This is a genomic window from Ruegeria sp. BC5 (assembly GCF_056539205.1).
Map to the genome: position 1 here is coordinate 1,237,600 of NZ_JBQFUN010000001.1, position 115,343 is coordinate 1,352,942.

Consider the following 115,343-nt stretch of genomic DNA (forward strand, 5'->3'; position numbering starts at 1 on the left):
ACCAATGGGCACGTCGCATGCACGGGTTCGAAAAAGCGCAATGACCTCGCTCATCGGCTCGCACAGAACATGACAGTCGACAAATCAGCGATACGGGACGCGGCAACGGTCATCGTTCTGCGAGATCGTATGATCGAGCCGTCCATCCTGATGGGGCAACGCGGTGCAAAGGCCGTATTCATGCCCAATAAGTTCGTGTTTCCCGGCGGTGCCGTCGATGCCGAGGACAGCTCGGTACCTTTGGCCACGCCCCTGCCCGCGTTGTGCAGCGACAGGCTGGACGAAAAGTCCGAACCGGGATTGCAAAACGCACTGGCCGCAGCCGCAATTCGTGAATTGTGGGAAGAAACCGGGCTGATCCTGGGGGATCCCGGCGGGTGGAGCGGCACAGTTCCGGAGGATTGGCAGGGCTTTGCCGACTTGGGTTACCGCCCATCGGCCAGCGCGCTGCAATTTGTGTTCCGTGCTGTGACCCCTCCGGGGCGCCCACGCCGTTTCGACGCACGGTTCTTTCTGGTCGATGCCAACGCCGTTCAGGGGGATCTGGATGATTTCAGCCGTGCGTCGGATGAGCTGTCCCATTTGCAATGGGTCCCGCTGGACCGCGCGCGCGAACTGGACCTGCCCTTCATTACCGAGGTCGTTCTTGCGGAAATAGCGGCCCGGGCTACAAATCCCGAACCACCCGCCACCGTGCCGCTATATCTGCATACCGAAGAACAAAGCCTGTTCTTGCAGCTCAAGGGTTATCCCATGCCCGACGCGGACTAGGCGTCACCTCATCCGGCTGATAACCGTCGTCACCTCGGGCTTTTTACCGATTTCTGACTTGGCGGTCTGGCGCACGATGCGGCGCAAAGCTTCCTCCAGCTTGTCATCGTCGCGCAACGTCTTGGCATCGGCCCGCATCAGGAATTGGTTCAGGTCCTCTTCCAACACTTCAATCAGCGCCGCCCGCGACGTCCCGATTTCAGGCAAGCCCATCGTGTCGCACCACGGCTCACCCAGCGGCTCGTCCTCTTCGTCCAAAATGACCGTCACGGTCACGTGCCCGTTCAAAGCCATGCGAATACGGTCACGCACGATCCCGTCCAGAGCCCCGACCTTGACGGTGCCGTCCAGATAGGTGCGGCCGGTTTCAATATAATCCACCACCTGCGGCGCATTGCCTGTCAGGTCAACCATCGTTCCGTTGACGGCCAGAATGCCCGTACGCCCACCGGCCTCGGCCAGTTTAGTGTGTTCACGCAAATGCCGATGCTCGCCGTGCATCGGGATCACCATCTGCGGGTCGATCAGGGCGTGAACTCTTTCAAGATCCGGTCGGTTGGCATGGCCGGACACGTGGTACAGACCTGAACTGTCATCCACCACATCCACACCCTTTTCGCTGAGCTGGTTCATGATGAAAATCACGCCGCGCTCATTTCCGGGGATGGTTTTGGATGAGAACAGGAACAGATCACCCTCTTTCAGCTCCAGCCCGCGGTATTTGCCCCGCGCCAGTTGGGCACTGGCGGCGCGGCGTTCGCCCTGGCTGCCGGTCACGATCAGCATCAGGTTCTGGCGCGGCATGTCCACGGCCTCTTCGGCACTGACAACCTTGGGAAAATCCGTGAGGATTCCAGTTTCAGTCGCGGCTTCGATCATCCGTCGCATGGCACGACCCAGCAACACAACCGAACGCCCGGCGCGCTGGCCCGCTTCGGCCAGTGTTTTCACCCGTGCAACGTTCGATGCAAAGGTGGTCGCAACCACCATACCTTCGGCGCTTTCAACCAGTTTGGTGATCTCGGGGCCGACCTCGGATTCCGAACGACCTGCATGTCCAGAAAAAACATTGGTGCTGTCACAGACCAGCGCCTTAACACCGGATTTCGCGACCTCGGCCCACAGATCGGGATCAAAGGGCTCACCCACCACGGGGTTTTCATCCAGCTTGAAGTCACCAGTATGCACAATCCGCCCCTTGGGCGTGTCGATCACCAGCGCAGCACTTTCGGGGATCGAATGCGACACAGGCAGGAAGCCAATCGTGAAGGGACCGACCGAGACCTGCTCGGGCCAGGCCGATACCGTGCGGACCGCGTCCTCGGGGTGGCCATGTTCCTCCATCTTGCGACGGGCAATGTTGGCGGTGAATGCGCGTGCATAGACAGGTGCGCCCAGTGCCTCATAGCAATGGGCCACGGCGCCGACGTGGTCTTCGTGCGCGTGGGTGACGAATACGGCCTCAAGCCGGTCCGCCCTTTCGCGCAGCCACGAGATATCGGCATGGATCAGATCAACGCCCGGCGTCGTGTCCATATCCGGAAAGGTCACGCCAAGATCCACCAGGATCAGACGCTCTTTCCCGGGCTTTCCATAGCCATAGACATACGCATTCATGCCAATTTCGCCGGCACCACCCAGCGGCAAATAGATCAGTCGTTCACTGCTCATGTCGAGCCATTATCCTTGTTATAGCGATGGATCACGGTCAGCCCGTGCATCGTCAGATCTTCTTCGATCGCATCAAACCCGACATCCGCCTGATCGAACAAAGGCGCAAGCCCACCGGTGCCGACCACTTTCATCGGCATGCCGTATTCTGCCTTGATCCGGGCAATCAGCCCCTCGATCAAGCCGGAATAGCCCCAATACACGCCGGACTGGATACATCCAACCGTATTCGTACCAATCACCTTTTCCGGGCGGGTAATGTCGATATGCGGCAATGCAGCCGCGCCTTGGTGGAGTGCCTCAAGGCTGAGGTTCACACCCGGTGCAATGATGCCGCCAACATAGGCACCGTCGTGGGCCACTACATCGAAATTCGTGGCCGTCCCGAAATCGACCACAACAACATCGCCGCCATGGCGGTCAAACGCGCCCACGGCATTGGCCAACCGGTCCGGGCCGGGGATTGTTCCTTCGTCAATGCGCGGTGCCACGGGCAACAGGCATTCAGGCTTGCCCACAACCAGCGGCCGACACCCAAAGAAGCGATCAGCAAAAATACGCAGGTTAAAGACCACACGCGGCACGGTCGAGGCGATCACCACGTCAGTGATCTCCGCTTCGATCCCGTAATGTTTCACCAGCGTCGAATACCAAGTGAAATAGGCATCCGCCGTACGCGAATGATGGGTCGAGGTGCGCAGGGTACACAGGAACTTTTTGCCGTCCCAGATCGAGAAAACGGTATTGGTGTTGCCGCAGTCGATAGCCAGAAGCATCTGAGCCCCCTTTAGAAGTACACGTCCGCCGCAGGAATGCTGACACGGCCTTTTGCGGTCTTTAGGACAAGGTTGCCGCCCGAGTCCACGGTTTCAAAGGTTCCAACCGTTTCAGATGTCGAGGTTCGCGCTGTGATCACTTCACCCAAGCGAGCGGCACGAGACAGCCAGGCAGTGCGGATCGGCTCGAACCCGTAGGTCACGAACTGAGTTTCATATTGTGCATAAGCCGCGGCCAATTCGGTCAGAAAATCCTCGGGCAGCACTGCGGCACCGGTTTCCGACAACAGAGAGACTGGCCGCACCGCGCTTTGTTCCACCGCATAGGCTGGGGGCGCCTGGGAAAGATTTACACCGATGCCAATCGACAGATACGACACGCCCCCGCCCTTTCCGGTGCTTTCCAGCAAGATGCCCGCCAGCTTGCCCCCGTTCAGCAGCACGTCGTTGGGCCACTTCAATGACAGCCCGTCGGCGCGACCGGTGACCGCGACACAGGCGTCGAACAGCGCCAAGGCCGCCACAAAGCTGCGCAAGGCCGCTTGTTCCGGATTACCCTGCGGTCGCATTAACAAGGTCGCCGCCAGGTTGCCCTTGGGGTTGGCCCACGCCCTACCCCGTCGTCCCCGCGCCGCCGTCTGGTGATGCGCCATGATCCACACAGGGCCCGGCGCCGTAGGGGCAAGCCGGGCAGCCTCATTCAATGTACTGTCGACTTCCTGCACGATGTGCAGTCCGTATCCTTGCGGCCAATCAGTCACGTCAAAAAGGCCCGGCCTTTTGACCGAGCCCCCTGAAATTGGATGTTAAACACGTCAGTTGACAAGCGTCGCTGCCGCAGCTGCAGCCGCGCCTTCGATGCCGAACTGATAGAAAACGCCCACCAGCATCAGCGCCGCCGACCCCATCAGCGCGACCCACAGAACCGGGGTCGAGTGGGTTTCGATCGGATCCTCGTTCTCGGCCCCGAAATACATGTAGAACACGATCCGCAGGTAATAGAACGCACCGATCACAGAAGCGATGGCCGACACGATCACCAACCCGGTCAGACCCGCGCTGATACCAGCCTGCCAGACGCCGAACTTGGCGAAAAAGCCCAACATTGGCGGAACGCCAGCAAGGCTGAACATTAGGATCAGAACAGCCAGGGCCTTACCCGGATCGCGTTTGGAAAACTGGCGAAGCGCATCGATATCAGTGACGGGTTTGCCATCGCGCTCCATCATCAGGATGAAGGCAAAGGTGCCGATATTCATGGTCACGTAAATTGCCAGATACATCAGCATCGCTTTGATGCCCATTTCCGTACCCGCTGCCAGACCGATCAGCGCATAACCCATATGGGCAATCGATGAAAACGCCATCAGCCGCTTGATATTGCGCTGACCAATCGCGGCAACCGCACCCAGCAGCATCGACAGAACCGAAAGCAGTACGATCACCTGCTGCCAGTCTTTCACTACGCCACCAAAGGCGTCATGCATCAAGCGGGCAAACAGCGCCATCGCCGCCACTTTTGGTGCGGTAGCAAAGAAGGCGGTGATCGGCGTGGGCGATCCTTCGTACACGTCCGGCGTCCACATATGGAAGGGCACAGCCGAAACCTTGAAGGCAAGGCCCGAGATCAGGAAGATCAGGCCGAACAGCAGACCAACCGAGATGTCGTCATGGTGGACCGTTTGGATGATGCCCGAAAACAGCGTCGTGCCAGTAAAGCCATAAACAAGCGATGCACCATACAGCAGCAGCCCCGAACTGAGCGCACCCAGTACGAAGTACTTCAGACCGGCCTCAGTTGATTTGGCGCTGTCACGACGCAACGCAGCCACGACGTACAGCGACAGGGATTGCAGCTCCAGCCCCATATACAAGGACATCAGATCGCCTGCGCTGACCATCATCATCATACCGACAGCAGCCAGTGCCACCAGCAACGGGTATTCGAACCGCAACAGATCGCGGCGGGTCATATATTCCTGGCTCATCACCAGAACAGCCGCAGCCGACAGCAGGATCGCGACCTTGGCAAACCGCGAGAACCCGTCATCGACGAACATCCCGTTGAACGCCACGTTGGTGCCATCGCCATTGGTTGCAATCCAGAAGGACAGCAGCGCCATCAGCCCCGCCGTCGTCCACACCAGAATTGGCGCCAGCGCGTCTTTCGTCGTGTAAACTGCCCCGATAAGGGCGGCCATCGCATACACGGCCAGAACGATTTCCGGCAGGATTATTGTCAGATCAGCCTGGATCATGTCTCCAAAGCTCCCTTAATGCGAGGCGGCCGTCTGGGTCGCGGCCTCAGCCGCGGCCAGAGCCGAGTCATAGTTCGAAATCAGCGCGGCGGTCGAATTGCCGATCACATCGGTTACCAGCGACGGGTAAACGCCAAGCAGGATGGTCATCACGATCAGCGGTGCAAAGATCAGCCGCTCGCGCGAGCTCATGTCCGTCATTGCCTTGAGGCTTTCCTTGATCAGATCGCCAAACACGACCCGGCGATACAGCCACAGCGCATAGGCAGCCGAGAAGATCACGCCAGATGCAGCCACAGCCGTCACCCAGGTATTGACCTGGAACGCGCCCATCAGCGTCAGGAATTCACCGATGAACCCGGATGTGCCCGGCAGGCCGACATTGGCCATTGTGAACAGCATGAAGACCAGCGCGTATGCGGGCATGCGGATCACCAGACCGCCATAAGCGTCGATGTCACGCGTGTGCATGCGGTCATAGATGACACCGACACACAGGAAGAGCGCGGCCGAGATAAACCCGTGGCTGAGCATCTGGAAGATCGCGCCGTCAATACCCTGCTGGTTCGCAGCAAAGATACCCATAGTCACAAAGCCCATATGAGCAACCGAGGAATAAGCGATCAGCTTTTTCATATCCTCCTGCACCAGCGCCACCAGCGAGGTGTAGACTACTGCGATGGCCGACATCCACAACACCAGATCGGTCATCACCGCTGACCCGACCGGGAACATCGGCAGACTGAACCGCAGGAAGCCATAGCCGCCCATCTTCAGCAGGATCGCCGCCAGCACAACCGAGCCTGCAGTCGGCGCCTGAACGTGTGCGTCAGGTAGCCAGGTATGAACCGGCCACATCGGCATTTTCACCGCAAACGAGGCAAAGAAGGCCAGGAACATCAACGTCTGCATACCGCCGACGATATAAACGCCCAGCACGCTGAACCCTTCGGACGAGAAATGGTGGCTCATCAAGGCTTCGATATCAGTGGTGCCTGCATCGGAATACATCGCAACCATCGCCACCAGCATCAGCACCGAGCCCAGGAAAGTATAGAGGAAGAACTTGAAGCTTGCGTAAATCCGGTTCGCCCCACCCCAGATGCCGATGATCAGGAACATTGGGATCAGGCCGGCCTCGAAGAACAGATAGAACAGCACCAGATCCAGCGCCATGAACACGCCCAGCATCAGCGTTTCCAGCAGCAGGAAGGCGATCATATATTCCTTGACGCGGTCGGTGACCTGCCAGCTGGCCAGAATGGTCAGCGGCATGATGAAAGTGGTCAGCAGTACGAACAGAACGCTGATACCGTCTACACCCATCTTGTATTTCAGGCCCAGCAGCCACTCGGCCTCTTCCACCATCTGAAAGCCGGTATTGGACGGATCAAAGCCTGTGTAGATACCGATCGAGACAAGGAAGGTCACCGTGGTCGCGACCAGCGCAACCCATTTCGCGTTGCGCTGCGCAGCAGCGTCCTCACCGTGCAGAAACAGGGCTAGAATGCCTGCCGCCACTGCGGGGATAAAGGTGACGATCGAGAGGATATTATCCATTAGTGTGCGCCTCCGCCGATCGACATCCAGGTGACCAGGGCAGCGATACCCAGAACCATCCAGAAGGCATAAGTAAAGATGTAGCCCGTCTGTGCCTTGCCTGCGAGGCGGGTAAAGAAGGGAATAACGCCCATCGAAACCCCGTTCAGGAAGCCGTCGATGGTATTGCCATCACCGCGTTTCCACAGGAACCGACCAAGCGCAACGGTGGGTTTGACAAAGATCGCATCGTAGATCTCGTCAAAGTACCACTTGTTCAGCAGAAACAGGTAAAGCGGACGCTGGTTCTGTGCCAGACGCCCCGGCAGGGACGGGTTCACGATATAGAACCAATAGGCCATGACAAAACCCAGCGCCATCGCGACAAAGGGTGAGACCTTGACCCATTTCGGGGCGGCATGCGCATCGTCCAGAATATGGTTGTCCGGCGCGATATAGATCGCGCCCTCGCCCGGCTCACCCGCGAAGACATAGTGGTGATCACCGCCATGCGCATCCTTCTCGCCGTGCCCATCATCGGCATGAGTATCTTCTGCGTGCCCCTCATCAGCGTGTGCATCATCCGCATGTGAATCCGCAGTGCCATGATCGCCCGCCTCGGCATGCTTCGACGCCTCGGCCACCGGAATGCCATAGAACTTGCCGACCTTGTCCGCATGACCAAAGAAGTTGCCATACCAGATCATCCCGGCAAAGACCGCACCCAAGGACAGCACGCCCAAAGGAATCAACATGGTCATCGGGCTTTCATGCGCATGCTCATGCGTATGCTGATCACCACGCGGCTCGCCATAGAAAGTCAGGAAGATCAGGCGCCAGCTGTAGAACGAAGTGAACGCAGCCGCGATCACAAGCAGCCAGAAGCCATAGGCCGACCCACCAGCATAGGCACTCTCGATGATGGCATCCTTGGACAGGAACCCGGCGAACCCGATGGTGGTCAGCGGAATACCAACGCCGGTAATAGCCAGTGTCCCGATCATCATCGCCCAGAAGGTATAAGGGATTTTCTTACGCAGACCGCCGTATTCGGTCATTTCCTGCTCGTGATGCATAGCGTTGATCACCGAACCGGCCCCAAGGAACAGCAGCGCCTTGAAGAAGGCGTGCGTAAACAGGTGGAACATCGCCGCCGAATACATGCCCACACCGGCGGCCACGAACATGTAGCCCAGCTGCGAACATGTCGAATAGGCGATGACGCGCTTGATGTCGGTCTGCACCAGACCCACGGTCGCCGCAAAGAACGCGGTCGAGGCGCCTAGTACGGTGATGAATCCGGTCGCACCCGGCGCGAACTCCATCAGCGGCGACATGCGGCAGACAAGGAAGACACCTGCAGTCACCATGGTCGCAGCGTGGATCAGCGCCGACACCGGTGTCGGGCCTTCCATCGCATCCGGCAACCAGGTGTGCAGGATCAGCTGCGCCGATTTACCCATCGCACCGATGAACAGCAGCACACAGATCACCTCGATGGCATTCCATTCACCCCACAGGAAGTGCAGTTGCGTTTCCGCTAGCTCAGGGGCCGACGCGAAAATGTCGGAAAAATTGATGCTGTCCGTCAAGAAGAACAGCGCAAAAATCCCCAGCGCAAAGCCAAAGTCGCCCACCCGGTTGACAATGAACGCTTTCATCGCCGCCGCGTTGGCCGATGGCTTGCGGTAGTAGAAGCCGATCAGCAGGTAAGACGCGACACCCACACCTTCCCAGCCAAAGAACATCTGAACCAGATTATCCGCCGTCACCAGCATCAGCATGGCAAAGGTAAAAAACGACAGGTAAGCAAAGAAGCGCGGCTTATAGCTCTCGCCTTCGCGCCATTGCGGATCATGGGCCATATAGCCAAAGGAATACAGGTGTACGAGCGCCGATACGGTCGTCACCACGATCAGCATGATCGCGGTCAGCCGGTCCAGCCGCACGGCCCAGCTTGTCGAGAGCGAGCCGCTCTCGATCCAGCGCATGATCTCGACCTGCTGGGTCACCCCGTTAAAGGTGAAGAACACGATCCACGACAGCAAACAGGCCAGAAACAGCAGGCCGGTGGCGGTCCACATCGCGGCCTTTTCGCCTATGAATCGCCAGCCGAACCCGCAGAGCAGCGCGCCCACCAGCGGGGCAAAGAGGATGGTGGTTTCCATGTTCTCTTACCCCTTCATCATATTGACGTCTTCAACCGCGATGGTGCCGCGGTTGCGGAAGAAGCAGACCAGAATGGCCAGACCAATCGCCGCCTCGGCCGCTGCAACGGTCAGCACGAACAGTGTAAACACCTGCCCGACCAGATCACCGAGGAAGCTGGAAAACGCCACGAGGTTGATATTTACCGCCAGCAGCATCAACTCGATGCTCATCAGCAGGATGATGACGTTCTTGCGGTTCAGGAAGAGACCGAAGATGCCGATGACGAACAGTGTCGCCGCGACCGTAAGATAGTGTTCAAGTCCGATCATCGTCTCAAAGTCCCTGCCCCGGTTTCACGTCCTTCAACTCCATCGCCTTGGCCGGGTCGCGCATCATCTGGCCGATGATGTCCTGACGCTTGATGTCCTGACGGTGGCGCAGCGTCAGAACAATGGCGCCGATCATGGCCACCAGCAGGATCAGGCCCGCCAGCTGGAACAGAAGGAAGTATTGATCATAAAGAATGACGCCCAGCGCCTCGGTGTTATGGCGATCAACAGGCACCGGCTGAGCCAGATTGGCCGCCGCGCCCTGCGCGCTGTCCCATGCGCCAAAGGCCATGACAAACTGCATCAGGATGACCAGACCGATCAGCAGGGCCAGCGGCATATAGCGCGCCATCTCGGCCTTCAGCTCGGCAAAGTCCACGTCCAGCATCATCACCACGAACAGAAACAGCACCGCGACCGCGCCGACATAGACGATGATCAGCAGCATTGCCACGAACTCGGCCCCCAGCAGCACGAACAACCCGGCCGAGGAGAGGAAGGAGAGGATCAGCCACAGCACCGAATGCACTGGCTGGCGGCTGATCACCGTGAACAGCCCGCCGGTGATGGCACTGATGGCAAACAGGTAGAAGGCAAAGACGGTCATTGATCCTCATCCTCGTTGTCGCCCATGACCTCTTGCGCCAGATCCAGCGCGCGGGTCATGGCCGGGATGCCGGCAAAGACCGACATCTGGCCGATCGTTTCCACGATCTCTTGTTTCTTTGCGCCCGCTTCCAGCGCGTGACGCACGGTCTGACGCACCGCTGAATCCGCCTGCGCGCCCTGACAGGTCAGCCCGGCCAGCGTCAGCAGCAGGCGGGTCTTGGCGTCCAATCCGTCCTTGTTGACGGTGTTGCCGAACATCATCTCCATGACCTCTTTGGGCATGGTCGGCCACAGCGCTTCGAACCCCTTGGGCGAGAAATTCTCGAGCCCCGGGTTCATCGCTTTGGCCATGTCCTGTGCCTGTTTGAGCATTTGCTCGAATGGGTTTGTGGGCTTGTCACTCATCTGTACGGCGCATCCATTTCCAGGTTGCGGGCAATCTCGGCTTCCCAGCGTTCGCCGTTATCCAGCAGTTTTTGCTTGTCGTAGAACAGCTCTTCGCGGGTTTCGGTGGCGAACTCGAAATTCGGGCCTTCGACGATTGCATCGACCGGGCAGGCCTCCTGACAGAAGCCGCAATAGATGCACTTGGTCATGTCGATGTCATAGCGCGTGGTTCGACGGCTGCCGTCCTCGCGCGGTTCGGCGTCGATGGTGATGGCCTGCGCTGGGCAAACCGCCTCGCAGAGTTTGCAGGCGATGCAACGTTCCTCGCCGTTCGGGTAACGGCGCAAGGCGTGCTCGCCCCGGAACCGTGGGGACAGAGGGCCCTTTTCGTGCGGGTAATTTATGGTGGCCTTGGGGGCGAAGAAATACTTCAATCCCAGTTTCATGCCGACCCAGAAATCCTGCAGCAAAAAGTACTTGGCAGCGCGGGTATAGTCGATCTGCGTCATGATTAGCCTCCTACGCTCCAACGGGCGAATGCTCCCCAGAACCAGTCGAATTTCGCAGCAAAAGCCACGAACACCACCCAGGCCAGTGAGAATGGTAAAAACACTTTCCAGCCCAGCCGCATCAATTGATCATAGCGGTAACGCGGCGTGATCGCCTTGACCATTGCGAAGAGGAAGAAGAAGAACGCCATTTTGGCGACCATCCACAGCACTCCGTCGGGCAGACCTGGGATCGGCGACAGCCAGCCACCGAAGAACAGCAGCGATGTTAGCGCGCACATCAGGAAGATCGCAATGTATTCGCCTGCCATGAAAAGCAGGAAGGGTGTGGCCGAGTATTCCACCTGATAACCGGCGACCAGTTCGGATTCCGCTTCGGGCAGGTCAAACGGTGGTCGGTTGGTTTCCGCCAGCGCCGAGATGAAGAACAGGAAGACCATCGGGAAATGCGGCAGCCAGTACCAGCTGAATAGGCCCAGCCCTCCATCCTGCGCGCGTACGATGTCGCCGAAATTCATCGACCCTGTAGAAATGATCACACCAATGATGATCAGGCCGATGGAAACCTCGTAAGAAATCATCTGCGCAGCCGAGCGCAACGATCCTAGGAACGGGTACTTTGAGTTCGACGCCCAACCGCCCATAATCACGCCATAAACCTCCAACGAGGATACGGCGAAGACATACAGGATGGCGACGTTGATATCTGACAGGACCCAGCCATCGTTGAACGGGATTACCGCCCAGGCGATCATCGCCAAAACAAAGCTTGTCAGCGGTGCCAGAATGAAAACCGTGCGGTCGGCCCCGGCGGGGATGACCACCTCTTTCACCACATATTTCAGCGCATCTGCCACCGATTGCAGCAGGCCATAGACGCCCACCACGTTGGGACCGCGGCGCATCTGTACCGCCGCCCAAATCTTGCGGTCGCCATAAACGAGGAACAACAGCGAGATCATCACAAAGGCGACAACGGCAAGCACTTGCGCCAGAATGATGATGGCTATTCCGCCTGGGGTGTTAAAGAAATCAGCCATTGGTCCTCACACCGTGGGTATTCCGTTTTCCGCGTAAGTTGCGAAGGCCATTTGCCTGCGCAAACTGCGGCTGGGTCGGCGCGTTGGTGTAAACAGCATCCGCCGCACTTACGCCACCCTTATTGTTGCGTCTCACGCGCATTTTCACAGCCACCGTATTGCAGGCGCCCAATAGCGATATGAAACAGGTCTGTTTCATTCCGCCGCGATCTTCCTGGCCTTGCGTGCCTGTGCCTGCGCCGACAGCTCGGCCATCAGTTGCGAGGCGCGGGCGATTGGATTGGTCAGGTAAAAGTCCTTGATCGCATTGCGGAAAGTGGCTGTACCTAGGGGGCCAGCCTCCATCAATTGCACTTTGTTTTCGATCACCTCGTCGATGCGCGTAAGATGCGGCACTGCTTCGATCAGCGCACTGCGCAATTGCGCCAGCGAGTCGTAAGGCAGCGTCGCGCCCAATTCGGCCGACAAGGCCCGCAGGATCGCCCAGTTTTCCTTGGCCTCACCCGGTGCAAAGCCTGCGCGCATGGCCAGCTGAGGGCGGCCTTCGGTGTTCACGAACAGGCCGTTTTCCTCAGTATAGGCGGCGCCCGGCAGGATCACATCGGCGCGGTGTGCGCCCCGGTCGCCATGGCTGCCCTGATAGATGACGAACGCGCCCTCACCGATCTCGACCTCGTCCGCGCCAAGGTTGTAGATTACGTCCGCCGCGCTGATCGCGTCCATACCACCTTCGTTTGTCGCATCCACGTCCATCGCGCCCACGCGCGACGCTGCTGTATGCAAAACGATCAGACCGCTTTCTGTATTTGCAGCAATGGCTTGCGCAGTGGCCAGAACAGCGGCACCGTCAGCCTCTTGCAGCGCACCCTGCCCCACAACAACCAGAGAGGCCTTGCCTTTGATCACATCATCGCCGCCCATATCGACGACTTTTTGCAGTGCTGCGCGGTCATCACCCATGTGGTGATACTTATAGGTCAGATCGACAGCCGGACCGACCAGAGCAACCTCGGCCCCGTGCGCCCATGCTTTGCGGATACGCGCGTTCAAAACCGGAGCTTCCTCACGCGGGTTGGTGCCGATCAACAGAATACGCTCGGCTCTGTCGATATCCTCGATCGCAGCAGTCCCGGCATAAGCCCCACGGTTACCCGCAGGCAGTCGGGCACCGTCGGTGCGACACTCGACGACACCGCCCAGGCTTTCGATCATCTGTTTGAGCGCAAAGGCCGCTTCGACTGGCGCCAGATCACCCACGATACCCGCCGGTTTCTCGGCACCTTTCAGCGCCTCGGACGCTTTGGTCAGCGCCTCGGGCCACGAGGCCGGGCGCAGCTTGCCGTTTTCGCGAATATATGGGCGGTCCAAACGCTGACGCCGCAGACCGTCCCACACAAAGCGGGTTTTGTCGCTGATCCACTCTTCGTTCACACCGTCATGGTTGCGCGGCAGGAAGCGCATGACCTCACGCCCCTTGGTATCCACCCGGACGTTCGAGCCCAAGGCATCCATCACGTCGATGCTCTCGGTCTTGGTCAATTCCCACGGACGAGCCGTAAAGGCGTAAGGTTTCGAGGTCAGCGCCCCCACCGGACACAGGTCGATGATGTTGCCCTGCAGGTTCGAATCCAGCGTCTGGTTCAGATACGAGGTGATCTCGGCATCTTCTCCGCGCCCCGTCTGACCCATCTGAGTGATCCCGGCAACCTCGGTCGTGAACCGCACACAACGGGTGCAGCTGATGCAGCGGGTCATCGCAGTGCCAACCAGCGGTCCCAGATCCAGATCGTCCACCGCGCGCTTGGCTTCCTTGAAGCGGCTGCCCGACAGACCATAGGCCATCGCCTGATCCTGCAAGTCACACTCGCCGCCCTGATCACAGATCGGGCAATCCAGCGGGTGGTTGATGAGCAGAAACTCCATCACCCCTTCGCGGGCCTTTTTGACCATCGGTGAGTTCGTTTTGACCTCCGGCGCTTGCCCTTCGGGGCCGGGGCGCAAATCGCGCACCTGCATCGCGCAGGACGCTGCAGGTTTGGGCGGGCCGCCCACAACCTCAACCAGGCACATCCGGCAGTTCCCTGCGATCGACAAACGTTCGTGATAACAGAAGCGCGGCACCTCGACCCCGGCTTGCTCACAAGCCTGGATCAGGGTCATCGCACCATCGACTTCGATTTCCTGCCCGTCGATATTGATCTTACGGAGGTCAGACATCGTCTAGTTCGCCCTCAAATACACGCCAATGGCGCTGTTTCTTTCAATCTCTGCCCGCCCCAGCGTGCAGAAGGAATTGGGGTTTTCGTAGGTGACGCCGTGTCGGGCCAGATACGCCTCGCCCTTGGCGCGCATCCGGTCCTTTTCGGCATCCGAATCCACATACGCCCGGATTTCGTTGTCCGAGTATCCCAGTTTGTTCGCTTGCGACTTCAATCCCCACAGCACACCGATCGCTTTCAGACGCCGCCCGCTGATCGAGGGGCAATACTCTGAAATCTCATTTGCAATGGCGATGTAATAGAGTTCGTTGTCGATCTCTTTGACTTCGCGCAAGGGCGGTTTCGCTTCAACGATGGTGGGCAAAGCCAGCACAGACAGCAGCGTCAGCATTTTCACACTGGACATGACAATTCCTTTCGTCTTGGGAAACCCAAGACGACCGGCAGTCGGGGTGCTATGCAATAACATCCCCCGTGTCATCGAGTGATATGCGATCACGCGCGTCATGGTCGCTGGCAAGCTCCTGCAAAGGTCAACTTGTCGTCGCTGACACGCAAGTTCTGGGGTTCAGTATCCGGGCCGACCTTCCACGCGATGCTGGAAGAACCGAAGTTCTTGATGCAGAATTTCGTCCCCTCGTACCGTCCCGCTTCGCGCGCGCCGTCCAACGAGGCAGAAACTCCATTCACAACCACGGTGAATTCGGTCGGCATCTTCTTTTTATCGACGGGCTTTGCTTTGGCCCGAAAATACTTACCGTCAAAAAGGACACGATCACTGGACGACGTGATGCCGCCGCACGCCGAAACAAGTGACAACGTAAGGACGCCGGCCAACATGGACACGCGACCGGCAACACTTTTACGTCCTAGCATCTGATATTTTCCCCAAGTCTTCATCAAAACGCCGCCACTATTGCCATAATCCCCATCACGACCATGCAAGCCCAGGCGATGACATACAGAACCGAGCGCAAACCAGCAGACGGTTTGCCGATACCGCGAATATGCACCACCAGCATTATCAGACGCGCCAGCAACGCGACCGAAGCCAGCAGGTTAACCCAAAATGGGCTGGCCCCCATAAGAATGGCCGCGACAATGACCGTCAGATAGGCGGGCAGCGTCTCGGTCCCATTCAGGTAGGCGCGATTCAGGCGATAGGCCTTGTCAGCATAGTCTTGTTCGGGTGTGGCCCCCGGCGCCAACCCTTTGCTTTGTTTCGCCAAAGCCGTGAATGGCGACATGAACAGAAGCACGAGCGTGAAGATCACTATCGAAGTAACTGCGTGGGAGTAGTCGGTTAGAAATTCCATCTAGGTCACTCCTTTACCAGAAATCGCCCGATAGCATCTTCGGTTCCTGCCACGCCTCGTCCAAACGCACAAAGAGATTTTTTGTTTGAAAATTCTACATTTCTGTCGTCGAGAACCTTCCTTACTTGCCCCTTAAGCCAATCGGATCTCCCATAAAATAAGAACTTGCGCATTTTTTGCCGACGCAATCCCTGAACCGCAGTCAGTTCTGTCGCAGTCAGCACGTAACTCTGGTAATCAGAACCGCCAACAGTGGCCAGACCGCTGCATCTGTCTTTTATGAAATGAGCCGCAAGAACTTCACCGACAGCCTGATCGTATGCCGCACGTTTCGCAGCTGCGGCTGGGGCTGCTACAGCCCCGATAAGCAAGAGTGCGACACAAGTTGTTCGAAAGCTCCGCATCTCGATCACTCCGCCGCCATCGCACCCATCCGACCCGTTTTCTGGGCCTTGATGCGATCTTCAATCTCTTCGCGGAAGTTACGGATCAGGCCCTGGATCGGCCAGGCAGCCGCATCGCCGAGGGCGCAGATCGTGTGACCTTCAACCTGTTTGGTCACATCGAACAACATGTCAATCTCTTCCAGCTCGGCCTCGCCGCGCACCAGACGGTCCATCACGCGCATCATCCAGCCGGTGCCTTCACGGCAGGGCGTACACTGACCGCAACTTTCATGTTTGTAGAATTTCGACAGCCGCCAGATCGCCTTGATAATGTCCGTGGACTTGTCCATCACGATCACCGCCGCCGTTCCCAGGCCCGAGCCCAGATCGTTGCGCAGATGATCAAAATCCATGATCGCATCGCGCATGTTCTCACCGCGCACACAGGGTACCGAAGAACCACCCGGAATAACCGCCAGAAGATTGTCCCAACCGCCGCGAATGCCGCCGCAATGGGTTTCGATCAGCTCCTCAAAGGGAATAGACATTGCCTCTTCGACCACGCAGGGGTTGTTCACGTGACCCGAAATGGCAAACAGCTTGGTTCCCGCGTTGTTCTGTCGACCGAATCCCGCAAACCAGTCCGCACCACGGCGCAGGATGGTCGGCACAACCGCGATGGATTCTACGTTGTTCACCGTGGTCGGGCAGCCATACAACCCCGCGCCCGCCGGGAACGGAGGCTTCATCCGCGGCATACCTTTCTTGCCCTCAAGGCTTTCGATCAGGGCGGTCTCTTCTCCGCAGATATAGGCACCGGCGCCGTGATGCAGGAACAGATCGAAATCCCAACCCGAACCGGCGGCGTTCTTGCCTAGCAGACCCGCGTCATACGCTTCGTCAATCGCGGCCTGCAGCGCCTCGCGCTCGCGGATGTATTCGCCGCGCAGGTAGATATAGCAGGTGTGTGCGTTCATCGCGAAAGACGCGATCAGGCAGCCTTCGATCAACGTGTGCGGATCATGGCGCATGATCTCGCGGTCTTTGCAGGTGCCGGGCTCGGATTCATCCGCATTCACCACCAGATAGGCCGGACGACCATCACTTTCCTTGGGCATGAACGACCATTTCAGACCGGTTGGGAAACCCGCGCCACCGCGCCCACGAAGGCCCGAGTCCTTCATCGTCTGAATGATCCAGTCGCGCCCATTGCCAATCAGGCCAGCTGTGCCGTCCCAATGCCCGCGGGCCTGCGCACCTTTCAGCGTGCGCTCGTGCATCCCGTAGATGTTGGTAAAGATCCGGTCCTGATCCTTCAGCATCGCGTGTTACCTTCAGCTATCCTGACGCATGCGCCAGAGTTGAAATATGTTGACGCCCGCATAGACGAACGCCGCCAGAGCGGCGAGATCAAACAACAACGCATGGCGCGTCGTCAGTTCCAGTGCGGGGCCAATGAACAGGTTCATGGCAAGCCAAATGGTCATCGTCACTGCAATGACGATACCTATGTGACGACCCTTGCGGGCTATGGCCTGTTCTTTGTCCTTGTCCATCTCATCCTTCATGCCCCGGATGGGCATGCGTCCTAGTCTTCGTAAGTGCCGTCTTCCTTGGCACGTTTGGCGAACTCGGTTTCCTCGCCCGCCGCCAGCTTACCGGCCTGTTCGATCCAGCCGTCCCGCTCGATCCGACCTTTGAACTTCAGCCGCGCATCAACCCAAGCCACCTGTTCCGATGTCCAGGCCGCAATCTGGTCGTAGTGGTAAAAGCCCAACTCGTTCAGCGTTTCTTCCAACTTGGGTCCGACACCTTTGAGCATCTTCAGGTCATCAGCTTTTCCATCGCGCGGCGCGGTCAGGGTTTCCGGCTGGTCTTCTTTCGCCTTCGCCTCTTCGGCCTGTTTCACCGCAGGCTTGCCCGGTGCCGGCGCTTTCGGAGGTTTCGGTGCTGCCTTGGTCGCTGCAGCCTTACCGTCCTTACCCAGCCAAGGGGTCAGGATGGGCACTTCGGTCCCATCAATCCGCTTGACTGTATCGCCCAGATCATTCGCCAGTTCGACACTGGCGTTAAACTGGGTTCGACCACTGTCATATTCCGTCAGACTGGTCAGACCCTTGAGAGGTTCTGCCGCATAACGCCCATTCTGCGGGCCCGGTGTCGGAACTTTGCCCGCAACCAGATCGTCGAGGATTTTGCCAAAGCTCTCGGTGGTCAGGTCCTCATAATAGTCCTTGCCAATCTGCGCCATCGGCGCGTTGGTACAGGACCCGAGGCATTCCACCTCTTCCCAGCTCAGCTTGCCATCGGCAGATAGTTCATGCGGCCTGGCAGCGATCTTGTCCTTGCAGACCGCAATCAGATCCTCGGCTCCGCAGATCATGCAGGACGTCGTGCCGCAAACCTGAATATGCGCAACAGAACCAACCGGCTGCAACTGGAACATGAAGTAGAAAGACGCGACCTCAAGCACGCGGATGTAGGCCATGCCCAGCATGTCGGCGACGGATTCAATCGCCGGACGACTCAGCCAGCCTTCCTGCTCCTGCGCGCGCCACAGCAGCGGGATAACCGCGCTGGCCTGGCGCCCTTCGGGGTACTTGGTGATCTGCGCTTCGGCCCATTGCTGGTTGGCAGCGGAGAAGGCAAAGCTTTCGGGTTGTTCGGGGTGGAGGCGGCGGAGCATTAGCGGTCAATCTCTCCAAATACGACGTCCATGGTGCCGATGATGGCGGCAACATCGGCCAATTGGTGGCCTCCGGCGACGTGGTCCATGGCTTGCAGGTGCAGGAACCCCGGTGCGCGCAGTTTGGCGCGGTAGGGTTTGTTGGTGCCGTCGGCGACAAGATAGACGCCGAACTCGCCCTTTGGGGCCTCAACGGCGGCGTAGACCTCACCGGCGGGAACGTGGAAACCTTCGGTGTAAAGTTTGAAATGGTGGATCAAGCTTTCCATCGAGGTCTTCATGTCTGAGCGTTTCGGCGGGGTAATCTTGCCGCGCGCCAGAACATCGCCGGGGCACTCACGGATTTTGACGATGGCCTGCTGGATGATCGACAGCGACTGGCGCATCTCTTCCATGCGCACCAGATAACGGTCGTAGCAGTCGCCGTTCTTGCCGACGGGGATCTGGAATTCGAACTCGTCATAGCATTCATAAGGCTGCGCGCGACGCAAATCCCATGCCAGACCAGACCCGCGCACCATCACGCCCGAGAAGCCGTATTTCTGGATGTCATCCTCGGTTACGACGCCAATTTCGGCATTACGCTGTTTGAAGATACGGTTTTCGGTCAGCAGACCGTCGATGTCATCGAGAACGGCGGGGAATTCGTGGCTCCACGCCTCGATATCGTCCAGCAGTTCCGGCGGCAGGTCCTGATGGACACCACCAGGGCGGAAATAGGCGGCGTGCAGGCGGGCACCGCAGGCGCGCTCATAAAATACCATCAGCTTTTCACGTTCCTCAAACCCCCACAGAGGCGGAGTCAGCGCGCCCACGTCCATCGCCTGCGTTGTCACGTTCAGCAGATGGTTCAGGATGCGCCCGATCTCGGAATACAGAACCCGGATCAGCGAGCCACGGCGCGGCACCTCGACCCCTGTCAGCTTTTCGATGGCCAGACACCAGGCATGTTCCTGGTTCATCGGTGCCACGTAATCCAGACGGTCGAAATACGGCAGGTTCTGCAGATACGTCCGGCTTTCCATCAGCTTTTCGGTGCCACGGTGCAGCAGACCGATATGCGGGTCACAGCGTTCGACAATCTCACCGTCCAGCTCAAGCACCAGACGTAAAACCCCGTGTGCCGCAGGGTGTTGCGGGCCGAAGTTAATGTTGAAGTTGCGGATCTTCTGTTCTCCGCTCAGCGCGTCCGTGCTGCCGTCATCGTATCTTGAGCCGTCCATCAACGCCCCCGTTCTTTCTTTTTCGCTTCGGCCCGAACCCGAACCTTTTCAGCTTCGGCCGCTTTGGCAGCGGCACCTGCCAGCAGCACCCCCAGCGCACCCAAAATGATAAGTTCACCCATCATCTCAGCGGCGCTCCAACTCTTGCAGTTTCAGCCCAACCCACCACAGCAACGCAATTGTGCCAAATGGAACCAGACAAAGAAGGCACCAGAACTTGTTGATCCCGAAAAACGGCAAAATCTTCACCATCGGAATGATGGTCAGTGCAGAAAGGATCAGCCACCAGATGCCACCCATTATTCAGTCTCCTGTTTTTCATCCCCCGGAAGAATGTAGTTCGCGCCTTCCCACGGGGACATGAAATCAAACTGACGGTATTCCTGCACCAACGACACCGGCTCATAGACAACGCGCTTTTGCGCTTCGTCATAGCGCACCTCGGTATAGCCGGTGGTCGGGAAATCCTTGCGCAGTGGGTGGCCGCGGAACCCATAGTCGGTCAGGATGCGGCGCAGGTCCGGGTGGCCCGAGAACAGGATGCCGAACATGTCGAACACCTCACGCTCGAACCAGTTCGCCGAGGGGTGAACGTCAACGATCGAGGGCACCATGTCTTCTTCTCGAATTGAAACCCGCAGGCGGATGCGCTGGTTCTGGTACATCGACAGGAAGTGATACACCACATCGAACCGCTTGGCCCGTTCGGGGTAATCCACGCCAGTGATGTCAACCAGCGACGAAAACTGGCAATTCCGGTCGGATTTCAGGAACTCAACGAATTCCACAAGGTTCGACGGCGCCACATCCACGTTCAGCTCGCCATGGGTCACATCCCAGGACAGAACGCAATCGGCCCGTTTCAGTTCAAGCTGCGCGCCGAGTTCTTTGAGTGCTTCGCTCATCAGCTCTCTCCTCAGCGTACGATGGTGCCGGTGCGGCGGATTTTGCGTTGCAACTGCATCAGGCCATACAGCAACGCCTCGGCGGTTGGCGGGCATCCGGGGACGTAAATATCCACTGGAACCACGCGGTCACAGCCGCGCACGACCGAATAGGAATAGTGGTAATACCCACCGCCATTTGCGCAGGACCCCATCGAGATCACATAGCGCGGCTCGGGCATCTGGTCGTAAACCTTGCGCAGCGCCGGAGCCATCTTGTTGGTCAGCGTTCCCGCCACGATCATTACATCGGACTGACGCGGGGACGCCCGCGGGGCGATACCGAACCGTTCGGCATCATAACGCGGCATCGAGGTGTGCATCATCTCAACCGCGCAGCAGGCCAGACCGAAGGTCATCCAGTGCAGCGATCCGGTGCGGGCCCAGTTGATGATGTCTTCGGTCGAGGTCAGCAGGAACCCTTTGTCCTGCAACTCGGCATTCAGGGCCTGGGTTGCAACTTCTTTGTCGACACCGGCAGTGTTTGCACCCGTCATCACTCCCATTCCAAGGCCCCCTTCTTCCATTCATAGGCAAAGCCGATGGTCAGAACACCCAGGAACACCATCATCGACCAGAACCCTACATCGCTGATGTCCTTGAAGCCGACGGCCCACGGAAACAGAAAGGCGATTTCCAGATCGAAGATGATGAACAGAATCGAGACCAGATAGAACCGGACGTCGAATTTCATCCGCGCATCATCGAAGGCGTTGAAGCCACATTCATATGCGCTGACCTTTTCAGGGTCGGGGTTGCGGACTGCCAGAACCACAGCCGCCAGAATCAGGACGATTCCAAGGCCGACAGCAACGGCCAGAAACACCAGAATCGGGAGATACTCCCGTAGCAGGTCTTCCACGAATAGCTCCTTTCCTGCGCAACCCGGTCGGGGGGCGCCGTCAATTGGCGTGTTGACTGGACATTCTCTATCCGCGCGGGGTCAGAGGGTCAACCGAACACAGTCGCAGACAGGAGTAATAATCCACTTGTCATGCCCTGTGATCCGGGAAAGGTGATTCCTACTGCAACTGCAATGAAATTAAGGCCTAAACCTAACTTTTCCATACAGGTTTTCGCTTTTCAAAGAACGCACCGATTCCCTCCATCGCCTCGTCGGTTTCCCACCGATCCACCAAGGATCGGATCGTCTGGTCAATCACAGCATCGTCAATATTGGGTCCCAGCTTGCTGACCAAATCCTTGGCCGAGGCAACCGCGCCTGGCGCACAGGAAAGATAGGGCAGAACTTCGGCTTCGACCGCATCAGCTAAATCGGTAGCCGGAACGGTTTTGGCCAGCAGCCCAAGCTCGACCGCCTCGACAGCATCGAACAACCGGGCCGACATGAACACGCGCCGCGCCCGCGCCTCACCCATCCGGGCAATCACATATGGGCCAATCGTGGCGGGGATCAGGCCCAGCCGCGTTTCGGTCAGGGCCATCTTTACGCTGTCCACACCAATGGCCACGTCGCAAACAGCAGTCAGCCCAACACCACCGCCAAACGTATTGCCCTGAATCGCACCGATCAGCGGGCGGGGCATGGTGTTCAGCGCCTGCAGCATCTCGGCCAGCTTGCGCGCCTCGGTAAACCGCGTTTCGGGGTCGGCGGCCATCTGGTCCTGCATCCAGCCCAGGTCACCGCCCGCACAGAAACTCTTGCCCGCCCCGGTCAACACCACCACGCGCACTGTGTCATCTGCACCCAGTTGCGCGGCCGCTTGTGTCAGTTCGGCAATCATCTGCGCCGACATCGCGTTGTGTTTTTCCGCCCGGTCGAGCGTCAAAGCCGCAACTCCACGCGCGTCTGTGGTCACCGAGATCGTTTCAAACATGCCCGCCCCTCACTCTGGCCGCATGGCCCGCGCCATTTGCGCGGCCTGCTCTACGATTTCCAGATCAAGTCCGGTTTCATAGCCCAACCGCTCCAGATGGGCGGCCACGGCCTCGGTCGCGACATTCCCCGCAGCTCCGGGCGCATAAGGGCACCCGCCCAATCCACCAACCGCCGTATCAAAGGTCCGCACGCCCAACGCCAGGGCAGCATCAATATTGTCGAGCGCCCGGCCATTGGTGTCGTGGAAATGCCCAGCCAGACGGGTTACCGGCACGCGTTCTCGTACGGCCAAGAGCATATGCGCGATGGTATCTGGCGTCCCCTGCCCGATTGTATCGCCCAATGAGACCTCATAGCAGCCCAAGCCAAACAGCTGATCTGCGACCTCGGCCACCTTCGCGGGCGGTGTTGGGCCATCATAGGGGCAGTCGGTCACGCAAGAGACATAGCCACGCACAGGCAGATCAATGTGGCGCGCGGCCTCGAGGATCGGTGTAAACCTCTCGATGGATTCGGCAATCGTGGCGTTGATATTGGCTTTCGAAAATCCCTCGGAGGCCGAGGCGAATATTGCAATTTCATCCGTTTTGGCCGTCAGGGCGTCCTCATATCCACGCATGTTGGGCGTCAGCGCGGCATAGCGCACCCCATCTGGCCTTTTTATTCCGGCCAAAACTTCCGCACTGCCGGCCATCTGCGGCACCCATTTGGGCGATACAAAACTGGCCACTTCGATCCGGTTGAACCCGGCGCGGCTGAGGCAGTCGACCAGCGCCACTTTCTCGGCAACCGGGATCTCACGCTGTTCATTTTGCAGGCCGTCACGTGGACCTACTTCGAAAATCTCGACCCGCTCACCCATGGCTGCGCTCCTCCCGGTTTTGTTTCGTGTCCTGTTCGGATGGCCTGACTGTGCCACGCGATGCGGTGCGCGAACAGGTCACTCTTCTTTCAATCTGATCAGGGCCGCTCCGGCTTCGACCTGCGCGCCGTCCTCAGTCAGCACCTCGGCAATGACACCGTCGCGGGCGGCCAGAAGGGAATGTTCCATTTTCATCGCCTCCAAAATGGCAAGCCTGTCTCCCTCACTTACCTTTTGACCCACGGTGGCAAACACCGCCTTGACCAACCCGGGCATGGGGGCTTCGATCACGTTAGTATCGCCTGCAGCGCTGGCATCGCGGTCCAGCGGATCAACAATGTCAAACGCCTGCCCGTAGGTGTCAAAGACCGTGATCCGCGCGCCCGAAACCGACACCTGCGGCATTGGGTTGCCGTCAATGGACCAGATACCGTTGCTGCGCTCGGCAATGACAGTATCTTCCCCGACCTGCCAAACCTGACGATTTGAACCTTCAACCTGAACATCAAGATCAAGGGTGTCATCTGCCTTTAGCTGAACTGCTCGGTGCAACGGAGCCCACAGGGAAAACCCAGTCTCTTCCTTCGTATCGACCAAGTCCAACGCCATCATCGCAGCCGCCACGCATGTCGCTGCCGAAATCGGAGCTACCAGTGTCAGCGCATCAATATCCCGCCCGATCAGCCCGGTATCTACATCACCTGTGGCGAAACCGTCATGCCGGGTCAGCGCGCCCAGAAAGGCGAGGTTGGTCACGGTGCCTGCGACCTCGGTCTGCTGCAGGGCACGATGAAGCTGTTCCAATGCAACCGCGCGCGTGGGGCCATGGACAATGACTTTAGCGATCATCGGGTCATACCAAGGGCTGATCGTATCACCCGCACGCACTCCGCTATCGGCACGGCAGGCCGTAGGGAATTGCAGATGCGTCAGGGTGCCCGTTGCAGGCAGGAAGCCCTTGGGCACGTCCTCGGCATAAAGACGGGCCTCAAATGCGTGGCCAGTGATGGATAGATCGTCCTGACGTTTCGGCAACGCCTCGCCAGCGGCGACCCGCAATTGCCATTCGACCAGATCGACCCCGGTGATCGCTTCGGTCACGGGATGCTCGACCTGCAGGCGCGTGTTCATCTCCATGAACCAGAACCTGTCCGGACGCAGCCCGTCCGAAGCATCAACGATGAATTCAACCGTCCCTGCGCCCTTGTACCCGATCGCCTCGGCGGCCCGCACGCCCGCCTGCCCCATCGCCTCGCGCATCTCAGCCGTCATACCCGGGGCCGGAGCCTCCTCGATCACCTTCTGGTGTCGGCGTTGAAGCGAGCAGTCTCGTTCAAACAGATGCACCGCATGGGTGCCGTCGCCAAACACCTGCACTTCGATATGGCGGGGTTTGGCGACAAATTTCTCGACCAGAACGGCGTCATTGCCAAAGGCTGTTTTGGCCTCACCCCGTGCGCTGTCCAATGCTGAGGCGAAATCCTCGGGACGTTCAACCAGCCGCATGCCCTTGCCGCCGCCACCTGCCACGGCCTTGATCAACACGGGATAGCCGATGGTTTCAGCAGCGCCCGCCAGATGTTCGGGGTCCTGATTGTCACCATGATATCCCGGCACAACCGGCACGCCTGCCTGCTCCATAAGAACCTTGGCCGCATCCTTGAGACCCATCTTGCGGATCGCATCCGCCGAAGGGCCGATGAACGTCAAACCAGCCGCATCGACCGCATCCACGAATTCGGGGTTTTCCGAGAGAAAGCCATACCCCGGATGGATCGCCTGAGCTCCGGTATCCAGCGCAGCCTGAATGATCACGTCGCCCTTCAGGTAGCTTTCAGCGGGAGCCGCGCCGCCGATACGGACAGCCTCATCGGCCATCTGCACATGTTTTGCCGAGGCATCCGCGTCGGAATAGACCGCAACACAGAAGACGCCCATTTTCTGAGCCGTTTCCATGACGCGACATGCGATCTCGCCCCGGTTGGCAATCAGGATTTTGTTGAACATGTCTTACCCCTCAACAGCCAGATCTTCGACAAGACGGAAACGTTCGCACAATAACTCCATCTCGGGATCGAAACCGCCATTGCGCTCGAAGTAACAACGGTGATCCTCGCGCCATCCTTCAAGCGTTTCATTCTCACCCTCGGCCAATGCAAAGTCCTCAGTCACATCGCAAAAACAACAGATCGTGACATCGACCGTTTCGATCACCAAAGCCGGGGTGTCATCCCATTCCAGAGCGATATCGCGTCGCCCGACAACTGGTGTCTCAGGGCTTCCGCCCGGATAGTCGCGCAGCGCCCCACAAGTTGCTTTTTTTTGGCCTGAGCGCACCAATGCCAGCAATTCAGCACTCAAGGCAGCGCTATCGCCGAACTTAAAAGTCTGTGCGTCCGGGTAGCGGGTCATTACTTCTTTCAGGTCCATGCGCATCACATCCTGAACACGCCGAAACGTGTCTCTTCAATCGGGGCATTCAGCGCGGCTCTCAGCGACAGCGCCAGCACATCGCGGCTTTTGCGTGGGTCAATGATGCCATCATCCCACAACCGAGCAGAGGCATAGAGCGGATGCGACTGTTCCTCGAACATCTCCAGTGTGGGGCGTTTGAACTCGGCCTCCTCCTCGGCAGACCAGGTGCCGCCCTGCCGTTCGATCCCGTCGCGTTTGACGGTGGCCAGAACACCCGCCGCCTGTTCGCCTCCCATCACGGAAATCCGCGAGTTCGGCCAGGTCCATAGGAAGCGCGGCTGATAGGCCCGTCCCGCCATGCCGTAATTCCCGGCCCCAAAAGAACCGCCGACCAGCATCGTGACCTTCGGCACGTTCGTCGTGGCAACTGCTGTCACCATCTTGGCCCCATGCCGTGCGATACCCTCGTTTTCGTATTTCCGACCAACCATGAAGCCGGTGATATTCTGCAAAAACACCAGAGGGATTTTCCGTTGCGAACACAGCTCGACAAAATGCGCGCCCTTCTGCGCAGCTTCGGAAAACAGCACGCCGTTGTTGGCAATGATCCCGACAGGGCAGCCTTTGACATGGGCAAAGCCAGTCACCAGCGTCTCGCCAAAGCGCGGTTTGAACTCATCGAAACGCGAGCCGTCGACCAACCGCGCGATCACCTCGCGGATGTCATACGGCGTGCGCAGATCGGCGGGCACAACGCCCAGAATTTCCTCGGGGTCATAGGCCGGATCCTCGGGGCTGGCCCAATCCACCGTCTGCGGTTTGCGCAGGTTTAGCGACCCGACCGCGCGCCGCGCCAGAGCTAGCGCGTGGGCGTCATCCTCGGCCAGATAGTCGGCTACACCAGACAAGCGAGTATGAACGTCGCCGCCACCCAAATCTTCGGCGCTGACGATCTCTCCGGTCGCAGCCTTGACCAGAGGCGGCCCGGCCAGAAAGATCGTGCCTTGGTCGCGCACAATGATCGTCACATCCGACATCGCAGGCACATAGGCCCCACCCGCCGTACACGAGCCCATTACCACGGCGATCTGTGCAATCCCTTTGGCGCTCATCCGTGCCTGATTGTAGAAGATGCGGCCAAAGTGGTCGCGGTCGGGGAAGACCTCATCCTGATTGGGCAGGTTCGCACCGCCGCTATCGACCAGATAGATACAGGGGAGGTTGTTTTCCTCAGCAATCTCCTGCGCCCGCAGATGTTTCTTGACCGACATCGGGTAATAAGTGCCGCCTTTCACAGTGGCATCGTTGCACACCACCATAACCTCACGCCCCTGCACGCGGCCAATGCCCGCGATGACCCCAGCACAGGGCGCAGCATCGCCATACATCGCATGCGCCGCCGTCGCCCCGATCTCAAGGAACGGAGACCCCGGGTCCAGCAAGTTCGCCACCCGACGACGTGGCAGCATCTTTCCCCGGGATTCATGCCGCGCGCGGGATTTCTCACCACCGCCCATGCGGGCTGCTTCGGCGGCGGCAGTGATTTGTGCCAGCGCATCGAGATGAGCGGTGCGGTTTGTCTTGAAGCCCTCAGAGGCGGGCATGGCTTTGGATGTGAGTTTCATTCTTTGCTTTCCTGGTCCATCAGAAAACCCGCCGAAATAAGAAGCATCATCTTTCCTCCAACAACGTCTTTAACCAAACCACTCTTTGGCTCGTTCGCTCCAAGCGACACCCGGCCCCAAGGAGTTTCGCACCTGTTCCCCCTCTCCACTGAAGATACTCCACCAAGCAGTCCGCCTCCCGCATTTCTTCCCAACGTTCTTGTGCTTCGGTTAAACTCGGCACTCTAAAAGGTAGAGAGGAAGCTTTCTCAGCGTCTCCTTCATCAAGCATGCTGTAATGAACCAGCAGGTCTGCGGCACTCTCGTCCACCAGCGTGTCCCAGACCGCTGTTTCAGCTTCGACACAAAAGTAAATTCCCAGAGTGCTTTGCCCCCAAGAAATATCTTCATTCATGCAATCGCCCGAAAAAGCACCAATACAGTCGGAAAGGTCTGTTGGTGCTCCAGCACTTTCGACACACCCACGGACTTGAGCATCCATGTAGGCTTGATCCACGGTAGTTTGTCCGTGCTCATCTTGAACTTGATAGTTCTGTGCCCAAAGGTCTTGGGGCAGCACAAAGGTGAGAACTGAAACAGTGCCTAGAGTAAGCCAATCAAAGCTGTGCAACTTATTCAGCATTGTTTGTCCTCCGCCGCCGCTCGCACTTTCAATTCCTTCCGGATCACCTTCCCCGTCACCGTCATCGGCAACTCCTCCAGAAATGCGACCTCACGCGGATAGGAATACTGAGCCAGACGCGCCTTGACCCAGTCCTGCAACTCCGACCCCGAAGCCTCAGCCCCCGGTTTCAGCACCACATAGGCCTTCACGATCTCGGTCCGTAGTGGGTCGGGCTTGCCGACCACGCCCACGGTCGCCACCGCCGGGTGGGTTAGCAGGCAATCCTCGATCTCGGCCGGGCCGATGCGGTATCCGGCTGAGGTAATCACGTCATCATCGCGACCGACAAAGCGTAGATACTCGCCCTCCCACACGCCGCGATCTCCGGTGATCAGCCAGTCGCCGCGAAACTTCTCAGCCGTCGCCTCGGGCCGGTTCCAGTATTCCAGCAACATCGAGGCCGAACCGCGCCGGATGGCCACGTCACCTTCTTCATCGGTCGGATTGGCGTCCTCATCGATTACCGCTACCTCGTGCCCGGGCACTGGTTTACCGATGCAGCCGGGTTGCACCGGGAAATCCTCGGCGCAGGAGGAGACGACCATGTTGCATTCGGTCTGGCCGTAGAATTCGTTGATCGTCAGGCCAAACGCCCGTTGCCCCCAGGCCAGCATCTCGGCCCCCAGCGGCTCACCGCCCGAAGCGACCGAGCGCAGACCGGGGATGGCCTGATCCGCCGCCTTCAGCATGCGAAGTGCGGTCGGAGGGAAGAACACGTTCCGCACAACGCCGCGGGCGATCACGTCGGCGCAGGCTTCCGGCGTAAACTTTTCCAACCGCGCCGCGACCACAGGAACACCCAGCGCAAGCCCGGGCATCAATACGTCGAACAGACCTCCGATCCAGGCCCAATCCGCAGGTGTCCATAGGCAATCGCCTTCGTGCAGGTGATTGTGGCTGATCGAGACACCCGGCAGGTGGCCGGTCAGAACCCGGTGCCCATGCAGTGCGCCCTTTGGGCTGCCCGTGGTGCCCGAGGTATAGATCAGCACCGCCGGGTCCTCGGGGCCTGTATCTGAGCAGGGGAACGGATCATCCGATTGTGCAATATGTTCGACCAGAACCGGGTGGGCCAGATCGCCCAGCAACGCGGCTCCTTCGGCATCGGTCAGCACCAGACGCGCACCCGCATCCCCCACGCGCGAGGCCAACGCATCCCGTTTGAACAGCTTGAACAGCGGCACCGAAATCGCCCCAAGCTTCCAGATCGCCAGGTGCGCCGCCGCACACCAGGGCGACTGGCTCAGCAACACACCCACGCGGTCGCCGGGCTGAACCTGCTGATGCAGTTCACGTGCAATCGCGTCCGTCATGCGCGTGAGTTGACCAAAGGTAACGGTTTCGCGGTACCCGTCTGTCAGATCAACGATGGCCACATTGTCACGAGGATGCGCCAGGCATTGTCGCGCCATATTGAGCTGATCCGGAATATCCCAGACGCCCGCCTTCCGCATACCGGGTATGCACTTATCGGGATGCATGCGCAAAACCCCTTGTTTTTCTTACCCTTGGCGGGTGCGGACGCCCCCCTGCTTTCACAGGAACTTGATGCAGATCAGAGTTCGCAACGGTCCGGTCCTGCACAAGCGACTCATCAACAAATTCAAAGGCCATAAAATGACCAAAACACTCGCCGCTTTGACGCTCTCGACTGCGCTTGTCGCACTTGCCGCCCCTGCAATGGCCCAAAACCAAGGTGACTGGACCGTGGGTGTCGGTGTTGGTTATCTGGACCCGAAATCCGACAACGGAACCCTGGCTGGTCTCGATACCGACATTGACGCAGACACCAGCGCGATCTTCACAGTAGAGTATTTTGTCCAGGACAATCTTGGCATCGAACTGCTGGCCGCGACCCCGTTCAGCCACAGCATCGCGCTGGGGGGCACCGATCTGGCCAGCACCAAACACCTGCCGCCCACTCTGTCGCTGAACTATCACTTCGCGACCAACAGCGCCTGGAAGCCCTATGTTGGCGCCGGTCTGAACTACACCATCTTCTTTGACGAAAAATCCGCGCTTGGGGATCTGGACATCGACAACTCCTTCGGTGTGTCGCTGCAAGCCGGTTTGGACTACATGGTCACCGAAAAAGGAGCTGTGCGTCTGAACGTGCGCTGGTTCGACATCGACTCCGACGTCAAACTGAACGGCACCGATATCGGCACTGCAGAAATCGATCCCTGGCTGGTCGGCGTATCCTACGTCCATCGCTTCTGATCCTTGTCTTTAACGCCCCGCCACCCTTTGGCGGGGCGTTTTTCTCAGCGCATTTCGCTCATCAACTCTCGCCCGATCAGCATTCGGCGAATTTCGCTGGTGCCCGCGCCGATCTCCATCAGCTTGGCGTCTCGGAATATCCGGCTGACCGCTGAATCCGACAGGAACCCGGCCCCGCCCATCGCCTGCACAGCCTGATGCGCCTGCGTCATCGCCTGTTCCGAGGCGTAAAGGCAGCACGCCGCTGCATCCTGACGGGTCACGTCACCCCGGTCACAAGCCTTGGCAACTTCATAGACATAAGCCCGCGCGGAATTCATCGCGGTATACATGTCGGCAATCTTGCCCTGCATTAGTTGGAAGCTACCGATCGGTTTGCCGAACTGCTTACGCTCGGCCAGATAGGGCATGATCTCGTCCAGACAGGCAGCCATGATGCCAGTGCCGATCCCAGCCAGCACGACGCGTTCATAATCCAGACCTGACATCAGAACCGCAACGCCCTTGCCCTCTTCGCCCAGAACGTTCTCGAACGGCACTTCGACATCTTCAAAGATCAGTTCGGCTGTGTTCGACCCCCGCATCCCCAGCTTGTCGAAATGCGGAGAGGTCGAGAATCCCTTCATCTCTTTCTCGATCAAAAAGGCCGTGATCCCTTTTGAGCCCGCGTCCGGGTCTGTCTTGGCATACACGACCAGCGTGTCCGCGTCCGGCCCATTGGTAATCCAATACTTGTTGCCGTTAAGACGGTAGTGATCGTTGCGCTTTTCCGCGCGCAGCCTCATCGACACAACGTCTGATCCGGCCGAGGCCTCGGACATTGCAAGCGCGCCAACATGGTCACCCGAGATCAGACGCGGCAGGTATTTCGCCTTCTGCTCGTCATTGCCGTTCAGCTTGATCTGATTGACGCACAGGTTCGAATGCGCCCCGTAAGACAGCGAGACCGAAGCCGAGGCCCGCGCCACTTCCTCCACCGCTACGGTGTGGGCCAGATAGGACATCCCCGCCCCGCCATACTCTTCGGGCACGGTGATGCCCAACAGCCCGAGGTCACCCATCTCTTTCCACAGCTCATTGGGAAAGGCGTTCGATTGATCGACCTCGGCCGCCATCGGTTTGACCCGATCCTGCGCCCAGCGATGCACCATCTCGCGCAGAGCGTTCACATCCTCACCCAGATCAAATTGCATTGTGGCCGTGAACATGTTGCGACCTCCTCATCGAATTAATGAACACTTGTTCAATAATTAGGTAACAGCGAATCCTCCACGGGTCAATGAGAAGGCTAGCACCAAAGAAAATGCCACCCCGAACAGGGTGGCATTTTTCAAGATTAAAGCGTGCGCCAAAGGCGCACTCAATTGGATCACGATTGAAACACAGCCCCAACTTCGGCCCGGATGATGCGCGCGATCAGGCGGCAGTCGTCCAGCGAAAAAGTCAACGGCACGCGCATATCCATCACCCCGGCAAGGATACGATCACTTGCGGGCAAAGGCGTGCTTTCGGCATAGCGCCAACTGTCATAGCGCGAGGTGAATCCCGTCGGCTCCGCCCCACCAAACCACTTAATCTCAACCCCCCGTGCACCGCAACGACGGATTACCTCGGCAATGCGTTCGGGCGTCCAGTCGAGCAGCAAGAACTGGATCGACGAACCGACATAGGTCTCTTGCTCGGGACGCTCGACGATGGTCAGGCCGGGGGTGTCCCGCAGGCCGGTCGCGATCTCGTCATAGCGTTCGTTCCAGCGCTGCACCTGCCGGTCAAGATCACGCAGTTGCGGGCGCAGGATCGCAGCGCGCAGATTGTCCATGCGGCCGGACACATTGGGCGTGGTGTATTTGATCTTTTCAAACACCTCGGGCCCCGGTGCGGCAAGGTGGCGTTCATACAGCATGTACGAACCCGACAGCATCGTGGCCTTGGCCGCAAGCACTTCGTCATCGGTGATCAGCAGACCGCCTTCACCGGAATTGACGTGTTTGTACGTCTGGCAGGAATAGCACCCAATCGCCCCCTGACGCCCCGACAATTGCCCGCGCCATGCGGCACCCATTGTGTGGGCGCAGTCCTCGATCACCGCAACGCCCGCCGTATCACACATCTGCATTAGCCGGTCCATATCGCACAGATGTCCGCGCATGTGGCTGAGCATCAGCACCCGCGCCTGATCTAGCTTGGCCTCAAGATCATCCAGATCAATCGTCAGATTCTCAGTCACGCCCACAAAAACCGGCCTTGCCCCGACCGAGGCAATCGACCCCGGCACCGGCGCAAGCGTGAAGGCGTTGGTCAAAACCGGATCACCCGGCTGCACCCCCACGGCCCGCAATGCGGTGGCCAGTGCATAACCCCCAGAAGACACAGCCAGACAGTATTTCGCCCCCATTTGCGCCGCGAACTCCTGCTCCAGCAGCGCGGTTTCGCCCAACTCTCCGGGGACGACGTTATAGCGATGCAGACGCCCATGGCGCAGAACGGCCATGGCGGCGTCAATCGCCTCTTCTGGAATAGGTTCCTGCTGGGTGAAGCTGCCAGTGAATATTTCGGTCATGGGCTAGTTCTGATCCTGCAAAGGGTTGGGGTCAAGAATTTGTGCCGCCGCACCAATCAGTCCGGTGACCAGCTCTGGCAGATCATCAAAGTGATGCAGCAGTGCTTCGGGTTCCAATGCGGCCATATCTTCCCCGGACGGGCCAAACGTCACCAGCACCGAGGGCACGCCCGCTGCCCGCGCCGTATTTCGGTCGGTGTCGGAATCGCCGATCAGCACACACAAATCGGGGTGTCCCCCGGCCCGGCGCGCGGCTTCGCGCAGTGGTTCGGGGTCCGGTTTGCGCACGGGCAACGTATCTGCGCCCACCAAAGACGCAAACTGATCCCGAACGCCCATCTGGGTCAGCAGCTGATGGGCCAGAGCCTCGGGTTTATTGGTGCAGATACCTACGCCATAACCTTGGGATTTCAGCATTTCGACAGCCTCAAGCGCACCGGGATAGAACCGAGTGTGGGTGTCGATGTCCTTCGCGTAAGCCTCAAGCAGGGTGGGATAATAGGACAGAACAGTATCCTCATCATAAGCACCGACCCGCTTCAGCCCATGGGTCAGCATCATCCGTCCACCCCGCAAGGCAACGGCTGCGTCATCATCGTGAACCAAGACATCCCCATGCCCCATCTGGCGAAAACAGTGGTTGGCCGCCGCGAGCAAATCGCCCGACGTATCGGCCAAAGTTCCGTCCAGATCGAAGATTACTGTGCGCATTGTGCCTCCTGCCTCGGCGGTTTATTGCCGTCTCGTGTTGCAAACGGCAATCTTGTTTGATCCGTGAACCGCTTGCGCCTTTGCCCTCAGCGGATAAAACGGAGCGCAACAAAACACAAAGAGAAATCGATTTCATGAGCACTGCCCTTGTCATCCTTGCCGCTGGAAAAGGCACCAGGATGCATTCGGATATTCCCAAAGTTCTTCATCCCATCGCGCAGGTCCCGATGCTGGTGCACGCCATGCGCGCCGGGGCCATATTGTCGCCCGAGCGGACCGTTATCGTCACCGGGCACGGGGCTGAAGCCGTAGCCAAAGTTGCAACTGCCGAGGATGAAGCGGCGCAAATCGCTGTTCAGGACGAGCAGTTGGGCACTGCCCATGCCGTCGCGCAGGCACGCGAGGCTTTGGACGGATTCACCGGCGACGTCGTGGTTTTGTATGGCGACACGCCGTTTCTGCAGCCCGATACGCTGGAACGCATGATCGCGGCGCGGGCAGAAAACGATCTTGTCATTCTGGGGTTTGAGGCCGGCGATCCTGCGCGTTATGGTCGCCTGGTGATGAACGGTGACAGTCTTGAGCGGATCGTCGAATTCAAAGACGCATCGGATGAAGAGCGCGCGATAACCTTCTGCAACTCTGGTCTTTTGGCCTGTGATGCGCAGGCGTTGTTTTCCCTGATCGACACGGTAAGAAATGACAACGCGGCAGGTGAGTATTATTTGACGGACGTCGTGGAAATCGCGCGCGCGCGCGGTCTGAAAGTCACCGCAGTCGCCTGTGACGAAGCACAGACATTAGGTGTGAACTCCCGCACCGATTTGGCTGCGGCAGATGCTGTGTTTCAGGCCAGTGCCCGTGCCGAGCTGTTGGATCTTGGCGTCACCCTGATGGCACCCGATACTGTTTATCTGGCCGCTGACACCGTCATCGGGCGCGACACTGTGATTGAACCCAACGTGGTTTTTGGCCCCGGCGTCACAGTCGAAAGTGGTGCTACAATCCGGTCGTTTTCGCATTTGGAGGGCTGCCACGTCAGCCGCAGTTCTATTGTTGGGCCTTATGCCCGCCTGCGCCCAGGTGCCGAGTTGGCCGAAAACGCCCGCATCGGCAATTTTGTCGAGATAAAGAACGCCGAGATCGCCGAAGGGGCCAAGGTTAACCACCTCAGCTATATCGGTGACGCGTCGGTAGGTGCGGCGTCGAATATCGGCGCTGGAACAATCACCTGCAACTATGACGGTGTGATGAAGCATCGCACGACAATTGGTGAGAATGTTTTTGTCGGCTCAAACACAATGCTGGTGGCCCCGGTGACGGTGGGCGACGGGGCGATGACCGCGACAGGAACGGTTGTAACGCGAGACGTCGAGCCCGACGCGCTGGCCGTGGCCCGCGCCAAGCAGGACAACAAGCCGGGTTATGCACGTAAATTGTTTGATATGTTGAAGGCGAAGAAGGCTCGCCGCGACAAAGGAGCCTGATCTATGTGTGGAATTGTAGGTGTACTGGGGCAACACGAAGCCGCCCCTATTTTGGTTGAGGCGCTGAAACGGCTGGAATATCGCGGCTATGACAGCGCCGGTATCGCGACGATCAATGACGGTGAACTTGGGCGGCGTCGGGCTGTGGGCAAGTTGGTCAACCTCAGCGATTTGCTGGTGCATAATCCTCTGCGCGGAAAATCGGGCATCGGGCATACCCGTTGGGCCACACATGGCGCACCATCAGTCACCAACGCGCACCCGCACAAGGCAGGCCCCGTGGCCGTGGTGCATAACGGCATTGTCGAAAACTATCGCGATTTGCGGGCTGAGTTAGCCGAACATGGCGTCGATTTCGTCACCGAGACCGATACCGAAACCGTGGCTCTGATGGCCGAGTATTATCTCAATATCGGCCTATCGCCCGTTGATGCGGCGTTCAAAACCATCGACCGGCTTCAAGGGGCGTTTGCACTTGCATTTCTGTTTGACGGGCAAGACGACCTGATCGTCGCGGCGCGTAAGGGCTCACCTTTGGCCATTGGGCATGGGGAAGGCGAAATGTATGTCGGTTCGGACGCCATTGCGCTGGCCCCGCTGACGGATCGTATCACCTATCTTGAAGAAGGCGACCGGGCGGTCCTGACCCGCACTTCGCTTGAAATCCGCAACGAAGCCGGAGAACTGGCCAACCGCGAGACCCGCCAGATCAAACTGGATCAAACACGGGCCGACAAGGCGGGTCACAAGCATTTCATGGCAAAGGAAATCGCCGAGCAACCCGTGGTGGTTGCCGAGGCAATCCAATCCTACCTGCCCACTGGTGGCAACGAGATCACCCTGCCCTGTGAGCTGGATTTCAGCAAGCTGGACCGCCTGACCATGGTCGCCTGCGGAACTGCCTTTTATGCCTGTCTGACAGCAAAGTACTGGTTCGAACAGTTGGCCAGAATGCCCGTCGAGGTCGATATCGCCAGCGAGTTTCGCTATCGCGAACCTCCGATCCCCGATCGCACGGCGGCCTTGTTTGTCAGCCAGTCGGGTGAGACCGCCGACACGCTGGCCGCGCTGCGCTATTGCGAGGGCAAGGCCGATAAGATCGTTTCGGTGATCAATGTCCCCGAAAGCTCGATCGCGCGCGAAAGCGACATCGCCCTGCCGATCCATGCTGGGGTTGAGATCGGTGTGGCCTCGACCAAAGCTTTCACTTGTCAGCTAAGCGTATTGCTGATGCTGGCGCTCAAGGCGGCTGCGGATCGGGGCACCCTAAGCGATGAGGAACTGGCTGATCATGCCGCCGCATTGCGTGGATTGCCGACCGCACTAAATGCCGCGCTGGATCAGAACCAGTCCATCAAGGCCTCGGCCCAGCGCTTGTCCGAGGCGCGCGATGTGCTGTTCCTGGGCCGCGGCCTAATGTATCCACTGGCTATGGAAGGTGCGCTGAAACTAAAAGAAATCAGCTATATACACGCCGAAGGTTATGCGTCGGGTGAACTGAAGCACGGCCCCATCGCCCTGATCGACAAACACATGCCAGTAGTGGTCATGGCCCCGCGCGACACAGTGTTCGACAAGACCGTGTCGAACATGCAAGAGGTCATGGCGCGCAAAGGCAAGGTCATACTGGTCTCGGATGATGACGGCGTTACCGAGGCCGAGGATGGGGTGTGGAGCACTATTCGCATGCCCCATATCCATCCCAGCCTTGCCCCGATCCTGTATTCGGTTCCGGCGCAACTGCTGGCCTATCATACGGCTGTCGCCAAAGGTACCGATGTGGACCAGCCCCGCAATCTGGCGAAATCCGTCACCGTCGAATAAGCCAAGATCGGGCTGCACCCACGGCCCGTTTCACCAGCAGGGCGACAAACATTGAATTTCTATCTGGACCAGATCAAAGCTCATGCCGACCTCGAGCGCGCGAGCCAAATGGCGGCCTATCACAAGGTCGACCGCCCCTATCTGGGTGTCGCGAACCCCGTTCTGAACGACCTGACGAAAGATTGGCGTCAAGACCTGGATGTATCTGAGCGCGTGGAGTTGGCGGATGCCTTGTGGCAGACCAATATACACGAGGGCCGTCTGGCCGCAGCCAAACTGCTGACCCAGGCCCGCATTCGGCCTGATGGGGCGGTCTGGGATTTACTGCACAGCTGGTTGCCCGATTTCGACGCCTGGGCTGCGGCCGATCACGCCTGCATGGCGATGCAAAAACGTCTGTCAGCCGACCCAACCCGGTTGGATCAGGTGGAAATCTGGACGACTTCCGATCATATGTGGACACGGCGCGCAGCGCTGGTGGCCACCCTTCCCTGGACCAAGCAGAACCACCCCAAACCCGACGATCTGGCACGGCGCGACCGCATCCTTGGCTGGGCGGCAAGCTATGTGCCGGACCGGGACTGGTTCATTCAGAAAGCCATTGCTTGGTGGCTGCGTGACCTGTCCAAACACGACGCTGAACGAGTCATCGCTTTTCTGAAAACCCATGGTGACGCGATGAAGCCCTTCGCCCGCCGCGAAGCCGGAAAATACCTGAAAGATCAGTTGGAATAGACCTCAAGTTCAACCAATTCGTCGAATGGCAACAGCAAAGCCCGCATCGCATCCAGAGACAACCGACTGCCGCCGCTTTCGGGCCCTGGCGCTGGAACCAGCGTAATATAAGCCTGCGAGCCGGTTCTGGGAACGACCACGCGACCGGTGAATTCGACGTCGACCAGCGGAGTTTCCAGCCAACGACCCGGCGTGGTCGGATCGCCCAATCCGGCTATGGTCGTCTTTGCGCCCACCCAGCCGGCAGCAGTGGCCGCAACGGGTTCTGATTCAACTGCTTCCTCTGCCACAACCTCTTCGACCACGGCGTCTTCAGGTTCAGAAGGCGTCTTTTCGCCCCCAAAGACCCGATCTGTCGCGGACCGTACGGTGTCGCATCCGGCCACCAGAATACACAAAGCGAATAGCATATATCTCATGCCATCAACCTATCGCCCTGTGCGCATCTGTACCAGCGCAAAGGAAACTTCGCCCTTGTCGCAGGCAGGTCGCGGCTTTACCTATGTCGCATGACTGCTCCGCTTATCGACCCATTCGCACGTGCGATCACCTATCTCCGCGTCTCTGTCACAGACCGCTGCGATTTCCGCTGTGTTTACTGCATGTCCGAAGACATGAAGTTTCTGCCAAAGAAAGACCTGCTGACGCTGGAAGAGCTGGACCGCATGTGCTCGACCTTTGTGAAGTTGGGGGTTGAAAAGCTGCGCATTACCGGTGGTGAGCCGCTTGTGCGCAGAAATATCATGACGTTTTTCAACAGCATGACCCGCCATCTGGACAGCGGCGCGTTGAAAGAGCTGACGCTGACCACCAATGGCTCGCAGCTGCACCGTTTTGCCGATGACCTGTACGCAGCAGGTGTGCGCCGGGTAAATATCTCGCTGGATACGCTGGACGAAGATAAATTCGCCGCGATCACCCGCTGGGGCCGTCTTAAACAAGTGTTGAACGGCATCGACGCAGCGCAGAAAGCCGGGCTGAGGATAAAGATCAACGCGGTGGCCCTGAAGGGCTTCAACGAAGAAGAATTGCCGACGATCACGAAATGGTGTGCGGAACGCGATATGGACCTGACCTGGATCGAGGTCATGCCCATGGGCGATATCGGCAATGAGGATCGTCTGGATCAGTATTGGTCGCTCAAGGATGTTCGTAAGGAATACGAGAACCACTATTCCGTGACCGATCTGGCAGAACGCAGCGGCGGGCCAGCGCGTTATGTTCGCCTAGAGGAAACCGGCCAAAAGATCGGCTTCATCACCCCTCTGTCGCATAATTTCTGCGAAAGCTGCAACCGCGTGCGCCTGACCTGCACTGGTGAGCTGTTTATGTGTCTGGGCCAAGAGGACATGGCTGACCTGCGTGGTCCACTACGCGATCACCCCGATACAGAGCAACCGCTCGAAGACGCAATCCGCGCGGCGATCAACCTCAAGCCCAAGGGACATGATTTCGACTATTCCCGCCAGGCGGTCGACGGCAAGATGAGCCGTCACATGAGCCACACAGGCGGCTGACGTGCCGGACCAGACGGGCCGACCGACGCTGCTGTATCGTCTATATTGCGGCCTGACCTCTGTTGCGGGACCGTTCGTCTGGCGCACCGTACGGAACAAACTGCAAGCCGCGGATGTTTCCGTAACCCGACAACAGGAACGCCAAGGCCGTGCCAGCCTGCCCCGCCCCGACGGCCAGCTGATCTGGTTCCACGCCGCCAGCGTTGGTGAAACCCTTTCGGTCATCAGCCTGATCAAACGGTTGGGGGAACGTCTGCCGGATGCCGAGTTTCTGATCACCTCTGGCACGCCAACCTCGGCTGCGCTGATCGAAAAACGCATGCCACCACGAACGCGCCACCAATATCCGCCGCTGGACACGGCTGGCCCCGTGCGGCGCTTTCTGGACCACTGGCACCCAAATGCCGGTATTTTCGTCGAAAGCGAAATCTGGCCCCGTCTGATTGTCGAAGGTGCCAAGCGTGGCATGCCCTTGGCTCTGCTCAACGCACGCCTGTCGGACAAATCCGTCGAAGGCTGGAAGAAACGCCCGGACACAGCCCGGTTCATTCTGGATCGTTTTCGCCTGTTCCTGACCCAGAACAACAAGACCGCGCAAAACCTGATCGTGATGGGCGCGCCCGCTGATCGTGTACAGCCGGGCACGAACCTGAAGGCCATGTCTGACCCCTTGCCGATTGATCAGGCCACGTTGTCCGAAATCCGCGCACAGATCGGCGCCCGCCCCGTCTGGATCGCCAGTTCGACACATGCCGGTGAAGAGGAAACCGTTCTTGCCGCCCACGCAGAGCTGCTCAAACGCTGGCCCGACCTGCTGCTGTTGCTGATCCCGCGCCACCCTGAACGCCGCGCCGAGGTCGCCAGTCTGGCAACCCAAGCGAGGCAAACTGTGGCCATTCGATCGAATGACGACAAGATCACCGACAAAACGCAGGTCTACATGGCAGATACGCTGGGTGAAACCGGCACATGGTACGCGCTGTGCCCTATTGTGTTCCTTGGCGGATCACTGAAAGAGATCGGCGGCCACAATCCGTTCGAACCGGCACAGGCGGGTGCCGCTGTAATCACCGGCCCCGGCTATTTCAACTTTGCCGAAACATTCGCCCCGCTGATCGAATCCGGCGGGGCGCTACAAGTTCAATCTGCTTCCGAACTGACCGAGGCCGTGGAAACCTGGCTATCTGACCAAACCACGCTGGACACAGCCCGTACGGCTGCGAAATCCTGCGTAAACACCCAACAATCGGCGCTGGATGCAATCGTCGAGACGCTATGCACCGAACTCAGCTTAACTGGGTCGGGTTCAACGTCATCTGACTAAGTACGTACCGGGTAGCGCGAGGGGCTGGCCCCTCGCCACCCAACGCCAAGATCAGGCCGCCGGCATCCGCTGTTCGACAATCTCAGCCCACCAGCTGCACCCTGCCGGAATGGCCTCGTCGTTGAAGTTGTACTCAGGATGATGCACCGCCGCCGTGTCGCCATTGCCAACCAGAATATACGCCCCCGGTCGTTCTTCGAGCATAAAGGCGAAATCCTCGCCGCCCATGATCAACGGTGCCTCGTCGCAATTACCCGCCACCGAACGTGCGACATCCGCTGCAAAGTCGGTCTGCTCGTCGCTGTTCACCATCACCGGATAGCCCAAGTAATAGGTGACATTGGCCGTTCCGCCAAACGTCGCCGCGATTCCGTTGCAAATCTCTTTGATGCGCTTTTCCGCCATTTCCCGCATTTTTGAACTCATCGTACGGACGGTACCTTTGATCTGTACCGTTTGGGGGATGACGTTAAAGGCGGTGGTCGAGGTTTCAAACGACGTAACTGAAACCACGACCTGATCCACCGGATCTGCATTGCGCGACGCCACCGTCTGCAATGCCAGAACCGCTTGCGCCGCCATCACGGTTGTATCGACTGTCTCATGTGGTTTGGCCGCGTGACCGCCCTTGCCCTCAAAGGTGATGTCGAATTGATCTGTGGCCGCAAAGAACGCGCCCGGACGAATGGCAAAACTGCCGACCGGGCGGCCCGGCCAGTTGTGCATGCCATAGACCTCTTGGATGCCCCAACGGTCCATCATGCCGTCCTCGCACATTTCGCGGCCTCCGCCGCCACCCTCTTCGGCGGGTTGAAAGATCACCACGACGGTGCCGTCGAAATTCCGCGTTTCCGAGAGGTATTTCGCCGCTCCCAGCAACATCGCCGTATGCCCGTCATGACCACAGGCATGCATCGCCCCATCGGTCTTGGAGGCATACTCCAGACCCGTCGCCTCATGTATCGGCAGTGCATCCATATCGGCCCGCAGACCGATCACCTTGCCCCCCGTGTCGACCTTACCTTTGATCACCCCAACGACCCCGGTGCGACCAATTCCGGTGACAACCTCATCACAGCCGAATTCCTTCAGCTTCTCAGCAACCAGTGCGCTGGTGCGGTGCGTTTCGAATAGAATCTCGGGGTTTTCATGAATATCGCGCCGCCACCCAGTGATTTCACTCTGCAATTCGGCAAAACGGTTTTTGATCGGCATAGTCTTCTCCCATCTTTTTTCTTTGCCCCGGCTTTATCCCGGCGCGGAATTCTCAAGTCAGTCCAAAGACGCAGGCCGCAGCGCGCCGGACAGCAGGACAATCAGGATGGCCAAGGGCAACAAAACCATGAATGCCAATCGTAATGTAAGCATCTCGGCCAAAATCCCAATAAGCGGTGGGCCGATCAGTAACCCTCCGTACCCCAGCGTCGCCACACTGGCGATGGCCTGCCCCGGCGGCACATGCGGATCATTGGCTGCCCGGCTGAAGGCCAGCGGCATGATCACAGCATAACCAACCCCCATCAGGGCAAAACCCGCCAAGGCCAATCCCGCCTCTGATGTCGAGACCACACCGAACACGCCAAGTGCCGCGCAAATGCCTCCAAAACGGGCTGTTGCGACAGGACCAAACCGCGCGATTGCAAATCCGCCAGCCAGCCGAAACGCCACCATCGTCACCGAAAACACGGCATATCCCAACGCAGCGACGCTTTCGGCGGCACCCGTCACATCGCGCAGGAATATTGCACTCCAATCCGCTACGGCACCTTCCCCCAAAGCGCCGCACAGCGCAGTGAACCCAACCAGGATCAACGCACCGGACGGCAGGGCAAAGACACTGCCGTCATGTGAGACAGCTCTGCGCGACGCCCACTTAACCCAGGACAGGGTCAGCGCCAGCGCCACGACAACTCCGCCAGCCAGTAAAAAGTGCTGCATTACTGTCAGTCCCAGCTGCACCGCCCCGTATCCGCTAAGCGCCCCCAACCCGGCGCCCAAACTCCACATCGCGTGGAACGAGGACATGACTGGTTTGTCATAGGCTTGCTCGACCTCGGCGGCCCAGGCGTTCATGGCCACATCCATTGAACCGTGAAAGGCACCGAATACGAACAGGAACCCCGCCAGCGCCCAGAACCCATCGGCCACGGCCAACAGGATCAGAGACAACGTGTACAGCACCGCAATAACCCGCGTGATGGCTACGGCCCCGAACCGATCAGACAACCGCCCCGTCACCGGAAAGGAACACACAGCCCCCGCTGCCATGAACAGCAGACCATAGCCCAATGCCTCATGCGTCAATTCCAGCCTGTCCCGCACGGCTGGAATGCGAGATGCCCAAATGCCAAACAGCGCACCGTTCAGGATGAACATGGCAGCCACCGCCCGCCATGCAGACATAATTCCGATCACAGAAAACTCCCACGCGCAGTTTGCTGTTCCTAAAGCGCCCTAGGTAATTCGCAATTGCGGGCTATTGCAAACGCTTTCGAATCTGACGGATGGCAACCCAGACGCACAGAATGACAGGGATCGTCACAACCGAAGTCAACCGTCCCTGACTGATCCCATCCTCGGTCAGCGGGTAAAGAAAGTCACTAACCAGCGTCACCGCGTAGAAACTGATAGCTACCACAGACAGCCCTTCGACGGTGTGCTGTAGCCGCAGCGCAATCTGGGCACGCCGATCCATGCTTTCCAGCAGCGCCTGGTTTTGCGCACTGCGTTCCACATCGACCCGTGTACGTAACAATTCTCCAGCACGGATCGCCCGATCGGACAAAGCCTGCAGGCGGCGCTCGGTGGATTTGACGGTTCGAATGGCCGGATCGTACCGGCGCATCATGAAATCGGCGAAACTCTGACGGCTCTCAAACCGCTCTTCTCGCAGCACTTCGATCCGCTGGTTCACGATAGCCTCATAGGCCCCCGTCGCCCCAAACCGAAAGGAACACTGGGCGGACAGCGTTTCCAGCTCGGTCGAGGTGGACAATAGATCGGGCAGCAGTTCATCTGGGTGGGCCGTGTTGTCGGTCATTTGCCCCATCAACTCGGTCAGCCTACCGTCCAATTCACCGATACGTGGGGTCAGCTGTTTGACGCGGGCAAACCCAAGCATTGACATTGCTTTATAGGTCTCGATCTCACACAAACGCTGAATGATCCGCCCCGTCCTGCGTCGCCCTGTGCCCTTGCTGACAAACAGCGCAAAGCGCATGTGCCCGGCCGGATCGATACGGAAATCACTGGCACAAATGGCGGTATCGTCCAGCACCCGGGCCACGGCAAGGCTTTCAGGCTCGAACCAGTTCCCCAGAGAGGACCGGACCGCTTCGTCGTCCTGGCGTTCAACCACGCGGAGCATGGCCGACGTCACCCTTTGCCCTGGGCTGGCCATCAACCAATCAGGGGGAAAGACTTCGAAATCTGCCGGGTTAAAGGGGCGATCGCTGACATTTTGTGTAATCGCAGTGTAAGTGACGAATTCGGTATGCTGTTCCCATTTCAACCAATGACGGCCAATCTGACCAGCGTAATGCGTCGCCTCCGGCTGCGGATGTTGTGCGCCGTGGCGATCCAGCAGATTGATCAGATGGGCCAGATCCTCATCCCGGTCCCGTGCCACGGCTGCATCTGGCTTCTTGATCGCCAAGAACACCACCGTGCACGGCGTCGCGGCCACCGGAAAGGGGCGCGCGTGCAGTTCATTGGCCAGCGCATAGCGCAGCGGGTGATCATCAATGGGCGTCATGCAGGGCTCCGTTTTGTCCGGGGCACTATACGCCACCTCAAAAATACATCAATTCTCTTTTTATTTCATATACTTAAGTGGATACGGCTGTATACATTCCCTCTATCTCATTGATTTGGCTGCCACAGCTCGATTGGATTGCCCTCGGGATCGTGAATGCGGGCAAACTTTCCCACCTCACTGTCCCACTCAGCACGTGTTTCTACGGTGATCCCGGCGGCCTCAAGCTGCGCTATCAGTGCCGCCAAATCGTCTACTCGGAAATTGATCATCCATTGCTGATCTGCGCGGCCGAAGTATTCCGTAATTTCGGCAAATGGGGCAAAGACAGTAAACCCTTCGCGCTGCTACCAGGGCAAAGGATCGTAATGATTGACGCCCAAGTGTTTCTCATACCACGCGCTCAACGCGTTTGGGTCGCGGGCACGAAAGAACACACCACCTATGCCGTTTACTTTCTGCAAGGCTACTCTCCTGACACCCACCACGTCAGACCAGTCTATCACAATCCGCCTGCTTCATCTGGCTACAAATATCCCCAAGGTCCGGAGGCAGAGCCTCCTTCACTACAATTAAGAAAAGGGCGCCCGAAGGCGCCCTTTGCAATTTGGTTACACCCCAAGCTCAGTCGATCATGGGCAGCAGTTTGTCGAGGCTGGCCTTTGCGTCGCCATAGAACATGCGGGTGTTTTCCTTGAAGAACAGGGGGTTTTCGATGCCCGAATACCCGGTGCCCTGGCCGCGTTTGGACACGAACACCTGTTTCGCCTTCCAGCATTCCAGAACCGGCATGCCGGCGATGGGGCTGTTGGGGTCTTCCTGTGCCGCAGGGTTCACGATGTCGTTCGAGCCGATGACGATGGCCACATCCGTTTCGGGGAAGTCGTCGTTGATCTCGTCCATCTCCAGCACGATGTCATACGGCACCTTCGCCTCGGCCAGCAGCACGTTCATGTGGCCCGGCAGACGGCCCGCGACCGGGTGGATCGCAAAGCGCACATTTTTGCCCTTGGCGCGCAGCTTGCGAACCAGTTCCGATACAGACTGCTGCGCCTGCGCCACGGCCATGCCATAGCCGGGGATGATGATGACACTGTCAGCATCGTTCAGCGCTGCGGCCACACCATCGGCCTCGATAGCGATCTGTTCGCCCTCAACGGCCATCTGCTCACCCTGTGGGCCGCCAAAGCCGCCCAGGATCACGCTGACAAAGTGACGGTTCATCGCCTTACACATGATGTAGGACAGGATCGCACCGGACGAGCCCACCAGCGCACCAACCACGATCAGCAGGTCGTTGCCCAACGAGAAGCCGATCGCCGCCGCGGCCCAACCCGAATACGAGTTCAGCATCGACACAACCACGGGCATGTCGGCGCCGCCGATGCCCATGATCAGGTGATAGCCGATGAACAGCGCCGCCAGCGTCATCAGGAACAGCGGGAAGAAGCCACCGGTCGAGGTGTACCAGACCAGGCAGATCAGCGAGAGACCCGCAGCCGCCGCGTTCAGCGCATGACCGCCGGGCAGCTTGGTCGCCGCAGACGTCACCTTGCCCGCCAGCTTGCCATAGGCCACGACCGAACCGGTAAAGGTGATCGCACCGATGAAGATGCCCAGGAACAATTCCACATGCAGGATCGCCAGCTCGGCCGCATCCTTCTTGGCGATCAGCTTGGCGAATGCGCCCAGATCGCTCAGATCCGCTTCTTTCGCTGAATCCGCAATGGCCATGACCTGCGCCACGTTGCCAATCTCAAAATGCGCGTTGAAGCCCACGAACACAGCCGCCAGACCGACCAGCGAGTGCATCGCGGCCACAAGCTGCGGCATCTCGGTCATCTGCACGCGCTGCGCCACATATTGACCGATCAGACCACCGCCTGCGATCAGCAGCAGCGACAGCAGCCATAGACCCGAACCCGGACCAACCAGCGTAGCAAAGACCGCCAGCGCCATACCGACAATGCCATACCAGACCGCGCGTTTGGCGCTTTCCTGGTTCGACAGACCACCCAGCGAAAGGATGAACAGAACAGCCGCAACAACATAAGCGGCAGTAGTGAAGCCAATCATCTACCCGGCCTCCTTAAGATTTCTGGAACATGGCGAGCATGCGCCGGGTGACAAGAAAGCCGCCGAAGATGTTAATCCCGGCCATGAAGACAGACAGCGCCGCTAGCAGAATGACCAGGAACGATCCCGACCCGATCTGCATCAGCGCCCCAACGATAATGATCGACGAGATCGCGTTGGTGATCGCCATCAGCGGTGTGTGCAGGCTGTGTGCAACGCCCCAGATCACCTGGAAGCCCACAAAAATGGCCAGCACAAAGACGATGAAGTGCTGCATGAAGCTGGCCGGGGCGATCAGCCCCACCAGCAGCATCAGCGCGCCACCAACACCCAACAGGGTGAACTGCTGTTTGGTCTGCGCCTTGAAGGCCGCAATTTCCTGCGCCTTTTTCTCTTCCGGGGTCAGTTCCTTGACCTCGGGTTTTTTCTGTGCCGCAATCGCCTGCACCTTGGGCGGTGGTGGCGGGAAGGTGATCTCACCCTCATGGGTCACGGTCGCGCCGCGGATCACGTCATCTTCCATGTCGTGGTTGATCTGACCATCTTTCTCAGGGGTCAGGTCCGTCATCATGTGGCGGATGTTGGTTGCATAAAGCGACGAGGACTGCGCCGCCATCCGGCTGGGGAAATCGGTATAGCCGATAATGGTCACGCCATTATCGGTGACAATCTTCTCATCCGCGACGGTCAGCTTACAGTTGCCGCCCTTTTCTGCTGCAAGGTCGACAATGACCGAGCCGGGCTTCATCGCCTCGACCATATCCTTGGTCCAAAGCTCGGGCGCTTCGCGGTTGGGGATCAGCGCCGTGGTGATGACGATGTCCATCTCCGGGGCCAGTTCACGGAACTTGGCCAGCTGTGCCTCGCGGAACTCGTCCGACTGGACGCTGGCATAGCCGCCGGTGGCCGCGCCGTCCTGCTGGTCTTCTTCAAAATCCAGATAGACGAACTCGGCGCCCATGGATTCGACCTGCTCGGCCACTTCGGGGCGCACGTCGAACGCGTAAGTGATCGCACCCAGCGAGGTCGAGGTCCCGATCGCCGCCAGACCGGCAACACCGGCCCCTACGATCAGCACCTTCGCAGGCGGCACCTTACCGGCCGCCGTCACCTGACCGGTGAAGAACCGGCCAAAGTTGTTGCCCGCCTCGATCACCGCGCGGTAACCGGCAATATTGGCCATCGACGACAGCGCATCCATTTTTTGTGCGCGGGAAATACGCGGCACCATCTCCATGGCGATGACGTTGGCGCCCTTGGCCTTAGCCGCTTCCATCCCTTCTTCGTTCCCTGCCGGGTTGAAGAACGAAATCAGCGTCTTACCCTTGGTCAGACGCTTCAGCTCGGTTGCGTCGGGTTGACGAACCTTGGCAACAATGTCGGCCTCTTTCCACAGCGCAGCCGCCGTCTTGACGACCTCAACGCCTGCAGCCTCATACGCCGCATCCGAAAAGCCCGCAGCAGCCCCAGCGCCTTTCTCAATCAGGCACTCATAGCCCAGTTTCTGCAACTGCACCGCAGAGTCCGGCGTCATCGCAACCCGGTTCTCGCCCTCATATTTTTCCTTCGGTGTGCCTATCTTCACTGGCAGTCCCCCTAGTTCTCACTCAAGCTGAGCGGGTGGTCGGTATTCTTCGTTAAGCAAACATGTATCTTGCGCAACATTATTTCGCAAGTGCAGCATTCACGATATGATATTATCGGTCTGTCCATCCTAAACCCACCGTCGGGTTTTACGTTCATAACGGGCAAAATCCGCGTGAAAAGTACGGCGCAGGCGGTCTTCTTCGGGCAGAATGAACCGGCGCTCAAGCACCCAGACGAAGATTGGGATAAGGATCAGAGACAGCACAGCATCAAACCGTAAAACCAAACCAGCCAGAATCAGAACATCGCCAACATAGATCGGGTTGCGGCTGCGTTTATAAATGCCTGACTGAACCAGCGCCGAAGGTGTTTCGTGCGGGATAACGGTTGTTTTGTGACGGCGAAACTCCATAATCGCCAATACGGCGAGCAGAATGCCGCCCCCGATCAGCAACCCGCTTAACAAGTCAGTCAGTCCACCGTCCAGCGACAAGCCCAGGGGGAAATGACGCGCCTGCAGCCAGGCCAGAAAAGCGAACCCAACAAGCCAGACGGGCGGTATGTCGATCCGGTGCATGCGCATCCCCGCAACTGACAACATGCACAGGCATGTCGTTTCTGGCCGATGTCCTACCGCTTTCGAACCGAATTGGCAAAAGCTCAGGTTGTCGCATCAATGGACAGGCCGATACGGATCGGCTAGGCCGAAAGAAAGCAACACAACACAAAGTAGTGAGCCGCCCATGACCGACTTTGCCGCGACCAAAGCCATGTTCGATCTGCCCGAGGATGTCATTTATCTGGACGGCAATTCGCTGGGTCCGTTGCCGCTGGCTGCCAGTGATCGTGTCAGTGACATGATGGTCAAGGAATGGGGCCAGATGCTGATCACCGGCTGGAACAAGGCCGGATGGATGGGTTTGCCGACCGGCCTGGGCGACCGCATTGGCCGTCTGATCGGCGCGGAACCCGGGACGGTTGTGACCGGCGACACCCTGTCGATCAAAGTGTATCAGGCCGTGGCATCTGCGCTGGAACTGTGCCCGGACCGCAAGGTGGTCCTGTCGGATAACGGCAACTTCCCGTCTGATTTGTATATGGTGGACGGGCTACTACGCTCGCTGGGGCCGGGTTATGAACTACGCGTTGTCGCACCCGAGGACGTGGCCGCTAACATAACCGACGACGTCGCCGTGTTGATGCTGACCGAGGTGGACTATCGCAGCGGGCGCATACACGACATGAAGGCGCTGACCGAACTGGCACATGCAAACGGGACGGTCACTGTCTGGGATCTGGCCCATTCCGCCGGAGCTATCCCAGTGGACCTGTCCGGCTGCAACGCCGATTTCGCGGTGGGCTGCACATATAAATACCTTAACGGGGGCCCCGGTGCGCCAGCCTTTATCTATGTCGCGCCACGCTTGACAGATCGCGCCCGTCCGGCCTTGTCAGGTTGGCTGGGGCACGAGGCACCCTTCGCCTTCGACCTGGACTACCGCCCCGGCAGCGGGATCGAGAGGATGCGGGTCGGCACCCCTCCGATCCTTCAAATGACCGCCCTGTCCGCCGCGATGGACATCTGGGACATGGCGGACATGGCTGATGTGCGCGCCAAATCCATCGACTTGACCGAGTTGTTCATAGCCCGTGTCGAAGGCACCTGCCCTGAGTTGGAACTGGCCAGCCCACGTGATCCGCAGCAGCGCGGCAGTCAGGTCTCGTTTCGGTTTACTGAAGGTTACGCCGCCATGCAGGCTCTGATCGCGCGCGGCGTGATCGGAGATTTCCGTGCGCCGGATATCATGCGCTTCGGGTTCACGCCTTTGTATATCGACGCGAGGGACGTCGAGCGCGCTGTCGAAATCTTGGCTGACATTATGCAAAACCGTTTATGGGATGCACCGGAATTCAAAGTGCGGCAGCGGGTTACCTGACCTCAAGCCCCGCACCGATCAACGCCGCGATCTGCGCAACCTGCTGTTCATAGACCTCTGCACCTGCACCGATCAGCTTGAGCCCCTTAAGCGTGGCCGTAATCGTCCGACCAGTCTCGGCCGCACCGGCCAGCAGGCGCACCCGCCCGGCTCGTTCTTGCTGTGTCAGCCAATCCGCGTATAGCCCTGACAGTTTAGCCTCACCCTCCGCGATGATCTCGGCGGACAAGGATTTGGTGTTGTCCAGCATCTCAAGCCCATGAGGCGAGGCCAGTATCGCGGCCATCCCTGCCGTCTGCGCCTGAATCGCACTGGCTAGAACCTCGGACACTGAACCTGACGTTGCCAGCGCCTCGGCAACAGCCGCGCATTTTTCGACATAGTAGATCTCGGTCAGTTTACTGACGATCGCCTCTTTGTTCTTGAAATGCAGATACAGCGCCGGCCGGGACATCCCCGCCCCCTGCGCAATGTCATCCATCGAGGTTTTTCGGTACCCATAGGCGGCAAAAGCCTGAAAAGCCGAATTCAGGATGGTTTTTTGCCGTAAATCGTCAACTGCTTCCGTCATACCAGAACCTCTGACATTTTTTGTACATTTTGTCAATTGACACACTGACACTTTGCGCTAAATATGTCAGCAACCAGCCACAGCCAGATGAGGTGCGCCATGGCGACCACCCTGAAGATTAACGGCAAGCAACATCAGGTTGACCTGCCCGATGACGTCCCCTTGCTTTGGGTCTTGCGCGATGAGGTCGGCCTGACCGGCACCAAATTCGGCTGCGGCGTGGCGGCCTGTGGTGCCTGCACGGTTCATATTGATGGCGAGGCTGTGCGCTCGTGCCAGGTGAGCCTGTCGGATGTTTGGGGCGATGTCACCACGATTGAAGGTATCGGGACGCCGGGTACGATGGCGACAATCCAGCAAGCCTGGGTCGATCATCAGGTGGCGCAGTGCGGATATTGCCAGTCGGGCCAGATCATGCAGGCCGCTGCGTTGCTGGCTGAAAACCCTGCACCTTCGGACGCCGATATTGATGAGGCGATGCAGGGCAACCTGTGTCGTTGTGGCACCTACCCCCGTATCCGCGCTGCGATCCATGACGCGGCTGGCAAACTGAAGGAGGCGTAACTCATGGCTTCTGTTGGTAAAATCCTTCGCCGCACTTTCCTGATCGGCTCGGCCGCAATTGTCGGCGGCGTAGCATTCGGCGCCTATTATGTCAGCCGCCCCGCCGCGAACCCGCTGAAACCTGGCGAGGGTCAGGCGGCGTTGAACCCGTTTGTCCTGATCGACCAAAACGGCGTAACCCTCTTTGCACCGCGCGCTGAAATGGGTCAGGGCGTCAAGACCACATGGGCCGCGCTGATTGCCGAGGAATTGGACGTGGATCTGAACCAGATCACTGTGCTGCACGGTCCGGCGGCAGCGGCCTACTATAACTCTGCCATGCTGGGGGAAGGTCTGCCCAACAAGGGTTATGACATCTCGGACTTCCAGCACAATCTGGGCGAAGCGCTGGGTGTGCTTGGCAAAGCTCTGCACCTTCAGGTCACGGGTGGTTCGACATCGATGAAGGATGGGTTCGAGCGGATGCGTCAGGCCGGTGCCTCGGCCCGAGACACACTGAAGCGCGCTGCGGCCCTTCGTTTGGGTGTTGACCCGTCGGAACTGGGAACAGCCTCGGGGCATGTCATCGCGCCAAATGGCGACAAGATTGCCTATACGGACTTGGCCGTTGACGCCGCCGGACTTGAGCCGGTCGAAGTGCCCCTTCGCGATCCGTCCGAATGGCGTTATCTGGGCCAAACCCAGCCGCGTCTGGACATTGTCGAAAAGGCAACCGGTACCGCCGAGTTTGGCGTCGACGTTCGCCTGCAGGGGATGAAATTCGCGGCCGTGCGCATGAACCCCAAGCTGGGCGGCGCGATGCACGGTTATGACGACAGCACCGCGCAATCCATGCCGGGGGTCGAGAAAATCGTTGATCTGGGCACAGGTGTCGCCGTGATTGCCAACAACACGTGGCTCGCCAATCAAGCAGTCGAGGCCATCGACGTGGATTGGGGTGACGCCCCCTACCCGCCCGAGACGGATGGCATTTTCACCAAGATCGCCGAGGCGTTTGATGACTCGGCGAATTCGACAATGCGCGACGATGGCGATGTCAGCGTCACACCCGAAGGCGCAACCGAGATTACCGCAGAGTACCAAGTGCCCTATCTGGCCCATGCCACGATGGAGCCGATGAACGCCACCGCGCTGTATACCGGCGATGCGTTGGAGCTGTGGTGCGGCAATCAGGCCCCAACCCTGATCCGGTTTCGCGCGGCCAACACCGCTAATCTGGACACCGAAGCGGTACAAATCCACACCACATATCTGGGTGGTGGGTTTGGTCGCCGGGGTGAACTGGATTTCGGCGAGATTGCCACCAAGGTTGCCATGGCCATGCCCGGCACCCCGGTTCAGACGACCTGGAGCCGCGAAGAAGATATGCGCCACGACTATTACCGCCCCGGCGCCATTGCCCGGATGCGCGGGGCAGTGCAGGACGGCAAGGCAGTTCTGATTGACGGCAAAGTTTCGGCGCAATCCTGCACGCAGCAGGCCGTGACGCGATATACTGGTATGCCTGGTGCCGGCCCGGACAAGGTTCTGGTCGAAGGTTTTTTCAACCAGCCCTACGCGGTGCCGAACTACCGCATGAGCGGCCACATCCCCAAACTTGACGTCCCCGTCGGGTTCTGGCGGTCGGTCGGCAACAGCCATAACGGCTTCTTCCACGAAACCTTCATGGATGAGATGGCCTATGCCGCGGGCCGCGACCCGCTGGAATTCCGGTTGGAACTGATGAAGGGTGAACATGCACCCTCGGCCGGATGCCTTGAAGCGGTGCGCGAAATGTCCGGTTGGACCGGGCAGACACCGGACGGCGTGGGGCGCGGCGTGGCGTTCACCTACAGTTTCGGTACTCCGGTCGCACAAGTGATCGAGGTGGTAGACGAAGACGGCACCATCCGCATCAACAAGGCGTGGATTGCCTGTGATACGGGGCTGGCTCTGGACCCCGAGAACGTCAAAGCGCAGATGTTCGGCGGCATGATGTATGGTCTGTCAGCAGCCTGCTTCGGCGAGATCACCTTTGCCGAAGGTGAGGTCGAGCAATACAACTTCCCCGACTACGATGCGATCCGAATGCATACTGCTCCGCAGGTTGAGGTGCGCGTGCTGGAAACCAACCGCCACATGGGTGGCGCGGGCGAACCCGGAACGCCGCCATCAATGCCGGCGCTTGGCAATGCGTTGTTTGATCTGACCGGAGAACGCGCCCGAAAGCTGCCTCTGAATCAGCAGTTTGATCTGTTGATTTGATTGCAATGCGCCGGTCCCCTTTGTGGATCAGCGCGACATTCACGCCCGTTGCTGTACCAGACTGGCATCCGAACCGGTGGCCCATGCCCGTACGGCGGCACCGAATGCCTCGAACAAAGGTCGGGAAACGGGATCGTTCATTGCATCCCATTCAGGGTGCCATTGCACCGATAGAGTAAAGCCTGGTGCATCCTTGATATAGATCGCCTCGGGCGTACCATCAGGCGCGTGGCCGTCGATGACAACACGGTCACCGACCGTCTTGATACCCTGCCCGTGCAAAGTGTTGGTCATCACTTCGGGCGCGCCGAATAGTTGGTGGAATACGCCACCTTCGTCCAGTGTCACCACATGTCGCAAGGCAAACTTCTCTTCCAAAGTCCCGTCCGGGGGCATGCGGTGGTTCATTCGACCCGGCAAATCGCGTATTTCAGGATAGAGCGTGCCGCCCATGGCGACGTTGACCTCTTGAAACCCGCGGCAGATGCCCATGAAGGGCTGACCACGCTCGACACAGGCGCGAACCAAAGGCAAAGTGACCGCATCCCGCGCCCGGTCGAACTCACCATGCGCGTCAGTGGCGTCCTCGCCGTATTCTTCGGGATGTACATTCGGGCGCCCACCGGTCAGCAGGAACCCGTCGCAGACCTCAAGCAATTCCTCAACCGTGACAAAGCGCGGGTCGGATGGGATCAGCAGCGGCAGACAATGCGAAACATTAGCCACGGCCTCAGAGTTCATCGTTCCACCCGCATGGGTAGGGTATTCATCGTTCATAAGGTAAGAGTTGCCGATGATACCGACGACAGGTCGAGACATTCCGCATTCCTTGCAGTTTCTGTAACTAACAGGGAAGCTATCCTCAGCAGAAAGAACGTGCAACAGAACACGTCCTGCATGACGGCGCAAGGACGTGTTCAACTGCGCACAAAACGTTCGGGCTTTACGGCAAATGTCGGAACAGAATTACAAATGATACCAAGTTTTTGAGAGTTTTTCCCTATTCTCTGGAAAAACCAGCACCACAGGCTGATCGAAATCAGGCTTCTCCGGTCAGGCCTGCCCCCTCGACCCCGGTCATACCCGCAACGACATCATTGTCCGATGTGTCGCCTGTCACACCAATGGCCCCGATCACCGCGCCCTTGCGATCACGCAGCAAAATTCCCCCCGGAACCGGCACAACCTGACCACCATAAACGCCGTTCACCGCATTCATGAAATAAGCCTGAGCTTCGGCACGTTGCATTTGCGCAGTGCCCGCCATGCCCAGCATGACCGACCCATAAGCCTTACCATGCGCGATAGCGAAACGGCCGGGCGCTGCGCCATCTTCACGTTCAAACGCGATGACGTGCCCACCCGCATCCAAGACCACGACCGAGAGCGGCTTCAGCTCCATCTCGCGGCCTTTTTCAAGAGTTTTGCGAATAATCGTGCGGGCTTTGCGCAGAGAAATGGTCATTTTGTGTCCTAACGTTTTTGCGAAGTTAAAGGCTGGCTTTCAGTTCAAGACGGCGCGCATGCAGAACCGGCTCGGTATACCCCGAGGGCTGAATACGTCCCTTGAATACCAGATCACACGCGGCCTGGAAGGCGATCCCGTCGAACCCCGGCGCCATCGGCGAGTATTCAGGATCATTTTCGTTCTGACGATCCACCACGGCAGCCATTTTTTGCATCGCAGCCATCAATTGTTCTTTACTGACGACACCATGATGCAGCCAGTTGGCTAGTGCCTGCGAGGAGATCCGGCAGGTTGCCCGATCCTCCATCAGACCCACATCGTTGATATCCGGCACTTTCGAGCAGCCCACGCCCTGATCAATCCAGCGCACGACATATCCCAAAATGCCCTGCGCGCTGTTTTCGATCTCACGCGTGATCTCATCTTCGCTGAGGTTGCGGCCATCCAGCAGCGGTATCGTCAGCAAATCCCGCAACGTGCCACGGGCGCCACCAGCGGCCAGTTCGTCCTGACGGGCCAGAACGTCGACCTTGTGGTAATGCGTGGCGTGCAGGGTCGCAGCGGTCGGTGACGGTACCCAGGCGCAGGTCGCGCCGGATTGCGGATGGCCGATCTTGACCTCAAGCATCTCACCCATACGGTCGGGCATCGCCCACATGCCTTTACCGATCTGGGCCTTGCTCTTCAGGCCGCAAGCCAGACCGATATCGACGTTACGGTCTTCGTAAGACGCAATCCAGGGCGTGTTCTTGATGTCGCCTTTGGGCAGCACCGGACCTGCTTCCATCGAGGTATGAATCTCGTCCCCCGTCCGGTCCAAAAAGCCGGTATTGATGAAAGCCACGCGCGATTTCGCAGCTCGGATACATTCCTTGAGGTTGGCCGAAGTGCGGCGTTCCTCATCCATGATGCCCAGTTTTACGGTATTGCGCGGCAGACCGAGAATGTCTTCGACCATGTCAAAAATCTCGACCGAGAATGCCACCTCTTCCGTTCCGTGCATCTTGGGTTTCACCACGTAAACCGACCCGTTGACCGAATTGCCGCCTTCGCGCTGCAGATCGTGCATTGCGATCACAGTGGTGCAGAGCGCATCCATTAGACCTTCACCGGTCTCATTGCCGTCGGCATCCAGTACGGCGGGGTTGGTCATCAGGTGACCCACGTTACGCACCAGCATCAGCGAGCGGCCTTTCAGCGTTGCCTGCTCTCCATCTGCGGTGGTGTAATCGACATCCTCTGCCAGCTTGCGGGTGAAGGTATTTCCGCCTTTGGAAACCTCTTGCGTCAAGTCACCTTTCATCAGGCCCAGCCAGTTGCCATAGGCCACAACCTTGTCTTCGGCATCAACACAAGCAACCGAGTCTTCGCAGTCCATGATCGTTGACAAGGCCGCTTCGACGACCACATCGGCGATGCCTGCCGGGTCGGATGCGCCGATCGTGCTGGACGGATCGATCACGATTTTGACGTGCAGACCGTTGTTCTTCAGCAGTACGAATTCGGGGTTTTCAGCGGCGCCGCCATATCCAACAAAACGCGAGGAGTCCGCCAGCGCGGGCACCAGTGCTCCGTTTTCCACACGCAGTCCCGAGACATCCGCCCACGAACCGCTGGCCAGCGGTGCAGCGTCATCCAGAAAACCTTTGGCCCAGGCGATCACCCGTGCGCCGCGTTCAGTGTCATATCCTTTGCCAGTGGGAAGATCACCCATCGCATCAGTGCCATACAGCCCATCATACAAACTGCCCCAACGGGCGTTCGCAGCGTTCAGGGCAAAACGGGCATTGGTAATCGGAACAACTAACTGCGGCCCGGGGATTGCTGCGATTTCGGGATCGACATTTGCCGTTTCAATCTGGAAATCGGGGCCTTCTTCTACCAGATACCCGATTTCTCGCAGGAATGCCTCGTATGCGGCGGCATCATGGGCCTGCCCCTTGCGTTCCAGATGCCAACCATCAAGACGGCTTTGAATTTCCGACCGCTTAGCAAGCAGTTCCCGATTTTTTGGGCCAAGCTCATCAACCAAGCGGGCGAATCCGGACCAGAACACCTCGGGCGTGACACCTGTTCCAGGCAATGCCTGATTTTCGATGAAATCCGCCAGCTCCCAGGCAATCTGCAGCCCTTTCCGGGTTTCTCTGCCGCTCATAAGTCAATTCTCCCGCATTGTGTACGTTGGCATGCAGGCGTCAATTAGTGCGAAAGTTTCCGATAGGCAACAGACCCCTCAAGTTTCCGGTGGAATTTGAAGACCAAATTGACCTGCCTGGCGGCTCGGAATACCCAGCATCGGCTTGCGGCTGACAAGTGATCCCCATAACGTCACGCCAGAACTCAACCGATACGAGGCCCCCGATGCGTGACGCTGCCCCCACCACGATCTATCTGAAAGATTACACGCCTTTTGGCTATCTTGTGGACAGCGTGCATCTGACCTTTGATCTGGCAGATCATGCCACACGCGTTACGTCTCGTATTGCGTTCCGCCCCAACCCCGAGGCAACGGATCGTACGTTTTTTCTGCATGGCGAAGACCTGACCCTGATCCGGGCGGTTGTTGACGGGGTCGAAGTCACCCCCAATGTCACCGACAAGGGCCTGACTGTTGAAGTCCCCAATGCGCCCTTCATCTGGGAGGCCGTCGTCGAGATCGACCCCGGTAACAACACCGCGCTTGAGGGCCTGTATATGTCGAACGGCATGTATTGCACCCAGTGCGAGGCTGAAGGTTTCCGCAAGATCACCTATTACCCCGACCGGCCCGACGTGATGTCCGAGTTCACCGTACGCATCAACGGTGACTTGCCGATCTTGCTGTCCAACGGTAACCCCTCGGGCAAGGGAGAAGGCTGGGCTGAATGGACCGACCCGTGGCCCAAACCCGCCTATCTGTTCGCATTGGTCGCAGGCGACCTGATCGCCCATCCCGGTCAGTTCACCACCATGTCGGGCCGTGACGTGGAACTGAACCTCTGGGTGCGCCCCGGAGACGAAGGCAAATGCGCCTTTGGGATGGAGGCACTGAAAAAGTCAATGAAATGGGACGAAGACGTCTATGGCCGCGAATACGATCTGGACGTGTTCAACATCGTGGCCGTCGATGACTTCAACATGGGCGCGATGGAAAACAAGGGGCTGAACATCTTCAACTCCTCCGCCGTTCTGGCCAGCCCCGAAACCTCGACCGATGCCAATTTCGAGCGGATCGAGGCAATCATTGCCCATGAGTATTTTCATAACTGGACCGGCAACCGCATTACCTGCCGCGATTGGTTCCAGCTGTGTCTGAAAGAGGGCCTGACGGTGTTTCGCGATGCGCAGTTTACGTCCGATATGCGCTCGGCCCCGGTGAAACGCATCCATGATGCGATCGACCTGCGCGCACGGCAGTTCCCCGAGGATAACGGTCCGTTGTCACACCCGGTTCGCCCTGAAAGTTTTCAGGAAATCAACAACTTCTATACCGCGACTGTTTATGAAAAAGGCGCCGAAGTCATCGCCATGCTCAAGCGGTTGGTGGGGGATGAAGCCTATGCGCAGGCGCTGAACCTCTATTTCGACCGTCATGACGGGCAGGCCTGCACCATCGAAGACTGGATCAAGGTGTTCGAGGATACGACCGGTCGCGATCTGACCCAGTTCAAGCGTTGGTACAGCCAATCCGGCACGCCGCGCATCTCAGTTGCCGAAGACTGGCAGGATGGCACCTATACTCTGACCCTGTCACAAAGCACCAAGCCAACGCCCGGCCAGCCCAAGAAACTGCCGCAGGTAATCCCCGTCGCCGTGGGCCTGCTGGGCCAGAACGGGGACGAAGTGCGCGCCACCGAAGTGTTGGAACTGACCGAAGCCGAGCAAAGCTTTACTTTCACTGGACTGGCAGCAAAACCTGTGGCCTCGATCCTGCGCGATTTCTCGGCCCCGGTCATTCTGGAACATGACCATACGGATGCCGAACGCGCATTTTTGCTGGCCCACGACACCGATCCGTTCAACCGTTGGCAGGCAGGGCGGTCGCTTGCGCAAGATACGCTGCTGCGCATGATCCGAGAAGATGCAGCGCCGGGAACGAACTATCTGGATGGTATGTTGGCCGTGCTGCGTGACGGCGATCTGGACCCAGCCTATCGCTCTTTGATGTTGGGTCTGCCAACGCAATCCGAACTGGCTGCGGCCTTGTTTGAAAGTGGTAATACTCCTGATCCGATGGCGATATGGACCGCCGTCGAAACCCTGCGCCAAGCGACCGCACAGCATGTGCAGGACCTGCTGCCAAGGCTGCACAGCGAAACACTGATCGACGCGCCGTTCAGCCCCGATGCTGATCAGGCCGGCAAGCGGGCGCTTGGTGGCGCAGTACTGTACTTGACTTCGCGGCTGGATGGCGGTGCCAAAGCGGTCGAGGAATACGCAGCAGCCGACAACATGACCCGCCAACTGACCGCCCTGTCTTGCCTGTTGCGGGCGGGCGCGGGCCAAACCGAACTGGCGGACTTTTACAGGCAGTGGCAGCATGACCGGCTGGTGGTCGATAAGTGGTTCGGCCTGCAGGTGACAACGGCCTCTCCTGAAACTACGCCGGATGTTACGCGCACATTGACCGAGCACCCTGATTTCAATTGGAAGAACCCCAACAGGTTCCGGGCAGTCATGGGGGCGTTGGCGATGAACCACGCCGGGTTCCATCGTGCGGACGGGGCAGGATATGCGTTGTTGGCAGACTGGCTGATCAGGCTGGACCCGGTTAACCCCCAGACCACCGCCAGGATGTGTTCTGCCTTCCAGACCTTGAAACGCTATGACACCGACCGTCAGGACCTGATGAAAGCTCAGCTGACGCGTATCGCCGACACACCGAACCTGTCGCGGGATACAACGGAAATGGTGTCTCGTATCCTCGGCGCATGACCCCGTTTACTTTCCAACGCCACAACAGGACCCCACGCGCCGTCGTGATCCTGATGTGCGTCTACGCGGTGCTTATCGCGTTGGTGATTCTGTTCGATGCGGCGTGGTGGCTGGTTGGTTTGCTGAGCTTGCCTACCCTGCCCGCCCTTTGGGACATTGCGCATGGCACAAGTGCCGGACTAACCCTGGATCACCGCGCAATACGATGGTTTTCAGGCAATCGCGAGGCCGAGGTTGCCTTGGCCGATATCGACCATGTCCGGCTCGACACGCGCTGGGACTTTTCCGTGCGCACGTCACTGGTTCTGGCCTCGGGCAAGCGGATTCGGCTGCCGGATGAAGCCACACCACCCCACAAGACCCTTGAAACTGTCCTGCAAGACGCCGGATTACGGGTTGAACGGCACCATTTCACCGTTTTCTGAAACAATCAGTCGGAAAAGGACCAATTCCCCCGGCCTGTCACGCAACACCCCCCAAAAAGCTTGAATTTGAGGCGATTTTCGGTCAAAGTTTCAAGCTAACTTACCAGTTTTTTACGGTTTCGAGTTTTACCATGTTTCGGTTTTTCAGGGCACGAGAGGCCCTTTCTTCTTTATCCAAGGGTCATTCCACACAAAACGTGCGGGCAACCGACTGCGCGGTGACGGCATCACTGCCGGATAAAGGGCAACTGAACATTCCAGTGGCCGATATCAGGGCCGAAGACCTGACAGCCCGTAACACCATTGAAGAAGGGCGCACACTGGCCAGACAGGACCGCTGGGCCAAGCTGTCCAAAATGATGCATGCCGCCGACAAGGACCGCGCAATCGCATCGGACGCAACACCGATTGCCGATCTGTTGGCCTTTGGCGCGCGTTCCGACGTTGTATTGGCAGTGGAACATGCCCTGTCGGATGGCAGCGCGCTGTGCGAATATGACTTGCTGGGCGGTATCTCAGAGCTTGAAGACGAAATGCGTGAGCATCCGGGTGATCCGATGATTACGCTGGTGGTCGCCTTAGCACACATTGACCTGGCCTGGGCATGGCGCGGAACCGCAACGGATGCCACGTTGCCGCCCCTTCACCGGTCGCGTTGCGCGGCCCATTTCGACCGGGCCGCAGACCTTTTGCCGACATGCCGCGCTGCGTTGCCAGACAGCCCCATTGTCGCAGCCGCAAGCTGTGCCCTGTTGGCAGGTCAACGGAAGACCAACCAGCGTGTAGCCGAAGAATACGAACGCCTGATCTCCCTGGATCCGCACAATCAGCGGCCTATGCGGGCGATGGGCACGCATCTGCTGCCGCGTTGGTTTGGCAGCTATGAAAAGCTTGAAGTTCAGGCACTGCGGAACGCCGCGCGGACTGGCGACATCTGGGGCGCTGGCGGCTATACTTGGGTCCAGTTTGACGCCATCGCATTGGACGAAGAGGCCTGCGCTCGTCTGGATGTCGAGTACTTCCTGGAAGGGTTGGATGACATTTTGCATCGCCGCCCCGATCAGCAGACCGTCAACATGCTGTCGGCCTATTGCGCCATCACGATACAGAACGGTCAGGGCCTGAACGAAAAGGCCGACCTTGTGCGCTCGCAAATTCACGAAGCTGCAAACAGGCTGATCCGCGACCACATGACTGAACTGCACCCGCTGATCTGGGCGCATGCCGCGAATGGGTTCAACAACTCGGTTCGCATCAATTCTGCCGAACGGTTTGCAGCCCGCGGCAAGCGCGATGCGTTGCGTGCCATCCGTGATCTGTTCCGCGAGGAACTGCGCAGCGGCACGGACGTGACCTTTACACCGTCTGGTCTGCGCCTGTCTCAACACTGATTCCCCCTTGCCCCTCGCCCCTGCCGGGCCTAATACGCAGGCTTAGACTTCTGCGGAAATGAGGCGCGCCATGCTCGACCTGACATATGAAATGCCCAAACCCAAAACCATTGCCGGGGCCAAGCACGATTGGGAACTGGTGATCGGGATGGAGGTGCATGCGCAGGTCTCGTCCAATGCCAAACTGTTCTCGGGAGCGTCGACCCAATTTGGGGCCGAACCGAACGCGAACGTGGCCTTTGTGGACGCGGCGATGCCGGGCATGCTGCCAGTGATCAACGAATACTGCGTCGAACAGGCCGTCCGCACCGGGCTGGGCCTGAAGGCGGATATCAACTTGAAATCGGCGTTTGACCGCAAGAACTATTTCTATCCTGACCTGCCGCAGGGATACCAGATTTCCCAACTTTATCACCCGATTGTGGGTGAAGGTGAAGTGCTGGTTGAAATGGGTGATGGAACCGCGCGCAACGTGCGGATCGAACGCATCCATATGGAGCAGGATGCGGGCAAATCGATCCACGACATGGACCCGCATATGTCCTTTGTCGATTTGAACCGGACCGGTGTCTGCCTGATGGAGATCGTCAGCCGCCCCGACATTCGCGGACCCGAAGAAGCGGCGGCCTATATCGTCAAGCTGCGTCAGATTCTGCGCTATCTGGGCACCTGTGATGGCAACATGCAAAACGGCAACCTGCGGGCTGATGTGAACGTCTCAATCTGTTTGCCGGGCGCATATGAGAAATACCAGGAAACGCAGGATTTCTCGCATCTGGGCACCCGCTGCGAAATCAAGAACATGAACTCGATGCGCTTTATCCAGCAAGCGATCGAGGTCGAAGCCCGCCGCCAGATTGCCATTGTCGAAGCTGGCGGCAAGGTCGATCAGGAAACCCGCTTGTACGACCCGGACAAGGGTGAGACCCGCTCGATGCGGTCCAAGGAAGAGGCGCATGACTATCGCTACTTCCCCGACCCCGACCTGCTACCGCTTGAGATCGAGCAGGCATGGGTGGACGACATCGCCGCCAAACTGCCAGAACTGCCCGACGACAAGAAAGCGCGCTTTATAAGCGAATTCGGCCTGACCGATTATGACGCGTCCGTGCTGACCGCCGAGGTGGAATCGGCCGCCTATTTCGAAGAAGTTGCCAAGGGCCGCAACGGTAAGCTGGCCGCAAACTGGGTCATCAACGAACTGTTCGGTCGTCTGAAGAAAGAAGACCACGACATAACGGAATCGCCCGTGTCTCCGACACAATTGGGTGGGATCATCGACCTTATCGCATCGGACGCGATCTCGGGCAAGATCGCCAAGGACTTGTTCGAGATCGTCTATACCGAAGGCGGCGATCCGGCGCAGATCGTCGAAGAGCGCGGCATGAAACAGGTGACCGACACCGGCGCGATTGAATCCGCACTGGATGAGATCATCGCAGCCAACCCGGCGCAGGTTGAAAAGGCCAAGGTGAACCCGAAACTGGCGGGCTGGTTCGTCGGCCAGGTGATGAAAGCCACGGGTGGCAAGGCCAACCCCAAGGCGGTGAACGAACTGGTCAGCAAGAAGCTGGGCTCGTAAAGCCTTCGAGATATCGAACAGTCGCGGCGGGGTTTGAACAAAACCCTGCCGTTTTTCTTTCCGCCACGTCCATGCGATGATGACTTTCCCAAAATCGCCAACATGTTAGATTGCCGGAACCCGGTAACCAGGAAAATCCGATGCAGCGCTACGAATACAAAGTTGTCCCAGCCCCGCAAAAAGGCACCAAGGCCAAGGGCGTCAAAACCGCCGAAGGACGGTTTGCAGCATCCGTGGAACAGCTGCTGAACGAGATGGGGCAAGACGGCTGGGAATATCAGCGGGCCGAATTGCTGCCCAGCGAGGAACGCACTGGCCTGACCGGTTCAGCCGTGAACTGGCGCAATGTGTTGGTCTTTCGGCGCGAGATCGAGGCGCCTTTTGTCTCGACCCGCAACCCAACCGAAACGCCGGACAGCGTGCCGCTGGCGCAACCCGTACCTGGACCCGAAACAGTTGTTGCCCCGGCTCCGATTGCCGAAGAGGTGAATGACCCGCCCCTGTCGCTGAAAGGGTCCGAGGCGAAATCCGAACCTCCGGAAAAGCCCTGATCGCGGCGAGCCTCAAGTCAAGCGCAGCACGTTTTTCCCTGTTGTATCGGAGGGCAAGGCACCGTTGCGTATGAGCAATAGACGCAGCAATCGCCCTCCAGAGGCTTCAGCACTTGGTGGCAGGATTTGCATTCATAGAACCACTGACACGCGTCCGTGGGCATGGTTTCCGTTTCGACGTGCCCACAGGATGGGCAGGTCAGGGTGGACTTGAGCGTAAAGGCCGTCTCCGTTCTGGACATCTGATCCCTCCCCTCAAAGCACTTTGGGCCAGCTACCCCCCAATATCCAGCGCCAGAGCATGGATGCGCGGCACGATATCGCCCAGCGCCTTGTGTACAGCGCGGTGGCTGGCGACGCGGGACTGGCCCTCGAACGCGCTGGCGCGGATGCGGACATTGAAATGGCTCTCGCCTCCGTCCTGATACCCGGCATGGCCGCGGTGGCTTTCGCTGTCGTCGATGACCTCCAGCTCACGCGGATTGAACGCGGCTTCAAGGCGCTGATAGATTTCGTCACTCACGCTCATTTTTTCGCTCAGCGGCAAAAAATTTACCGCTCCCCCTCTTCTACTTTCGGCTGCTTAGACTAAACTGCTGCCTCCGAGTCGAAAAGATGCCTTGTCGAGGATCAGAGCATGGTAAAATCAGACCCCTTCGGATTCGATATGTCCGTTTCCAGCGCAAAGAAAAAGAACCCGCGCGGGCGCCGGGGGATGTCGGGCGCATCTGAGACCTCGACGCGAATCTGCGATCACGAGGGTTGTGAGGAAGCCGGTAAGTTCCGTGCGCCCAAGGCGCCGGACGTGCTGGACGATTTCTACTGGTTCTGCCAGCAGCACGTCCGCGAATATAACAACAAGTGGAACTTCTTCGACGGCACCACCGAGGCCGAGTTGAACGCTCAGCGCTCAAAAGACAAAGTGTGGGAGCGTGAGACCAAGCCGATGGGCGACCCCGAAGCGCGTGCCTGGGCCCGTCTGGGCATCGAGGACCCGCATCAGGTTCTGGGCGAGAACGCTACTAAGAACCCCGGCCGAGCCAATTCCGGAGGCCGCCGCCTGCCCCCCACCGAACGTCGCGCGATTGAGATTCTTGAGGCGCAGGACAGCTGGTCCAAGGCCGAGGTGCGCAAGGCCTATAAAAAGCTGATCAAGGTGCTGCACCCGGACATGAATGGCGGCGACCGATCCCAAGAGGAACAGCTGCAAGAGGTCGTCTGGGCCTGGGATCAGATCAAGGACAGCCGGAATTTTAAGTAAGCTCTACTACGCTGAAAACGTACCCCGCAGCGCCTGCGCTTCGGGGTGTTTCAAGCAACGAAGTTTGGTTTTTGGCACCTGCGCGCTATCACTGAGTTCGGGAAATAGCGCGCGCAGTTCGTCAACATCTTCGCGGCTGAAAGAATTCAAAGACTGACCGCCGACATACAGGCTTTCACTTTGCAGGCCATGCGAGGACAGGATGGCATGCTGCTCGCAGGCAATGTGAAAGTAGGTGACGGGCTCATCCGTTCCTATCTGACGGATCGTATCATCGTTGACCAGATGAATCGCGGCCGAGAAGACCATCGGTTCCCCAAATAGCAACTCAGCCCGCCAGCCTTCAATCACAATCCGGTGTTGCGGGGATACGTACAGATCGCGGTTGGGCAGATCTTTGCCTAACGCGTTGCGCTGAATTCTCACTGGGCGAAACCTTGGCTGGAAGCGCAAAGTCTGAGCGCTGAGTGTTCGTTTCCCGATCCATACAATAGGAAGGGTTTGACCATCAGATACGCAAACCCTGTCGCCCACCGCCAAATCCTCGACCGGTCGCGGGCCTGCGGTTGTTTCGATTAAGGTACCGGCAACAAAACAAGGCGGGTTCGACGGATCGAGATCACTCTGAGTGATCTTCCAATTGCCGGTGCTCATTGGTCCGGTTGGGTCGTTTGTGTCCCAAGCGAAAATCTGTGTGCCGACCTGAATAAATTCGCCGGAGTCGCCGTTGCTCACCCTGGTGCCTTGCCCAAGGTAGGTATAAGGCTGAAACGTAAGGCCCCCGTCGAATGAGATCGTTTGACCATCAACAATCGCTGGCTGAGTCGTGTTTTGAACGACCAAGTCGCCCGGGCCAGTTGTGTTTACGGTGTGCAGTAGGACATCAAAAGCCATCGAATTCGCCCTTTGCGCCAGCAATGGTCAAAACGGGGGCGCCATCATGCGACGGGTGGATGGGCACTCTTTCGCGACTGCTAGTCTCGTTCAATTACGCCTCACAAATTCAGACAATCGGACTATTCCCTTAAGCTCAGTCTACAAGATTCTATTTTAACCCAAATTAAATATTTCGATATTTGTATTTGATTGAGAATATTCTTCCTTACAAGCACCCTCCTTGATCGCTTTAGCTATCTGTGCGCATTCATCCCGATAAGGCCAGTTTCGAAGAAACATCCTCTCAGCCTCCGCGCGGCGCCTCTTTCCCTTGCCCTTCCCGGCAATATGTTGCACCACACACGGGTTCAAACCCGGCAAAACGGGCCAAAGGATAAGGACAAGGCGAATGGCTGACGGATCGATTGATATCAACGCAAAACCCACCGAAGAAATCTCGGTTCGCGATGTTTTTGGCATTGATACCGACATGGCGGTCAAGGGCTTTGCAGATCGCAGCGACCGGGTTCCGGCAATCGACCCGACTTATAAGTTTGATCCTGAAACCACGCTGGCGATTCTGGCAGGCTTTTCGCATAACCGCCGTGTCATGATTCAGGGCTATCACGGCACTGGTAAATCGACCCATATCGAACAGGTTGCCGCCCGTCTGAACTGGCCCGCTGTACGTGTGAACCTGGACAGCCACATTAGCCGGATCGACCTGATCGGTAAGGATGCGATCAAACTGCGTGACGGCAAACAGGTCACTGAATTCCACGAGGGCATCTTGCCCTGGGCGCTGCGCAACCCGGTAGCCATCGTGTTCGACGAATACGATGCAGGCCGCGCCGACGTGATGTTCGTGATCCAGCGCGTACTGGAACATGACGGCAAGCTGACCCTGCTGGATCAGAACGAGATCATCACGCCGAACCCGAATTTCCGCCTGTTCGCCACTGCAAACACCGTGGGTCTGGGTGACACCACTGGCCTCTATCACGGGACGCAGCAGATCAACCAGGCGCAGATGGACCGCTGGTCGCTGGTCTCGACCCTGAACTACCTGAGCCACGACGCCGAGACGATGATCGTCCTGTCGAAAGCGCCGCATTACAATACCGAGAAAGGCCGCAAAACCGTCAGCCAGATGGTGACCGTTGCTGATCTGACCCGGACCGCCTTTATGAATGGCGACCTGTCCACCGTGATGAGCCCGCGAACCGTGATCAACTGGGCCCAGAACGCCGAAATATTCCGCGACGTGGGCTATGCCTTCCGCCTGTCCTTCCTGAACAAATGTGACGAACTGGAACGCCAGACCGTTGCCGAGTTCTATCAGCGTTGCTTTGACGAGGAACTGCCGGAAAGCGCTGCCAGCACAAGCCTGGGATAAGTAGGTGCAATTTGCCGCGCAAAAATGCGTGTTCATCCACGTACCAAAAACCGGAGGAAACTTCTTTACGCGCTGTTTCCTTCGGTTCTCAGACGATGCCATCGTCACCAGCGGCCATCAAGACGGCACAGACCGGTTCGAATTAAGCGGTGACGCTACCAAATCCAAGCATCAGACACTTGCGGAATACAGCCAACTGATTGGCCCGGCCTTTGCCGAATATACCGCTTATGCCTTTGCCCGCCCCCCGGTCGAGCGGATGATCTCGCTATACTATTCGCCCCACCGATGGATGCGCGCGCAAGAAGGGGGTGGTTTCGGCCTTGATCCCCGCAGCGAACCAATAAACCTTGAGGAATTTGAGACACTTGTGTCGGCTAACAAATCCATCTCGGACTTGTTGGATATCAAAAATGTTTCAGGTAGGTTAACCGTCAACAAAAGCGCCCGGCATGCGTCAGGGGCGCGCGTGTCGCTGTTGGATTTTGCCGATTTACGGCACGGGCTTGAGACATTTGGCCGAAAAAACGGCTTTGACCTAACCGACATGCCCGGCAAGAAAGTGAACTCCAGTGCTGTAAACGATCCCATGAAGCTCAACACCGGACAGATGCGTGACTTGACGAATATCGTTATGCGCTCGCACCACGGCAAAGATCAGAAATTGTTCCGGGAAAATGGGCTTAAGGGAGTGTTTGAGGGTTTTATAGGATGGTTCAGGTAGGAACCGCCAAGTCGTTCTGGGGCGCACAAGGCTGGGCAATCTCCTAGGCCTGTAGTTTATAGTTAGTTTGACACACGCCACCCTTCGAGACACCCCATGATTTTACCATAGGTCCCGCTCTGGTTTCATGCGAAAACGGGGTTGGCCCTATGGTCAAGGCCCTGAATTGGCACTAGGTTGCCGGGACAGAACAAGACCGGACCGCCACCGATGAGCAAACCCAACGACAACCCCGCTGATCCGTTCAAGAAGGCTTTGGCCGAAGCCACCAAGGTTATGGCCGACGACCCTGAATTGAACGTGACCTACACAGTCGACCCTTCTGGTATATCGGGCGAGTCGATGCGTCTGCCGCAAGTCAGCCGCCGGATGACGCGCGAAGAGGTTTTGCTGGCACGCGGTACGGCGGATGCTCTGGCGCTGCAGCGGAAATACCATGACGACGCCACCCATGCGCGCTATGCGCCTCCGGGTGATATGGCGCGGGATTTGTACGAGGCGATGGAAGTCGCGCGATGCGAGGCGATGGGTGCGCGAGATATGCCCGGCACTGCCAGCAATATCGACGTCAAGATTGGGCATGAGGCCCTGCGGCGCGGATACGACCAGTGCAAGCAGCCTGCGGATGCACCGTTAGCGGTTGCTGCGGGCTATCTGATCCGGCACCTGGCCACGGGGCGGGACCTGCCCCCGGCGGCCTCTAACATCATGAACCTGTGGCGTGGATTTATCGAAGAACAGGCCGGTGGCACGCTGGAAAACCTAGACGAACTGCTCTCGGACCAGGCGGAATTCGCCAAGTTTGCCCGCCAGATGATCAAGGATCTGGGTTACGGCGACCAACTGGGCGATGACCCTGATGAGTTGGACGACGAACAGGAAGATCAGGCCGAAGACGACGCCGAGGAACAGCCCGATCCCGACAGCACCGGCCAGGATGACCAAGAGGAGCAGGACGCCGACGCCACGCCCGAGCAAACGCAGGAAGAACAGCAGGACCAGTCTCAGGCTCAGGTCTCGATGGATGAGATGGCCGAAGATGAGATGGGCGATGAGGCAGAGATGCCCGAAGGTGAGGCTCCGCTGGAACCCCCTGCCCCCCCGCCGGCATCCGAAGCTGATCCCGATTACAAGGTCTATCTGAACACCTACGACGAAGAGATCGCAGCCGAAGATCTGGCCGAACCGGCCGAACTGGAACGGCTGCGTGCATATTTGGATCAACAGTTGGAGCCCCTGAAGGGCGCTGTTAGCCGATTGGCCAACAAGTTACAGCGTCGCCTGCAGGCACAACAGAACCGCAGCTGGGAATTCGACCGCGAAGAAGGCATTCTGGATGCGGGCCGTCTGGCGCGAGTTGTGGCAAACCCGACCACGCCGCTCAGCTTCAAGGTTGAGAAGGACACCGAATTCCGCGACACGGTGGTAACGCTGTTGCTGGACAACTCGGGCTCGATGCGCGGGCGTCCGATTTCTATTGCGGCGATCTGTGCGGATGTTCTGGCGCGCACACTGGAACGCTGCAATGTGAAGGTTGAGATTTTGGGCTTTACCACCCGCGCGTGGAAAGGCGGATTGGCGCGCGAGGCGTGGCTGAACGATGGTCGCCCGCAACAGCCGGGGCGTCTGAATGATTTGCGCCACATCATCTACAAGGGCGCGGATGCCCCTTGGCGGCGCGCACGGCCCAATCTGGGCCTGATGATGAAAGAGGGGCTGCTGAAAGAGAATATCGACGGCGAAGCGTTGGAATGGGCGCATCGCCGAATGCTGGCCCGGCGCGAAGCACGCAAAATCCTGATGGTGATTTCGGATGGTGCGCCGGTCGACGATTCAACGCTCAGCGTCAACCCCGCGAATTATCTGGAAAAACACCTGCGCGACGTGATCGCTATGGTGGAAAAGCGCAAAATGGTGGAACTGCTGGCTATCGGCATCGGTCACGACGTCACCCGCTATTACGACCGCGCGGTGACGATCACTGACGTCGAACAACTGGCAGGCGCAATGACCGAGCAACTGGCAGCCCTGTTCGATAGTGATCCTCGCGCACGTGCGCGGGTGATGGGGATGAAAAGGGCCAGCTGAGGCTGGCCTTGCCCCGGGCCAAAGAATTTTCCAAAAGAATAAGGGGTGAACCCCCGCTTGGGAGAGGTATGTGATGTTTCAGTCCTTTGAGGTGACGGCGCGCCCGGAACAGGGGCCACCCCGGTTGGCGGCTCTGCGGGGTGAAATTGCGAACGAAGGGCTGGACGGATTTCTGATCCCGCGCGCAGACGCGCATCAGGGCGAATACGTGGCCGCTCGGGATGAAAGGTTGGCTTGGCTGACAGGGTTCACGGGATCAGCAGGGTTTTGCGCCGTGTTACCAGATATAGCGGGCGTGTTTGTCGATGGCCGGTATCGAACCCAGGTCAAGGCGCAGGTCGCCGCCGAATTCACTCCGGTTCCGTGGCCCGAGATCAACCTGAGCACCTGGTTGAAGGAACACCTTCCCGATGGCGGCAAGGTAGGTTTTGATCCGTGGCTGCATGCAGCAGGTCAGATCACAAGCGCAAAGAAAGAGCTGACCGACAGCGGCATCGAACTGGTGCGCTGTGACAATCTGGTGGACCGCGTGTGGTCCGACCAGCCCACCGCCCCGATGAACCCGGTCAAGACCCATCCGATTGAGTTTGCAGGTGAAACCGCGGACAGCAAAATCACCCTTCTGGCCGAAGCCCTGCGCGAGGCAAATTGCACAGCTGCAGTAATCACGTTGCCGGATTCGATCATGTGGCTTTTGAATATTCGCGGCTCGGATATCGGGTACAACCCGGTGGCGCATTGCTTTGCTATTCTACATGCCGGTGGCCGGGTGGATCTGTTCATGGATCAGGAAAAACTGTCCGAGCCGTTGACGGATCAGGTTACCGTCCACGCGCCGGGGGCATTTCTGGACGCCGTTACAGCGCTTGAGGGGAAGATACAGGTCGATTTGGGAACGCTGCCTCAGGCTGTGGCCGATGTGTTGCAGGATCGGATGGTGGATGGCGGAGATCCCTGCGCCTTGCCCAAGGCCTGCAAGAATGCGGCCGAGATCGCGGGCAGCGCCGAAGCGCATCTGCGCGATGCAGCGGCGGTTATTGAAACCCTTTGCTGGTTGGATGCGCAGGCTCCGGGTACCCTGACCGAGACGCAGGTGGTGACCCGCCTTGAAGAGAGCCGGCGCAAGGACAATGCGCTGCAGGATATCTCGTTCGACACGATTGCCGGCACTGGTCCGAACGGCGCGATCATGCATTACCGCGTGACCGAAGAAACCGACAGCCGCCTTGAAGACGGTCATATTCTGGTTCTGGACAGTGGCGGGCAATATCTGGACGGCACCACTGACATCACGCGAACTATCGCCGTCGGTAATGTCGGAGATGAGGAAAAATCCTGCTTTACCCGCGTATTGAAGGGCATGATTAACCTATCCATGCTGCGCTGGCCTGTCGGGCTGGCCGGGCGTGACATCGAATGTATCGCACGGGCCCCGCTTTGGGCCGCGGGTCAGGATTTCAATCACGGTGTCGGACACGGTGTCGGTGCCTACCTCAGCGTTCACGAAGGCCCCCAGCGCCTGTCCAAAGTCAGCCATGTGCCCTTGCAACCCGGCATGATCCTTTCCAACGAACCGGGCTATTACCGCGAGGGCGCCTTTGGTATCCGCATCGAAAACCTCGTAGTTGTTCAAGAAGCCCCAGCCCTGCCCGGTGGTGACGCGGAACGCGCGATGCTGAACTGGCGGACCCTGACATACGTCCCAATTGACAGAAGGCTAATCGTGACTGACATGTTGACGTCGGCAGAGCGTGACTGGCTGAATACCTATCACTACGACGTTGCGAAAAAACTGCGCTCAAGGCTGGGCGACGACGCGCAACTGTGGTTGGATGCCGCAACTGCGCCGATCTGACACTGACCTGTTACATACACAGAGCAGAAGAGAGGCCGAAAATAAGACGAGGGAAGAAAAATGGTTGAGATCACAATCCGCAGAGCTCCGGGCAAATGGAGCGTTCGTTCCGGTGGTGCCGTACTGGGTGAAAGCACTGGCGCGCTGGAACTGATCGAAGGTGATCTGACTCCGGTGATCTATTTCCCCCGTACCGATATCGCGATGGCCTTTCTGGATAGCACCGACAAGATCACCCACTGCCCACACAAGGGGGATGCCTCGCATTTTTCGATCGTCAACAAATCCTCGGTGACCGAAAACGCCGCGTGGAGCTATGAAACCCCCGTTCCCGCCATGGCCGAGATCAAAGGTTATGTGGCCTTTTACCCGGTTGAATCGGTGAAGGTAGAGCAGATCTAGCGAAAGACCTTTCCGACGCTCTACCTACTGTTCAATCGGGTACTCTTCCCAAAAAGCTTATGGTCGGGCCTCATGAATAACTCGACAGGTTGTTTGCGATTTTGGAGTTTTGTCACGTACTTGTTTCTTCATGCTTGCCAACCTCTTGGCCACATTAGATTCGCATGCCAAAATTGCAGCTTCCTGTGCCTCAGTCCGGTCTGAGAACCTCCATGAATACCCAAAAGAGCCGATATCTGAGATCACGAATGCGCCCGATGAAGGTGGAGCGTTTTTCTTTTGGTATTTCCGGAACTCGGTGTTTCCATCCTGGCTAAGTGTGGTGCCCTCAAATGTCGGATCATAGTCTTTTGGCACTATAACAGCATAAACCGCGCACGTATCCGGGTATTCAGAAAGCAAACGGCAATCTCTTAGGCTTTGCTCTTTCGCGACAGCAAGCGAGTGACGGTTGGCAACCCAACCACTGCTGTTTTGTCCAGAAACAACAAATGCCGCAAAATACTCTTTGGTTTTAAACTCTCTGAACCTGGATTTTTGTCGTTTCGACAGTTTTAGATCCATCAAAACAGAAGTTTTCTTGGAAGATTTGTTAAGCTTTATCTCAGCAGAAACAGCCGGGACTGTGACCGCATTAACCGCACCCAGCAAAGCAGCCAACCTAAAGTAAAATTTCACGCACAGGCCTTTCCGATTCTCACGTAGGAAATTCTAATATTGATGGTTTCGAAGCTTCTTTCCAGAAAGAATGCTTTGTTGCTCGCAAGGTAAGATGAAACGAGATTTTTCTTAAAACGTTGGCACCAATTTAGGTATGCTTCTTTCCCTCACGCACCTGTTGCATGCATGTGAACAGCGGCCGATGCACACTGGACATGGACACCATCGGAGGATGCCATGTCGATCACGCGCCGCAGTTTCACTGGTATGCTGGCCGCAGCCGCATTGCCCAACGCACTTTCAGCACAGCAAGACCCCGTGCTTGAGGCCGTGAGGTCCACCTTGTACGGCAGCAGTTCTGAATTCAAACAGGGCATGGCCTTTCTGGTGCAGCGTGGCAACCCGGATGTAGTCCCGGCCCTGCTGACCGGAATGCGTTACGGAGGGCGACGTACCGACGAAATCGCCGAAGTGATGCAGACCCTGACCGGTCAGAACCTTGGCACTGACTGGTTCGATTGGATGTTGTGGCAGGAAAAGAACCCGCAGGTGGTCCCGCACTCTTCGTTGATTCCGTTCAAGCGTGAGGTTCTTCTGGGGATTGACCCGAATTTTGACGACTTCTTGCGCCCAAAATACCTGCAGCGCGACAAGATGAAGATCCGGCTAGAGGAAATCACCTGGGGCGGCGTTAGCAAGGACGGCATCCCGTCGCTCGACAATCCGGCACTGATCTCGGCCTCAAAAGCCAGCTACATGAAAGACGACGATCTGGTCTTTGGCGTCTCGATCAATGGGGATGAGCGCGCCTATCCGCTGCGGATCATGGGGTGGCACGAGATGTTCAACGAGGTGATCGGTGGCGTCCCCGTAGCGCTGGCTTATTGCACGCTGTGCGGGTCGGGTATCTTGTTCGAAACACAAGTGGCGGGACGGCGGAAACCGTTTGTCTTTGGATCATCTGGTTTCCTGTACCGTTCCAACAAGCTGATGTTTGATCGCGAGACGCATTCGCTGTGGAACCAATACACCGGAAAGCCGGTTGTGGGCCCGCTGGTCGGCAGTGGAATCACGCTCCAGCAGCGCCCGGTAGTGATCACCACATGGGAAAGCTGGAAGTCCTCACACCCTGGCACGCGCGTCCTGTCTCAGAATACCGGCCATCGGCGCAACTATGGCTCCGGCGTGGTCTATCGTGAGTATTTCGCCTCGCCCGAACTGATGTTTCCAGCACTGGTTGACCAATCCGAACATCGGCAGAAAGACTATATCTTCGCTATCCGCCAGTTCGGTGCGGCGCGGGCCTGGCCTTTGGATGCGTTTAGCAAGACGCGCGTGATCAATGACGCGATTGCCAACCGGCCGCTGGTTCTGATCGGCAATCCCGACAAGCGCGCGGTACGGGCGTATGAACGCAGCTCGCACCGGTTCACCGCGTCCAACGGCGGCCTGGTGGATCAGACCGGACAGAAATGGACCATGACCGAAGAGGCGTTGATCGGACCAGACGGAACTCGCTTGCCGCGTGTGGCTGGACATATCTCTTACTGGTTTGCATGGGACAATTATCTGGGCGACGCGGCAACGGTCTACGACGGTTAGGAATGTTCCTCGGCCGCCGTGGCGGCCAGCGCCCGGTTATAGGCCTTGAGCGCGTCGATATGAAAGAGCGCACCAACCGGGGATTCGTTACCCTCGTCGTCAATCACCACAACCGGGATGCAAGGGGTGTCGTCGTGGTCGAAATAGGGCATCGCCGCCTCAAGCGTGGCACTGGCCTGTACGCATAGCCCCTGCTCTATCAACTCCTGTGCCTTTTCTTTGGTGATCGAGCGCGGGTCCCCAATCGGGCGCATCACCGCCCCGGTGCGCAACATCGCCAACAAATAGGCCTGTGGTCCTGCGGCCAGATGAACATCGCGGCGCTCCAGCTGAGTCAGGAAGAACGACCGGTCCACAAGACGCGAGGCCAAGGCTGTCGACATCGAAACCGAGACCATCACCGCAATTCCGATCTGCCAATCTCCGGTCAGCTCAAAAACGATCATCGTGGTGGAAATCGGCGCACCCAGCACTGCGGCGGCCACGGCACCCATGCCCGCAAAGGCATAGAGCGTATGGGTCCCGGACACATCCGGCAACAGCCCGGTGGCGATTAACCCAAAGGCCAATCCGGTCAGAGCGCCAACCATCAGCGAAGGAGAAAACACACCACCGCCCATGCGTCCCCCCATGGTGATCGCCAAAGCAACTGTTTTTATCACGGCAAACAAGATCGCGACGGTCAGGGTCAGATCGCCAGTCAGGGCACGGATTGTCGTTTCATATCCGACCCCGATGATATGCGGAAACCAGATCGCTAGCAGTCCCAGCATCGCACCGGACACGGCGGGGCGCAGCCAACGTGGCAGCGACAGGCGATTTTGAACGTGAGTGCCGATGTCCTCGGCAAAGAAGATCGAGCGCATCAACAGCAACGACACCAGCCCGCAGATCAGCCCAAGGATCAAAAAGGCTGGCAGCTCCACATAGAATTGCAGCGAGCCCGGGGTTTCCAGAACGAACTCGGTTACATCTCCGTATTCCAGCCGGTTGATCACCGTACCCGCGACCGAGGCGATAACAATGGGTGCAAAGGCGTGCACAGCAAAGTGGCGTAGCACCACCTCAAGCGCGAATAGCGCCCCAGCGATGGGTGAGTTAAAACTGGCTGAAACCGCCGCCGCCACAGCGCAGCCCAACAGATCGCGGCCGGTGATGCCATCCGCGTGGATACGGTCACTGACCCAGGTCGAGATTACCCCGGCCATATGCACCACCGGGCCTTCCCGCCCGGTTGACCCGCCAGTGCTGAGCGTGATCAGCGAGGCAAAGAACGAGGCGATCCCCGCCTTGCCCTCGACCCGGCCATTGGTCAGCGCCGAACCCTCGATCACGTCTGCGACCGAGCGTACGCGCCCGTCATCGGTGAATCTGTGCAGGATGACACCAACAATAAGACCGCCGATGATCGGCGTAATCAGGATCAGGAACCACGGCAATTTCTCAGCATGGCTGTGCAGCAACAGGATATCGTCTGTGTCGTAGACATAGGCCTGCAGCGACCGGATCGCTTTGCGGAACCCAAGGGCCATAAACCCTGCCGCAATCCCAATTGCCAACGCAATGAACCAGAACTGAATCTGGCTAGGCCCACGTCGCAACATAACCCGCCATGCATCCTTCATCGCGGCCAGAGCCTGATTGAGCTGGTTGCGCAGAACGGTGCGGGTCGTTTGGGTCATTGGCACTCGGGGATCAAGGTATATTCCTTAGTAAGCCACGGAGCCCCCTTATAAAAGTAGGATCGCGACGGTTTGAAAACCGGAAAGCGGCAAATTTAACTCAGGCGTCCAACAATGCGCGGGCGGCGGCGCGCGCCTCGTCCGTGATAGTGTCCCCTGCGACCATCCGGGCGATTTCATCCACACGGTCTGGTTCGGCCAGCGGAATAACGGTGGACAATGTCTGCCCGCCAGTTACCTGTTTTTGAACCCGCCAATGATGCGCCGCGCGGGCGGCAACCTGCGGCGAGTGGGTCACGACCAGAACCTGCCCCCCCTGTGCCAAAGATGCCAGACGGCGACCCACCGCATCAGCAGTCGCCCCACCGACACCCCGGTCGATTTCATCAAAGATCATAGTGCGGGCGCTATCGTCGCCGGTCAGACACACTTTGAGCGCCAGCAAAAACCGGCTGAGTTCCCCGCCCGAAGCGATCTTATTCAGTGGGCCAGACGGAGCGCCGGGATTGGTGGCAACGGTAAAGGCCACCGCATCCACCCCCTCAGGTCCGGGATCGGCGCCCGTGATTTCGGTTTGAAATACCGCACGCTCCATCTTCAACGGTGCAAGCTCGGCCATCACGGCCGCATCCAATTGTCCGGCCGCCTGTTGGCGCGCGGCGCTAAGTGCGGCGGCGGCGTTGTCATAGGTTTCCTGTGCAGCCGCAACCGCAGCACGCCGATCCGCCAAGTCGGCGTCACCTGCATCCAGCCGGGTCAGTCGATCACGCAGCGTGTCGGCAAAAACCCCCAAATCGTCAGGCACCACATCATGCTTACGGGCCAACGCTCGGATGGCGAAAAGACGTTCTTCTGCGGCTTCAAGCTCAGCCGGGTTAAAATCCAAAGCTTGAAGGCAGGCGCTCACCCCGTCCTGCGCTTCACCCAATTCGATCAAGGCGCGCCCCAATGCGGCTATCGGGGCCTCAAGCTGCCCGCCCGCATTGTCGGACACGCCTTCCAACCACCGCACCGCGTCAGACATCGCCACCTCGGCCCCATCTGCGCCCAACAGGTCAAAAGCACGGGCAACGTCATCGCGAATGCGTTCAGCCCCTTGCATCATGCGCCGACGGGCATCCAATTCAGCATCCTCACCGGGCTGAGGGTCCAGCTTGTCCAACTCGGCAACGGCGTGGCGCAGAAACTCCTCCTCGGCGCGCATGGCGGCCAGCGTCGCCTCGGTCTCGGCCAAATCCTTACGCGCGCGGGACATATCCATCCACGCCGCACGCACAGCTGCCAGAAGGTCCTCTACCCCCGCATAGTCATCCAGCATTGCCCTATGCCCGCGCGGGTTCAGCAACCCGCGATCATCATGCTGGCCGTGCAGTTCGATCAACGTCTCGGACAGGGCGCGCAGTACCTCACCGGAACAGCGCCGGTCATTGACCCAAGCGGTCTTGCGTCCCTCGGCTGTATTAACCCGGCGCAGGATCAGTTCCTCACCACCAGGCAAGCCTGCCTCGGCCAGAATCGCATGGGCGGGGTGGCCATCTGGCAACTCAAACTCGGCTACAACCTCCCCCTGCGCGACGCCTTGCCGAACCAATTCAGCCCGCCCTCGCCAGCCCAGCACGAAACCCAGCGAATCCAGCAAGATCGACTTGCCCGCCCCGGTTTCACCGGTCAATGCGTTCAAACCCGACTGAAACGTCAATTCCAGCCGGTCAATGATCAGCATGTCGCGGATATCAAGGGCGCGCAGCATCGGGTCTTAGCGTCCCACGCCTTTAGCCATGACGATTACAACCACTCACCTTTGATGGTCTGACGGTAGATGGTGCTTAGCCAATTGTTTCCACGGCTCTTCAATTCCAACCCACGCGAGGTCAGCAATGCATAGCCCGCATCGTACCATTCCGACGATTGATAGTTGTAACCCAAGATAGCACCGGCTGACTGCGCCTCATCCACCAAGCCCAGCGACAGATAGGCTTCGATCAGACGATACAGCGCCTCAGCTGTGTGGGTTGTGGTCTGGAAATCTTCGACCACGACACGGAATCGGTTGATTGCAGCGGTATAGTGATCCTGACGCAGATAATAGCGCCCGATCTCCATTTCCTTACCAGCAAGATGGTCGAAGGCCAGATCGAATTTCAGAACCGCCGACGTGGCATATTCGCTATCAGGATAAACCTCGATCACTGTGCGCAGAGATTGCAGCGCCTGAAAAGTCAGCCCTTGGTCGCGGCCAACCTCGTCAATCTGGTCATAGTAGCTCAGCGCCAAAAGATACTGCGCATAGGCTGCATCTTCGTCTGTTGGATAAAAGTCGATATAGCGCTGCGCCGCCGCCCGGCTTTCTTCATAGTTCTTGTCCGTGTGGAACGAGAACGCCTGCATGATCAGCGCGCGCTTGGCCCAATCCGAATAGGGATACAAACGCTCAACTTCCGAGAAGTACCACGCCGCATCATCCGAGCGATTCTGCGACAGCTCAAACTCGCCGCGTGTGTAAATCTGTTCTGGCGTAAAGCCTTCCAGGTTCTGATTGCGGTCTGCGCCTTTTCCGCCGCATGCCGTCAAAACTGCTGTCAGAAGAATCGCGCCTGCGAGCCTGACTGCCGCTTTGGTGCCAACCATTCCGCCTATCCTCGTCGTATTGCTTATCGGGGCACGCCCCTGATTGGCCTTTGGTCTAGCATAGATAATTCCGGGGCAAAACGCCTTAGTACACTCACTAGCGGAATTGTCGGCAGAGTTGATCCAATCAGGCGACTTCGGGGATTTCGTCCCAAACAAGGCCCTGGCCCGGCAGACGCGCGGCCTGTTCGGGGGTACACAGGACCGGACGCACCGCACCAGGTGTTTCAAACAGCTTGCGCAGCAGCGTGTTGGTCATCGCGTGGCCGGATTTGTCGCCAGTGAAGTGACCCAGAATCGGGCCTCCCGCCAGGTAAAGGTCGCCCAGAGCATCCAGCATCTTGTGGCGAACAGCCTCATCCGCATGGCGGAAACCGCCAGGGGTCAGAACTTCGTCACCCTGTACAACGACAGCGTTTTCCAGCGTCCCGCCCAAGGCCAGGCCGTTTTCGCGCATCGCTTCAACGTCTGTGCGGCGGCAGAATGTGCGGCAATCGCTAAGCTCACGCGCGAACGAGCCGTTACGCATGTCCAGCGTTTTGGTCTGATTGCCAATTGCGCCGTCTTCGAAATCAATGTGGAAATCGATGATCAACCCATCCGCAGGCGCGATTGAAGCGCTGGCGCCTTCGCGCGTAGCTGTGACGGGCTTGAGAACTTCGAACGCAAGAACGGGGCTGGCCTGACGACGTACACCCTTGGCCATGATACCGCGCACGAAATCAATCGACGACCCATCCATGATCGGAACTTCGGGTCCGTCAATCTCGATCAGCGCGTTATGCACGCCGCATCCGGCGAGCGCGGCCATGATATGTTCGACGGTCGACACCGAAACATTTGCATCGTTCACCAGACGGGTGCAAAGCGGCGTCCGCTCGACCACGTCATAGATCGCGGGGATCAGCGCATTGCCCAGCTCGATATCCGTCCGTTTGAACCAGATGCCGTGACCGGCGGCTGCCGGTTTCAGGACCATCGTCGCAGGCTTGCCGCTGTGCAGCCCGACGCCTGTAAACGTGATCGGAGATTTGAGCGTATGTTGCAAGGTGAACCTCGGTGAGTGGTGTCCGGCCTTTTCGGTCCGTGTTGGACACTCACCTAAGGAAGCAAGCGTCAAGGCTCAACTCACTCTTTGTAACTGAATGAAACATGAATGTAACAGATCGGCAAAAGCCTGCTTACATACAGTTAAAGCCGTGTATTTCAAAAGAAAAGGGTCGCCAAAAGGCGACCCTAAGTCGTTAATTTGTTACCGTGATCAGTTGGCCTGACGACGCAAGAAGGCGGGAATTTCGATCCGATCCTGATCGGGGTCGGCCTCATCATGCGCAGGTGCCGTAGCGTCAGCTTGGCGCATCGGGGGCTGCTGGCGCACCGGCTGTGCCGGCGTATCGGCGGCGTGGCCGGTCATCCGGTCGATCAGGCGGTTAAAGCCGAACCGGGAACGATCCTGCCCTTCAGCCTGCGGTGCGGGGTCCGGTTGCGGTGCCTGTGGGCGCGGCGCCGCATACCCACGTTCAGAGGCCGGGACATTTTGTACAGCGGCCTGCAAACGCTGCAGCGCTTCGGGCGACGGTGTGCCTGCGGAGTGCTGTGGCTGCGGTGCTACAAAGCTTTCCGCCGCGGGTTCAACCGGTTCAGGTGTCGGCTCGAACTCAGCCACGCGGGGCTGATAGGCAGGGGGTGGCAGACCGTCATCGTCACGCTCCACCTGCGGCTGCGCCGGTTCCTCGGCGGTTTCGAACAGCGAAGGTTCACGGTTCACTTCTAGCTGGGGCGCGGGCTCCGCCACTTCGGCCACAGCAGCGGGGGTCTCATCCTGCTGCGCCTCTTCCGCAGAAACGGTACGGGTCAGCGGCTCGGACATCGAGCGACGCGCAACCGGAACGTCGACGGGCTTTTCGCTGGCGTCGATACCAGTGGCCACAACCGACACACGCATACCGCCTTCCATCACGGTATCCAGGGTCGAACCGACGATGATGTTGGCCTCGGGGTCAACTTCCTCACGAATGCGGTTGGCCGCTTCGTCTAACTCGAACAGGGTCAGGTCGTGCGAGCCGGTGATGTTGATCAGCACGCCCTTGGCACCCTTGAGGCTGATTTCGTCCAGCAGCGGGTTGGCAATCGCCTTCTCAGCCGCCTGAACCGCGCGATCTTCACCGGTGGCCTCACCAGTGCCCATCATCGCCTTGCCCATCTCGTCCATCACGGCACGAACATCAGCAAAGTCGAGGTTGATCAGACCCGGACGGACCATCAGATCAGTCACACCTTTAACGCCCTGATACAGAACGTCATCCGCCATCGAGAATGCCTCGGTGAACGTGGTCTTTTCGTTGGCCAGGCGGAACAGGTTCTGGTTCGGAATGATAATCAGCGTGTCGACAACCTTTTGCAGCGCCTCAACGCCGTCTTCGGCCTGACGCATCCGCTTGGCGCCTTCAAACTGGAAGGGTTTGGTGACAACGCCAACAGTGAGAACGCCAAGCTCCCGCGCGGCCTGCGCGATGATCGGCGCCGCACCCGTACCGGTGCCACCGCCCATACCAGCCGTAATAAAGCACATATGTGCGCCAGCCAGATGGTCGACGATCTGCTCGATGCTTTCTTCGGCCGCCGCAGCGCCCACGGTCGGACGGGCCCCTGCCCCCAGACCTTCGGTCACTTTCACGCCCAATTGCACCCGCGCCGAAGACTGGCTTTGCTGCAGCGCCTGCGCATCAGTGTTGGCGACGACAAAATCAACGCCGTCCAGCTGTTTCTCAATCATGTTGTTGACAGCGTTGCCGCCCGCGCCACCAACGCCAAATACTGTAATCCGAGGCTTCAGTTCGTCGTGCCCGGGCATCGAAAGATTCAATGTCATGCTCTGTCCGCCTGTTTTATTGACCCGCCAAAGCGGTGTTTTTCTTACCTATCCGCTTACAATCCTACCGGTCCAAACAGCAAAGGTCACGCCAAAAATCGCCGAATCCCACAAAATATGGAGGAAATAAGGCAGTCGTCAGCGGTATTTTGCATTCATTGCCAGATGTTGCGGATTGAACTCAATCCACCACAAAGCAAGCGACACACGCGCCGCAGTCAACATGCACGCCACTTGAGGGATTCACTGATTTTTAAGATGCGGAAAACTGCTCAGGTCCTGCCGCAGGGCCTCTGACGGGCCTTGTGGATATCTTGCGGGATAAGGCCGCTGGCTGCAACCCATTTCTTTAGCTAATTGGGGTACTTGGGCAATTCAAACCGTCTTCGGTAATGCTACGCACCTCTTGAATTTCGCGTCGGTTGAAGTTGGCAAGTCGCACCATAAGGCGGCCTTCGTGCTGAAAGGTCCACCAGCACACCGGCACGTCATCCGGGTCATCATCGTACAAAAAGCAGATCTGACCATTGGGTGTAGTGATCTGCCCATAGACACAACCCCGCCCCTCCATCCGCCAGACAGACAGTTTGGGGCTGAGAAATTCCTCGGTCCCCACCAGAAGGCCGCTGGGATAGTCGTGAAACGTAACGGTTTTACCCTGGACAGCAGCCAGAAATGCCTCAGGCGGTATCCGTGTCTGGGCGTGTGCGGCAAGCGGGGTTGCAACGACCAGCGCCGCAACGCCGACCGCTTTACCAATTGTCACGGAACCAGCGCATGGCGCGCTTGAAAGGTCGCGCGGCATAGGTGTCGACCGGAATATCGAAATCCCACCATTCGTCCTGCGGATGCGCAGCGAACAGGCTAAGCCCCACCGCTGACGAAAACCCCGGGCCTGTCGCCGATTGCGGCAGACCGTGAACACGCAAGGGTCGACCCAAACGCACTCGCTGGCCCAGAATGCGGGTCGCGAGACCATCCAACCCCATGATCTGACTGCCGCCGCCTGTCAAAACGATCTGCTGGCTGGGCATATGCTCAAATCCGGCGGCATCCAAACGCACACGCACTTCTTCCAGAATCTCTTCGACGCGAGGGCGCATGATACCGATCAACTCGGCTCGACTGACTGTGCGGCGGTCGTGTTCCCAATCACCGGTATCACCACCAATATCGATCAGGTCGCGGTCGTCAGCGCCAGTCGCGTGGACACCTCCGTTAAAGGTCTTGATCCGTTCGGCCACAGCCGCCGGAACACCCAGTCCCATCGAGATATCGGCGGTCACGTGGTCGCCGCCCATACGCACGCAATCGGCATAGATCATGTGTTTTTTCATGAAAATCGACACGCTGGTTGTACCGCCACCCATATCGATACAGGCGGCACCCAACTCTTGTTCGTCCTCGACCAGGGCCGAGACGCCAGACACGTAGGCCGAGTTCGCGATCCCCGCCAGTTCCAGATCGCAGCGTTTGATGCAGCGCACGATGTTCTGGATCGCGACGGCATCGACGGTCAACATGTGCATGTCGACCGCAAGGCTTTGGCCCATCTGCCCGCGCGGATCGATCAGCCCCGAGCGGTTATCTAAGGCAAAATTCACCGGCTGGGCATGCAACACTTCGCGCCCTGCCCCGTAATCGGGCACGTCGCAAGCGTTCAAAACACGGCCAACCTCGGCCTCGGACACAACCTGACCTTCCAGATCAACCTGAGCGTCCAGACCATAAGAACGCGGGTTCGCACCCGAAAAACAGGCGATTACGTGATCCACCCGGATATCAGCCATCTTCTGCGCCGCCTGCAACGCGGTACGGATGGCGCGTTCGGTTTCCTGCATGGCAGTGACTTCACCAAACTGCACACCACGCGACCGCGTGGTCGCAGCGCCAATCACCCGAAATCCGGTCTGACCGGCCAGGGACCCGATGCTGTTATCTTCGCTCAAGCGGTTTGCGCCATCGAAGCGCAGCACAAGGCAGGCAATCTTGGAACTGCCAACATCCAGAATGGCGACAACACCGCGTTGCATCGCCTGCCTGCGCATCTGCCGCATGGCCCGTTGGGACTGATAAAGATCGGTCATCATGTTCGTTACTGCCCGTTACCCACTGTCACTTTTGTATTCCACCAGTCTTCGCTGGCAGCTTTGGTCATTCTTATTGTCGGGCGCTGCCCAAGCCGCATGTCCACCACGGCCACGTCACGCTCCAACAGGTCCTGCACTTCGTTCACGGCAAGCACACGTTCCAACGCGCGCACCGGGCGTTCGGTTGGCAACATGATGCGTTGGCCGCGATCCAGAACCAGATCCCAACGTCGCTCGCCAATCCGCACCAGACCGCGAACCCGGCCACCCAAGCTGCGGGCAGTGGTCACCAGTTGCAACGCCTCGGCCACATGGGCATCCGCACCCTTGCCTGCGATCAGCGGCAGGTTGGTGTGTTCCTTACGCGAAGCGATGCGTTCCACATGCGCGCCGGTTTCATCCAACAGTTCGATCCCGCGGCGCGTGCGCCAGACGATGACGGGCTGACGCTCTTCAACATCCACTTGCAAGATACCACCAGGGCGCACCCGGACCGAGGCGGATTTGACCGGGTCCAGCCCGGTGATCGTGTCGCGGATCTGTTCGACATCCAGATCCCAGGAGCTTATCGGGAAGTCCAACGGCACCACTTCGCGGATGTCTTCAGACAGATTGGTACCCGCGCCATCAATCGCCATAAGATTGACCATGAATTCAGGCCGCTGCTGGATCGAGGTCTTGATGTCGGCCACATAGGCCACCACAGCCTCGCGCCGCTCGGCCGAGCCGAAATAGATCCCGGCCGCAGCGCAAAGCGCGAATATGGGCAAGCCAACCCGCAAACCCCGGCGCACACCCGGCGTCAGCATCCAACGCTGCAATCGGTAATTCAGCCGCGACGGAGCCGGATCAAACCGTTGCGATTTGCGACCGAACAGCTTGACCCCACTCAACCGCAGCTTTGGCTCCGCCTCGGACCGCGCGCCCGAGCCAAAATCCGCATCCGGTCCGGCCAGCGGCTTTGATCGGTGGATCACCGGCGCACGAGTGGCCCTTAGCGGTCGCATGAGGCGTCCTCCACCATCCACGCGCAAAGCTGGCCAAAGCTCATGCCGAAATGCTCGGCCTGTTCTGGCACAAGCGACGTTGGCGTCATCCCGGGTTGCGTGTTGGTTTCCAGCAGGAACAACCCATCAGCCCCCATGCCGTCATCCCAACGAAAATCAGTGCGGCTTACCCCCTTGCACCCCAACGCATCATGGGCGCGCAATGCGTAATCCAGACAACGGTCAAAGATGTCTTGCGGGATTTCGGCTGGCAGCACATGCCAGGACCCGCCTGGCTTGTATTTGGCGTCATAGTCGTACCAACCGCCATCGGTCATGATCTCGGTCACGGTCAGCGCGCGGTCCCCCATCACGGTCACTGTCAATTCACGACCTGCGATGTATTTCTCGACCATCACGAATTCAGGCATATCCTCGGACAGTTGCGGCGGGCCGTTTGACCCTTCATGCACGATATAGATACCGACGCTGGAGCCTTCGTTATTGGGCTTGGCGACGTAAGGGGGTTCCATCACGTGAACTTCGATCACCTCGACCTTGGGCACGATCACGCTGGGTACTACGGGCAGACCTACGGCCTGATACACCTCTTTGCTGCGTTGCTTGTCCATCGCCAGCGCCGAAGCCAGCACACCGGAATGCGTGTACGGAATCCGCATCCACTCCAGCAGACCCTGCACGCAACCATCCTCACCCCAGCGGCCATGCAGGGCGTTAAAAACCACATCTGGTTTGATGTCTAAAAGGCGCGCGTAAAGGTCGGGACCTGCGTCCAGCTCTACTACTTCAAAGCCTTCTCCCCGCAGGGCGGCTGCGCATTCGCGCCCAGAGCTGAGAGACACCTCGCGTTCCGCCGAGGGGCCACCCATCAATACCGCCACTTTGGGGTTTGTCATGCTCGACTTACCCACTTAGCGCCTCAATGTCCCAGGACCTTATGTAGTGGTCCGTACTGCGTTATGCCTTTGATCCGTCGCCTGAATTTGCCTGTTATGGTCTGACGGTTGGGGCTTTATTCTGTCAGCGGATCACCGACCCGCATGATTTCCCACTCTAGCGTGATGCCGCTTGTTTCGTAAACCTTTTTTCGCACCTCTTCGCCCAGACCTTCAAGGTCAGCAGCCGTGGCAGTGCCGGTATTGATCAGGAAGTTCGAGTGTTTGGGGCTCATCTGAGCGCCCCCTCGCAACGCCCCGCGCATACCCGCATCGTCGATGACTTTCCATGCCTTGAGGTCATGCACGTCATCAGCGCGACCCGTGGACGAAAAGCCCGCCGGGTTGCGAAAGGTCGAACCGGCGCTGCGGTCTTTGGTGGGTTGGGTCTCGTCGCGCTTTTGCAGTTGCGCCGCCATGCGAGCGTGCAATTCAGCGGGATCACCTAACGGACCCTCGAATGTAGCGGAAACCAATACCGCCCCGTCGGGCAGATCGGACTGACGGTAGCGAAAGTTCAGATCCTCTGGGCTCAGGTCCAGAACCTCACCCTGTCGCGTGACGATGGTGGCCTTGCGCAGCACATCCGCTGTGTAGCTGCCATAGCATCCCGCATTCATCCGCACAGCCCCCCCGATCGAGCCGGGAATGGTGCGCAGAAACGTCAGGTCCACACCCGCATCCGCCGCCTTGCGCGCCACATGCGCATCCAGCGCTGCCGCGCCAGCGGTGACGGTGTTGCCATCGACCGAAATACCGTTGAACCCGCGCCCAAGCCGGATCACCACCGCGCGCAACCCGCCATCCCGAACAATCAGGTTCGAACCAACACCCATTGGGAAGACGGGAACCTCAGCAGGCAAGTCGCGCAGGAAGTGCTGAAGGTCTTCGATATCTGCAGGCTGGAATAAATAATCCGCAGGCCCACCGACCCGAAGCCAGGTTAAATCATTCAAAGGTCGGTTTTCAGTGAGTTTGCCACGAGGCGCAGGAAGTGTTTGAACCATGGCTCTCTGGTAGTTCGATTCTGTTCGCTTGTCATCTATCTGGACTAAGTTTTGCATACGCTTTGACCGCTGTCGGCTACGCAAACCTGTACTGAATCCCAAAACCAACCCGGTTCCCAAAGGAAAGGCTGTGAACATAACGAAAAGATTATAGAAGTCTTCGGCCCGCCACCACATCGGCTCTAGCAATCCTACGTTGTCCGAAGCCAGAAACCCATAGGCACTGGACAAGACAAGAAACAACAAAAGATAGACGGGCCCACGAAAACGACCCCGTTTAACAAGATTGTGGGATGCCAGCCCGGACAAAAATACCGGAAGCGCCATCGCCAACACGACAGCGGCTACTACTTCAATTATCTCCAATCCGTGTCCTCATCTGAAGGTTTGGTCAAAATGGTTCAGCTGTCCTCAACCAAGCGTTTCTTTGGAGCACAGCATTTTAACCTCTTGGGTTATTACACGGGCGCAATACTGGCATCAGACTTCAACTTCCTGAGCAAAATCCGGTGCAATCCACCAGTCAAAATTCCAAGGGTAAGACCTGGCACGAATTGGACGATCACGCTCGAGGTATAAGCGACTGAAAATAGCACAACGAACCCCTCGGCGCTCTGACTGGCGTACGCGCTAACAGGGGTCCAATACCACACGGCAAACGAAACAAACAAAAATAATAGAAGATAGATCGGTCCTCTGAACTTCCCTTTAATAATAAGAATGTGTGAGGCTATCCAAATCAAAAACAGGGGCAGAAAGAATGCGAGAGTGTAAAAGACGTATTCGATCATGTCAGTGTCCAACAAGCCGTCGCACCCAACGCCCCAGATAAATCACCGGCCAGCGCAGCACCGACATGCCTGCTGCCATTACAATCAACCCGATCCACGGTCCGTTCTGAAGCGTCACGTATCCCAAAATCGGAATCCCCACCGCAATCAGGATATAGGCGCGGGTCCAGTGATTGTCTTTGCTGGGGATCATCGCCAACACATTCGCAGCAATTCCCCAAAGCGCGGCAAGGGCGATGGACAAGTTCATTTCTGAACCTCCGCACCGGTCCAACGGCGCCAGTAAAACCGGATGGGATTGCGGAACAGGGATACAAAGGCAGCGCTAGCCAACAGCCCAAACACCCAGCCATAGTCATGGCCCAGCCAGACAATCAGAGCAGGCGCAGAGATGAATAACACAACTCCAGGCGGGAACTGCAGACGCATCGGCAACATGGCCACAATCGTCGAGGCCACGACCCACAAGGCTGCAAACATTACCGAATATGCCATATGCCCCTCCGAGGACATCCCGTCTGCGATTGCGACGTCACACTTTATAGTTGCAATAGGCGAGAGTCCATTGCCTCAGACCACCTGTTTTTGCTGCAATCGAGCGGGCAATCCGTTGGCCCAGGCACTGATCGTACCAGCCCCCAGGCAGACGACCATATCTCCGGGACGCGCCTGTTCGCGAACCAGACGTTCAAGATCGCCCTCGTCCAGCAATGCGCGGGCGTGTCGATGGCCGTGGCGGATCAGGCCCTGCACAAGATCATCGCGGGATGCACCCTTGATCGGGTCCTCTCCGGCGGCAAATATGTCAGCGATGGCAACGACATCGGCGTCGTTGAAACACGTGCAGAAATCATCAAACAGGTTGGACAGGCGGGAATACCGGTGCGGCTGATGCACGGCGATGACCCGTCCCTCGGTGGCCTGACGGGCAGCTTTCAGCACAGCAGCAATTTCCACAGGGTGATGGCCGTAATCGTCAATGATGGTGACCCCATCAACCTCACCCACCTTGGTAAAGCGGCGGTTCACGCCACCGAAATTGGCCAGCGCATCACGAATTTCCGAGGTCTTCATGCCCAGGTGCCGGGCCACTGCCGCCGCAGACAAGGCATTCGAGACATTGTGATCACCGGGCATCGGCAAGGTACAGCCTTCGATCACCGTGTCTTCGTATTGCAGGTGGATGTCGAAATGCGCGATGCCGCCTTTGTAAGTCAGGTTAACTGCACGTACATCGGCCTGCGCATTGAAGCCATAGGTCCGCACGCGCCGGTCAGTGATGCGGCCAACCAGCGTCTGCACCTCGGCATGATCGGTGCAGCACACGGCCAGACCGTAGAAAGGCAAGTTCGACACGAACTCGTAGAAACCGTCGCGCAATTTGTCGAAGTCGCCCCAGTGTTCCATATGCTCGGGGTCGATATTGGTAACAATGGCAATGGTCGCAGGTAGACGGTTGAACGAGCCGTCGGATTCGTCGGCCTCGACCACCATCCATTCGCCCTGTCCCATCCGCGCGTTGGAGCCATAGGCGTGGATGATCCCACCATTGATCACCGTCGGGTCGAAATCACCGGCCACCATCAACTCGGCCATCATGGTGGTGGTGGTTGTTTTGCCGTGGGTTCCGGCAATCGCGATGTTGGACTTCAGGCGCATCAATTCGGCCAGCATGTCAGCCCGGCGTACAACCGGCAGTCCGCGCGCGCGGGCACCGTCCAATTCCGGGTTGCCCGGTTTGATCGCGGTCGACACCACTACTACGGCGGCGTTTTCCAGGTTCTCGGCGCGTTGGCCGACAAAAATCTCGCCCCCCAAGCTGGCCAGACGGTCAGTGATTTTCGAGGCCTTCAGGTCCGACCCCTGCACCCGGTAGCCAAGGTTCAGCAGCACCTCGGCAATGCCCGACATCCCGATCCCGCCGATCCCTACGAAATGGATCGGCCCTACATCTTGCGGCAGTTTGGTTGCAGGATTCATGCGGTCTCCTTCTGCGCCAGTTGCTCGACAAGGGCCGTCAGACGCTCGGTTGCGTCCGGAGCTCCGGTCGAAAGGGCGGCATGGGCCATTTTTTGCGCGGCTTCAGGGTTAGTCAGAACTGCGGTGATTTGCTCGGTCAGCGAGGAAACGTCAAGGGCGTTTTCAGGAATCATGATCGCCCCACCCGCCTGTACCAGCCCGCGCGCATTGGCGGTCTGGTGGTCGCCAGCGGCAGCCGCAAACGGGATCAGGATCGAGGGTCGCCCGATGACCGAAATATCGGCAACGCTTGACGCCCCCGAGCGCGAGATAACCAACTGTGCATCCGACATGCGGCGGGGAACGTCGTGAAAAAACGGTTTGACCTCGGCACGGATTCCATGGTCGGCGTAGAACGCCGTGACCCGTTCGCCATCTTCGTCACGTGCCTGATGGGCAACGCGGATTTGGCCGCGCAGCAATTCGGGCAAAGCTGCAATCGCGCCGGGCACCACATCGCTGAGGATGCGCGCGCCCTGCGATCCCCCCATCACCAGGATCGACATCGGGTAATCTCCGGGCGGAATGTAACCCGCCGCCGCGCGTTCAAGAACGGCGGCCCGAACCGGATTGCCAGTATGGATGCCCTTTGCCCCCTCGGGCAGATCCGTGGGCCAAATACCGCAAGCTACCTGAGACACGCGGGTCGCAAACAACTGGTTTACCCGTCCCAGAATACCGTTCTGTTCATGGATCATGCGCGGGATTTTCAACATCGTCGCCGCGCCGAGCGCCGGGATCGAGGGGTAACCGCCAAATCCCACAACCACATCCGGCCGGTCGCGCATCATCTGCAATGACATGCTGGTCACGCCACCCGCAATCTTGGGTCCGACCAGCGCCTTTGCGGCCAAACCACCACGCGCGAAAGTGGCCGAGGACGCCTCGACAATTTCGGTCGAGTGCGGGAAGCCACTGGTATACCGTGCGCCGCGCGTATCGGTAGACAGGCGCACGCGCCAACCTTTTTGCAGCATCGCCTCAGCCAGCGCTTGTGCCGGGAACATGTGCCCCCCGGTGCCGCCAGCTGCAATCAGAAGGTAGGGTTTGTTCATTAACCTCGTCCGCGCAGTATATCGCCAAGCTCGCCCTGTGGGCGGGTGCGGGTGAAGGCCAACAACATGCCAACCGCGATGCCGCCCGCAATCAGGGATGAACCACCATAACTGACAAACGGCAGCGTCATGCCTTTGGCGGGCAACAGCCGCACCGCAACGCCCATATTGATCATCGCCTGCACACCGAACATGCAGGCCAGACCGGTGCCTGCCAGACGGATGAACATGTCCCGCTCGCGCATCAACCGCAGCAGCGAGCGTACAACGATGATCGAATAGAGCGCGATGATGATCAGCACCAGGATCAGGCCGTATTCCTCAGCCGCGACAGCGATGATAAAATCGGTATGCGCATCGGGCAGCGACCATTTCACCTGCCCCTCGCCCACGCCAACACCGAACAATCCACCTTCGCGAATGGCGTTGGTAGCATAGCCCAGCTGCGTGGTCGGATCGACCTCTTGGTTCAGGAACCCGTCGATGCGGCGGGCAAAGTGTTCCGAGTTCGAATAGGCCAGCATACCGCCCAGCACGACCGCCCCGGCCATACCCAGCAGAAGCAGCATAGGTGCCCCTGCCACAAAATACATCACGCCCCAGCCAAACAGGATCAGACAGGCTTGACCGAAATCAGGTTGCAACACCAGCATGCCAACGATGGCCATGCACAGTGCAAAGGACCACAACCGCCCCGGAGGACCGTTGATTTCCTGCGACGCGGCCAGCAACCATGCGGCCACGACAATAAAGCCGGGCTTTAGAAACTCGGATGGCTGCATCGAGGCAAAGCCCAGCGAATACCAACGCACCGCCCCTTTGCCGAAATCGGTGCCAAAGACCGGCAGAAACGCCAGCGCCACAAACGACGCAAGAAAGCCCAGCACTGCCAGTCGCCGCACCAGTGTCGGGGACATCATCGAGGTCAGCAGCATCGCAACCAGGGCCAGCCCGCCAAAGATCGCCTGCCGTTCGACATAGTGGAACGGGTCAAACCCGTTGCGCCCGGCCAACGGCGGCGACGAGGCCAGCCCCAGCAACAGCCCAATGACAAACAGGATCAGCACACAGGACATGGTCCAGCGATCAATCGTCCGCCACCACTTTGGTAGAATCGGTTCTCCGCGCTGGTCCTGGACCGCGCCATACACCATCTCAGTCATGAGATACCGCCACTTACTGCCTCGTTCATGTCCCTTTTTCGGGATCTGAATGAGAGTCTACAGACATTTTTGCGTTTGGGCTAGCGGAATGAGCGGGTATGCGGAAAACGGCCCGTAAGTGGCGGTGACCTCAGCAATTGGACAAACGGCCCCAATCCCATCGCGGTGTCAAAGGGGCTGAATAATGCCTGCGCAGGACAGCGCAGAATTTACTTCACTCTTTGATTGGATACCGATCCGGCTCTTCAAACACGTCGATCACACGGGTCCCGGCCTTGATCTGCCCGCCGTGTTCCACCCCGGCCGGAATCGAATAGTTGTCACCGGGACGGTAGGTTTTGGTAACTCCTCCGATAGTCAGCTCGACCTCACCTTCGATGACCGTTCCCCATTGGGCCCCATGTGAATGCAATGGAAGCTCCATATCCTGAAGAAACGTAAAAAACGCCGCGAGGCCGGCGTCAGATCTTATGACCGCCGTCTGCACGACATCCTCGGGGAAAGGCACGTCCAATTTGGGAAATGCAGCAATAAAGTCCGGAAATCGCATCGATTTATCCTTTTTTTAAAACGCGCGTCAAAAGGGCAGCATGTCAGCGCGTTGGGCAGCTTGCAATCTGTATTTCTACTGACCAAAACGCCTCACGATGCAATGACCCATGAAGTCTTTTGCAGTGCGCCGAAACCGCGCTGGCTCTTGCCTTCCTTCCAATTCCACGCCATGCGCAGCCCATGACATATGACACGATCATCCTCGGTGCCGGTGCAGCCGGTATGATGTGCGCGATCCATTGCGGTGGGCGCGTTCTGGTGATCGATCATGCCAAAGCGGCCGGAGAGAAAATTCGCATCTCAGGTGGCGGGCGTTGCAATTTCACCAACATGTACGCCGGGCCGGGCAACTTCCTGTCGCAAAACCCGCATTTCTGCAAGTCGGCCTTGGCGCGATATACACAGTGGGATTTCGTTGACCTGGTCGGGCGCCACGATATCGCGTGGCATGAAAAAACCCTTGGCCAATTGTTCTGCGACGGGTCCTCGAAACAGATCATTCAGATGCTGTTGACCGAAATGGAGCGCGCCGGGGCCGATCTGTGGGTGCGTACCGAGTTGAAAGATTTGCGCAAGATCGAGGTCGGTTTCGCGCTGGAGGTCGACCGCGAAGGGCAGCGCCTCAGCCTGACTTGCACCAATCTGGTTCTGGCAACGGGCGGTAAGTCGATCCCCAAGATGGGTGCAACCGGCTTGGCCTATGATATCGCCCGCCAGTTCGGTCTGCGGATCACCGACACACGCGCAGCATTGGTGCCGTTCACCTTCTCGGACGGGAAATTCAAGGACCTTTCCGGCGTGTCCCTGCCGGCACGCCTGTCAAACGAGCGCACCAGCTTTGACGAGGCGCTGCTGTTCACCCATCGCGGCCTCAGCGGGCCATCGGTGCTGCAATTGTCTTCTTATTGGCGCGAGGGTGAGGCGATCCGGGTCAACCTGATACCCGATCTTCCCCTTTTCGACCTGCTGCGCGATCAGCGGCAGAGCGGGGGCCGCAAGGCCCTGACCACCGAACTTGCCCGCCACTTGCCAACACGGCTGGTGGAGTACCTAAGCCAGCATATTCCGATGCAGGGCAACCTGGCCGACCAATCCGACGCGGCACTGACCGATTTAATTACGGCCCTGTCCAATTGGCCACTGACCCCTTCGGGCACCGAAGGTTATCGCACCGCCGAGGTCACCCTGGGCGGGATCGACACTGATGATCTGTCGTCAAAAACGATGGAGGCCAGGGATGTCCCTGGCCTCTATGCGATTGGCGAAGCGGTGGATGTCACCGGTTGGCTGGGCGGTTACAATTTCCAATGGGCGTGGTCCTCGGGCCACGCTGCTGGAGTTGCAATCGCAACCCGTTAGCCGACGACGTTATAGCCACGTCCGCGCATACAGTTGCGCACGATGACTTCTTTATTCTGGTTCTTGTTGATCACGTCCGCACCGGCACCGACCAGAGCGCCAGCGACCGCTGCACGACCCAGATTGTCGCTGCTGTCCTGAACGATCCCGGTAACCGCAGCCGCACCTGCCGCGCCGATTGCGGCGTTCCCGGCGGTGGAGCCATCAACGCTGGCTTGCGATGCAGCCAGCTGTTGGCATTGCTGCAGATCCACGTTGTAGTTCGGGCCAATCGGGCCATCGACAATCGGCTGATAATTGGCACCAACATTCGTGCAGGCGCCAGCCACCAAAATGGCGGGTAGGATCAGAGAAAACTTACGGTATGGCATAGTCATTACCTCGTGTTGAATTTGCCCGGAGCCAAACGTAATTGTCACGGCGCGTCAAGCTGATAGCACTGTAGCTTGGCCCAACTGGCGGTCTATTGCAAATGACTATCCCGCCAACCGCTGCCGAACCTGTTCAGCGAAGTCCTCTCCGCGCTGTTCAAAATTGTCATACTGATCGAAACTTGCCGCTGCAGGGGCCAGCAGCACCGTCTCTCCCGGTTGCGCATCTGACATGGCCTGCGCCACGGCTTCGGCCATTGTGGTGCAGACCTGCGCCTCGGCTTCAAGTTGAAGCGCGAAATTGGCAGCTTCGCGCCCGATCACATAAGCCTTGAGCACCTGATCCGCAGCGCCGTTCAACGCTGAAAGACCACCCTCTTTTTCCAGCCCCCCACAAATCCACCGGATCTTTTTAAACGCGCTCAACGCCTTCAGCGCGCTGTCTACATTAGTGGCCTTGGAATCGTTCACATAGGTCACGCCGTCCACTTCGGCGATAATCTGGCTGCGATGCGGCAAGCCGGGATAGCTGTGCAGCGCATCCTCAATTACGCGCGGCGCCAGCCCCAACGCGCGGCAGGCAGCATAGGCGGCACAAGCGTTCTGATGGTTATGAACGCCGGGCAGGCCCTTGATCTGACGCAGGTCGATTGACCCAGCCTGCCGCCCCTTGCGGTACTCCGACAAGAACCCCTTGCGTGCAAAGACCTGCCACCCCGGCCCGGTCAGTTTGCGCGCCACCGAGACACGGATGACCCGGTCGTCAGTCGGCCCTTCGGACAGCTGGCCCGCCAGAAACGCGCCTTCGTTTTCATCCACACCGATCACTGCGCGATCCGGTCCGCCCTCGGCAAATAACCGACGTTTGGCTGCGAAATAGCCCCCCATCCCGCCATGCCGATCCAGATGATCAGGCGAGAGGTTGGTGAACACCGCCACATCCGGCGTCAATGCGCGGGCCAGATCGGTCTGATAGCTGGACAACTCCAACACAACCACCGACCCGTCTCCACCCGGATCAATATCCAGCACCCCGCGCCCAATATTCCCTGCCAGCTGTGCCTCGCGCCCGGCTTCGGTCAGGACGTGATGAATCAATGCTGCAGTGGTTGACTTCCCGTTTGACCCGGTCACCGCAATAACGCGAGGCGGGGTGTCATAGTTGTTCCATTCCGACCCGGCAAAGGATCGGAAGAACAGCCCAATATCGTTGTCCACCGGCACTCCGGCGTCCAGCGCAGCAGCCACAATCGGGTTCGGTTCGGGATAGAGATGCGGAATTCCCGGCGACACGATCAGCGACGCGATGTCGTCAAACGCCCCGTGGCGGTGCAAATCGGCGCAAGTGAAACCTTCTGCCTCGGCTGTTTCGCGAGCGGCGGGATTGTCATCCCAACAGACAGGCTCAGCCTTACCTGCCCGCAATGCACGGGCCGTGGCCAGACCCGATCGGCCAAGCCCCAGAACCGCAACCTTTTGCCCTGAAAACCCTTTGACCGGGATCATGCCGCCCACCTTCTTCTGACGTCCAATTGGCCGTCACACTGCACAGAAGAAAACTCTATTGGCAAGGGCAACAAAAGGCTCGCGCGTCAGCGCGAGCCGGGCTCAACAGGTGGCAGGTGGACCGCAGGTCCGCCGAACCTGGCGGGAGCGTTACCGGACTTTCAAAGTCGCCAGACCAATCATCGCCAGGATCAGCGAGATGATCCAGAACCGGATCACAATGGTCGGCTCGGCCCACCCCTTTTTCTCATAGTGGTGATGGATTGGTGCCATCAGAAACACGCGGCGACCGGTGCGTTTGAAGTACAAAACCTGAATAATCACACTCAGCGCTTCCACAACGAAAAGCCCACCGACAACGGCCAGTACCAGCTCGTGCTTAGTGGCCACCGCAATCGCGCCAAGCGCGCCGCCCAAAGCCAGCGATCCGGTATCGCCCATGAATACGGCCGCAGGCGGAGCGTTATACCACAGAAACCCAAGCCCCGCGCCAAACAGTGCCGAGGTAAAGATGAAAATCTCCCCCGTACCCGGCACATAATGCACGTCCAGATATTCGGTAAAGTCGACCCGCCCGACCGCATAAGCAATTACACCCAAGGTCGAGGCTGCAATCATCGCAGGCATGATTGCCAAGCCATCCAAGCCATCAGTCAGGTTCACAGCGTTGGCCGCCCCCACAATCACAACAATTGCAAAGGGGATGTAAAAAACTCCCAAATTGACCAGCGTATCCTTGAAGACCGGCACGGCCAGCTGGTTCTGCAGCGCCTCGGGATGATGCAGGGTGGCCCAAAGCGAAGCCAGAACCGCGATGATCACCCCCAGCGCCATTCTCATCTTTCCAGACACACCCTTAGTGTTCTGCTTGGACACCTTGGCATAGTCATCTGCAAAACCGATTGCCGCATAAGCCAGCGTCACAAACAACACCATCCAGACATAAGGATTGTCCCACCGCGCCCAGACCAGCGTTGAGGTCACCAGCGCACCAACGATCAGCAACCCGCCCATGGTTGGCGTGCCAGCCTTGGAAAAATGCCCCTCAGGACCGTCGTCTCGGATTGGCTGACCTTTACCCTGTTTCCTGCGCAATACGTTGATCAGCGGCTTGCCGAAGATAAAGCCAAAGATCAACGCGGTCAGAAAGGCTCCGCCCGCACGGAAGGTGATATAGCGGAAGAGGTTAAAGAAATCCCCCCCATCCGACAGGGCGGTCAACCAATAGAGCATGTCAAAACCTTTCTCATGCGGAGGTCATGGGTCAAGCGCGCTCCCTTGCCCCATTTTCCGCAAACCGTCAACAATCTGAGCCAGCGCCATGCTCAGCGACCCTTTGGCCAGAACCGTATCGCCTGCCCGGATCAAATCCGGCAGATGCGCGGCCATTTCGGTGCTTGTTTCACTCCACAACCCGCGCTTGCCCTCGGGCAGCGCTGCATGCAGAGCCTTCATCAACGGACCGATACAGTGAACCTGATCGACCTGCGCCATTGCCGCGACATCCGCCATTCCGGAATGCATGGCGATTTCCTGCGTGCCCAACTCTTTCATATCACCCAAAAAAGCGACCCGGCGTGTGCCCTCGGCCGCAGCCAGCACATCCAACGCTGCCTCCATCGAAGTAGGATTGGCATTATAACTGTCATCCAACAGCTCAATCTGCCCGCCCGCCGCCAGCGGCAGCACCTCGCGCACGCCCCGCCCTTTGACCGGAGACCATTGGCGCAGACCTGCGATGGCTTCATCAAGATCAACACCCATTTCAACACAGGCCGCCAATGCACCCAACGCATTCATGGCAAAATGCGTTCCAGCCGATTGCACGTCATAGGTGATGGTGGCATCCCCAACCGCAGCTTCCGCACGCACCGAGTCGCCTCCTTGCGAGACATCATTCAATGCGTAATCTGCAGCCTTACGGCCAAAACCAACGATACCGGCCCCGTAGTCCTGCGCGATCTGACGCAAAATTTCTGCGTGTTCGATATCTGCATTTACGATGGCCACTCCGCCGGGCTCGAGCCCTTCGAAGATCGCGGCTTTTTCCTGAGCGATACCCGCAACCGAATCGAACGCCTCAAGATGGACCGCCGCAACTGTCGTCACCAACGCCACATGCGGGCGTGCCTGACGCGCCAACGGGGCAATCTCTCCGGGGTGGTTCATGCCGATCTCGATCACGGCGAATTCAATGTCGCGCGGCATTCGAGCCAGCGTCAGAGGAACGCCCCAATGGTTGTTATAGCTGGCCACGCTGGCGTGGGTTTTTCCCTGCTTTTCCAATATGGTCGCCAGCATTTCCTTCGTCGAGGTCTTGCCGACGCTGCCGGTAACACCCACCACGCGCGCGTCGGTTCGGGCGCGGCCTGCTTGGCCCAATGCCTCTAGCCCGATCTGAACATCATCGACTATCAACAGCGGGGCGTCTTTCGAAACACCTTCGGGAATGCGCGACACCAATGCCGCGCCCGCGCCTTTTTCCAACGCCTGCGCCACAAAATCATGCCCGTCACGCTCGGCTTTGAGAGCAACGAACAAGTCGCCCGGCTCAATGGTCCTGGTGTCGATTGACACGCCATTTACCGCCCAATCGGTCGTGGCGCGCCCTCCGGTGGCCTCGGCCGCCTCGGCTGCTGTCCAAAGCGTCATGCCACCCTCCCGTCCAGCGCGGCCACACTGATACTGGCCTGTTCCACATCATCAAACGGCAACACCTGATCACCGACGATTTGCCCAGTCTCATGGCCTTTTCCGGCGATCAACAGCGCGTCACCGGGTTGCAGAGCGTCAATGCCGCGCAGGATGGCTTCGGCCCTATCGCCCACTTCGGTGGCCTCCGGTGCACCCAGCAGAACAGCGGCGCGGATCGTGGCCGGGTCCTCGCTGCGTGGGTTGTCGTCGGTGACAAAGACAAGATCCGCATGATCGGCAGCTGCCTTACCCATCAGCGGGCGCTTGGTGGCATCCCGATCCCCACCCGCGCCGACAATGGCGATCAGGCGCCCCATGACATGCGGCCGCATCGCCTTGAGCGCCGTTGCCACCGCGTCCGGCGTATGGGCGTAATCGACAAATACCGCTGCGCCGTTGTCACGGGTCGCAGCCAACTGCATTCGGCCCCGAACGGTTGTCAGGTGCGGCAAGGTTTCGAACACACGCTCGGGCTCTTCTCCGGCGGCGATGACCAGCCCACAGGCAAGCAGGATATTCTCGGCCTGAAACCCTCCAATCAGGTTCAGACGGGTTTGCAGCACCTTGCCCTGCCAGGAAAACCGCAAGTCTTGCCCGGTTGCGTCAAAACGCTGACCGATTAGGCACAGATCGGCATCGCCCAGCCCGACGGTCAATACACTTTGACCCCGCGCTTCGGCTATTTTGCGAACCTCGACACCTTTGGGGTCGCTCATGTTGATTACCACGGTGCCGTCCTGTGGCAACACACGATCGAACAATCCCGCCTTGGCGGCGAAATAGGCCTCGAAGGTTTCGTGATAGTCCAGGTGATCCTGCGTGAAATTCGAAAAGCCCGCAGCGGCCAGATGCACGCCATCCAGACGCCGTTGTTCGAGCCCGTGCGAAGACGCCTCCATCGCGGCATGGGTCACGCCGTTTTCCGCAGCTTCGGCCAAACAGCGGTGCAAGGTAATTGGCTCGGGCGTGGTATGCGCCAGCGGTGCGGTCCACGCACCCTCAACCCCTGTTGTTCCAAGATTGACGGCGGCCAGTCCAAGTTCCATCCAAATCTGGCGTACAAATGTGGCCACGGACGTTTTTCCGTTTGTCCCAGTGACAGCCACGATGTGCTGCGGCTGGGCCCCAAACCAAAGCGCGGCACATCCGGCCAGCGCTTGACGGGGGTCTTCAACCACGATCAAAGCAGCGTCCGATGCGGCCAGTTCCTCCGCCGCTATTTCAGCGCCTTCGGCATCTGTCAGGATCGCAGCGGCCCCCATACGCAGGGCAAATTGTATGAACTCTCCACCATGTACGCGGGTGCCGGGAAGCGCAGCGAACAGATAGCCATCCTTCACCTCACGGCTGTCAACGGCCAGTCCGGTAATGTCGGGATTCGCCCCGCCCCGCGCAGTCAGGGCCAGTTGGCTAAGTGTTTTCGTCCTTGTGCCCATGACCCACCTCTGCTGGACAGCCTAATTTGAGGTCAGGGTTATAGCAGCGCGCGCCTCAGGCTCAAGCCGGGGACGCAACCCAAGTAGCGGGGCAATCCGTCCGATCAGCTCGGCAGCCACGGGAACTGCCGTCCAACCCGCCGTCCGGCGCTTTTCGCCGTAGGCCACGATGGACGGTTCATCCAGAGTGACGATCAACACATATTTCGGATCATAGGCCGGGAAGATCGTCGCGAACGTCGCGATTACCTTTTCATCATAATACCCACCGCGCGGCTTGGGCTTATCCGCCGTGCCGGTCTTACCCGCCACGTCATAGCCTGCAACATCGCCAAAGCTGGCAGTGCCATCTGTCACCACTCGGCGCAGCATGTTCTGCGCCTGTTTCGCGGCGCTTTCGGACATGACTCGCGGCCCGTATTGAGCACCATTTTTGCGTAGAATGGTCGGGCTGACATAATGCCCGCCATTGGCTATCGCTGCATATCCGGCTGCGAGATGCATCGGGCTGGTCGATAGGCCATGACCGTAAGAAATGGTCACCGTACTCAGCTCGCCCCATTTCTTGGGCTTGAGCGGTTCACCGCCTGCGGCCTCGACAATTTCAAAGGGGGTGGGTTCGAACATGCCCAGCGCCTCAAGGAAATCCTGCTGACGGCGCGACCCGATCTGCAAGGCCAATCGGCCCGTGCCACGGTTCGAGCTGTGGACGATCACATCCGCAACGCTGATCTTACCATAGTTCTTGCCGTTGAACTCACCAATCGGGAACCGCCCGATCCGCATCGGACCAGAGGTGTCGATGATTGTCTCAGAATTCACTAACCCCAACTGAACAGCCTGCGCGGCAGTAAAGATTTTGAATACCGAGCCCAGCTCATAAACGCCCTGCACATAGCGATTGAACAATGGGCTGTCCGACGGATCAAATCCCGAGGTTGGCGGGCGCGGACGGTCGTTCGGATCGAAGGACGGCAGCGACGCGGCCGAGATGACCTCGCCTGTGTGTGCGTTCATCAGCACCGCCGAGGCCCCTTTGGCGTTCATGATCTTCATGCCGCCATACAAAACCTGTTCAACCGCTGCTTGAATGGTCAGGTCCAGCGAAAGTTGCAGCGGCTTGTTGCCGTTGGCCGGGTCACGCAGATAATCGTCGAATTGCTTCTCGACCCCCGCCACGCCGATAACTTCGGCTGCGCTGACGCCTTCGCGGCCAAAGCCCGAACCACCCAGAATATGCGCGGCCAGACGCCCGTTCGGATATAACCGCATCTCGCGCGGGCCAAATAAGATGCCGGGATCGCCGATATCATGCACCGCCTGTTTCTGTTCCGGTGAGATACGTTTCTTGATCCACAGGAACTTGCGATTACCGGTGAAATCCTTGACCAGACGCTCTTTTTCCAGATCAGGGAAGATCGCCACCAGCTGGTCTGCAGCGGCGACTGGGTCGATCATTGCAGGTGGCTGGGCATAGACAGAATAGGTGTCCAGATTGGTTGCCAGAATGCGCCCCTCGCGATCCACGATATTGGCGCGCTGCATCGCAATCGCAGCACCGGGGGCGCTTGCCAGCGGCTCTTGTGCCTCGGACGTCGCAAGCATGCCCATTCGGACCCCTACCACCGAGAAAGCGCAGAAGAAGAACAGGCCCAGCACCAGCAAACGCCCTTCGGCGCGGGCGCGGGCGCGATCTTTCATGTCTTCGTGACGCTGACGGATATTTTCCCGCTCGATCGCCTTTGGGTTTTCCCCGCGAGCGCGGGCATCAAGAACGCGGGCCAGTGGGCGCAGAGGGGTACGGGTCATGGGATCTGCACCTCGCCCAGCGCCTGAGTACTGGTGATGGCCTGCAACTCGACCGGGTCGACGATAGGCAGGTCCGGGTCCTCGGCGTAAGAAATCTGATCAGCGCGTCCGAATTGTTCGGCGCGCAGCGGCAACAGGCCCAGACGTTCAAAGTTCAGGTCGGCCAATTCGCGCAGCCGGTCGGGACGGTTCAGGTAAGCCCATTCGGCGTTCAAAACGGCCAGCCGCACCTGCGCCATGCCAATCTCGCGCTGTAGCTTCTGTGTTTCCTTCACCACTTGCTGGGTGCGGTAATTCTCTTGATACGCCCAAAGCGCCAGTCCGAACACGGCCAGAGCAGTCAACACATACAAAACACTCTTCATTTTGCCCTTCCCCCCAGTTGCGGCATCCCAATGGCGCGGGCATCAATTTCCCCAGCCGGAGCCTCAGTCCGTACCGCCACACGCAGCTTGGCCGAGCGCGCACGCGGATTTTCCTGCAATTCCTGTTCATCCGGACCCACAGCTTTGCGGGTCTTAAGCGTGAACTGCGGCAGTTCTTGTTCCATTTCAGGTGCATAGCGATTGGCACGCCCGGTCTTACCTGCGCGGGACTGAAAGAACCTTTTGACCATCCGATCCTCGATGGAATGGAAAGTCACAACAGCCAGTTGCCCGCCTGGCTTCAACGCGCGTTCGGCAGCCATAAGCCCCTGAAACAGCTCTTCATATTCCGCGTTCACTGCAATCCGCAGCCCCTGAAAGCTGCGCGTTGCCGGGTGCGACTGCCCCGGTTTGGGGCGCGGCAAGCAAGATTCGATGATCTGAACCAGACGCAGGGTCGTCGTAATCGGCTCATCCGCCCGCGCTTTCACAATCGCCTTAGCGATCCGTCGGCTGGCGCGTTCTTCACCATAGTGGAACAGAATATCGGCCAGTTGGGCCTCGGTCGCCGTGTTCACCAGATCGGCGGCGCTCTCACCCTCCTGGCTCATTCGCATGTCCAGCGGGCCGTCCTTCATGAAGGAAAAGCCACGCTCGGCCTGATCCAACTGCATGGATGAGACGCCGAGGTCCAGCACCACGCCATCCAGATCTTGCGCGTATTCATCCATGCGGGAAAACACCCCGGGCTGCATAACCAACCGGTCGCCATAGCCACCCGCCCAGTCTGCCGCCATCGCAAAGGCCAACGGATCACGGTCCACGCCAATGACTTTGTCAGCCCCGGCCTCCAGTAGGCCACGTGTATAACCACCCGCCCCAAACGTCCCATCCAGCCAAGCACCGGACACCGGCGCCACAGCGGCCAGCAATGGGCGCAGCAGAACAGGGATATGAGGTTTGTCGGAAGGGGTGTCAGCGCCGGCCATGCCGTCACGCGTCCCCGACGCCATCTAGGAACTCCAGAGGATCGAAATCCTCGGGCTGTTCGTCCAGCCAATCTTCGGCGGCTGCCAGCTCTTCAGACTCATATGTCTCAGGCTTCCAGATCTGGAACGTATCACCCGCGGCAATAAAGAACGCCTCGTTTTCAAGGCCGATCTTGGTGCGCAACTTGGCTGGCAGCACAAGGCGACCCGTCTCATCCACGGTGGTTGGGAAGGACTGACCGTGGAACATGCGCTGCAACATCTTCCGCTGCATCGAACCACGCGGAAGCGCGTCAATCTTGTGATCGACCTCGTCAATCGCCTGCATGGTATAGCATTCAAGGAATTTGCGGCGGTGATCTCCATAGACGATCACCAGTTCGGGGGTATCACCGGGCTGCCAGTTCGGGTCCGAAGCCTCAAGCACACGGCGAAACGAGGCCGGGATCGACACCCTGCCCTTCGTATCCACCTTGTGGTGGCTTTCACCTCTAAACCTGCGCGCCAAGACGACTGTCCCTTTCGCTTGCGCCCCACCCAAAATTCACGTTCCCCCCGGATGAAAAACGGCGGGTTGATCTGCTGCCACTGATCAACCCGCCGCATTGACCCGCTTTGCGGGATGTCCAGCTGCGCGCGCCACCTGGGGGGATGTCTGCTCGCCCGCGCGCCGGATCTCTTGATTGATGAAAGCGAGATGCCTGTATGAAACCTGTTTTTATTGGTTCGGGGTCGTTTGGCGCCCCATGTGCCTCGTCCTCATCGGATAAACAAGGGATGCCATGGGAATTCATGGAAATCAATAGGAAACTTCAATGTACTTAAGAAAGAATCGCAATATAGACGCATGGCAATCAATTGAAAACCACCCGCATTACACCATAATTAGAATTGATATCGAGGCCAAATACCATATATAGCTAAAAACTTGCACTGAACATCATGTCCCATGAATTCCCAAAAATTCTCCAAATTCTTGAAAATTCAATCACCCAGAGGTCAATCTCACAGCTTCCACCGTACGAATCACCTTCCATTTGCGGCTCCCCATGCAAATCGCGAAGGCATTCCCAGGCGTCGCCCATGATTTCCCATGCACACCGGAACACTCATTTAGTGAGGCAAGAGGCGCACCTTAATTTAAAGATGCTCAACTTAGAAACATCGCGCTTAAAGAAGCGGCAATTTTTACTAACCAGTAAAATTCGGAAGATTGCCACCGTGGGCAAGGCACTCATAAAACTCCTGTTTTTAAGGCCCAAATGACAACAGCACACCAACACGTTGATATCTATGCATTTGCTGCATAGCAGCATTGACAAGTTCACCTATTGTGCATGTGCAGCATTTCCTTATCTTCATCCTCAAGCAAACGCCGAGACACAGCGGCAAAGACAAAACATATCGGGTAACACAGATGGCTGTAGCAACACATCAGACCGCGCTCAAAGGCGCACCGGCAACCGGCCTGGCATCACTGATTGAGGCTTCAAAAACCAGGTTCGTTCGGTACCGGGTCTACCGCCGGACCGTGAATGAACTGTCCGAACTGTCGAACCGAGAGCTGGCCGATCTGGGCCTGCACCGTTCGATGATCCGCCGCGTGGCAATGCAGGCGGCCGAAGAATACGTCGCGCACTAAGCGCGCACTGACATAACCGAGATCAGGTCCTTCCTCCTCCCTTTAGGATCTGTATTTCAGCGGCGATATCTCTCCTCCTCCCTGATATCGCCGCACCTTATACCGGCCCTGAAAGCCGGAAACTGACACACCGGGTACTTCTCCTCCCTTTCCCGGTGTTGAAAGCGCGCGGCGACGTCTTCCTCCTCCCTGACGTCGCCGCGACTTACACATACCGGGATCAAACCCGGATTCGGATACATCGGGGCTCTTCTCCTCCCTGCCTTGATGTTGAAAGCGCGCGGCGACACCTCTCCTCCTCCCTGGTGTCGCCGCGACTTACACATACCGGGATCAAACCCGGGTTCGGATACATCGGGGCTCTTCTCCTCCCTGCCCTGATGTTGAAATGAACGGCGGTTCCCCTCCTCCTCCCTGGGAACCGCCGTTTTTCTTTTTTCACAAATGAAACAAGGCGCCGCAGCAATGGCCGGGCGCCCCAAAAAAACCGAGCATATGCCGTCAGGCACATTCCTATTGATTAAAAGGGTATGTCGTCCTTGGCCGACAGGAACCGCGAGACCACCTTTTTGGTGCCCGCCTTTTCGAAATCCACCTCGACCTTGTCGCCTTCGATGCCGATCACCGCGCCATAGCCGAATTTTTGGTGAAACACGCGCTCGCCTAGGGTGAAGCTTGCGACCGCGGTTGCATCGATCACCGTGTTGCGGGTTTCGCGTGGCTGAGACATCCCATACTGCCCCTGCCGCGCTTGCATCCGCTTCCAACCGGGCGAGTTATAAACATTTGCCTCAGCCGCGCGGGTTTCAATTCCCGCCGCAGGCTGACCGCCGCCATAAAGCCCCGGAGGCGTCAGCACCTCAACATGATCCTCGGGCAGTTCGTCGATAAACCGCGACGGCATCGAATTTTGCCACTGGCCGAACACGCGTCGATTGGCGGCGAAGGATATCGTACAAACTTCTTCCGCGCGGGTGATGCCCACATAGGCCAGCCGTCGTTCTTCCTCGAGACCCTTAAGGCCGGATTCGTCCATCGACCTTTGCGACGGGAACAACCCGTCTTCCCACCCGGGCAGGAACACGGCGGGAAACTCCAGCCCCTTGGCCGCGTGTAGGGTCATGATCGAAACCTTGGCCCCGTCACCCTCCTGCTCGTTATCCATAACTAGGCTGACATGTTCCAGAAACCCTTGCAGGTTCTCGAAGTTGTCCAACTGGTTCACCAACTCCTTGAGGTTTTCCAGTCGTCCCGGCGCCTCGGGCGTTTTTTCGTTTTGCCAATGCGCGGTATAGCCGGATTCATCCAGAACGATTTGCGCCAGTTCGATATGTGAAACCTCTGGCTCGCCGAACCGCATGGGCGCAGTGCCGTCATCAATCACCGAATCGTCGTCGACCTCGATCCGAGGCCCACGCGTCATCGCATTCCACCGTGCCAGGCCGTCGATCAACTCGCGCAGCGCCTTGCCGCCCTTGCCCTTGATCAACCCGTTATCGACCGCGATCCGCGCGCCATCGACCAGTGACACGCCATGCTCGCGCGCTGTCATCTGGATCGTCTGCTGCGCCTTATCTCCAAGGCCGCGTTTCGGAGTGTTCACAATCCGCTCAAACGCCAGATCATCGCCGGGGCTGACCACCAGCCGGAAATAAGCCATGGCATCGCGGATCTCCATCCGCTCATAGAAACGCGGGCCGCCAATAACCTTGTAGGGTAAACCGATGGTCAGGAACCGGTCTTCAAACGCGCGCATCTGATGCGAAGCACGGACCAGAATGGCAATCTCATCCAAATTGAAGGGCCGCGCACCCCGAGTTCCACCTTGCATCGCGTCGATCTCTTCGCCGATCCAACGGGCCTCCTCCTCGCCATCCCAGTGGCCGATCAGACGAACTTTTTCGCCCTCTTGCGCGTCGGTCCAGAGTTCCTTGCCCAGACGGTTTTCGTTTCCGCGGATGACATTCGACGCAGCGGCCAGAATATGCGGGGTCGAGCGATAGTTCTGTTCTAACCGTACCACGTAAGCGCCGGGAAAGTCTTTTTCGAACCGCAGGATGTTGCCTACTTCGGCCCCGCGCCAGCCATAGATCGACTGGTCATCATCGCCTACGCAGCAAATGTTCTTATGCGCCCCGGCCAGCAGGCGCAGCCATAAATATTGGGCCACGTTGGTATCCTGATACTCGTCCACCAGAATATAGCGGAACCAGCGTTGATATTGCTCCAACACATCCTGATGCGCTTGGAAGATCGTGACCATGTGCAACAGCAGGTCGCCGAAATCCACCGCGTTCAGCTCGCGCAAGCGAACTTGATACTGAGCGTAAAGCTCAATGCCCTTATTGTTATAGGCCCCGGCATCCGCTGCGGGCACCTTGTCTGGCGTCAGCGCGCGGTTTTTCCAGTCGTCGATGATTCCAGCCAGCATTCGTGCGGGCCAGCGCTTGTCGTCGATATTGGCGGCCTGAATCAACTGCTTCAGCAAGCGCAACTGATCGTCTGTGTCCAGAATGGTAAAATTAGATTTCAGACCGGCAAGCTCAGCATGACGGCGTAGCAGCTTGACGCAGATTGAATGGAAGGTGCCAAGCCACGGCATCCCTTCGGCCGGTTGGCCCAGCAAGCGGCCCACCCGGTCTTTCATTTCACGTGCGGCCTTGTTGGTGAAGGTCACCGACAGAATCTCATTCGGTCGCGCCCGCGCCGTGCTAAGCAAGTGGGCAATACGCGCTGTCAGGGCCTTGGTTTTACCCGTCCCCGCCCCGGCCAGCATCAGAACCGGACCGTCCAACCGCTCAACCGCGTCACGTTGCGCCGGGTTCAACTCATCCAGATAAGGTGCGGGCCGCGCTGCCATAGCGCGTGCCGAAAGCGATGCGCCCTCAAAGGCGTCCATTTCGTCGAAACTGCTCATGCCTCCAAACTACGCTGGTTCCGCGACAAGGGAAAGGGTTTGTTCACGGCTTGTTCACCTAAAAAGCAACAAATCCTTAGCTACAACTCTGAGCAATTCGAGCTTTTTTGTCTGCTCCTATGCCGGTCTCGTTAACTCTCTCTCAAACTCTGGCCTCAATGCTGATGTCAGATTGCGGGAGGGCGGGATATGAAACTCACGGCTCGGGGACGGCTTGCCCATCGGGTAAAATGGGCGGGGATCACCGTTTTGTTGATAGCGCTGGCGGCGGTTGCAGGTTGGGGAGTCTATTCTCTTCCGGCACCGGTTGTGGACCGAATGCTGAAAACTGACATATTGAAACAGTCCGAACTGTGGAAACGCCGCGTTGTTCTGCATCTAAAAGATCCCGAAACGGCGCTGCAAACCGGCAAGATCGACCCGCATGATGCCGAATTTCTTTCTTCGATGCCCGAAGCGTCGGATGTGTATCGGTTCAAAATGTTCGACACGGCCGGGCGCGTTGTCTGGTCAACACGTCCCGAGGAAATCGGATCCTACGAAACGCGTGCCTTTTTCCGCAGTGATGTTGCACGCGGAATGACGCATTATATTCAGGAAGCGCTCCCGCTGTCTGAGATCGACGGACTCGACCTGCATTCCGAAAGCACGCGTACCGCCGTGCAACATCAGGTGGCTGAGGTGTTCGTTCCGATCACAAAAAACGGACGCTTCATCGGCGCGATTGAGTTTTTCACCGATTTCACCGATCTGCGCACAACATTTATTACCCGACTGAGGGTTTCACTTTCGATCCTTTGCGGCATTGCGCTGTTCGCTTTGGCCAGCGTCTCATTGGTGACATATCGCACCAACCGTCTGCAGTTACGCGCGCTGCAACGGCAATCAGCCAAAGAACGCAACCTGATGGATGAACAACTTAGGTTGGCGCGTGAGGTACGCCTGTTGGGCGAATTGAATGAATGGCTACAGTCGAGCCGATCTCTGGATGAACTGTTCGACATGGTTTCAAGGTTTATGACCCACATCCTGCCTGAGGCAGAGGGCAGCGTGTATGTCTACTCCAACTCGCGCGATGTTCTGGATGGCTGCGCAAGCTGGAACGGGGGCACTCACAAGGCGCATATCCACCCTGAAGGATGCTGGGGTCTGCGTCGCGGTCGCACATACCAATACGGCGCGTCTGAGATTGATTTTGTCTGCGAACATGCCGAACCCCATGATGGCCGCCCCTATTTCTGTTTTCCCATTCTGGCGCATGGCGAAACAGTTGGCCTGCTCCATCTGCGGGCGCATGAAGGCAGCCAAAAAGTGTTTCATTCCAATAGAAAACTGGCCCAACTGTGTGCAGAACAAATCAGCATGGCGATTGCAAACGTGCGGATGCGGGACCAATTGCATGACCAATCGGTCCGTGATCCGCTGACCGGCTTGTTCAATCGTCGGCATATGACCGACACGTTGCGCAAATCCATTAGCCGCAGCCAACAGACAGGCGCACCGCTGAGCCTGATAGCTGTGGATGTGGATCACTTCAAGAAATTCAACGACACCTATGGTCATGATGCGGGCGACATGGTGCTGCGCTCGGTGGGCTCGGCCTTGGAACAGGGCTGTGACCGGGACGAGGTTGCCTGCCGCATCGGAGGTGAGGAATTCATGCTGATCCTGCCCGACAACACCCCCGAAGACGCCATGACCCGGGCCGAACAATTGCGGCAGGCGGTCGAGGCTGTCTCGGTCCGCTATGGTGAGAAATCACTGCCGCGCATCACGATTTCCGTTGGCGTTGCCCATTATCCTGCGCACGGTTCTATGCCGCAGGATTTGATGCGTGCATCAGATGACGCCCTGTATGTGGCCAAAGACAAGGGTCGAAATCAGGTGCAGGTCGCCAATGGCGCTGATCCGGCACAGGGTAATAAAAGCAAGCCCGAGCAACCGACCAAATCGACAACTCAGGCATCAGCGGCCTGAAAACCTTGCAGAATCACTGTGTAGGTCGGATCAATTCGTATGGACCTGTACAGCTCATTCCCCAGCATTGGCGATCTGAAACGCCACGCACGGCGCAAGGTTCCGCATTTCGTCTGGGAATATCTGGATAGCGGTACAGGGTCCGAGGTCACGCTGCACAAAAACAGGGCCGCACTGGATGATGTGGAGTTTTTACCCTCAATCCTGCACGGTCCTATCGAATGTGACACCAGAACACAGTTTTTGGGCCAAGACTTTCCCTTGCCCTTCGGTATTGCGCCGATTGGAATGTCGGGGCTGATCTGGCCGGATGCTGAGAAACTGCTGGCCCTCGCCGGTGCCAAGGCAGGGTTGCCGTATACTTTGTCGACCGTCGCCAGCCAAAGCCCCGAGGATCTGGCTCCTCATCTTGGTCAAAACGCCTGGTTTCAACTTTACCCTCCAAAGGACCCGGACATTCGCGCGGACATGTTAGGTCGCATCAAAGCCGCCGGGTTTTCAACGCTTGTGCTGACAGTTGACGTCCCGGTTGCATCGCGGCGCGAACGGCAGGTGCGATCTGGCCTGACCCATCCACCCAGACTGACGCCACGTTTGCTGGCGCAGATCGCCCAACGCCCGACTTGGGCCTTGGGCATGGCGCGACATGGTATGCCGCGAATGAGGACGCTCGACAAATACATCGATGGCAATAGCGCGCTGTCCCCCACGGCGCATATCGGATACCTGCTGCGCACATCGCCAGATATGGACTATGTCAAATGGTTGCGCGATGCATGGGATGGGCCGTTCGTTGTGAAAGGCGTGATGCGCGCCGAAGACGCGGCTCGCCTGAAACAAGCCGGTGTTGATGCGCTCTGGGTCTCGAATCACGGTGGGCGGCAGTTCGATGGCGCCCCGGCTAGCATTCGCGCGCTTCCCGCCATACGGGCGGCCACAGACTTGCCGCTAATCTTTGACAGTGGCGTTGAAGGCGGGCTTGATGTTCTGCGAGCTTTGGCGCTTGGGGCGGATTTCGTCATGCTGGGGCGGGGTTTTCTTTATGGGTTGGCTGCCCTTGGGTCACGCGGCCCGGCCCATGTCATCGACATTCTGCGACAGGACATGCTGGCGAATATGGGCCAGATGGGTTTGGCAAAGTTGGATCAACTTACGCTACGTCAATACAGCAATTGATGCTGCAGCGCAGAATTGCTAGTAAGTTTGCGCCACCAAGCGGCGTTTGCGAGCGTTAACATGCCGGTTCTACCCAGAACGACTGATATACGAGCGCGTATTGTCCGCCTATGAATACGGCCAAACCACCAAGACCGGGACCTGATATGACCAACTTCAACAAGATCCTGATCGCCAATCGCGGCGAGATAGCCATTCGCGTGATGCGCGCAGCAAACGAGATGGGCAAACGCACCGTCGCTGTCTTCGCCGAAGAAGATAAGCTGGGCCTGCACCGGTTCAAGGCGGATGAGGCCTATCGCATCGGCGAGGGGATGGGACCAGTTGCTGCCTATCTGAGCATCGACGAAATCATCCGCGTGGCCAAGGAATGCGGCGCGGACGCGATCCACCCGGGCTATGGCCTGCTGTCCGAGAACCCCGATTTCGTGGATGCCTGCGTTCAGAATGGCATCACCTTCATCGGCCCCAAAGCTGAAACCATGCGCGCGCTTGGTGACAAGGCCAGCGCACGACGTGTGGCTATCGCGGCGGGCGTACCCGTCATCCCGGCGACCGAGGTTCTGGGCGATGACATGGACGCGATCCGCAAGGAAGCTGCCGAGATCGGTTATCCGCTGATGCTCAAGGCGTCTTGGGGCGGCGGCGGTCGCGGGATGCGCCCGATCGAATCCGAGGACGAGCTGGAAGAAAAAGTACTGGAAGGCCGCCGCGAGGCCGAGGCTGCGTTCGGCAACGGCGAGGGGTATCTGGAAAAGATGATCACCCGCGCCCGCCATGTCGAGGTGCAAATTCTCGGCGACAAACATGGCGAGATCTATCACCTCTATGAACGCGACTGTTCGGTCCAGCGCCGGAACCAGAAGGTCGTGGAACGGGCCCCTGCCCCGTATCTGTCCGAAGAACAGCGCGCGGAAATCTGCGAACTGGGCCGTAAAATCTGCGCCCATGTGAACTATGAATGCGCTGGCACTGTCGAATTCCTGATGGATATGGAAACCGGCAAGTTCTACTTCATCGAAGTGAATCCGCGCGTGCAGGTCGAACACACCGTCACCGAAGAAGTCACCGGCATCGACATCGTGCAGGCGCAGATCCTGATCGCCGAGGGCAAAACCCTGGCCGAGGCCACAGGTGCCGCCAGCCAGGTTGATGTGCATCTGAACGGTCACGCGCTGCAGACCCGGATCACCACCGAAGACCCGCAGAACAACTTCATCCCCGATTACGGCCGCATCACCGCCTATCGCTCGGCCACTGGTATGGGCATCCGTCTGGATGGCGGCACGGCTTATGCGGGTGGCGTGATTACGCGGTATTATGACTCGTTGCTGACCAAGGTAACCGCAAAGGCCCCAACGCCCGACGCGGCGATTGCCCGGATGGACCGGGCCCTGCGCGAGTTCCGTATTCGCGGCGTCAGCACCAATATCGACTTTGTCATCAACCTGCTGAAACACCCGACCTTCCTGTCGAATGAATACACCACCAAATTCATCGACACGACGCCGGACCTGTTCACCTTCAAGCGTCGTCGCGACCGCGGCACCAAGGTTCTGACCTATATCGCGGATATCACCGTGAACGGGCATCCCGAGACCGCAGATCGTCCCGCCCCGCGCGCTGATCTAAAAGAAGCCAAAGCACCCGCGCCCAAAGCCGAGCCGCAAATGGGCACCCGCAATCTGCTGGAGCAAAAGGGCCCGCAGGCTGTAGCCGACTGGATGAAGGCGCAGCGTCAGCTGCTGATCACCGACACCACTATGCGTGATGGCCACCAGTCTCTGCTGGCCACCCGGATGCGGTCAATCGACATGATCAAGGTGGCACCGACCTATGCGGCCAACCTGCCACAACTGTTCAGCGTCGAATGCTGGGGCGGCGCAACTTTCGATGTGGCCTATCGCTTCTTGCAGGAATGCCCGTGGCAGCGCCTGCGTGACCTGCGCGAAACGATGCCGAACCTGATGACCCAAATGCTGCTGCGCGGGGCGAACGGGGTTGGCTACACCAACTATCCCGACAACGTGGTACAGGAATTCGTACGTCAGGCGTCCAAGAATATCGACGTGTTCCGCGTGTTCGACTCGCTAAACTGGGTCGAGAACATGCGCGTTGCGATGGATGCAGTGGTCGAGAATGGCAAAATCTGCGAAGGCACCGTTTGCTATACCGGTGACATTCTGGACCCGGATCGCTCCAAGTACGACCTGAAATACTATGTCGGCATGGCGAAAGAGTTGCGCGATGCAGGGGCACACGTTCTGGGCCTGAAGGACATGGCAGGTTTGCTGAAACCGGCCTCGGCCAAGATTCTGATCCGGGCGCTGAAAGAAGAGGTCGGGCTACCGATCCACTTCCACACGCACGACACCGCCGGCATCGCCAGCGCCACCATTCTGGCCGCATCCGAGGCCGGCGTGGACGCGGTGGATTGCGCGATGGACAGCTTCAGCGGCAACACCTCGCAGGCAACGCTGGGCACTGTGGTCGAAGCGCTGCGCCATACCGAGCGCGACACCGGGCTGGATATCAAGGCAATCCGGGAGATCAGCGATTACTTCGAGGCAGTGCGCGGCCAGTACGCGGCTTTTGAGTCCAGCCTTCAAGCCCCCGCGTCTGAGGTGTATCTGCACGAAATGCCAGGTGGTCAGTTCACCAATCTCAAGGCACAGGCGCGCAGCCTCGGCCTTGAAGAGCGTTGGCACGAAGTGGCGCAGATGTATGCGGACGTGAACCAGATGTTCGGTGATATCGTGAAAGTAACACCGTCATCCAAGGTCGTCGGTGACATGGCGCTGATGATGGTCAGTCAGAACATGACACGTGACGATGTGGAAAGCCCAGATTCTGACGTGGCCTTCCCCGACTCGGTCGTCGACATGATGCGTGGCAATCTGGGTCAGCCTCCTGGAGGGTTCCCGGACACCATCATCAAGAAGGTGCTAAAAGACGAGGCCCCGAACACCGACCGCCCGGGCAAGGACGTGCCGGCGGTTGATCTGGAAGCCACCCGCGCCGAGCTATCCAAGCAATTGGAAGGCAAAGAGGTCGATGACGAGGATCTGAACGGCTACCTGATGTATCCCAAGGTCTTCCTGGACTACATGGGCCGTCACCGCGTCTATGGTCCAGTCCGCACCCTACCCACGCGCACGTTCTTCTATGGCATGGAGCCAGGCGAAGAGATCACCGCCGAGATCGACCCGGGCAAGACACTGGAAATCCGCTGTCAGGCCATTGGTGAGACCGACGAAAAAGGCGAAGTCAAAGTCTTCTTCGAACTCAACGGCCAGCCCCGCGTGATCCGGGTGCCGAACCGCATGGTCACCTCGACCACGCAGGCGCGGCCCAAGGCCGAGGCGGGCAACCACGACCATGTCGGCGCACCGATGCCAGGTGTTGTGGCCACTGTCGCCGTCACAGCTGGTCAGCAGGTCAAGGAAGGCGACATGCTGCTGACCATCGAAGCGATGAAAATGGAAACCGGCATCCACGCCGAACGCGACGCGACGGTCAAGGCCGTTCACGTGCAGCCCGGAGGCCAGATTGACGCTAAGGACCTGCTGGTCGAACTGGAATAACCGGTTTAGCTTTCTAAATTAACAAGGGCCGCGCGGGGAACCGGGCGGCCTTTTTTACGCCGAGGAGGATCAAGATGCTGTCCGTCACCCCAATCTACGCCGCACTGCTGGCGATTTTGTACGTCGTCTTAAGCGCCAAGGTTATCAGCCAACGTCGCAGCGACAAGATTTCCTACGGGGACGGTGGCAATCAGGACATGCTCAAAGTGATGCGGACGCATTCCAACTTTGTCGAATACACACCCTTTGCCCTTCTGTTGATCGCGATGGTCGAGCTGCAAGGCGCGGGTGGGCTGCTGCTGAATCTGCTGGGGCTGGCCCTGCTGACTGGACGGGTGATGCATGCCTATGGCTTCGGTCGCAGCCCGCAGATCGTGATTCTGCGCCAGATCGGGATGCTGCTAACCTTCACGGCCATTCTGGTGGCCGCAATTGCAAATCTCGTGCTGGCGCTCTGATCCGGCTGGCGGGGGCTTATCCCGCCAATATCTGCGTCTCAATCAGTGGTGCTTTCATTAGGACCGGCTCAACCTCGACCAGTTTGCCATCATCTTCCGCACAGAACACGGCCGTCAACACGATCAGTGCAGCCAGCAGTGCCATTTTCATATCTGCAACCCGTATCATTTCCTCTCCTCGAACCCTCTTGTTTTATAATGCTCTGTGGTTTGAACGTGCGGCGGCGGGGTTTCCGTCGAAAGATTTTTCCGCCTTTTTGTCTTTTTCTGCTTGCAGGCCCGCGTGGGAATTTATACATCCCTCCTCACTCAACGGCGCGGGCGTAGCTCAGGGGTAGAGCATAACCTTGCCAAGGTTAGGGTCGGGCGTTCGAATCGCCTCGCCCGCTCCATTGAGAGGTCTTCGGACCAACATATGTATCTGATGCGGGCGTAGCTCAGGGGTAGAGCATAACCTTGCCAAGGTTAGGGTCGGGCGTTCGAATCGCCTCGCCCGCTCCAGATACAAACCCATTCAAACACACTGGTTTCTTCGTAAGCGTTGCGCCATTCTGGCCGTGATTTCAATCATGCACGGAATTCGCCAATGTCGGACTATGTCATTCGCCCCCTTACTGCCGCCGAAGTCGAACACGCCGTGGATTGGGCCGGTCGCGAAGGGTGGAATCCGGGCAAACATGATGCCGAGTGCTTTCGCACGACAGACCCGGATGGGTTTCTGGGTGGGTTTCTG

108 protein-coding genes and 2 tRNA genes (2 of these 110 only partly in view) are annotated in these 115,343 nt (G+C 58.5%); 32 read left to right on the top strand and 78 right to left on the bottom strand.

Annotated elements, in window-relative coordinates; translation table 11 throughout:
• Window positions 1-44, top strand: the 3' portion of a protein-coding gene (locus ACR0LY_RS06210) for a DUF983 domain-containing protein (protein ID WP_170348175.1). Its footprint begins 355 nt before the window's first position; only the last 44 of its 399 coding nucleotides appear in the window; its start codon lies beyond the left edge, outside the window; its stop codon occupies window positions 42-44.
• 25 nt (window positions 45-69) lie between these two features.
• Window positions 70-771 carry an NUDIX hydrolase gene (locus ACR0LY_RS06215; protein WP_170348174.1) on the top strand — a complete coding sequence of 234 codons (702 nt, stop codon included), beginning with the start codon at window positions 70-72 and terminating at the stop codon, window positions 769-771.
• 3 nt (window positions 772-774) lie between these two features.
• Here the strand turns inward: ACR0LY_RS06215 and ACR0LY_RS06220 are convergent, their stop codons facing one another.
• From ACR0LY_RS06220 to ACR0LY_RS06375, 32 genes are all read right to left on the bottom strand, one after another.
• A complete protein-coding gene (locus ACR0LY_RS06220) occupies window positions 775-2,442 on the bottom strand; it encodes a ribonuclease J (protein ID WP_170348172.1) in 1,668 nt (555 codons plus the stop codon).
• The gene (locus ACR0LY_RS06225) at window positions 2,439-3,218 is read right to left on the bottom strand and encodes a type III pantothenate kinase (protein WP_170348171.1); all 780 of its coding nucleotides are present in this window, start codon (window positions 3,216-3,218) and stop codon (window positions 2,439-2,441) included. Before ACR0LY_RS06225 ends, ACR0LY_RS06220 begins: the two co-directional genes overlap by 4 nt.
• 11 nt (window positions 3,219-3,229) lie before the next feature.
• The gene (locus tag ACR0LY_RS06230) at window positions 3,230-3,979 is read right to left on the bottom strand and encodes a biotin--[acetyl-CoA-carboxylase] ligase (RefSeq protein ID WP_170348169.1); all 750 of its coding nucleotides are present in this window, start codon (window positions 3,977-3,979) and stop codon (window positions 3,230-3,232) included.
• 54 nt (window positions 3,980-4,033) lie between these two features.
• Complete coding sequence (nuoN, locus tag ACR0LY_RS06235) at window positions 4,034-5,476, bottom strand: NADH-quinone oxidoreductase subunit NuoN (protein WP_170348167.1); 1,443 nt, start codon at window positions 5,474-5,476, stop codon at window positions 4,034-4,036.
• A gap of 15 nt (window positions 5,477-5,491) precedes the next feature.
• Window positions 5,492-7,036, bottom strand: coding sequence for an NADH-quinone oxidoreductase subunit M (locus ACR0LY_RS06240; protein ID WP_170348165.1), 1,545 nt, complete (start codon window positions 7,034-7,036; stop codon window positions 5,492-5,494).
• A complete protein-coding gene (gene nuoL, locus ACR0LY_RS06245; protein WP_170348163.1) occupies window positions 7,036-9,183 on the bottom strand; it encodes an NADH-quinone oxidoreductase subunit L in 2,148 nt (715 codons plus the stop codon). The genes ACR0LY_RS06240 and nuoL overlap by 1 nt, the downstream gene beginning before the upstream one ends.
• Before the next feature lie 6 nt (window positions 9,184-9,189).
• Entirely contained in the window at window positions 9,190-9,495 is a 306-nt protein-coding gene (gene nuoK / locus ACR0LY_RS06250) for an NADH-quinone oxidoreductase subunit NuoK (RefSeq protein ID WP_005984024.1), read from the bottom strand.
• A gap of 4 nt (window positions 9,496-9,499) precedes the next feature.
• On the bottom strand, window positions 9,500-10,102 hold the full coding sequence (locus ACR0LY_RS06255) for an NADH-quinone oxidoreductase subunit J (protein WP_170348161.1): 603 nt from the start codon (window positions 10,100-10,102) through the stop codon (window positions 9,500-9,502).
• The gene (locus ACR0LY_RS06260) at window positions 10,099-10,509 is read right to left on the bottom strand and encodes a carboxymuconolactone decarboxylase family protein (RefSeq protein ID WP_170348159.1); all 411 of its coding nucleotides are present in this window, start codon (window positions 10,507-10,509) and stop codon (window positions 10,099-10,101) included. The genes ACR0LY_RS06255 and ACR0LY_RS06260 overlap by 4 nt, the downstream gene beginning before the upstream one ends.
• The gene (gene nuoI, locus ACR0LY_RS06265; RefSeq protein ID WP_170348157.1) at window positions 10,506-11,000 is read right to left on the bottom strand and encodes an NADH-quinone oxidoreductase subunit NuoI; all 495 of its coding nucleotides are present in this window, start codon (window positions 10,998-11,000) and stop codon (window positions 10,506-10,508) included. The genes ACR0LY_RS06260 and nuoI overlap by 4 nt, the downstream gene beginning before the upstream one ends.
• Before the next feature lie 2 nt (window positions 11,001-11,002).
• Window positions 11,003-12,040 (bottom strand): NADH-quinone oxidoreductase subunit NuoH, encoded by a 1,038-nt coding sequence (gene nuoH, locus ACR0LY_RS06270; protein ID WP_170348155.1) that lies wholly within the window; start codon window positions 12,038-12,040, stop codon window positions 11,003-11,005.
• Window positions 12,041-12,235: 195 nt separating this feature from the next.
• Window positions 12,236-14,257 carry an NADH-quinone oxidoreductase subunit NuoG gene (gene nuoG / locus ACR0LY_RS06275; protein WP_170348153.1) on the bottom strand — a complete coding sequence of 674 codons (2,022 nt, stop codon included), beginning with the start codon at window positions 14,255-14,257 and terminating at the stop codon, window positions 12,236-12,238.
• Between the two features lie 3 nt (window positions 14,258-14,260).
• Complete coding sequence (locus ACR0LY_RS06280) at window positions 14,261-14,665, bottom strand: DUF5333 domain-containing protein (protein WP_226688668.1); 405 nt, start codon at window positions 14,663-14,665, stop codon at window positions 14,261-14,263.
• Window positions 14,666-14,763: 98 nt separating this feature from the next.
• Complete coding sequence (locus ACR0LY_RS06285) at window positions 14,764-15,159, bottom strand: hypothetical protein (RefSeq protein ID WP_226688669.1); 396 nt, start codon at window positions 15,157-15,159, stop codon at window positions 14,764-14,766.
• Window positions 15,159-15,575, bottom strand: coding sequence for an MAPEG family protein (locus ACR0LY_RS06290; protein WP_170348149.1), 417 nt, complete (start codon window positions 15,573-15,575; stop codon window positions 15,159-15,161). Before ACR0LY_RS06290 ends, ACR0LY_RS06285 begins: the two co-directional genes overlap by 1 nt.
• 5 nt (window positions 15,576-15,580) lie before the next feature.
• On the bottom strand, window positions 15,581-15,988 hold the full coding sequence (locus ACR0LY_RS06295; protein ID WP_170348147.1) for a hypothetical protein: 408 nt from the start codon (window positions 15,986-15,988) through the stop codon (window positions 15,581-15,583).
• Window positions 15,985-17,283, bottom strand: a complete 1,299-nt coding sequence (nuoF, locus tag ACR0LY_RS06300) for an NADH-quinone oxidoreductase subunit NuoF (RefSeq protein ID WP_170348145.1) — start codon at window positions 17,281-17,283, stop codon at window positions 15,985-15,987. The genes ACR0LY_RS06295 and nuoF overlap by 4 nt, the downstream gene beginning before the upstream one ends.
• A 12-nt stretch (window positions 17,284-17,295) precedes the next feature.
• On the bottom strand, window positions 17,296-17,517 hold the full coding sequence (locus ACR0LY_RS06305) for a DUF5337 domain-containing protein (protein ID WP_170349358.1): 222 nt from the start codon (window positions 17,515-17,517) through the stop codon (window positions 17,296-17,298).
• Window positions 17,518-17,549: 32 nt separating this feature from the next.
• Window positions 17,550-18,647, bottom strand: a complete 1,098-nt coding sequence (gene nuoE, locus ACR0LY_RS06310; protein ID WP_170348143.1) for an NADH-quinone oxidoreductase subunit NuoE — start codon at window positions 18,645-18,647, stop codon at window positions 17,550-17,552.
• On the bottom strand, window positions 18,647-19,870 hold the full coding sequence (locus tag ACR0LY_RS06315; RefSeq protein ID WP_170348142.1) for an NADH-quinone oxidoreductase subunit D: 1,224 nt from the start codon (window positions 19,868-19,870) through the stop codon (window positions 18,647-18,649). The genes nuoE and ACR0LY_RS06315 overlap by 1 nt, the downstream gene beginning before the upstream one ends.
• Window positions 19,870-19,995, bottom strand: a complete 126-nt coding sequence (locus ACR0LY_RS06320) for a hypothetical protein (RefSeq protein ID WP_302477176.1) — start codon at window positions 19,993-19,995, stop codon at window positions 19,870-19,872. The genes ACR0LY_RS06315 and ACR0LY_RS06320 overlap by 1 nt, the downstream gene beginning before the upstream one ends.
• Window position 19,996: 1 nt before the next feature.
• A complete protein-coding gene (locus ACR0LY_RS06325) occupies window positions 19,997-20,170 on the bottom strand; it encodes a hypothetical protein (protein ID WP_058274391.1) in 174 nt (57 codons plus the stop codon).
• Window positions 20,170-20,775, bottom strand: coding sequence for an NADH-quinone oxidoreductase subunit C (locus ACR0LY_RS06330; RefSeq protein WP_170348140.1), 606 nt, complete (start codon window positions 20,773-20,775; stop codon window positions 20,170-20,172). The genes ACR0LY_RS06325 and ACR0LY_RS06330 overlap by 1 nt, the downstream gene beginning before the upstream one ends.
• Before the next feature lie 11 nt (window positions 20,776-20,786).
• Entirely contained in the window at window positions 20,787-21,320 is a 534-nt protein-coding gene (locus ACR0LY_RS06335) for a NuoB/complex I 20 kDa subunit family protein (protein ID WP_010442777.1), read from the bottom strand.
• Window positions 21,311-21,676: an NADH-quinone oxidoreductase subunit A gene (locus ACR0LY_RS06340; protein ID WP_050602775.1), complete on the bottom strand. Its 366-nt coding sequence runs from the start codon at window positions 21,674-21,676 to the stop codon at window positions 21,311-21,313. Before ACR0LY_RS06340 ends, ACR0LY_RS06335 begins: the two co-directional genes overlap by 10 nt.
• Before the next feature lie 193 nt (window positions 21,677-21,869).
• Window positions 21,870-22,652 (bottom strand): crotonase/enoyl-CoA hydratase family protein, encoded by a 783-nt coding sequence (locus ACR0LY_RS06345; protein WP_170348138.1) that lies wholly within the window; start codon window positions 22,650-22,652, stop codon window positions 21,870-21,872.
• Window positions 22,653-22,661: 9 nt separating this feature from the next.
• Window positions 22,662-23,516, bottom strand: coding sequence for a hydroxymethylglutaryl-CoA lyase (locus tag ACR0LY_RS06350; protein ID WP_170348136.1), 855 nt, complete (start codon window positions 23,514-23,516; stop codon window positions 22,662-22,664).
• A gap of 78 nt (window positions 23,517-23,594) precedes the next feature.
• The gene (locus ACR0LY_RS06355) at window positions 23,595-25,523 is read right to left on the bottom strand and encodes an acetyl/propionyl/methylcrotonyl-CoA carboxylase subunit alpha (protein WP_170348134.1); all 1,929 of its coding nucleotides are present in this window, start codon (window positions 25,521-25,523) and stop codon (window positions 23,595-23,597) included.
• 3 nt (window positions 25,524-25,526) lie between these two features.
• On the bottom strand, window positions 25,527-25,952 hold the full coding sequence (locus ACR0LY_RS06360; protein ID WP_170348133.1) for an ASCH domain-containing protein: 426 nt from the start codon (window positions 25,950-25,952) through the stop codon (window positions 25,527-25,529).
• The gene (locus ACR0LY_RS06365) at window positions 25,952-27,556 is read right to left on the bottom strand and encodes a carboxyl transferase domain-containing protein (protein WP_170348131.1); all 1,605 of its coding nucleotides are present in this window, start codon (window positions 27,554-27,556) and stop codon (window positions 25,952-25,954) included. The genes ACR0LY_RS06360 and ACR0LY_RS06365 overlap by 1 nt, the downstream gene beginning before the upstream one ends.
• A 46-nt stretch (window positions 27,557-27,602) precedes the next feature.
• Window positions 27,603-28,178 carry a lysozyme inhibitor LprI family protein gene (locus ACR0LY_RS06370; RefSeq protein WP_170348129.1) on the bottom strand — a complete coding sequence of 192 codons (576 nt, stop codon included), beginning with the start codon at window positions 28,176-28,178 and terminating at the stop codon, window positions 27,603-27,605.
• A complete protein-coding gene (locus tag ACR0LY_RS06375) occupies window positions 28,172-29,701 on the bottom strand; it encodes an AMP-binding protein (protein ID WP_170348127.1) in 1,530 nt (509 codons plus the stop codon). Before ACR0LY_RS06375 ends, ACR0LY_RS06370 begins: the two co-directional genes overlap by 7 nt.
• A gap of 136 nt (window positions 29,702-29,837) precedes the next feature.
• Here ACR0LY_RS06375 and ACR0LY_RS06380 point away from each other — a divergent pair, with 136 nt between their 5' ends.
• Window positions 29,838-30,440 carry an OmpW/AlkL family protein gene (locus tag ACR0LY_RS06380; protein ID WP_170348125.1) on the top strand — a complete coding sequence of 201 codons (603 nt, stop codon included), beginning with the start codon at window positions 29,838-29,840 and terminating at the stop codon, window positions 30,438-30,440.
• 44 nt (window positions 30,441-30,484) lie between these two features.
• Here the strand turns inward: ACR0LY_RS06380 and ACR0LY_RS06385 are convergent, their stop codons facing one another.
• From ACR0LY_RS06385 to ACR0LY_RS06395, 3 genes are all read right to left on the bottom strand, one after another.
• Window positions 30,485-31,648 (bottom strand): isovaleryl-CoA dehydrogenase, encoded by a 1,164-nt coding sequence (locus ACR0LY_RS06385; protein ID WP_170348123.1) that lies wholly within the window; start codon window positions 31,646-31,648, stop codon window positions 30,485-30,487.
• Window positions 31,649-31,809: 161 nt separating this feature from the next.
• Complete coding sequence (locus ACR0LY_RS06390) at window positions 31,810-33,000, bottom strand: DegT/DnrJ/EryC1/StrS family aminotransferase (RefSeq protein ID WP_170348121.1); 1,191 nt, start codon at window positions 32,998-33,000, stop codon at window positions 31,810-31,812.
• A gap of 3 nt (window positions 33,001-33,003) precedes the next feature.
• Entirely contained in the window at window positions 33,004-33,711 is a 708-nt protein-coding gene (locus ACR0LY_RS06395) for an HAD-IA family hydrolase (RefSeq protein ID WP_170348119.1), read from the bottom strand.
• A gap of 134 nt (window positions 33,712-33,845) precedes the next feature.
• Here ACR0LY_RS06395 and glmU point away from each other — a divergent pair, with 134 nt between their 5' ends.
• Genes glmU through ACR0LY_RS06410 form a run of 3 tightly spaced genes read left to right on the top strand, consistent with a single transcriptional unit; the run spans window position 33,846 to window position 37,757 of the window.
• Complete coding sequence (gene glmU / locus ACR0LY_RS06400) at window positions 33,846-35,198, top strand: bifunctional UDP-N-acetylglucosamine diphosphorylase/glucosamine-1-phosphate N-acetyltransferase GlmU (protein WP_170348117.1); 1,353 nt, start codon at window positions 33,846-33,848, stop codon at window positions 35,196-35,198.
• Between the two features lie 3 nt (window positions 35,199-35,201).
• A complete protein-coding gene (gene glmS, locus ACR0LY_RS06405; protein ID WP_170348115.1) occupies window positions 35,202-37,022 on the top strand; it encodes a glutamine--fructose-6-phosphate transaminase (isomerizing) in 1,821 nt (606 codons plus the stop codon).
• Window positions 37,023-37,073: 51 nt separating this feature from the next.
• A complete protein-coding gene (locus tag ACR0LY_RS06410; RefSeq protein ID WP_302477175.1) occupies window positions 37,074-37,757 on the top strand; it encodes a DNA alkylation repair protein in 684 nt (227 codons plus the stop codon).
• Here the strand turns inward: ACR0LY_RS06410 and ACR0LY_RS06415 are convergent.
• Window positions 37,745-38,176, bottom strand: a complete 432-nt coding sequence (locus tag ACR0LY_RS06415; protein ID WP_170348113.1) for a hypothetical protein — start codon at window positions 38,174-38,176, stop codon at window positions 37,745-37,747. The two genes, ACR0LY_RS06410 and ACR0LY_RS06415, sit on opposite strands and share 13 nt — an antisense overlap.
• 90 nt (window positions 38,177-38,266) lie before the next feature.
• Here ACR0LY_RS06415 and moaA point away from each other — a divergent pair, with 90 nt between their 5' ends.
• Complete coding sequence (gene moaA, locus ACR0LY_RS06420) at window positions 38,267-39,274, top strand: GTP 3',8-cyclase MoaA (RefSeq protein WP_170348111.1); 1,008 nt, start codon at window positions 38,267-38,269, stop codon at window positions 39,272-39,274.
• A gap of 1 nt (window position 39,275) precedes the next feature.
• Window positions 39,276-40,598 (top strand): 3-deoxy-D-manno-octulosonic acid transferase, encoded by a 1,323-nt coding sequence (locus ACR0LY_RS06425; protein ID WP_170348110.1) that lies wholly within the window; start codon window positions 39,276-39,278, stop codon window positions 40,596-40,598.
• A 51-nt stretch (window positions 40,599-40,649) separates the two neighbouring features.
• On the opposite strand, the gene ACR0LY_RS06430 is transcribed toward ACR0LY_RS06425, so the two are convergent.
• The 7 genes from ACR0LY_RS06430 to ACR0LY_RS06460 all read right to left on the bottom strand — a co-directional run bounded on the left by ACR0LY_RS06430 (window position 40,650) and on the right by ACR0LY_RS06460 (window position 48,592).
• Window positions 40,650-41,813, bottom strand: coding sequence for a M20 aminoacylase family protein (locus ACR0LY_RS06430; RefSeq protein WP_170348108.1), 1,164 nt, complete (start codon window positions 41,811-41,813; stop codon window positions 40,650-40,652).
• 57 nt (window positions 41,814-41,870) lie between these two features.
• Window positions 41,871-43,013 carry an MFS transporter gene (locus ACR0LY_RS06435; RefSeq protein WP_368040124.1) on the bottom strand — a complete coding sequence of 381 codons (1,143 nt, stop codon included), beginning with the start codon at window positions 43,011-43,013 and terminating at the stop codon, window positions 41,871-41,873.
• Window positions 43,014-43,074: 61 nt separating this feature from the next.
• Window positions 43,075-44,352, bottom strand: coding sequence for a DUF3422 family protein (locus ACR0LY_RS06440; RefSeq protein WP_170348106.1), 1,278 nt, complete (start codon window positions 44,350-44,352; stop codon window positions 43,075-43,077).
• Between the two features lie 107 nt (window positions 44,353-44,459).
• The gene (locus ACR0LY_RS06445; RefSeq protein ID WP_368040136.1) at window positions 44,460-44,660 is read right to left on the bottom strand and encodes a VOC family protein; all 201 of its coding nucleotides are present in this window, start codon (window positions 44,658-44,660) and stop codon (window positions 44,460-44,462) included.
• A gap of 316 nt (window positions 44,661-44,976) precedes the next feature.
• The gene (locus ACR0LY_RS06450; protein ID WP_170348104.1) at window positions 44,977-46,428 is read right to left on the bottom strand and encodes an NAD(P)(+) transhydrogenase (Re/Si-specific) subunit beta; all 1,452 of its coding nucleotides are present in this window, start codon (window positions 46,426-46,428) and stop codon (window positions 44,977-44,979) included.
• A 13-nt stretch (window positions 46,429-46,441) separates the two neighbouring features.
• On the bottom strand, window positions 46,442-48,013 hold the full coding sequence (locus tag ACR0LY_RS06455; protein WP_170348102.1) for a Re/Si-specific NAD(P)(+) transhydrogenase subunit alpha: 1,572 nt from the start codon (window positions 48,011-48,013) through the stop codon (window positions 46,442-46,444).
• 129 nt (window positions 48,014-48,142) lie between these two features.
• Window positions 48,143-48,592, bottom strand: coding sequence for a methyltransferase family protein (locus tag ACR0LY_RS06460; RefSeq protein WP_170348100.1), 450 nt, complete (start codon window positions 48,590-48,592; stop codon window positions 48,143-48,145).
• Between the two features lie 166 nt (window positions 48,593-48,758).
• Here ACR0LY_RS06460 and kynU point away from each other — a divergent pair, with 166 nt between their 5' ends.
• Window positions 48,759-49,952: a kynureninase gene (gene kynU / locus ACR0LY_RS06465; RefSeq protein WP_170348098.1), complete on the top strand. Its 1,194-nt coding sequence runs from the start codon at window positions 48,759-48,761 to the stop codon at window positions 49,950-49,952.
• Here kynU and ACR0LY_RS06470 read toward each other — a convergent pair.
• Entirely contained in the window at window positions 49,945-50,523 is a 579-nt protein-coding gene (locus ACR0LY_RS06470; protein ID WP_170348096.1) for a TetR/AcrR family transcriptional regulator, read from the bottom strand. The two genes, kynU and ACR0LY_RS06470, sit on opposite strands and share 8 nt — an antisense overlap.
• A 99-nt stretch (window positions 50,524-50,622) precedes the next feature.
• Between ACR0LY_RS06470 and ACR0LY_RS06475 the strand changes: the two genes are divergently transcribed.
• Both ACR0LY_RS06475 and ACR0LY_RS06480 read left to right on the top strand, forming a co-directional pair.
• Window positions 50,623-51,087, top strand: coding sequence for a (2Fe-2S)-binding protein (locus ACR0LY_RS06475; RefSeq protein ID WP_170348095.1), 465 nt, complete (start codon window positions 50,623-50,625; stop codon window positions 51,085-51,087).
• A gap of 3 nt (window positions 51,088-51,090) precedes the next feature.
• Complete coding sequence (locus tag ACR0LY_RS06480) at window positions 51,091-53,331, top strand: xanthine dehydrogenase family protein molybdopterin-binding subunit (protein WP_170348092.1); 2,241 nt, start codon at window positions 51,091-51,093, stop codon at window positions 53,329-53,331.
• A 39-nt stretch (window positions 53,332-53,370) separates the two neighbouring features.
• On the opposite strand, the gene ACR0LY_RS06485 is transcribed toward ACR0LY_RS06480, so the two are convergent.
• From ACR0LY_RS06485 to ACR0LY_RS06495, 3 genes are all read right to left on the bottom strand, one after another.
• On the bottom strand, window positions 53,371-54,150 hold the full coding sequence (locus ACR0LY_RS06485) for a gamma-glutamyl-gamma-aminobutyrate hydrolase family protein (protein ID WP_170348090.1): 780 nt from the start codon (window positions 54,148-54,150) through the stop codon (window positions 53,371-53,373).
• 220 nt (window positions 54,151-54,370) lie between these two features.
• Window positions 54,371-54,796 carry a GlcG/HbpS family heme-binding protein gene (locus ACR0LY_RS06490; protein ID WP_170348089.1) on the bottom strand — a complete coding sequence of 142 codons (426 nt, stop codon included), beginning with the start codon at window positions 54,794-54,796 and terminating at the stop codon, window positions 54,371-54,373.
• A gap of 25 nt (window positions 54,797-54,821) precedes the next feature.
• Window positions 54,822-56,954 carry a malate synthase G gene (locus ACR0LY_RS06495; RefSeq protein ID WP_170348087.1) on the bottom strand — a complete coding sequence of 711 codons (2,133 nt, stop codon included), beginning with the start codon at window positions 56,952-56,954 and terminating at the stop codon, window positions 54,822-54,824.
• 206 nt (window positions 56,955-57,160) lie between these two features.
• Here ACR0LY_RS06495 and pepN point away from each other — a divergent pair, with 206 nt between their 5' ends.
• The 5 genes from pepN to ACR0LY_RS06520 all read left to right on the top strand — a co-directional run bounded on the left by pepN (window position 57,161) and on the right by ACR0LY_RS06520 (window position 63,662).
• The gene (gene pepN / locus ACR0LY_RS06500; protein WP_170348085.1) at window positions 57,161-59,713 is read left to right on the top strand and encodes an aminopeptidase N; all 2,553 of its coding nucleotides are present in this window, start codon (window positions 57,161-57,163) and stop codon (window positions 59,711-59,713) included.
• Window positions 59,710-60,138, top strand: a complete 429-nt coding sequence (locus ACR0LY_RS06505) for a hypothetical protein (protein WP_170348083.1) — start codon at window positions 59,710-59,712, stop codon at window positions 60,136-60,138. Before pepN ends, ACR0LY_RS06505 begins: the two co-directional genes overlap by 4 nt.
• Window positions 60,139-60,398: 260 nt before the next feature.
• Window positions 60,399-61,529, top strand: coding sequence for a hypothetical protein (locus ACR0LY_RS06510; RefSeq protein WP_480640656.1), 1,131 nt, complete (start codon window positions 60,399-60,401; stop codon window positions 61,527-61,529).
• Between the two features lie 70 nt (window positions 61,530-61,599).
• Window positions 61,600-63,111, top strand: coding sequence for an Asp-tRNA(Asn)/Glu-tRNA(Gln) amidotransferase subunit GatB (gene gatB, locus ACR0LY_RS06515; protein WP_170348081.1), 1,512 nt, complete (start codon window positions 61,600-61,602; stop codon window positions 63,109-63,111).
• 140 nt (window positions 63,112-63,251) lie between these two features.
• Window positions 63,252-63,662, top strand: a complete 411-nt coding sequence (locus ACR0LY_RS06520; protein ID WP_170348079.1) for a DUF4177 domain-containing protein — start codon at window positions 63,252-63,254, stop codon at window positions 63,660-63,662.
• Between the two features lie 17 nt (window positions 63,663-63,679).
• Here the strand turns inward: ACR0LY_RS06520 and ACR0LY_RS06525 are convergent, their stop codons facing one another.
• Window positions 63,680-63,904 carry a GDCCVxC domain-containing (seleno)protein gene (locus ACR0LY_RS06525; RefSeq protein WP_254440166.1) on the bottom strand — a complete coding sequence of 75 codons (225 nt, stop codon included), beginning with the start codon at window positions 63,902-63,904 and terminating at the stop codon, window positions 63,680-63,682.
• Between the two features lie 32 nt (window positions 63,905-63,936).
• Window positions 63,937-64,191 carry a BolA family protein gene (locus ACR0LY_RS06530; protein WP_170348076.1) on the bottom strand — a complete coding sequence of 85 codons (255 nt, stop codon included), beginning with the start codon at window positions 64,189-64,191 and terminating at the stop codon, window positions 63,937-63,939.
• 108 nt (window positions 64,192-64,299) lie between these two features.
• On the opposite strand from ACR0LY_RS06530, the gene ACR0LY_RS06535 reads away from it, so the two are divergent.
• Window positions 64,300-64,923 carry a J domain-containing protein gene (locus ACR0LY_RS06535; RefSeq protein WP_170348074.1) on the top strand — a complete coding sequence of 208 codons (624 nt, stop codon included), beginning with the start codon at window positions 64,300-64,302 and terminating at the stop codon, window positions 64,921-64,923.
• A 6-nt stretch (window positions 64,924-64,929) separates the two neighbouring features.
• Here ACR0LY_RS06535 and ACR0LY_RS06540 read toward each other — a convergent pair whose 3' ends face one another.
• Window positions 64,930-65,766, bottom strand: coding sequence for a Hint domain-containing protein (locus ACR0LY_RS06540; RefSeq protein ID WP_480640659.1), 837 nt, complete (start codon window positions 65,764-65,766; stop codon window positions 64,930-64,932).
• A gap of 442 nt (window positions 65,767-66,208) precedes the next feature.
• On the opposite strand from ACR0LY_RS06540, the gene cobS reads away from it, so the two are divergent.
• The 5 genes from cobS (at window position 66,209) to ACR0LY_RS06565 (ending at window position 72,264) form a co-directional block, all read left to right on the top strand.
• Window positions 66,209-67,195 carry a cobaltochelatase subunit CobS gene (cobS, locus tag ACR0LY_RS06545; protein WP_170348070.1) on the top strand — a complete coding sequence of 329 codons (987 nt, stop codon included), beginning with the start codon at window positions 66,209-66,211 and terminating at the stop codon, window positions 67,193-67,195.
• A gap of 28 nt (window positions 67,196-67,223) precedes the next feature.
• Window positions 67,224-67,919, top strand: a complete 696-nt coding sequence (locus tag ACR0LY_RS06550; protein WP_480640661.1) for a sulfotransferase family 2 domain-containing protein — start codon at window positions 67,224-67,226, stop codon at window positions 67,917-67,919.
• A gap of 210 nt (window positions 67,920-68,129) precedes the next feature.
• Window positions 68,130-70,007 carry a cobaltochelatase subunit CobT gene (gene cobT, locus ACR0LY_RS06555; RefSeq protein WP_170348067.1) on the top strand — a complete coding sequence of 626 codons (1,878 nt, stop codon included), beginning with the start codon at window positions 68,130-68,132 and terminating at the stop codon, window positions 70,005-70,007.
• A 73-nt stretch (window positions 70,008-70,080) separates the two neighbouring features.
• Window positions 70,081-71,862, top strand: coding sequence for an aminopeptidase P family protein (locus tag ACR0LY_RS06560; protein WP_170348064.1), 1,782 nt, complete (start codon window positions 70,081-70,083; stop codon window positions 71,860-71,862).
• A gap of 60 nt (window positions 71,863-71,922) precedes the next feature.
• Window positions 71,923-72,264 (top strand): DUF427 domain-containing protein, encoded by a 342-nt coding sequence (locus ACR0LY_RS06565; RefSeq protein ID WP_170348062.1) that lies wholly within the window; start codon window positions 71,923-71,925, stop codon window positions 72,262-72,264.
• Between the two features lie 57 nt (window positions 72,265-72,321).
• Here the strand turns inward: ACR0LY_RS06565 and ACR0LY_RS06570 are convergent, their stop codons facing one another.
• The gene (locus ACR0LY_RS06570; protein WP_170348060.1) at window positions 72,322-72,942 is read right to left on the bottom strand and encodes a hypothetical protein; all 621 of its coding nucleotides are present in this window, start codon (window positions 72,940-72,942) and stop codon (window positions 72,322-72,324) included.
• 219 nt (window positions 72,943-73,161) lie between these two features.
• On the opposite strand from ACR0LY_RS06570, the gene ACR0LY_RS06575 reads away from it, so the two are divergent.
• Window positions 73,162-74,526, top strand: a complete 1,365-nt coding sequence (locus tag ACR0LY_RS06575; protein ID WP_170348058.1) for a DUF3179 domain-containing protein — start codon at window positions 73,162-73,164, stop codon at window positions 74,524-74,526.
• Here the strand turns inward: ACR0LY_RS06575 and ACR0LY_RS06580 are convergent.
• The 16 genes from ACR0LY_RS06580 to ACR0LY_RS06655 all read right to left on the bottom strand — a co-directional run bounded on the left by ACR0LY_RS06580 (window position 74,523) and on the right by ACR0LY_RS06655 (window position 92,325).
• A complete protein-coding gene (locus tag ACR0LY_RS06580) occupies window positions 74,523-76,208 on the bottom strand; it encodes a chloride channel protein (protein WP_170348057.1) in 1,686 nt (561 codons plus the stop codon). The genes ACR0LY_RS06575 and ACR0LY_RS06580 overlap by 4 nt on opposite strands.
• 100 nt (window positions 76,209-76,308) lie before the next feature.
• Window positions 76,309-77,958, bottom strand: coding sequence for a DNA repair protein RecN (gene recN / locus ACR0LY_RS06585; RefSeq protein WP_170348055.1), 1,650 nt, complete (start codon window positions 77,956-77,958; stop codon window positions 76,309-76,311).
• Between the two features lie 35 nt (window positions 77,959-77,993).
• Window positions 77,994-78,836: an outer membrane protein assembly factor BamD gene (locus tag ACR0LY_RS06590; RefSeq protein WP_170348054.1), complete on the bottom strand. Its 843-nt coding sequence runs from the start codon at window positions 78,834-78,836 to the stop codon at window positions 77,994-77,996.
• Between the two features lie 127 nt (window positions 78,837-78,963).
• Window positions 78,964-79,884 carry a UDP-3-O-acyl-N-acetylglucosamine deacetylase gene (lpxC, locus tag ACR0LY_RS06595; protein WP_170348052.1) on the bottom strand — a complete coding sequence of 307 codons (921 nt, stop codon included), beginning with the start codon at window positions 79,882-79,884 and terminating at the stop codon, window positions 78,964-78,966.
• A gap of 213 nt (window positions 79,885-80,097) precedes the next feature.
• A complete protein-coding gene (gene ftsZ, locus ACR0LY_RS06600) occupies window positions 80,098-81,708 on the bottom strand; it encodes a cell division protein FtsZ (protein WP_170348050.1) in 1,611 nt (536 codons plus the stop codon).
• Between the two features lie 349 nt (window positions 81,709-82,057).
• The gene (locus ACR0LY_RS06605) at window positions 82,058-82,474 is read right to left on the bottom strand and encodes a hypothetical protein (RefSeq protein ID WP_367647898.1); all 417 of its coding nucleotides are present in this window, start codon (window positions 82,472-82,474) and stop codon (window positions 82,058-82,060) included.
• The gene (gene ftsA, locus ACR0LY_RS06610; protein ID WP_170349351.1) at window positions 82,461-83,795 is read right to left on the bottom strand and encodes a cell division protein FtsA; all 1,335 of its coding nucleotides are present in this window, start codon (window positions 83,793-83,795) and stop codon (window positions 82,461-82,463) included. Before ftsA ends, ACR0LY_RS06605 begins: the two co-directional genes overlap by 14 nt.
• Window positions 83,796-83,803: 8 nt before the next feature.
• Window positions 83,804-84,805 carry a cell division protein FtsQ/DivIB gene (locus ACR0LY_RS06615; protein ID WP_170348048.1) on the bottom strand — a complete coding sequence of 334 codons (1,002 nt, stop codon included), beginning with the start codon at window positions 84,803-84,805 and terminating at the stop codon, window positions 83,804-83,806.
• Complete coding sequence (locus ACR0LY_RS06620) at window positions 84,793-85,701, bottom strand: D-alanine--D-alanine ligase (protein ID WP_174820406.1); 909 nt, start codon at window positions 85,699-85,701, stop codon at window positions 84,793-84,795. Before ACR0LY_RS06620 ends, ACR0LY_RS06615 begins: the two co-directional genes overlap by 13 nt.
• 116 nt (window positions 85,702-85,817) lie before the next feature.
• Entirely contained in the window at window positions 85,818-86,747 is a 930-nt protein-coding gene (murB, locus tag ACR0LY_RS06625) for a UDP-N-acetylmuramate dehydrogenase (RefSeq protein ID WP_170348046.1), read from the bottom strand.
• 792 nt (window positions 86,748-87,539) lie between these two features.
• Entirely contained in the window at window positions 87,540-87,788 is a 249-nt protein-coding gene (locus ACR0LY_RS06630; RefSeq protein WP_170348045.1) for a DUF2484 family protein, read from the bottom strand.
• On the bottom strand, window positions 87,785-88,033 hold the full coding sequence (locus ACR0LY_RS06635; protein WP_170348044.1) for a DUF2484 family protein: 249 nt from the start codon (window positions 88,031-88,033) through the stop codon (window positions 87,785-87,787). The genes ACR0LY_RS06630 and ACR0LY_RS06635 overlap by 4 nt, the downstream gene beginning before the upstream one ends.
• A gap of 75 nt (window positions 88,034-88,108) precedes the next feature.
• The gene (gene murC / locus ACR0LY_RS06640) at window positions 88,109-89,518 is read right to left on the bottom strand and encodes a UDP-N-acetylmuramate--L-alanine ligase (RefSeq protein WP_170348043.1); all 1,410 of its coding nucleotides are present in this window, start codon (window positions 89,516-89,518) and stop codon (window positions 88,109-88,111) included.
• Window positions 89,515-90,612, bottom strand: a complete 1,098-nt coding sequence (locus ACR0LY_RS06645; RefSeq protein ID WP_170348042.1) for a UDP-N-acetylglucosamine--N-acetylmuramyl-(pentapeptide) pyrophosphoryl-undecaprenol N-acetylglucosamine transferase — start codon at window positions 90,610-90,612, stop codon at window positions 89,515-89,517. Before ACR0LY_RS06645 ends, murC begins: the two co-directional genes overlap by 4 nt.
• Complete coding sequence (gene ftsW / locus ACR0LY_RS06650; protein ID WP_170348041.1) at window positions 90,612-91,775, bottom strand: putative lipid II flippase FtsW; 1,164 nt, start codon at window positions 91,773-91,775, stop codon at window positions 90,612-90,614. Before ftsW ends, ACR0LY_RS06645 begins: the two co-directional genes overlap by 1 nt.
• 214 nt (window positions 91,776-91,989) lie before the next feature.
• A complete protein-coding gene (locus ACR0LY_RS06655) occupies window positions 91,990-92,325 on the bottom strand; it encodes a cupin domain-containing protein (RefSeq protein ID WP_170348040.1) in 336 nt (111 codons plus the stop codon).
• A gap of 182 nt (window positions 92,326-92,507) precedes the next feature.
• Here ACR0LY_RS06655 and ACR0LY_RS06660 point away from each other — a divergent pair, with 182 nt between their 5' ends.
• The gene (locus ACR0LY_RS06660; RefSeq protein ID WP_170348038.1) at window positions 92,508-93,686 is read left to right on the top strand and encodes a BaiN/RdsA family NAD(P)/FAD-dependent oxidoreductase; all 1,179 of its coding nucleotides are present in this window, start codon (window positions 92,508-92,510) and stop codon (window positions 93,684-93,686) included.
• Here the strand turns inward: ACR0LY_RS06660 and ACR0LY_RS06665 are convergent.
• The 9 genes from ACR0LY_RS06665 to mraZ form a co-directional block, all read right to left on the bottom strand.
• Window positions 93,683-94,057, bottom strand: a complete 375-nt coding sequence (locus ACR0LY_RS06665) for a glycine zipper family protein (protein WP_254440165.1) — start codon at window positions 94,055-94,057, stop codon at window positions 93,683-93,685. The two genes, ACR0LY_RS06660 and ACR0LY_RS06665, sit on opposite strands and share 4 nt — an antisense overlap.
• A 105-nt stretch (window positions 94,058-94,162) precedes the next feature.
• Window positions 94,163-95,563: a UDP-N-acetylmuramoyl-L-alanine--D-glutamate ligase gene (gene murD, locus ACR0LY_RS06670; RefSeq protein WP_170348034.1), complete on the bottom strand. Its 1,401-nt coding sequence runs from the start codon at window positions 95,561-95,563 to the stop codon at window positions 94,163-94,165.
• Between the two features lie 150 nt (window positions 95,564-95,713).
• Window positions 95,714-96,796 (bottom strand): phospho-N-acetylmuramoyl-pentapeptide-transferase, encoded by a 1,083-nt coding sequence (mraY, locus tag ACR0LY_RS06675; RefSeq protein WP_170348033.1) that lies wholly within the window; start codon window positions 96,794-96,796, stop codon window positions 95,714-95,716.
• Window positions 96,797-96,820: 24 nt separating this feature from the next.
• A complete protein-coding gene (locus tag ACR0LY_RS06680) occupies window positions 96,821-98,215 on the bottom strand; it encodes a UDP-N-acetylmuramoyl-tripeptide--D-alanyl-D-alanine ligase (RefSeq protein WP_170348032.1) in 1,395 nt (464 codons plus the stop codon).
• Window positions 98,212-99,693 (bottom strand): UDP-N-acetylmuramoyl-L-alanyl-D-glutamate--2,6-diaminopimelate ligase, encoded by a 1,482-nt coding sequence (locus ACR0LY_RS06685; RefSeq protein ID WP_170348031.1) that lies wholly within the window; start codon window positions 99,691-99,693, stop codon window positions 98,212-98,214. The genes ACR0LY_RS06680 and ACR0LY_RS06685 overlap by 4 nt, the downstream gene beginning before the upstream one ends.
• A gap of 21 nt (window positions 99,694-99,714) precedes the next feature.
• A complete protein-coding gene (locus ACR0LY_RS06690) occupies window positions 99,715-101,502 on the bottom strand; it encodes a peptidoglycan D,D-transpeptidase FtsI family protein (RefSeq protein WP_170348030.1) in 1,788 nt (595 codons plus the stop codon).
• Window positions 101,499-101,867 (bottom strand): cell division protein FtsL, encoded by a 369-nt coding sequence (gene ftsL / locus ACR0LY_RS06695; RefSeq protein ID WP_170348029.1) that lies wholly within the window; start codon window positions 101,865-101,867, stop codon window positions 101,499-101,501. Before ftsL ends, ACR0LY_RS06690 begins: the two co-directional genes overlap by 4 nt.
• The gene (rsmH, locus tag ACR0LY_RS06700) at window positions 101,864-102,856 is read right to left on the bottom strand and encodes a 16S rRNA (cytosine(1402)-N(4))-methyltransferase RsmH (protein ID WP_170349349.1); all 993 of its coding nucleotides are present in this window, start codon (window positions 102,854-102,856) and stop codon (window positions 101,864-101,866) included. The genes ftsL and rsmH overlap by 4 nt, the downstream gene beginning before the upstream one ends.
• A 4-nt stretch (window positions 102,857-102,860) precedes the next feature.
• Window positions 102,861-103,364: a division/cell wall cluster transcriptional repressor MraZ gene (mraZ, locus tag ACR0LY_RS06705; RefSeq protein WP_170348028.1), complete on the bottom strand. Its 504-nt coding sequence runs from the start codon at window positions 103,362-103,364 to the stop codon at window positions 102,861-102,863.
• 909 nt (window positions 103,365-104,273) lie between these two features.
• Between mraZ and ACR0LY_RS06710 the strand changes: the two genes are divergently transcribed.
• Window positions 104,274-104,498, top strand: a complete 225-nt coding sequence (locus tag ACR0LY_RS06710) for a DUF1127 domain-containing protein (protein WP_170348027.1) — start codon at window positions 104,274-104,276, stop codon at window positions 104,496-104,498.
• A 520-nt stretch (window positions 104,499-105,018) separates the two neighbouring features.
• Here the strand turns inward: ACR0LY_RS06710 and ACR0LY_RS06715 are convergent.
• Window positions 105,019-107,415 (bottom strand): ATP-dependent helicase, encoded by a 2,397-nt coding sequence (locus ACR0LY_RS06715; RefSeq protein WP_170348026.1) that lies wholly within the window; start codon window positions 107,413-107,415, stop codon window positions 105,019-105,021.
• 189 nt (window positions 107,416-107,604) lie between these two features.
• Here ACR0LY_RS06715 and ACR0LY_RS06720 point away from each other — a divergent pair, with 189 nt between their 5' ends.
• From ACR0LY_RS06720 to ACR0LY_RS06735, 4 genes are all read left to right on the top strand, one after another.
• On the top strand, window positions 107,605-109,392 hold the full coding sequence (locus tag ACR0LY_RS06720; RefSeq protein WP_170348025.1) for a sensor domain-containing diguanylate cyclase: 1,788 nt from the start codon (window positions 107,605-107,607) through the stop codon (window positions 109,390-109,392).
• A gap of 39 nt (window positions 109,393-109,431) precedes the next feature.
• On the top strand, window positions 109,432-110,568 hold the full coding sequence (locus ACR0LY_RS06725) for an alpha-hydroxy acid oxidase (protein ID WP_170348024.1): 1,137 nt from the start codon (window positions 109,432-109,434) through the stop codon (window positions 110,566-110,568).
• Window positions 110,569-110,714: 146 nt separating this feature from the next.
• The gene (locus ACR0LY_RS06730; protein WP_170348023.1) at window positions 110,715-114,152 is read left to right on the top strand and encodes a pyruvate carboxylase; all 3,438 of its coding nucleotides are present in this window, start codon (window positions 110,715-110,717) and stop codon (window positions 114,150-114,152) included.
• Between the two features lie 74 nt (window positions 114,153-114,226).
• A complete protein-coding gene (locus ACR0LY_RS06735; protein WP_170348022.1) occupies window positions 114,227-114,610 on the top strand; it encodes an MAPEG family protein in 384 nt (127 codons plus the stop codon).
• Window positions 114,611-114,626: 16 nt separating this feature from the next.
• On the opposite strand, the gene ACR0LY_RS06740 is transcribed toward ACR0LY_RS06735, so the two are convergent.
• Entirely contained in the window at window positions 114,627-114,779 is a 153-nt protein-coding gene (locus tag ACR0LY_RS06740; protein ID WP_170348021.1) for a hypothetical protein, read from the bottom strand.
• 148 nt (window positions 114,780-114,927) lie between these two features.
• Here ACR0LY_RS06740 and ACR0LY_RS06745 point away from each other — a divergent pair.
• The 3 genes from ACR0LY_RS06745 to ACR0LY_RS06755 form a co-directional block, all read left to right on the top strand.
• Window positions 114,928-115,002, top strand: a tRNA-Gly gene (locus ACR0LY_RS06745).
• A 34-nt stretch (window positions 115,003-115,036) separates the two neighbouring features.
• Window positions 115,037-115,111, top strand: a tRNA-Gly gene (locus tag ACR0LY_RS06750).
• A gap of 85 nt (window positions 115,112-115,196) precedes the next feature.
• A protein-coding gene (locus ACR0LY_RS06755) for a GNAT family N-acetyltransferase (protein WP_170348020.1) crosses the window boundary here: on the top strand, window positions 115,197-115,343 show its 5' end (the start). Its footprint extends 720 nt past the window's final position; the window shows 147 of its 867 coding nt (coding positions 1-147); the start codon lies at window positions 115,197-115,199; the stop codon falls past the right edge of the window.

Excerpts from the sequence above, each read along its gene's own strand:
- ACR0LY_RS06215 (WP_170348174.1), top strand. The coding sequence starts at position 70 with ATGACAGTCGACAAATCAGCGATACGGGACGCGGCAACGGTCATCGTT.
- ACR0LY_RS06220 (WP_170348172.1), bottom strand. The coding sequence starts at position 2,442 with ATGAGCAGTGAACGACTGATCTATTTGCCGCTGGGTGGTGCCGGCGAA.
- ACR0LY_RS06225 (WP_170348171.1), bottom strand. The coding sequence starts at position 3,218 with ATGCTTCTGGCTATCGACTGCGGCAACACCAATACCGTTTTCTCGATC.
- nuoN (WP_170348167.1), bottom strand. The coding sequence starts at position 5,476 with ATGATCCAGGCTGATCTGACAATAATCCTGCCGGAAATCGTTCTGGCC.
- ACR0LY_RS06240 (WP_170348165.1), bottom strand. The coding sequence starts at position 7,036 with ATGGATAATATCCTCTCGATCGTCACCTTTATCCCCGCAGTGGCGGCA.
- nuoL (WP_170348163.1), bottom strand. The coding sequence starts at position 9,183 with ATGGAAACCACCATCCTCTTTGCCCCGCTGGTGGGCGCGCTGCTCTGC.
- nuoK (WP_005984024.1), bottom strand. The coding sequence starts at position 9,495 with ATGATCGGACTTGAACACTATCTTACGGTCGCGGCGACACTGTTCGTC.
- ACR0LY_RS06255 (WP_170348161.1), bottom strand. The coding sequence starts at position 10,102 with ATGACCGTCTTTGCCTTCTACCTGTTTGCCATCAGTGCCATCACCGGC.
- ACR0LY_RS06260 (WP_170348159.1), bottom strand. The coding sequence starts at position 10,509 with ATGAGTGACAAGCCCACAAACCCATTCGAGCAAATGCTCAAACAGGCA.
- nuoI (WP_170348157.1), bottom strand. The coding sequence starts at position 11,000 with ATGACGCAGATCGACTATACCCGCGCTGCCAAGTACTTTTTGCTGCAG.
- nuoH (WP_170348155.1), bottom strand. The coding sequence starts at position 12,040 with ATGGCTGATTTCTTTAACACCCCAGGCGGAATAGCCATCATCATTCTG.
- nuoG (WP_170348153.1), bottom strand. The coding sequence starts at position 14,257 with ATGTCTGACCTCCGTAAGATCAATATCGACGGGCAGGAAATCGAAGTC.
- ACR0LY_RS06280 (WP_226688668.1), bottom strand. The coding sequence starts at position 14,665 with ATGTCCAGTGTGAAAATGCTGACGCTGCTGTCTGTGCTGGCTTTGCCC.
- ACR0LY_RS06285 (WP_226688669.1), bottom strand. The coding sequence starts at position 15,159 with ATGAAGACTTGGGGAAAATATCAGATGCTAGGACGTAAAAGTGTTGCC.
- ACR0LY_RS06290 (WP_170348149.1), bottom strand. The coding sequence starts at position 15,575 with ATGGAATTTCTAACCGACTACTCCCACGCAGTTACTTCGATAGTGATC.
- nuoF (WP_170348145.1), bottom strand. The coding sequence starts at position 17,283 with ATGCTGAAGGATCAGGACCGGATCTTTACCAACATCTACGGGATGCAC.
- ACR0LY_RS06305 (WP_170349358.1), bottom strand. The coding sequence starts at position 17,517 with ATGGACAAGGACAAAGAACAGGCCATAGCCCGCAAGGGTCGTCACATA.
- nuoE (WP_170348143.1), bottom strand. The coding sequence starts at position 18,647 with ATGCTCCGCCGCCTCCACCCCGAACAACCCGAAAGCTTTGCCTTCTCC.
- ACR0LY_RS06315 (WP_170348142.1), bottom strand. The coding sequence starts at position 19,870 with ATGGACGGCTCAAGATACGATGACGGCAGCACGGACGCGCTGAGCGGA.
- ACR0LY_RS06320 (WP_302477176.1), bottom strand. The coding sequence starts at position 19,995 with ATGATGGGTGAACTTATCATTTTGGGTGCGCTGGGGGTGCTGCTGGCA.
- ACR0LY_RS06325 (WP_058274391.1), bottom strand. The coding sequence starts at position 20,170 with ATGGGTGGCATCTGGTGGCTGATCCTTTCTGCACTGACCATCATTCCG.
- ACR0LY_RS06330 (WP_170348140.1), bottom strand. The coding sequence starts at position 20,775 with ATGAGCGAAGCACTCAAAGAACTCGGCGCGCAGCTTGAACTGAAACGG.
- ACR0LY_RS06335 (WP_010442777.1), bottom strand. The coding sequence starts at position 21,320 with ATGGGAGTGATGACGGGTGCAAACACTGCCGGTGTCGACAAAGAAGTT.
- ACR0LY_RS06345 (WP_170348138.1), bottom strand. The coding sequence starts at position 22,652 with ATGTTTGAAACGATCTCGGTGACCACAGACGCGCGTGGAGTTGCGGCT.
- ACR0LY_RS06350 (WP_170348136.1), bottom strand. The coding sequence starts at position 23,516 with ATGGGTGAGCGGGTCGAGATTTTCGAAGTAGGTCCACGTGACGGCCTG.
- ACR0LY_RS06355 (WP_170348134.1), bottom strand. The coding sequence starts at position 25,523 with ATGTTCAACAAAATCCTGATTGCCAACCGGGGCGAGATCGCATGTCGC.
- ACR0LY_RS06360 (WP_170348133.1), bottom strand. The coding sequence starts at position 25,952 with ATGCGCATGGACCTGAAAGAAGTAATGACCCGCTACCCGGACGCACAG.
- ACR0LY_RS06365 (WP_170348131.1), bottom strand. The coding sequence starts at position 27,556 with ATGAAACTCACATCCAAAGCCATGCCCGCCTCTGAGGGCTTCAAGACA.
- ACR0LY_RS06370 (WP_170348129.1), bottom strand. The coding sequence starts at position 28,178 with ATGCTGAATAAGTTGCACAGCTTTGATTGGCTTACTCTAGGCACTGTT.
- ACR0LY_RS06375 (WP_170348127.1), bottom strand. The coding sequence starts at position 29,701 with ATGCATCCCGATAAGTGCATACCCGGTATGCGGAAGGCGGGCGTCTGG.
- ACR0LY_RS06380 (WP_170348125.1), top strand. The coding sequence starts at position 29,838 with ATGACCAAAACACTCGCCGCTTTGACGCTCTCGACTGCGCTTGTCGCA.
- ACR0LY_RS06385 (WP_170348123.1), bottom strand. The coding sequence starts at position 31,648 with ATGTTCACGGCCACAATGCAATTTGATCTGGGTGAGGATGTGAACGCT.
- ACR0LY_RS06390 (WP_170348121.1), bottom strand. The coding sequence starts at position 33,000 with ATGACCGAAATATTCACTGGCAGCTTCACCCAGCAGGAACCTATTCCA.
- ACR0LY_RS06395 (WP_170348119.1), bottom strand. The coding sequence starts at position 33,711 with ATGCGCACAGTAATCTTCGATCTGGACGGAACTTTGGCCGATACGTCG.
- glmU (WP_170348117.1), top strand. The coding sequence starts at position 33,846 with ATGAGCACTGCCCTTGTCATCCTTGCCGCTGGAAAAGGCACCAGGATG.
- glmS (WP_170348115.1), top strand. The coding sequence starts at position 35,202 with ATGTGTGGAATTGTAGGTGTACTGGGGCAACACGAAGCCGCCCCTATT.
- ACR0LY_RS06415 (WP_170348113.1), bottom strand. The coding sequence starts at position 38,176 with ATGAGATATATGCTATTCGCTTTGTGTATTCTGGTGGCCGGATGCGAC.
- moaA (WP_170348111.1), top strand. The coding sequence starts at position 38,267 with ATGACTGCTCCGCTTATCGACCCATTCGCACGTGCGATCACCTATCTC.
- ACR0LY_RS06430 (WP_170348108.1), bottom strand. The coding sequence starts at position 41,813 with ATGCCGATCAAAAACCGTTTTGCCGAATTGCAGAGTGAAATCACTGGG.
- ACR0LY_RS06440 (WP_170348106.1), bottom strand. The coding sequence starts at position 44,352 with ATGACGCCCATTGATGATCACCCGCTGCGCTATGCGCTGGCCAATGAA.
- ACR0LY_RS06450 (WP_170348104.1), bottom strand. The coding sequence starts at position 46,428 with ATGATTGGCTTCACTACTGCCGCTTATGTTGTTGCGGCTGTTCTGTTC.
- ACR0LY_RS06460 (WP_170348100.1), bottom strand. The coding sequence starts at position 48,592 with ATGCACCGGATCGACATACCGCCCGTCTGGCTTGTTGGGTTCGCTTTT.
- kynU (WP_170348098.1), top strand. The coding sequence starts at position 48,759 with ATGACCGACTTTGCCGCGACCAAAGCCATGTTCGATCTGCCCGAGGAT.
- ACR0LY_RS06470 (WP_170348096.1), bottom strand. The coding sequence starts at position 50,523 with ATGACGGAAGCAGTTGACGATTTACGGCAAAAAACCATCCTGAATTCG.
- ACR0LY_RS06475 (WP_170348095.1), top strand. The coding sequence starts at position 50,623 with ATGGCGACCACCCTGAAGATTAACGGCAAGCAACATCAGGTTGACCTG.
- ACR0LY_RS06480 (WP_170348092.1), top strand. The coding sequence starts at position 51,091 with ATGGCTTCTGTTGGTAAAATCCTTCGCCGCACTTTCCTGATCGGCTCG.
- ACR0LY_RS06485 (WP_170348090.1), bottom strand. The coding sequence starts at position 54,150 with ATGTCTCGACCTGTCGTCGGTATCATCGGCAACTCTTACCTTATGAAC.
- ACR0LY_RS06490 (WP_170348089.1), bottom strand. The coding sequence starts at position 54,796 with ATGACCATTTCTCTGCGCAAAGCCCGCACGATTATTCGCAAAACTCTT.
- ACR0LY_RS06495 (WP_170348087.1), bottom strand. The coding sequence starts at position 56,954 with ATGAGCGGCAGAGAAACCCGGAAAGGGCTGCAGATTGCCTGGGAGCTG.
- pepN (WP_170348085.1), top strand. The coding sequence starts at position 57,161 with ATGCGTGACGCTGCCCCCACCACGATCTATCTGAAAGATTACACGCCT.
- ACR0LY_RS06505 (WP_170348083.1), top strand. The coding sequence starts at position 59,710 with ATGACCCCGTTTACTTTCCAACGCCACAACAGGACCCCACGCGCCGTC.
- gatB (WP_170348081.1), top strand. The coding sequence starts at position 61,600 with ATGCTCGACCTGACATATGAAATGCCCAAACCCAAAACCATTGCCGGG.
- ACR0LY_RS06520 (WP_170348079.1), top strand. The coding sequence starts at position 63,252 with ATGCAGCGCTACGAATACAAAGTTGTCCCAGCCCCGCAAAAAGGCACC.
- ACR0LY_RS06525 (WP_254440166.1), bottom strand. The coding sequence starts at position 63,904 with ATGTCCAGAACGGAGACGGCCTTTACGCTCAAGTCCACCCTGACCTGC.
- ACR0LY_RS06530 (WP_170348076.1), bottom strand. The coding sequence starts at position 64,191 with ATGAGCGTGAGTGACGAAATCTATCAGCGCCTTGAAGCCGCGTTCAAT.
- ACR0LY_RS06535 (WP_170348074.1), top strand. The coding sequence starts at position 64,300 with ATGGTAAAATCAGACCCCTTCGGATTCGATATGTCCGTTTCCAGCGCA.
- cobS (WP_170348070.1), top strand. The coding sequence starts at position 66,209 with ATGGCTGACGGATCGATTGATATCAACGCAAAACCCACCGAAGAAATC.
- cobT (WP_170348067.1), top strand. The coding sequence starts at position 68,130 with ATGAGCAAACCCAACGACAACCCCGCTGATCCGTTCAAGAAGGCTTTG.
- ACR0LY_RS06560 (WP_170348064.1), top strand. The coding sequence starts at position 70,081 with ATGTTTCAGTCCTTTGAGGTGACGGCGCGCCCGGAACAGGGGCCACCC.
- ACR0LY_RS06565 (WP_170348062.1), top strand. The coding sequence starts at position 71,923 with ATGGTTGAGATCACAATCCGCAGAGCTCCGGGCAAATGGAGCGTTCGT.
- ACR0LY_RS06575 (WP_170348058.1), top strand. The coding sequence starts at position 73,162 with ATGTCGATCACGCGCCGCAGTTTCACTGGTATGCTGGCCGCAGCCGCA.
- ACR0LY_RS06580 (WP_170348057.1), bottom strand. The coding sequence starts at position 76,208 with ATGACCCAAACGACCCGCACCGTTCTGCGCAACCAGCTCAATCAGGCT.
- recN (WP_170348055.1), bottom strand. The coding sequence starts at position 77,958 with ATGCTGCGCGCCCTTGATATCCGCGACATGCTGATCATTGACCGGCTG.
- ACR0LY_RS06590 (WP_170348054.1), bottom strand. The coding sequence starts at position 78,836 with ATGGTTGGCACCAAAGCGGCAGTCAGGCTCGCAGGCGCGATTCTTCTG.
- ftsZ (WP_170348050.1), bottom strand. The coding sequence starts at position 81,708 with ATGACATTGAATCTTTCGATGCCCGGGCACGACGAACTGAAGCCTCGG.
- ftsA (WP_170349351.1), bottom strand. The coding sequence starts at position 83,795 with ATGACCGATCTTTATCAGTCCCAACGGGCCATGCGGCAGATGCGCAGG.
- ACR0LY_RS06615 (WP_170348048.1), bottom strand. The coding sequence starts at position 84,805 with ATGCGACCGCTAAGGGCCACTCGTGCGCCGGTGATCCACCGATCAAAG.
- ACR0LY_RS06620 (WP_174820406.1), bottom strand. The coding sequence starts at position 85,701 with ATGACAAACCCCAAAGTGGCGGTATTGATGGGTGGCCCCTCGGCGGAA.
- murB (WP_170348046.1), bottom strand. The coding sequence starts at position 86,747 with ATGGTTCAAACACTTCCTGCGCCTCGTGGCAAACTCACTGAAAACCGA.
- ACR0LY_RS06630 (WP_170348045.1), bottom strand. The coding sequence starts at position 87,788 with ATGAACTTGTCCATCGCCCTTGCCGCGCTTTGGGGAATTGCTGCGAAT.
- ACR0LY_RS06635 (WP_170348044.1), bottom strand. The coding sequence starts at position 88,033 with ATGGCATATTCGGTAATGTTTGCAGCCTTGTGGGTCGTGGCCTCGACG.
- murC (WP_170348043.1), bottom strand. The coding sequence starts at position 89,518 with ATGAATCCTGCAACCAAACTGCCGCAAGATGTAGGGCCGATCCATTTC.
- ACR0LY_RS06645 (WP_170348042.1), bottom strand. The coding sequence starts at position 90,612 with ATGAACAAACCCTACCTTCTGATTGCAGCTGGCGGCACCGGGGGGCAC.
- ftsW (WP_170348041.1), bottom strand. The coding sequence starts at position 91,775 with ATGACTGAGATGGTGTATGGCGCGGTCCAGGACCAGCGCGGAGAACCG.
- ACR0LY_RS06655 (WP_170348040.1), bottom strand. The coding sequence starts at position 92,325 with ATGCGATTTCCGGACTTTATTGCTGCATTTCCCAAATTGGACGTGCCT.
- ACR0LY_RS06660 (WP_170348038.1), top strand. The coding sequence starts at position 92,508 with ATGACATATGACACGATCATCCTCGGTGCCGGTGCAGCCGGTATGATG.
- ACR0LY_RS06665 (WP_254440165.1), bottom strand. The coding sequence starts at position 94,057 with ATGCCATACCGTAAGTTTTCTCTGATCCTACCCGCCATTTTGGTGGCT.
- murD (WP_170348034.1), bottom strand. The coding sequence starts at position 95,563 with ATGATCCCGGTCAAAGGGTTTTCAGGGCAAAAGGTTGCGGTTCTGGGG.
- mraY (WP_170348033.1), bottom strand. The coding sequence starts at position 96,796 with ATGCTCTATTGGTTGACCGCCCTGTCGGATGGGGGGGATTTCTTTAAC.
- ACR0LY_RS06680 (WP_170348032.1), bottom strand. The coding sequence starts at position 98,215 with ATGACGCTTTGGACAGCAGCCGAGGCGGCCGAGGCCACCGGAGGGCGC.
- ACR0LY_RS06685 (WP_170348031.1), bottom strand. The coding sequence starts at position 99,693 with ATGGGCACAAGGACGAAAACACTTAGCCAACTGGCCCTGACTGCGCGG.
- ACR0LY_RS06690 (WP_170348030.1), bottom strand. The coding sequence starts at position 101,502 with ATGACCCGTACCCCTCTGCGCCCACTGGCCCGCGTTCTTGATGCCCGC.
- ftsL (WP_170348029.1), bottom strand. The coding sequence starts at position 101,867 with ATGAAGAGTGTTTTGTATGTGTTGACTGCTCTGGCCGTGTTCGGACTG.
- rsmH (WP_170349349.1), bottom strand. The coding sequence starts at position 102,856 with ATGGCCGGCGCTGACACCCCTTCCGACAAACCTCATATCCCTGTTCTG.
- ACR0LY_RS06710 (WP_170348027.1), top strand. The coding sequence starts at position 104,274 with ATGGCTGTAGCAACACATCAGACCGCGCTCAAAGGCGCACCGGCAACC.
- ACR0LY_RS06715 (WP_170348026.1), bottom strand. The coding sequence starts at position 107,415 with ATGAGCAGTTTCGACGAAATGGACGCCTTTGAGGGCGCATCGCTTTCG.
- ACR0LY_RS06720 (WP_170348025.1), top strand. The coding sequence starts at position 107,605 with ATGAAACTCACGGCTCGGGGACGGCTTGCCCATCGGGTAAAATGGGCG.
- ACR0LY_RS06725 (WP_170348024.1), top strand. The coding sequence starts at position 109,432 with ATGGACCTGTACAGCTCATTCCCCAGCATTGGCGATCTGAAACGCCAC.
- ACR0LY_RS06730 (WP_170348023.1), top strand. The coding sequence starts at position 110,715 with ATGACCAACTTCAACAAGATCCTGATCGCCAATCGCGGCGAGATAGCC.
- ACR0LY_RS06735 (WP_170348022.1), top strand. The coding sequence starts at position 114,227 with ATGCTGTCCGTCACCCCAATCTACGCCGCACTGCTGGCGATTTTGTAC.
- ACR0LY_RS06740 (WP_170348021.1), bottom strand. The coding sequence starts at position 114,779 with ATGATACGGGTTGCAGATATGAAAATGGCACTGCTGGCTGCACTGATC.